Source organism: Sphingomonas xinjiangensis, from assembly GCF_014199255.1.
GTDB lineage: Bacteria > Pseudomonadota > Alphaproteobacteria > Sphingomonadales > Sphingomonadaceae > Sphingomonas > Sphingomonas xinjiangensis.
Genome location: NZ_JACIJF010000002.1, coordinates 1 through 112,250, shown reverse-complemented (window position 1 = coordinate 112,250; position 112,250 = coordinate 1). Strand labels below are relative to the sequence as shown.

At 64.9% G+C, this 112,250-nt stretch carries 105 protein-coding genes, 2 tRNA genes and 2 pseudogenes (1 of these 109 running past the window's edge); 56 read left to right on the top strand and 53 right to left on the bottom strand.

Features of this window, described 5'->3' with window-relative positions:
* Positions 1–365, top strand: partial view of a response regulator FixJ gene (gene fixJ, locus FHT02_RS03855; RefSeq protein ID WP_184084471.1) — the 3' portion only. Its footprint begins 247 nt before the window's first position; the window shows 365 of its 612 coding nt (coding positions 248–612); its start codon lies off the left edge, out of view; the stop codon is at positions 363–365.
* A 98-nt stretch (positions 366–463) separates the two neighbouring features.
* Here fixJ and FHT02_RS03850 read toward each other — a convergent pair.
* Positions 464–540, bottom strand: a tRNA-Arg gene (locus FHT02_RS03850).
* Between the two features lie 118 nt (positions 541–658).
* On the opposite strand from FHT02_RS03850, the gene FHT02_RS03845 reads away from it, so the two are divergent.
* The gene (locus tag FHT02_RS03845) at positions 659–1,345 is read left to right on the top strand and encodes a queuosine precursor transporter (RefSeq protein WP_246352199.1); all 687 of its coding nucleotides are present in this window, start codon (positions 659–661) and stop codon (positions 1,343–1,345) included.
* Between the two features lie 250 nt (positions 1,346–1,595).
* On the opposite strand, the gene purQ is transcribed toward FHT02_RS03845, so the two are convergent.
* The 3 genes from purQ to purC all read right to left on the bottom strand — a co-directional run bounded on the left by purQ (position 1,596) and on the right by purC (position 3,332).
* Positions 1,596–2,261 (bottom strand): phosphoribosylformylglycinamidine synthase subunit PurQ, encoded by a 666-nt coding sequence (gene purQ / locus FHT02_RS03840; RefSeq protein WP_184084465.1) that lies wholly within the window; start codon positions 2,259–2,261, stop codon positions 1,596–1,598.
* The gene (gene purS, locus FHT02_RS03835) at positions 2,258–2,488 is read right to left on the bottom strand and encodes a phosphoribosylformylglycinamidine synthase subunit PurS (protein WP_184084462.1); all 231 of its coding nucleotides are present in this window, start codon (positions 2,486–2,488) and stop codon (positions 2,258–2,260) included. The genes purQ and purS overlap by 4 nt, the downstream gene beginning before the upstream one ends.
* A 64-nt stretch (positions 2,489–2,552) precedes the next feature.
* Entirely contained in the window at positions 2,553–3,332 is a 780-nt protein-coding gene (gene purC / locus FHT02_RS03830; RefSeq protein WP_184084459.1) for a phosphoribosylaminoimidazolesuccinocarboxamide synthase, read from the bottom strand.
* A 199-nt stretch (positions 3,333–3,531) separates the two neighbouring features.
* On the opposite strand from purC, the gene parC reads away from it, so the two are divergent.
* Positions 3,532–5,784 (top strand): DNA topoisomerase IV subunit A, encoded by a 2,253-nt coding sequence (parC, locus tag FHT02_RS03825; protein WP_184084456.1) that lies wholly within the window; start codon positions 3,532–3,534, stop codon positions 5,782–5,784.
* Between the two features lie 75 nt (positions 5,785–5,859).
* Complete coding sequence (locus FHT02_RS03820) at positions 5,860–7,575, top strand: putative bifunctional diguanylate cyclase/phosphodiesterase (protein WP_184084453.1); 1,716 nt, start codon at positions 5,860–5,862, stop codon at positions 7,573–7,575.
* Here FHT02_RS03820 and FHT02_RS03815 read toward each other — a convergent pair.
* Genes FHT02_RS03815 through FHT02_RS03800 form a run of 4 tightly spaced genes read right to left on the bottom strand, consistent with a single transcriptional unit; the run spans position 7,551 to position 10,435 of the window.
* Positions 7,551–8,735 carry a CCA tRNA nucleotidyltransferase gene (locus FHT02_RS03815; protein ID WP_184084450.1) on the bottom strand — a complete coding sequence of 395 codons (1,185 nt, stop codon included), beginning with the start codon at positions 8,733–8,735 and terminating at the stop codon, positions 7,551–7,553. The genes FHT02_RS03820 and FHT02_RS03815 overlap by 25 nt on opposite strands.
* The gene (locus FHT02_RS03810; protein WP_184084447.1) at positions 8,723–9,319 is read right to left on the bottom strand and encodes a CoA pyrophosphatase; all 597 of its coding nucleotides are present in this window, start codon (positions 9,317–9,319) and stop codon (positions 8,723–8,725) included. The genes FHT02_RS03815 and FHT02_RS03810 overlap by 13 nt, the downstream gene beginning before the upstream one ends.
* On the bottom strand, positions 9,316–9,882 hold the full coding sequence (locus FHT02_RS03805; RefSeq protein WP_184084444.1) for a DUF1285 domain-containing protein: 567 nt from the start codon (positions 9,880–9,882) through the stop codon (positions 9,316–9,318). Before FHT02_RS03805 ends, FHT02_RS03810 begins: the two co-directional genes overlap by 4 nt.
* A 31-nt stretch (positions 9,883–9,913) precedes the next feature.
* Positions 9,914–10,435, bottom strand: a complete 522-nt coding sequence (locus FHT02_RS03800; protein WP_184084442.1) for a GNAT family N-acetyltransferase — start codon at positions 10,433–10,435, stop codon at positions 9,914–9,916.
* Positions 10,436–10,588: 153 nt separating this feature from the next.
* On the opposite strand from FHT02_RS03800, the gene FHT02_RS03795 reads away from it, so the two are divergent.
* A complete protein-coding gene (locus FHT02_RS03795) occupies positions 10,589–10,960 on the top strand; it encodes a dihydroneopterin aldolase (protein WP_184084440.1) in 372 nt (123 codons plus the stop codon).
* A gap of 22 nt (positions 10,961–10,982) precedes the next feature.
* Here FHT02_RS03795 and FHT02_RS03790 read toward each other — a convergent pair whose 3' ends face one another.
* Positions 10,983–11,819: a hypothetical protein gene (locus FHT02_RS03790; RefSeq protein ID WP_246352176.1), complete on the bottom strand. Its 837-nt coding sequence runs from the start codon at positions 11,817–11,819 to the stop codon at positions 10,983–10,985.
* Between the two features lie 221 nt (positions 11,820–12,040).
* Between FHT02_RS03790 and FHT02_RS03785 the strand changes: the two genes are divergently transcribed.
* From FHT02_RS03785 to FHT02_RS03765, 5 genes are all read left to right on the top strand, one after another.
* A complete protein-coding gene (locus FHT02_RS03785) occupies positions 12,041–12,727 on the top strand; it encodes an energy transducer TonB (RefSeq protein WP_184084438.1) in 687 nt (228 codons plus the stop codon).
* Positions 12,728–12,793: 66 nt separating this feature from the next.
* Positions 12,794–13,588, top strand: a complete 795-nt coding sequence (locus tag FHT02_RS03780; RefSeq protein ID WP_184084436.1) for a MotA/TolQ/ExbB proton channel family protein — start codon at positions 12,794–12,796, stop codon at positions 13,586–13,588.
* A gap of 84 nt (positions 13,589–13,672) precedes the next feature.
* Positions 13,673–14,152, top strand: coding sequence for an ExbD/TolR family protein (locus FHT02_RS03775; RefSeq protein ID WP_184084434.1), 480 nt, complete (start codon positions 13,673–13,675; stop codon positions 14,150–14,152).
* Between the two features lie 29 nt (positions 14,153–14,181).
* Positions 14,182–14,607: an ExbD/TolR family protein gene (locus FHT02_RS03770; RefSeq protein ID WP_184084432.1), complete on the top strand. Its 426-nt coding sequence runs from the start codon at positions 14,182–14,184 to the stop codon at positions 14,605–14,607.
* Between the two features lie 162 nt (positions 14,608–14,769).
* Positions 14,770–15,120 (top strand): tetratricopeptide repeat protein, encoded by a 351-nt coding sequence (locus FHT02_RS03765; protein ID WP_184084430.1) that lies wholly within the window; start codon positions 14,770–14,772, stop codon positions 15,118–15,120.
* A 51-nt stretch (positions 15,121–15,171) separates the two neighbouring features.
* Here FHT02_RS03765 and dcd read toward each other — a convergent pair whose 3' ends face one another.
* The 4 genes from dcd to FHT02_RS03745 all read right to left on the bottom strand — a co-directional run bounded on the left by dcd (position 15,172) and on the right by FHT02_RS03745 (position 17,414).
* Positions 15,172–15,726, bottom strand: coding sequence for a dCTP deaminase (dcd, locus tag FHT02_RS03760; protein WP_184084428.1), 555 nt, complete (start codon positions 15,724–15,726; stop codon positions 15,172–15,174).
* Between the two features lie 75 nt (positions 15,727–15,801).
* Positions 15,802–16,242 carry a cytidine deaminase gene (locus tag FHT02_RS03755; RefSeq protein ID WP_184084426.1) on the bottom strand — a complete coding sequence of 147 codons (441 nt, stop codon included), beginning with the start codon at positions 16,240–16,242 and terminating at the stop codon, positions 15,802–15,804.
* A complete protein-coding gene (locus tag FHT02_RS03750; protein ID WP_184084424.1) occupies positions 16,239–16,886 on the bottom strand; it encodes a GH25 family lysozyme in 648 nt (215 codons plus the stop codon). The genes FHT02_RS03755 and FHT02_RS03750 overlap by 4 nt, the downstream gene beginning before the upstream one ends.
* 45 nt (positions 16,887–16,931) lie before the next feature.
* Positions 16,932–17,414 (bottom strand): UPF0262 family protein, encoded by a 483-nt coding sequence (locus FHT02_RS03745; protein WP_184084422.1) that lies wholly within the window; start codon positions 17,412–17,414, stop codon positions 16,932–16,934.
* A 79-nt stretch (positions 17,415–17,493) separates the two neighbouring features.
* On the opposite strand from FHT02_RS03745, the gene FHT02_RS03740 reads away from it, so the two are divergent.
* Positions 17,494–18,990, top strand: a complete 1,497-nt coding sequence (locus FHT02_RS03740) for a replicative DNA helicase (protein ID WP_184084420.1) — start codon at positions 17,494–17,496, stop codon at positions 18,988–18,990.
* A 30-nt stretch (positions 18,991–19,020) separates the two neighbouring features.
* Here FHT02_RS03740 and FHT02_RS03735 read toward each other — a convergent pair whose 3' ends face one another.
* From FHT02_RS03735 to FHT02_RS03675, 13 genes are all read right to left on the bottom strand, one after another.
* Positions 19,021–20,265 carry an adenosylmethionine--8-amino-7-oxononanoate transaminase gene (locus tag FHT02_RS03735; protein ID WP_184084418.1) on the bottom strand — a complete coding sequence of 415 codons (1,245 nt, stop codon included), beginning with the start codon at positions 20,263–20,265 and terminating at the stop codon, positions 19,021–19,023.
* Entirely contained in the window at positions 20,262–20,882 is a 621-nt protein-coding gene (gene bioD, locus FHT02_RS03730; RefSeq protein ID WP_184084416.1) for a dethiobiotin synthase, read from the bottom strand. Before bioD ends, FHT02_RS03735 begins: the two co-directional genes overlap by 4 nt.
* Positions 20,879–22,003: an 8-amino-7-oxononanoate synthase gene (locus FHT02_RS03725; protein WP_184084414.1), complete on the bottom strand. Its 1,125-nt coding sequence runs from the start codon at positions 22,001–22,003 to the stop codon at positions 20,879–20,881. Before FHT02_RS03725 ends, bioD begins: the two co-directional genes overlap by 4 nt.
* Positions 22,004–22,045: 42 nt before the next feature.
* Positions 22,046–22,822 (bottom strand): phosphoadenylyl-sulfate reductase, encoded by a 777-nt coding sequence (locus FHT02_RS03720; protein WP_184084412.1) that lies wholly within the window; start codon positions 22,820–22,822, stop codon positions 22,046–22,048.
* Complete coding sequence (locus FHT02_RS03715; protein ID WP_184084410.1) at positions 22,815–23,240, bottom strand: DUF934 domain-containing protein; 426 nt, start codon at positions 23,238–23,240, stop codon at positions 22,815–22,817. Before FHT02_RS03715 ends, FHT02_RS03720 begins: the two co-directional genes overlap by 8 nt.
* Positions 23,233–24,867 carry a nitrite/sulfite reductase gene (locus FHT02_RS03710; protein ID WP_184084408.1) on the bottom strand — a complete coding sequence of 545 codons (1,635 nt, stop codon included), beginning with the start codon at positions 24,865–24,867 and terminating at the stop codon, positions 23,233–23,235. Before FHT02_RS03710 ends, FHT02_RS03715 begins: the two co-directional genes overlap by 8 nt.
* 232 nt (positions 24,868–25,099) lie before the next feature.
* Complete coding sequence (locus tag FHT02_RS03705; RefSeq protein ID WP_184084406.1) at positions 25,100–25,396, bottom strand: DUF2849 domain-containing protein; 297 nt, start codon at positions 25,394–25,396, stop codon at positions 25,100–25,102.
* On the bottom strand, positions 25,393–26,178 hold the full coding sequence (cobA, locus tag FHT02_RS03700) for a uroporphyrinogen-III C-methyltransferase (RefSeq protein ID WP_184084404.1): 786 nt from the start codon (positions 26,176–26,178) through the stop codon (positions 25,393–25,395). Before cobA ends, FHT02_RS03705 begins: the two co-directional genes overlap by 4 nt.
* Positions 26,179–26,547: 369 nt before the next feature.
* Positions 26,548–27,903: a glycoside hydrolase 5 family protein gene (locus tag FHT02_RS03695; RefSeq protein WP_184084402.1), complete on the bottom strand. Its 1,356-nt coding sequence runs from the start codon at positions 27,901–27,903 to the stop codon at positions 26,548–26,550.
* A gap of 85 nt (positions 27,904–27,988) precedes the next feature.
* Entirely contained in the window at positions 27,989–28,279 is a 291-nt protein-coding gene (locus FHT02_RS03690) for a TFIIB-type zinc ribbon-containing protein (RefSeq protein WP_184084400.1), read from the bottom strand.
* Entirely contained in the window at positions 28,279–28,914 is a 636-nt protein-coding gene (locus FHT02_RS03685) for a Bax inhibitor-1/YccA family protein (protein WP_184085402.1), read from the bottom strand. Before FHT02_RS03685 ends, FHT02_RS03690 begins: the two co-directional genes overlap by 1 nt.
* Positions 28,915–29,430: 516 nt before the next feature.
* Complete coding sequence (gene astD / locus FHT02_RS03680) at positions 29,431–30,846, bottom strand: succinylglutamate-semialdehyde dehydrogenase (protein ID WP_184084398.1); 1,416 nt, start codon at positions 30,844–30,846, stop codon at positions 29,431–29,433.
* A 79-nt stretch (positions 30,847–30,925) separates the two neighbouring features.
* On the bottom strand, positions 30,926–32,278 hold the full coding sequence (locus tag FHT02_RS03675; protein ID WP_184084396.1) for a protein adenylyltransferase SelO family protein: 1,353 nt from the start codon (positions 32,276–32,278) through the stop codon (positions 30,926–30,928).
* Between the two features lie 18 nt (positions 32,279–32,296).
* Here FHT02_RS03675 and FHT02_RS03670 point away from each other — a divergent pair, with 18 nt between their 5' ends.
* Positions 32,297–33,163 (top strand): alpha/beta fold hydrolase, encoded by an 867-nt coding sequence (locus FHT02_RS03670; RefSeq protein WP_184084394.1) that lies wholly within the window; start codon positions 32,297–32,299, stop codon positions 33,161–33,163.
* A gap of 72 nt (positions 33,164–33,235) precedes the next feature.
* Here FHT02_RS03670 and FHT02_RS03665 read toward each other — a convergent pair.
* A tRNA-Arg gene (locus FHT02_RS03665) sits at positions 33,236–33,312 on the bottom strand.
* A 170-nt stretch (positions 33,313–33,482) separates the two neighbouring features.
* Between FHT02_RS03665 and FHT02_RS03660 the strand changes: the two genes are divergently transcribed.
* The 5 genes from FHT02_RS03660 to FHT02_RS03640 all read left to right on the top strand — a co-directional run bounded on the left by FHT02_RS03660 (position 33,483) and on the right by FHT02_RS03640 (position 37,755).
* Complete coding sequence (locus tag FHT02_RS03660; RefSeq protein ID WP_184084392.1) at positions 33,483–33,848, top strand: DUF4440 domain-containing protein; 366 nt, start codon at positions 33,483–33,485, stop codon at positions 33,846–33,848.
* Between the two features lie 93 nt (positions 33,849–33,941).
* Complete coding sequence (locus tag FHT02_RS03655; RefSeq protein WP_184084390.1) at positions 33,942–35,072, top strand: glycosyltransferase family 4 protein; 1,131 nt, start codon at positions 33,942–33,944, stop codon at positions 35,070–35,072.
* A 66-nt stretch (positions 35,073–35,138) separates the two neighbouring features.
* Positions 35,139–36,542, top strand: a complete 1,404-nt coding sequence (locus tag FHT02_RS03650) for an NAD(P)H-dependent flavin oxidoreductase (RefSeq protein ID WP_184084388.1) — start codon at positions 35,139–35,141, stop codon at positions 36,540–36,542.
* A gap of 64 nt (positions 36,543–36,606) precedes the next feature.
* On the top strand, positions 36,607–37,191 hold the full coding sequence (locus FHT02_RS03645) for a DUF421 domain-containing protein (RefSeq protein WP_221239295.1): 585 nt from the start codon (positions 36,607–36,609) through the stop codon (positions 37,189–37,191).
* A 69-nt stretch (positions 37,192–37,260) separates the two neighbouring features.
* Complete coding sequence (locus FHT02_RS03640; protein WP_184084385.1) at positions 37,261–37,755, top strand: SH3 domain-containing protein; 495 nt, start codon at positions 37,261–37,263, stop codon at positions 37,753–37,755.
* Positions 37,756–37,965: 210 nt separating this feature from the next.
* Here the strand turns inward: FHT02_RS03640 and FHT02_RS03635 are convergent, their stop codons facing one another.
* Positions 37,966–39,153 (bottom strand): acetyl-CoA C-acyltransferase, encoded by a 1,188-nt coding sequence (locus tag FHT02_RS03635; protein ID WP_184084383.1) that lies wholly within the window; start codon positions 39,151–39,153, stop codon positions 37,966–37,968.
* Positions 39,154–39,241: 88 nt separating this feature from the next.
* Here FHT02_RS03635 and FHT02_RS03630 point away from each other — a divergent pair, with 88 nt between their 5' ends.
* The 6 genes from FHT02_RS03630 (at position 39,242) to FHT02_RS03605 (ending at position 47,699) form a co-directional block, all read left to right on the top strand.
* Positions 39,242–39,499, top strand: a complete 258-nt coding sequence (locus tag FHT02_RS03630; RefSeq protein WP_184084381.1) for a hypothetical protein — start codon at positions 39,242–39,244, stop codon at positions 39,497–39,499.
* The gene (locus tag FHT02_RS03625) at positions 39,492–40,244 is read left to right on the top strand and encodes a prepilin peptidase (protein ID WP_184084379.1); all 753 of its coding nucleotides are present in this window, start codon (positions 39,492–39,494) and stop codon (positions 40,242–40,244) included. The genes FHT02_RS03630 and FHT02_RS03625 overlap by 8 nt, the downstream gene beginning before the upstream one ends.
* Before the next feature lie 181 nt (positions 40,245–40,425).
* Positions 40,426–40,875 carry a MarR family winged helix-turn-helix transcriptional regulator gene (locus tag FHT02_RS03620; RefSeq protein ID WP_184084377.1) on the top strand — a complete coding sequence of 150 codons (450 nt, stop codon included), beginning with the start codon at positions 40,426–40,428 and terminating at the stop codon, positions 40,873–40,875.
* Positions 40,876–40,998: 123 nt separating this feature from the next.
* On the top strand, positions 40,999–43,167 hold the full coding sequence (locus tag FHT02_RS03615) for an autotransporter assembly complex protein TamA (RefSeq protein WP_343056820.1): 2,169 nt from the start codon (positions 40,999–41,001) through the stop codon (positions 43,165–43,167).
* A complete protein-coding gene (locus FHT02_RS03610) occupies positions 43,167–47,417 on the top strand; it encodes a translocation/assembly module TamB domain-containing protein (protein ID WP_184084375.1) in 4,251 nt (1,416 codons plus the stop codon). Before FHT02_RS03615 ends, FHT02_RS03610 begins: the two co-directional genes overlap by 1 nt.
* A 75-nt stretch (positions 47,418–47,492) precedes the next feature.
* Complete coding sequence (locus tag FHT02_RS03605; protein WP_184084373.1) at positions 47,493–47,699, top strand: hypothetical protein; 207 nt, start codon at positions 47,493–47,495, stop codon at positions 47,697–47,699.
* 219 nt (positions 47,700–47,918) lie between these two features.
* Here FHT02_RS03605 and FHT02_RS03600 read toward each other — a convergent pair whose 3' ends face one another.
* Genes FHT02_RS03600 through FHT02_RS03570 form a run of 7 tightly spaced genes read right to left on the bottom strand, consistent with a single transcriptional unit; the run spans position 47,919 to position 52,063 of the window.
* Entirely contained in the window at positions 47,919–48,215 is a 297-nt protein-coding gene (locus FHT02_RS03600) for a hypothetical protein (protein ID WP_184084371.1), read from the bottom strand.
* Between the two features lie 31 nt (positions 48,216–48,246).
* Entirely contained in the window at positions 48,247–48,699 is a 453-nt protein-coding gene (locus FHT02_RS03595) for a MaoC family dehydratase (protein ID WP_184084369.1), read from the bottom strand.
* On the bottom strand, positions 48,699–49,184 hold the full coding sequence (locus FHT02_RS03590) for a GNAT family N-acetyltransferase (RefSeq protein WP_184084367.1): 486 nt from the start codon (positions 49,182–49,184) through the stop codon (positions 48,699–48,701). Before FHT02_RS03590 ends, FHT02_RS03595 begins: the two co-directional genes overlap by 1 nt.
* 45 nt (positions 49,185–49,229) lie before the next feature.
* On the bottom strand, positions 49,230–51,086 hold the full coding sequence (locus FHT02_RS03585; RefSeq protein WP_184084365.1) for an acetyl/propionyl/methylcrotonyl-CoA carboxylase subunit alpha: 1,857 nt from the start codon (positions 51,084–51,086) through the stop codon (positions 49,230–49,232).
* Positions 51,083–51,322, bottom strand: coding sequence for a hypothetical protein (locus tag FHT02_RS03580; RefSeq protein WP_184084363.1), 240 nt, complete (start codon positions 51,320–51,322; stop codon positions 51,083–51,085). Before FHT02_RS03580 ends, FHT02_RS03585 begins: the two co-directional genes overlap by 4 nt.
* A complete protein-coding gene (locus tag FHT02_RS03575; protein ID WP_184084361.1) occupies positions 51,319–51,642 on the bottom strand; it encodes a DUF3088 domain-containing protein in 324 nt (107 codons plus the stop codon). Before FHT02_RS03575 ends, FHT02_RS03580 begins: the two co-directional genes overlap by 4 nt.
* Before the next feature lie 25 nt (positions 51,643–51,667).
* A complete protein-coding gene (locus FHT02_RS03570) occupies positions 51,668–52,063 on the bottom strand; it encodes a hypothetical protein (RefSeq protein WP_184084359.1) in 396 nt (131 codons plus the stop codon).
* On the opposite strand from FHT02_RS03570, the gene FHT02_RS03565 reads away from it, so the two are divergent.
* Positions 52,040–52,570 (top strand): endonuclease domain-containing protein, encoded by a 531-nt coding sequence (locus FHT02_RS03565; RefSeq protein WP_343056819.1) that lies wholly within the window; start codon positions 52,040–52,042, stop codon positions 52,568–52,570. The genes FHT02_RS03570 and FHT02_RS03565 overlap by 24 nt on opposite strands.
* A gap of 17 nt (positions 52,571–52,587) precedes the next feature.
* Here FHT02_RS03565 and FHT02_RS03560 read toward each other — a convergent pair whose 3' ends face one another.
* The gene (locus tag FHT02_RS03560) at positions 52,588–54,189 is read right to left on the bottom strand and encodes a carboxyl transferase domain-containing protein (RefSeq protein WP_184084355.1); all 1,602 of its coding nucleotides are present in this window, start codon (positions 54,187–54,189) and stop codon (positions 52,588–52,590) included.
* 121 nt (positions 54,190–54,310) lie between these two features.
* Between FHT02_RS03560 and FHT02_RS03555 the strand changes: the two genes are divergently transcribed.
* Entirely contained in the window at positions 54,311–56,383 is a 2,073-nt protein-coding gene (locus tag FHT02_RS03555) for a M13 family metallopeptidase (protein ID WP_184084353.1), read from the top strand.
* Between the two features lie 119 nt (positions 56,384–56,502).
* Here FHT02_RS03555 and FHT02_RS21845 read toward each other — a convergent pair.
* From FHT02_RS21845 to FHT02_RS03520, 7 genes and pseudogenes are all read right to left on the bottom strand, one after another.
* Positions 56,503–56,742 (bottom strand): annotated as a pseudogene (locus FHT02_RS21845) (endonuclease domain-containing protein); the annotation flags it as partial.
* Positions 56,743–56,802: 60 nt separating this feature from the next.
* Positions 56,803–57,954, bottom strand: a complete 1,152-nt coding sequence (locus FHT02_RS03545) for an isovaleryl-CoA dehydrogenase (RefSeq protein ID WP_184085398.1) — start codon at positions 57,952–57,954, stop codon at positions 56,803–56,805.
* Between the two features lie 39 nt (positions 57,955–57,993).
* On the bottom strand, positions 57,994–58,347 hold the full coding sequence (locus FHT02_RS03540) for a Rieske (2Fe-2S) protein (RefSeq protein WP_343056818.1): 354 nt from the start codon (positions 58,345–58,347) through the stop codon (positions 57,994–57,996).
* A 199-nt stretch (positions 58,348–58,546) separates the two neighbouring features.
* Positions 58,547–59,827: a homogentisate 1,2-dioxygenase gene (gene hmgA, locus FHT02_RS03535; RefSeq protein ID WP_184084351.1), complete on the bottom strand. Its 1,281-nt coding sequence runs from the start codon at positions 59,825–59,827 to the stop codon at positions 58,547–58,549.
* A gap of 284 nt (positions 59,828–60,111) precedes the next feature.
* Positions 60,112–61,152: a 4-hydroxyphenylpyruvate dioxygenase gene (gene hppD, locus FHT02_RS03530; protein ID WP_184084349.1), complete on the bottom strand. Its 1,041-nt coding sequence runs from the start codon at positions 61,150–61,152 to the stop codon at positions 60,112–60,114.
* 64 nt (positions 61,153–61,216) lie between these two features.
* Positions 61,217–62,563 (bottom strand): FAD/NAD(P)-binding protein, encoded by a 1,347-nt coding sequence (locus FHT02_RS03525; RefSeq protein ID WP_184084347.1) that lies wholly within the window; start codon positions 62,561–62,563, stop codon positions 61,217–61,219.
* A gap of 4 nt (positions 62,564–62,567) precedes the next feature.
* Positions 62,568–62,834 (bottom strand): DUF6356 family protein, encoded by a 267-nt coding sequence (locus FHT02_RS03520; protein ID WP_184084345.1) that lies wholly within the window; start codon positions 62,832–62,834, stop codon positions 62,568–62,570.
* A gap of 114 nt (positions 62,835–62,948) precedes the next feature.
* Between FHT02_RS03520 and FHT02_RS03515 the strand changes: the two genes are divergently transcribed.
* Complete coding sequence (locus tag FHT02_RS03515) at positions 62,949–64,769, top strand: DUF885 domain-containing protein (protein ID WP_184084343.1); 1,821 nt, start codon at positions 62,949–62,951, stop codon at positions 64,767–64,769.
* A 62-nt stretch (positions 64,770–64,831) separates the two neighbouring features.
* Here FHT02_RS03515 and FHT02_RS03510 read toward each other — a convergent pair whose 3' ends face one another.
* Together FHT02_RS03510 and FHT02_RS03505 are read right to left on the bottom strand one after the other, a co-directional pair.
* A complete protein-coding gene (locus tag FHT02_RS03510; RefSeq protein ID WP_184084341.1) occupies positions 64,832–66,649 on the bottom strand; it encodes a DUF885 family protein in 1,818 nt (605 codons plus the stop codon).
* A gap of 135 nt (positions 66,650–66,784) precedes the next feature.
* Entirely contained in the window at positions 66,785–68,623 is a 1,839-nt protein-coding gene (locus tag FHT02_RS03505; protein ID WP_246352175.1) for a DUF885 domain-containing protein, read from the bottom strand.
* Between the two features lie 117 nt (positions 68,624–68,740).
* On the opposite strand from FHT02_RS03505, the gene FHT02_RS03500 reads away from it, so the two are divergent.
* The 6 genes from FHT02_RS03500 to FHT02_RS03475 all read left to right on the top strand — a co-directional run bounded on the left by FHT02_RS03500 (position 68,741) and on the right by FHT02_RS03475 (position 77,019).
* Complete coding sequence (locus FHT02_RS03500; protein ID WP_184084339.1) at positions 68,741–69,346, top strand: TetR/AcrR family transcriptional regulator; 606 nt, start codon at positions 68,741–68,743, stop codon at positions 69,344–69,346.
* Between the two features lie 313 nt (positions 69,347–69,659).
* A complete protein-coding gene (locus tag FHT02_RS03495; RefSeq protein ID WP_184084337.1) occupies positions 69,660–70,049 on the top strand; it encodes a hypothetical protein in 390 nt (129 codons plus the stop codon).
* The gene (locus tag FHT02_RS03490) at positions 70,046–71,314 is read left to right on the top strand and encodes an efflux RND transporter periplasmic adaptor subunit (protein WP_184084335.1); all 1,269 of its coding nucleotides are present in this window, start codon (positions 70,046–70,048) and stop codon (positions 71,312–71,314) included. Before FHT02_RS03495 ends, FHT02_RS03490 begins: the two co-directional genes overlap by 4 nt.
* Positions 71,315–71,391: 77 nt before the next feature.
* A complete protein-coding gene (locus FHT02_RS03485; RefSeq protein ID WP_184084333.1) occupies positions 71,392–74,583 on the top strand; it encodes an efflux RND transporter permease subunit in 3,192 nt (1,063 codons plus the stop codon).
* A gap of 11 nt (positions 74,584–74,594) precedes the next feature.
* On the top strand, positions 74,595–75,986 hold the full coding sequence (locus FHT02_RS03480) for an efflux transporter outer membrane subunit (protein ID WP_184084331.1): 1,392 nt from the start codon (positions 74,595–74,597) through the stop codon (positions 75,984–75,986).
* Between the two features lie 91 nt (positions 75,987–76,077).
* On the top strand, positions 76,078–77,019 hold the full coding sequence (locus FHT02_RS03475; protein WP_246352174.1) for a 3-keto-disaccharide hydrolase: 942 nt from the start codon (positions 76,078–76,080) through the stop codon (positions 77,017–77,019).
* A 6-nt stretch (positions 77,020–77,025) separates the two neighbouring features.
* Here the strand turns inward: FHT02_RS03475 and FHT02_RS03470 are convergent, their stop codons facing one another.
* Positions 77,026–78,030, bottom strand: coding sequence for a LacI family DNA-binding transcriptional regulator (locus FHT02_RS03470; RefSeq protein WP_184084329.1), 1,005 nt, complete (start codon positions 78,028–78,030; stop codon positions 77,026–77,028).
* A gap of 125 nt (positions 78,031–78,155) precedes the next feature.
* On the opposite strand from FHT02_RS03470, the gene FHT02_RS03465 reads away from it, so the two are divergent.
* From FHT02_RS03465 to FHT02_RS03430, 8 genes are all read left to right on the top strand, one after another.
* Entirely contained in the window at positions 78,156–79,406 is a 1,251-nt protein-coding gene (locus FHT02_RS03465) for an MFS transporter (protein WP_184084327.1), read from the top strand.
* Positions 79,403–80,479: a sugar phosphate isomerase/epimerase family protein gene (locus FHT02_RS03460; protein ID WP_184084325.1), complete on the top strand. Its 1,077-nt coding sequence runs from the start codon at positions 79,403–79,405 to the stop codon at positions 80,477–80,479. The genes FHT02_RS03465 and FHT02_RS03460 overlap by 4 nt, the downstream gene beginning before the upstream one ends.
* Positions 80,476–81,624 (top strand): Gfo/Idh/MocA family protein, encoded by a 1,149-nt coding sequence (locus FHT02_RS03455; RefSeq protein ID WP_184084323.1) that lies wholly within the window; start codon positions 80,476–80,478, stop codon positions 81,622–81,624. Before FHT02_RS03460 ends, FHT02_RS03455 begins: the two co-directional genes overlap by 4 nt.
* Positions 81,621–82,001: a c-type cytochrome gene (locus FHT02_RS03450; protein ID WP_184084321.1), complete on the top strand. Its 381-nt coding sequence runs from the start codon at positions 81,621–81,623 to the stop codon at positions 81,999–82,001. Before FHT02_RS03455 ends, FHT02_RS03450 begins: the two co-directional genes overlap by 4 nt.
* A 13-nt stretch (positions 82,002–82,014) precedes the next feature.
* Positions 82,015–82,941 (top strand): hydroxypyruvate isomerase family protein, encoded by a 927-nt coding sequence (locus tag FHT02_RS03445; RefSeq protein ID WP_184084319.1) that lies wholly within the window; start codon positions 82,015–82,017, stop codon positions 82,939–82,941.
* Positions 82,942–83,029: 88 nt separating this feature from the next.
* Positions 83,030–83,599 carry a gluconate 2-dehydrogenase subunit 3 family protein gene (locus FHT02_RS03440; protein WP_184084317.1) on the top strand — a complete coding sequence of 190 codons (570 nt, stop codon included), beginning with the start codon at positions 83,030–83,032 and terminating at the stop codon, positions 83,597–83,599.
* Positions 83,596–84,438, top strand: a complete 843-nt coding sequence (locus FHT02_RS03435; protein ID WP_184084315.1) for a sugar phosphate isomerase/epimerase family protein — start codon at positions 83,596–83,598, stop codon at positions 84,436–84,438. Before FHT02_RS03440 ends, FHT02_RS03435 begins: the two co-directional genes overlap by 4 nt.
* Before the next feature lie 26 nt (positions 84,439–84,464).
* Positions 84,465–86,141, top strand: coding sequence for a GMC family oxidoreductase (locus FHT02_RS03430; RefSeq protein WP_184084313.1), 1,677 nt, complete (start codon positions 84,465–84,467; stop codon positions 86,139–86,141).
* Between the two features lie 63 nt (positions 86,142–86,204).
* Here the strand turns inward: FHT02_RS03430 and FHT02_RS03425 are convergent, their stop codons facing one another.
* Positions 86,205–86,531, bottom strand: coding sequence for a hypothetical protein (locus FHT02_RS03425; protein ID WP_184084311.1), 327 nt, complete (start codon positions 86,529–86,531; stop codon positions 86,205–86,207).
* 147 nt (positions 86,532–86,678) lie between these two features.
* Here FHT02_RS03425 and FHT02_RS03420 point away from each other — a divergent pair, with 147 nt between their 5' ends.
* The 6 genes from FHT02_RS03420 (at position 86,679) to FHT02_RS03395 (ending at position 92,857) form a co-directional block, all read left to right on the top strand.
* Positions 86,679–88,910 carry a TonB-dependent siderophore receptor gene (locus FHT02_RS03420; protein WP_184084309.1) on the top strand — a complete coding sequence of 744 codons (2,232 nt, stop codon included), beginning with the start codon at positions 86,679–86,681 and terminating at the stop codon, positions 88,908–88,910.
* A 47-nt stretch (positions 88,911–88,957) separates the two neighbouring features.
* Positions 88,958–89,221, top strand: coding sequence for a hypothetical protein (locus tag FHT02_RS03415; protein ID WP_246352173.1), 264 nt, complete (start codon positions 88,958–88,960; stop codon positions 89,219–89,221).
* A complete protein-coding gene (locus FHT02_RS03410; protein ID WP_184084306.1) occupies positions 89,218–90,810 on the top strand; it encodes a PepSY-associated TM helix domain-containing protein in 1,593 nt (530 codons plus the stop codon). The genes FHT02_RS03415 and FHT02_RS03410 overlap by 4 nt, the downstream gene beginning before the upstream one ends.
* A complete protein-coding gene (locus FHT02_RS03405; RefSeq protein ID WP_184084304.1) occupies positions 90,807–91,103 on the top strand; it encodes a DUF3325 domain-containing protein in 297 nt (98 codons plus the stop codon). Before FHT02_RS03410 ends, FHT02_RS03405 begins: the two co-directional genes overlap by 4 nt.
* On the top strand, positions 91,103–91,726 hold the full coding sequence (locus tag FHT02_RS03400) for a DUF4198 domain-containing protein (protein WP_246352172.1): 624 nt from the start codon (positions 91,103–91,105) through the stop codon (positions 91,724–91,726). The genes FHT02_RS03405 and FHT02_RS03400 overlap by 1 nt, the downstream gene beginning before the upstream one ends.
* 126 nt (positions 91,727–91,852) lie before the next feature.
* Positions 91,853–92,857 (top strand): alpha/beta hydrolase, encoded by a 1,005-nt coding sequence (locus FHT02_RS03395; protein WP_184084302.1) that lies wholly within the window; start codon positions 91,853–91,855, stop codon positions 92,855–92,857.
* A gap of 99 nt (positions 92,858–92,956) precedes the next feature.
* Here the strand turns inward: FHT02_RS03395 and FHT02_RS03390 are convergent, their stop codons facing one another.
* Positions 92,957–95,893: a TonB-dependent receptor gene (locus tag FHT02_RS03390; RefSeq protein WP_184084300.1), complete on the bottom strand. Its 2,937-nt coding sequence runs from the start codon at positions 95,891–95,893 to the stop codon at positions 92,957–92,959.
* 421 nt (positions 95,894–96,314) lie between these two features.
* On the opposite strand from FHT02_RS03390, the gene FHT02_RS03385 reads away from it, so the two are divergent.
* The 8 genes and pseudogenes from FHT02_RS03385 (at position 96,315) to FHT02_RS03350 (ending at position 105,835) form a co-directional block, all read left to right on the top strand.
* On the top strand, positions 96,315–97,802 hold the full coding sequence (locus FHT02_RS03385; protein ID WP_184084298.1) for a UxaA family hydrolase: 1,488 nt from the start codon (positions 96,315–96,317) through the stop codon (positions 97,800–97,802).
* A 35-nt stretch (positions 97,803–97,837) separates the two neighbouring features.
* Positions 97,838–98,638 (top strand): 2-keto-4-pentenoate hydratase, encoded by an 801-nt coding sequence (locus FHT02_RS03380; RefSeq protein ID WP_184084296.1) that lies wholly within the window; start codon positions 97,838–97,840, stop codon positions 98,636–98,638.
* Positions 98,639–98,661: 23 nt separating this feature from the next.
* Positions 98,662–99,969, top strand: a pseudogene (locus FHT02_RS03375) (MFS transporter); the annotation flags it as partial.
* Positions 99,970–100,213: 244 nt separating this feature from the next.
* On the top strand, positions 100,214–101,626 hold the full coding sequence (gene uxaC, locus FHT02_RS03370; protein WP_184084292.1) for a glucuronate isomerase: 1,413 nt from the start codon (positions 100,214–100,216) through the stop codon (positions 101,624–101,626).
* Between the two features lie 45 nt (positions 101,627–101,671).
* Positions 101,672–102,514 (top strand): 5-dehydro-4-deoxy-D-glucuronate isomerase, encoded by an 843-nt coding sequence (gene kduI, locus FHT02_RS03365; RefSeq protein WP_184084290.1) that lies wholly within the window; start codon positions 101,672–101,674, stop codon positions 102,512–102,514.
* A gap of 2 nt (positions 102,515–102,516) precedes the next feature.
* Positions 102,517–103,275: a 2-dehydro-3-deoxy-D-gluconate 5-dehydrogenase KduD gene (gene kduD / locus FHT02_RS03360; protein WP_184084288.1), complete on the top strand. Its 759-nt coding sequence runs from the start codon at positions 102,517–102,519 to the stop codon at positions 103,273–103,275.
* Positions 103,272–104,288 (top strand): sugar kinase, encoded by a 1,017-nt coding sequence (locus FHT02_RS03355; RefSeq protein WP_184084286.1) that lies wholly within the window; start codon positions 103,272–103,274, stop codon positions 104,286–104,288. Before kduD ends, FHT02_RS03355 begins: the two co-directional genes overlap by 4 nt.
* The gene (locus tag FHT02_RS03350) at positions 104,285–105,835 is read left to right on the top strand and encodes a carboxylesterase family protein (protein WP_184084284.1); all 1,551 of its coding nucleotides are present in this window, start codon (positions 104,285–104,287) and stop codon (positions 105,833–105,835) included. Before FHT02_RS03355 ends, FHT02_RS03350 begins: the two co-directional genes overlap by 4 nt.
* A 1-nt stretch (position 105,836) precedes the next feature.
* Here FHT02_RS03350 and FHT02_RS03345 read toward each other — a convergent pair whose 3' ends face one another.
* Positions 105,837–106,241: a cupin domain-containing protein gene (locus FHT02_RS03345; RefSeq protein WP_184084282.1), complete on the bottom strand. Its 405-nt coding sequence runs from the start codon at positions 106,239–106,241 to the stop codon at positions 105,837–105,839.
* Positions 106,241–107,596, bottom strand: a complete 1,356-nt coding sequence (locus tag FHT02_RS03340) for a pectate lyase family protein (RefSeq protein ID WP_184084280.1) — start codon at positions 107,594–107,596, stop codon at positions 106,241–106,243. The genes FHT02_RS03345 and FHT02_RS03340 overlap by 1 nt, the downstream gene beginning before the upstream one ends.
* Before the next feature lie 130 nt (positions 107,597–107,726).
* Between FHT02_RS03340 and FHT02_RS03335 the strand changes: the two genes are divergently transcribed.
* Positions 107,727–108,758: a LacI family DNA-binding transcriptional regulator gene (locus FHT02_RS03335; protein WP_184084278.1), complete on the top strand. Its 1,032-nt coding sequence runs from the start codon at positions 107,727–107,729 to the stop codon at positions 108,756–108,758.
* Positions 108,759–108,996: 238 nt separating this feature from the next.
* Here the strand turns inward: FHT02_RS03335 and FHT02_RS03330 are convergent, their stop codons facing one another.
* Together FHT02_RS03330 and FHT02_RS03325 are read right to left on the bottom strand one after the other, a co-directional pair.
* Positions 108,997–109,398 carry a DMT family transporter gene (locus tag FHT02_RS03330; protein ID WP_221239293.1) on the bottom strand — a complete coding sequence of 134 codons (402 nt, stop codon included), beginning with the start codon at positions 109,396–109,398 and terminating at the stop codon, positions 108,997–108,999.
* Positions 109,395–110,366: a DMT family transporter gene (locus FHT02_RS03325; protein WP_184084276.1), complete on the bottom strand. Its 972-nt coding sequence runs from the start codon at positions 110,364–110,366 to the stop codon at positions 109,395–109,397. The genes FHT02_RS03330 and FHT02_RS03325 overlap by 4 nt, the downstream gene beginning before the upstream one ends.
* A 92-nt stretch (positions 110,367–110,458) precedes the next feature.
* Here FHT02_RS03325 and FHT02_RS03320 point away from each other — a divergent pair, with 92 nt between their 5' ends.
* A complete protein-coding gene (locus FHT02_RS03320; RefSeq protein ID WP_184084274.1) occupies positions 110,459–110,947 on the top strand; it encodes an Lrp/AsnC family transcriptional regulator in 489 nt (162 codons plus the stop codon).
* A gap of 104 nt (positions 110,948–111,051) precedes the next feature.
* Here the strand turns inward: FHT02_RS03320 and FHT02_RS03315 are convergent, their stop codons facing one another.
* Positions 111,052–111,588, bottom strand: coding sequence for a hypothetical protein (locus FHT02_RS03315; protein WP_343056841.1), 537 nt, complete (start codon positions 111,586–111,588; stop codon positions 111,052–111,054).
* Between the last annotated feature and the right edge of the window lie 662 nt (positions 111,589–112,250).

Below are 112,250 nucleotides of genomic sequence, written 5' to 3'. Positions count from 1 at the left end.
CGGGCCACGCCGATGTGCCGCTGGCGATCCAGGCGATGCACGCTGGCGTCGCCGACTTTATCGAAAAGCCGTTCGACGAGCAAATCATGCTCGCCGCGATCCAAAGGGCGCTCGCGCGGCGCGCGGGCAGTGAAGCGGCACAGGCGGAGCGGCAAACGATCGTTGATCGCATCGCCGGGCTGAGCGGTCGCGAGCGGGAAGTTATGGAAGGGCTCGCGAAGGGTGAGGCCAACAAGGCGATCGCCTACGATCTTGGCATCAGCGCACGCACCGTCGAAGTCTATCGCGCAAACGTGATGATGAAGATGCAGGCGAAGACTCTGTCTGATCTCGTGCGGATGGTGACGCTCGCGCGGATCAACTGATCCTTGGCGTTCACGTCGCCGCCCGCGAGCCGGTGAAGAGATAGTGGCGCCCACCTCTGTGGTGTCAATTAATTGCGTGCGAGGTCAAATTTAGTTTTTGGCGCGCCCGGCTGGATTCGAACCAGCGGCCCCAAGCTTAGAAGGCTCGTGCTCTATCCAACTGAGCTACGGGCGCGTGCCGCGGCGCAATAGCGCGGATTGCGCTTGAGCGGAACCGGTATCATACCGAAGGCATGACGCAGCTGACATCCCAGCCGGTGTCGGTCGCTGCGCGCGACCTCGGCAGCGGCGACATGCGATATTATGATTTCGTGATGGCGGCATTCGTGGCCATCATTCTGCTCTCCAACGTGCTGGGGGCAGGCAAGGTGGCGCAGGTCTGGCTGCCGGGGGTCGGTCAGTGGCCGTTCGGTGCGGGCATCCTGTTCTTTCCCGTGTCCTATGTGATCGGCGACGTCCTGACCGAGGTCTATGGCTATGCCCGTGCTCGCCGGGTAATCTGGGCGGGTACCATCGCCGTGCTGTTCATGGCCTTCATGTCCTGGGTGGTCGTGGCCCTGCCGCCGGCGCCTGGTTGGAATAACCAAGCGGCGTATCAGACGATCTTCGGTCAGGTGCCGCGGATCGTTCTGGCGTCGGTTTGCGCCTTCTGGGCTGGCGAGTTCGTCAATTCCTATGTGCTCGCTCGCATGAAGCTGCTGACACAAGGGCGTATGCTGTGGGCGCGCACGATCGGTTCGACCATCGCCGGAGAGGGGATCGACAGCCTGATCTTTTATCCGCTTGCGTTCCTGGGTGCTGCCGGGTGGACCAGCGAGTTGGTGCTCACCGTGCTGTTCACACAATGGGCGCTGAAGGTCGCCTGGGAAGTGGTGCTCACGCCCGTCACCTACGCCATTGTCGGCTTCCTGAAGCGCCGCGAAGGCATCGACGTATATGATCGCGGCACCAACTTCACTCCGTTCGCGGCGCGCCTTTGACCTTTTGACAGAGCATGAAGCTGAGAGCGCGAGAACCGGATTGCCGAGCTCAAAGCTGCGCGCTTGAGCCAGGTCGCAGGCTGAGGCCTCGGTTCGTCACAAACTGGTGCCTATAGCGGCAGGTTTTTGGAAGGCTTCCGGTCACGCCTGGGGCAGAAGCCCTGGACGTCACTGGGCGCGCGAGCCCGGCTTTGGCAAAGAAGCGGTGATCGCGGACTTGGCTGGCTGGATCGAAGCGGGCGTGCTCGGGTCAGGCGACGGCGCGGAGCAGACCTTCGAACAGGCGGCGACCGTCGGTGCCCCCATGTGCGGCCTCGATGCGCCGCTCCGGATGCGGCATCATCCCGATGACGTTGCCGGCCTTGCTTAGCAGTCCGGCGATGCTGCGCGCTGATCCATTCACGGCCTCTCCATAGCGGAAGGCGACGCGCCCTTCGCCCTCGATCCGTTCGAGCGTCTCGGGATCGGCGAAGTAATTGCCGTCATGATGCGCGACGGGAACGGTGATCGACTCGCCTGTCCTATATCCGGAGGTGAAGATGGACTGGCTGTTTTCGACAGTAAGCGCGACGTCGCGGCAGACAAAGTCGAGCCCGGCATTGCGCATCAGCGCCCCAGGCAGAAGCCCCGTTTCGGTCAGGATCTGAAAACCATTGCAGACACCGATAACAGGAACGCCTTTCTCGGCGGCTTCCACCACAGAGCGGACCACAGGGGACCGCGCGGCGATCGCGCCGCAGCGCAGATAGTCGCCATAAGAGAACCCGCCGGGTACGGCGATCAGGTCCAAGCCTTCGGGCAGGTCGCTGTCACCGTGCCACACCATCTGCGGCTTGGTTCCGGACACATCCTCGATCGCCGTCGCGATATCGCGGTCGCAATTCGAGCCCGGAAAGACGATGACCGCGGCCTTCACAGCCGTTCGACCCGGTAGTTCTCGATCACCGTATTTGCGAGCAGCTTACGGCACATTTCATCCACAGCTTCGTCGGTGGTCGTGTCTGCGACATCCAGTTCAAAAATCTTACCGGCGCGGACATCATCGACGCCGTCAAAGCCGAGACCGGAAAGCGCGTGCTGGATGGCTTTGCCCTGGGGGTCGAGCACGCCGTTCTTGAGCGAAACGATGATGCGGAGCTTCATGGCCGAGCCCTATGGCGCTGCAGGTCCGGTCTCGCAACAGAAATAGCGAGACCGGAACCGCCGATCACTTGCCCCGCAGCTTGCGGTGGCTTTCCAAGTCGAGCACCGCCGAGTCGGGGCCTTCGGGGAACAAGCCCAGCCGCCGGGCGACTTCCTGATAGGCTTCGACCTCGCCGCCGAGATCGCGGCGGAAGCGGTCCTTGTCGAGCTTCTCACCCGATTGAATGTCCCACAGGCGGCAGCCATCAGGACTGATCTCATCGGCCAGGATGATCCGACCATAGTCGTTGTCCCAGATGCGGCCGAACTCCAGCTTGAAGTCGACCAGACGGATGCCGATGCCGGCGAATAGGCCGGACAGGAAGTCGTTCACCCGAATGGCCATGTCGGCCATGTCGTGCAGTTCTTCCTGATTCGCCCAGCCGAAAGCGAGGATGTGCTCGTCCGTGACCATCGGGTCCCCGAGCGCATCGTCCTTGTAATAATATTCTACGATCGTTCGCGGCAGCGGCGTGCCTTCCTCGATGCCCAGCCGCTTCGACAGGGATCCGGCCACGACATTGCGCACGACCACCTCGATCGGCACGATCTCCACTTGGCGAATGAGTTGCTCGCGCATGTTGAGACGGCGGATGAAGTGTGTCGGGATGCCTATCCCGCCAAGCAGTGTGAAGACATGCTCGCTGATACGATTATTGAGTACGCCCTTGCCGTTGATGGTGCCTTTTTTCTGGGCGTTGAAGGCCGTCGCATCGTCCTTGAAGTACTGGATCAGCGTGCCGGGCTCCGGACCCTCATACAGGATCTTGGCCTTGCCCTCGTAGATTTGCCGGCGGCGTGCCATGCGGCTCTTACCCCTGAAAAGCAGCGCCCCGGCGGCGGCACGGAGTTGCCGCGCGCCTGCCGGGGCTTGGAAGTTCGGGGGCTATACTGGAACGGTCCTGTCCGCGCAATCACGCTTGCCACGTCAGGTTTGCCCTGATTTCGCGATGAGGCACCCGCAGTTGGCCTGGACCCATTTGGCCTGCTAGACCGGTGGTGAAATGACTCTCGACACCGACAATCCCGACGCGACCGGCGACGCATCTGGCGCCTCGGACGTTCCATTCGACAGCGCGCTATCTGAGCGCTATTTGGTCTATGCGCTGTCAACGATCACTGCGCGGTCGCTTCCGGACGTTCGCGACGGATTGAAGCCGGTACACCGGCGCCTGCTTTGGGCCATGCGCCTGCTGCGCTTGGATCCCGCCAGCGGCTACAAGAAGTGCGCGCGCGTCGTCGGGGACGTAATCGGCAAATATCATCCGCATGGCGACGCGTCGGTGTATGACGCGATGGTCCGCTTGGCGCAGACTTTCGCGCTTCGCTACCCATTGGTCGACGGGCAAGGCAATTTCGGCAATATCGACGGTGATAACGCAGCTGCCTACCGCTATACCGAAGCGCGTCTGACACAGGTCGCCATCGATCTGATGAACGGCCTGGACGAAAATGCCGTCGATTTCCGCCCGACGTATAATGGTGAGGAAGAAGAGCCGGAGCTGTTCCCCGGTCTGTTCCCAAATCTGCTCGCGAACGGCGCGGCCGGGATCGCGGTGGGCATGGCAACCAGCATTCCGCCGCACAACGCCGCGGAGATTATGAGCGCGGCGGTGGCGCTGATTGACAATCCTGCTGCGAATGTACTGGATTACGTGCAAGGGCCCGATTTCCCGACCGGCGGCATCGTTGCCGACAATGCGGCCGGGATCGCCGAAGCCTATGCGACGGGGCGTGGCAGCTTCCGCGTCCGCGCCAAGATCGAACGCGTCGCCGAGAAGGGCGGCGGCTGGCATCTGGTCGTGTCGGAAATCCCGTATGGTGTACAGAAGGGGAAGCTGATTGAGGGCATCGCAGCCCTTATCAACGACAAGAAGCTGCCCATTCTAGGCGATGTTCGCGACGAGTCTGCCGAGGACATCCGTGTCGTCCTGGAGCCGCGCAGCCGAACCGTCAGCGCAGAGGACCTGATCAACAGCCTATATCGGTTGAGTGATCTTGAAGTGCGCGTGCCGCTGAACCTGAACGTGCTCGACAAGAATCGCACCCCGCGAGTTATGAGCTTGCAGGAAGCGATCGCAGGCTGGCTCGATCACCAATTCGTGGTGCTACGTCGCCGTTCGGAGCACCGGCTGAGCAGGATCGGCGACCGGCTGGAACTGGTCGGCGGCTATATCACGGCCTTCCTCAGCCTCGATCGCGTCATTGAGATCATCCGCACCGAGGATGAACCCAAGCTAATCATGATGGCTGAATTCGACCTGACTGATCGTCAGGCCGAAGCAATTCTAAATATGCGGCTGCGCTCGCTGCGTAGGCTCGAGGAAATGGAGTTGCGGCGAGAGCGAGAGGGACTGGAGAAGGAGCAAGGCGAACTGGAGCTGCTACTTTCCTCCGATGGGCGACAGCGTACGCGAATGAAGCGCGACCTTGCCAAGATGATCGCGCGGTACGGATTGGATACGCCGCTTGGCAAAAGACGAACCGACATCAAGGAAGCGGCGCCCACGCGAGAAATTCCGTTAGAGGCGATGATCGAGCGCGAGCCGATCACCGTAATCCTGTCGCAGCGGGGTTGGATTCGCGCGATGAAAGGGCATGTCGAGCTTGCATCGGCGGATACGGCCAAGTTCAAGGAAGGCGACGGTCCGCTGTTCGCCTTTCATGCCCAGACGACCGACAAGCTCTTGCTCGCGGGAGACAATGGTCGCTTTTACACGCTGTCCGGCGACAAGCTGCCGGGTGGCCGCGGCTTTGGCGAACCGGTGCGGCTCATGATCGATCTGGAGGGCGATCGGACGATCGTGAACTTGCTGCCCGCGAGTTCGGGTACGCGGCTTCTGGTGGCGGCTAGCGACGGGCGCGGCTTCGTGGTGAAGGCGGAGGACGTTATTGCCGAGACCCGCAAGGGCAAGCAGGTGGTAACGCCGCGAACGGGTGCGCATTTGAAGATCGTGCGGCAGATCGGCGTGAACGACGATGCTGTCGCAGTGGTCGGCGACAATCGCAAGCTTGTGGTTTTCCCGCTTTCCGAAGTTGCGGAACTGGCGCGGGGGCAGGGCGTGCAGCTGCAACGCTACCGTGACGGCGGCTTGTCCGACCTCGTCACCTTCAAAATGGCAGAAGGGCTGCGCTGGCGTATGGGTGGCGAGCAGGGCCGCGTGCGCAGCGAGGCGGATGTCACACCGTGGCGCGCAGCGCGGGGGGCGGCGGGCCGCATGCCGCCAACTGGATTTCCGCGCGACAACCGCTTTTGAATCGGGGGATATTTAGGCGGTAACGCACGAAGGGTTCAGGCCGATTTAACCATTTGCGTCTAGCCGCTTACTAAGATGAGTGTGGGCGTATCGCGATTGGCCGACCGGCAGGCCTCGGACCTGGATGGTCCGTGCGAGGACAACTGTGGTCCGCACACCGACGCCTTCGCCGCGCTGTTGGAATTGCTGCCCGTGCCCGCGGTGATCGTGCAATTGCAGCTCGATGGCCTGCACTTCGGCGCGTTCAACACGCCTTTTCAACTTTCCGGCTTTGGCGGCAACGCAGCAACGTCCTCGCTGATACGAGCGCTGGAATCCGACATCAGAAGCTTCCTCGAGTCGGATCAGGTGCAGATGGAATTTGCCTGGCAGTTGGGGGAGCAGGTGGATTGCCGCCGGTTCCTCGTGATGTTGGCCCGGCAAAGCGTCCACGGGGATCTACCCCATTGCCTCGTCACACTGGTGGATCAAACAGGCGAACTCCGCACCGAACATAGTCTTCGGCGCGAAATGGCGATCGATAGTCTCACGGGACTGCCCAACCGCTCGGGCTTTGCCGACGTGCTGGAAGCGCGGGTGCAGCCGGACACCGTCTCTAAATTTGCGGTGCTGGTTATCAATCTCGACCGCTTCAGCCGCGTGAACGCATGCCTTGGTGGCATCGCCGGCGACGAATTGCTGATCTCGGTCGCGCGCCGGCTCAAGGGAGCGCTGCGCGGGCACGACATCCTGGCGCGCATGGGTGGCGATGAGTTCGGCGTTCTGCTCTCGGTCGAGGACGGCTATGCGGATGCGGCGCAGGTGGCCAAGCGCATCCAGACTGCGCTGGTGACACCGTTTCGCCTTTCAGACTTCGAAATCAGAGTCGACTGCGCCATCGGCATGGCGCTCGGTGCTGAACTCAGCGGTGATGTCGAAGACCTGATCCGGCATGCCCAGTTCGCCGTGAAGCGCGCGAAGAAGAGCGGCCGCGTCGAGGTCTATCACATGCGCACCTTCGACATCGCGCGGGAGCAGTTCGGGATCGAGACCGAGTTGCGGCGTGCGATCGAGAATGGCGAAATGACGCTGCACTATCAGCCGATCTGGGATTTCGCGTCGGGCAGAATCACGTCGTTCGAAGCACTGGCGCGGTGGACGAGTGAGAGCGGCGTCAGGCGTTCGCCCGACATCTTTATTCCTGTTGCTGAGGAATCCGGGCTGATCATCCCGCTCGGCCGGTGGGCGATGGACGAGGCGGCGAGGACACTCGCAAGCTGGGACTTGCAGTCGGGTGGGAATTGCGGGGTAAAAGTTGCAGTCAACTTGTCCGCCATTCAGCTGCAGCGGGATAATGTGCCGGACTTGGTCCAGTCGGTGCTGGAGCGCCATGGCATGGCCGGCGATCGGTTTACGCTGGAACTAACCGAGAGCGCCATTGTCAGCGATCCCGATGGCGTCAGCCGCATCATGCTGGCGCTGAAAGCATTGGGAACGACGCTCGCCATGGATGACTTCGGCACGGGCTATTCGAACCTAGCCTATCTTCAGAGATTGCCAATCGATTTGCTGAAGATCGACCGAAGCTTCGTTTCCGGCATGCTGGCAGACCGCGACAAAATCGCGATCGTCCGCGCCATCCTAGGGCTGGCGCAGGCGCTTGGCATGCGTACCATCGCGGAAGGTGTGGAGAGCGTCGAATTGTCACAGACGCTCGCGGCGCTGGGCTGCACGTTCGGCCAGGGCTTCTTTTATGCGCAGCCTCTCGATCAGGATACGGCGTACCGCTACCTGGGCTCACGTAACACCTGAGCTACGGCTTCATCGGCGAGGGTGTTCACTCGGGCCACGTCCGGGAAGCCTTCCGCGATCCAACGATCCTCCACCGCGCGGAGCGCGCGCGCAACGTCTGGGCCCTTTGCCAGCCCGCGTGCGACCAGCGCGCCGCCGCCGATCGGCAAACGGGGCACAGCCCAATCGCGTACAAGCCTCGCATCGACAGTTCTGTCTGACAGAAGCAACAGATCGGTCGCGGTCTGCTGCCCAAAGCGATAGGCGAGCGCTTCTGGAGAAGCTTGAGGCAGGGGGGATCCCGCAGCGATCAGTCGCTTGCGCTGCGCATTGGACAGTTTCAGCCGTGCGCCGACCTGATCGGCGGTCGCGGCGTCGCGCGGGAGCAAGGCAGACAGCCGGCGGATCGGATCGGGTGCTATCGCTGCGGACTGTTCTGCAGCAGACAGCTTGGCAAGTCCGTCGACAGATGCGATCTCCGGCAGAACGGGTAGGAAGATGCCGCGTTCAATCATCAACCCGGTCACCCGGACAGCGTCTTGTGCGACAAGCAGCTTGAGCAGTTCATCGGCGATCCGCTCACGCGACAGGGCCATCAGATCCTTGGCGCGGGCCGTGCAGGCGTCCAGCCCTTGTCGGTCGGGCACATCCCCAAACCGAGCAAGGAACCGAAAGAATCGGAGGATCCGCAGGTGATCCTCGGCGATACGCTGAAGGGGGTCGCCGATGAAGCGGATGCGTCGGGCGTCCAGATCTTCAAGGCCGCTGAAATAGTCGAAGATCTCGCCTGATTTTGGGTCGGCGTAGAGCGCGTTTATGGTAAAATCGCGTCGCGCCGCGTCTGCTGGCCAATCATCGGTGAAAGCCACTTTCGCGCGGCGCCCGTCGGTCGACACATCGTGGCGCAGCGTCGTCACTTCCACTGGGCCGCTGTCGAGAACCGCCGTAACAGTGCCATGTTCGATACCCGTCGGTACCGCGCGAATGCCGACCGCCTTTAGCCGGTCCATCACCGCAGTCGGCGAAAGCGGAGTGGCGAGATCTATATCCGCGACCGGGAAACCAAGTAGCGTGTCGCGTACCGAGCCGCCCACGAAGCGTGCGTCACCAAGCGTATCCACGAGCTCGCTGAGATCCGGGCGCTTGCGCCATTCCGCGGGAGGCAGGATCACGCGCTCCATCGCAGCCGCCGCGACAGGTTCACGAGCATCGCCGCAGTTGCGCCCCAAATCCGCCGGTCCTCCCAGAGTATCTCGTAAAAGCGACGTTCGACACCCTGGATCTGTACTGCACCCTCGCGGTGGTTCGCCGGGTTGAGCAGGAAGGCAAGGGGAACTTCGAACAGATCGGCTACCTCGGCTTCTGCAGGAACCAACGGAAGCTCTGGGGGTATGACGCCCAATACAGGGATGACATGATATCCGGTGACAGTCCGATAGGCGTCTGTCACGCCCAAGACTTCGACCTGATCTGACGGCAGCGCGACCTCCTCCTTCGCTTCCCGAAGGGCTGCGCCGACCGGCCCTTCATCTTCCGGATCAATGCGGCCGCCTGGGAATGCGATTTGTCCGGCGTGCCGGCGCAGCGTCTCGGCGCGTTTCGTCAGCAATATGCCGGGCTCAGCCCGATCGGTGACCGCGACCAATACGGCTGCGGCGTGACCGATGCTCAGCGGATCGAAATCGTGGTGGTCGCCTGCAAGCAGGACCGGGCCGGAGACATGTTTTTCTTCCAACGCCGCCCGCAGCCGCTCAGCGAGCGTCATGCCGCTGTTGCCAAAGGGAAGAACACGCCTTCGCTCCAGACACCGGGTAGTTCCGCTCCGTTGGCAAGGGCTAGTTGCGCCAACTCATAATATACGGAGCGGCTAATCAAGGCCTCGAGTCCTTGGCGCACGTGGAGATAGGGACGGGGGCCATCCTCCCGCGCATCGAAACGGAGCGCATGATCTGCGCCGGCGGTCAGTACGTCGCCGGTGTTGAGGCGGAAGGCCAGGCGCATCGCCTCACCGCTTCCGTCGGCCTTCAGCTCCACGGCCACGAACGGCGCGTCCTCGACATCGATGTCGAGCTTCTCCACCGGCGTGACGAGGACAAAGCCGCCATCGGGTTCTCTGCGGAGGATTGTCGAGAACAGCCGCACCATGGCTGGCCGGGTGATCGGCGATCCTTGATGAAACCAAGTGCCATCAACCGCGATGCGCATTTCGCTGTCGCCGCAATGCGCCGGGTTCCAACTATCCACCGGGGGCAGCCGGTTCTCTTCGGCCAAGCGCGCGATCTCGGCGAGTGACAGACTGGCGAAATCGGGCGGGGGAGGCATGGGCATCGCTACGCGATAGGCCAGCGGGGACGTGCTCTCAAGCTGCCTGGCGCGAGCACGGCGCGATAATCCCAGCACTGTCCGGAACCGCGCTGCCACGCGCGAGAAGGCGTCGCTGCTCATATGGGCCCGGCAGACGCCAGCCTGCGGTGCGCTCAGCCGAGAAGCCAAAGAAGCGGGTATAATATTCTGGATCACCGATCAGCATCAGAGCGCCGGACCCAGGGACGCCACTCGTTGGCGCAGCGTCCAGCATATGCTGCATCAGTGCTCGACCGAGGCCAGCGCGCTGAAGTTCCGGATCAACAGCCACTGGCCCGACCATTATCATCGGCACATCGCCACCATCGTCGCGGCAGAGCACCACCGGCCAGCATTGGATAGTGCCGAGCAGTTGTCCTGCATCGGAAATCGCGGCGAAGCTAAGTTGGGAGATTGTGGTGGTGCCGCGGCGAACCTGATACGCGGTGCGGCGGTGCCGGTTCGGCCCGAAGGCACGATCAAGCAGATCCTCGACGCGGTCTGGGGCAATCGTGGCGAGCGGTACCAAGCCGGTCACACCGTCATCCTTTGAAAAGCATCCCGCAACGCCGGGCGGCGCGCTTTAACGCCGTTGCCCAGTTGCGCAACACTTATCGCTGCGGGGAAGGCCGACCTTTCCCCACGCCCCGCTTCTGCTATTGGCCGCTGAGTTTTCGCGAAAGGCCCCTACTTGCCCGATCTCCTGCAACTTCAGGTCCACGATCTGGAAGTCGAAATTCTCACCGGCGTTTACTCCGAAGAGACGCATCTGCCACAGCCGCTCCGGATTTCGGTGACGGCCGACCTCGACCTGCCAGAACATTTCGAGCCGGACACACCGCTGGGTGCGTCCAAAAGCTATCTGGATCTCAAGCACGCAGCCACCACGAGCCTGCCGAAAAACGTACATTTCACGCTTATCGAAGCAGTTGCAGAGCATATCTGCGACACGATCTTCATCTCCGATGCACGGGTGCGCCGCGTCGAAGTGCGGATCGTCAAGCTGGCGATTGCCGAGGGCGGCGAGTCGATCGGAATCACGCTGGTCCGGCATCGTCGCTGAGCCGGCGCCCGGCTCTTGGTGTCTATCGGCAAGGACCCAGCGATTGGAGCACAAGCTGGTAATCTTCGCGGGCAATCTGGGCATTTGTAGCGTCGGCGCTATCGATGCTTCCCACCGGTAGCTCACGGGGAAGCCCGCAAGCCAGATGATACCAGAGCAGTGTGTCCGGACGCACTGGGCCACCCGTTTCATCGACGATGTCGCCTAGCGAAACCGACCAGCGGGGTTGCTCGCCCGGGCGCCGCAAGACTTGAAGCGACACCGGCACATTGGTGGCGGTTTGCAGGAAAATCTGCGTTTCGCCTTCACCAGGCAATGATCCAGGCACATGGAAAGCGTTTCCGACTCCCTTAACTGCGGGTGGTGCGTTCGCTGCAACTACCTCACGCGTGATACCGCGCACCAAGCTGTCGAGCTCGGGAGACCAGGGCCGCTGCCCATCAGGATCAATGAGCTGGATGTGGTCGGCGCGCGTGGGAAGAGGGCGCGCAAACAGCAGCACGCGTTGTTTCTTCAACTTCGGCGCCTTGCCGCGAGCGTCGAGCGCCACATCCGCGACATATCCCAGCCGCAATGGCACCGACTCAGTACCGCGAATCAGCGCGAGAACCTCAACCACTAAATAGAAGCGCGCCCGGCCGGGTTGCACATCGGCGGCTTCCGCCCCCTTGATTCTTACCGCGTCGCGAACCCGCGCGTCGATGATCAATGGTGCCGCCAATACCTGGCGCGCCGAACTGCTATAGCTAGGCAACGCAGTGCTGCCGGTAACAAGATTTTGTAAGGGATTCCCAAGGCTCACGCTGGGAACGGCTAATGATGCGGCGCAACAAAACGCTATCACAGGAACGCGGATCATGCGCTCCGTTACCGGATTGGTATTGCCGGATACAGAAATAAATCCGTCACGCGCCTGAGATAGTTCAAAATGTCAGACAAAGCGTTTGCGTACCCCCGGGCGTCACGATAGAGACTCGCGCTCTGCCGAACCGGCGCAACACAGCGAACGGCGGGCGGACTTGCGCGTGGGTTCTGTGCCTGCGGTAGGGTCGCAGCAGATAAGAGGAGTGACGTTGCCGAATGGCTTACGCTGACCGTAATACAGGTGGCAGCCGGGTCGTGGCGATCGTTCTGGTCGCGTTGATCGTGGCTGGCATGGGTTATGCCTTCGTCACGGGTCTGGCATACCAATACATCAAGAAGAAGGCGGAAGAGCTTAAGACCTTCGAGGTCGAAGAGCCGCCGCCTCCCCCTGAAGAAGTTCCGCCGCCGCCTCCGCCGCCGGATACGCCGGTGCCGCCGCCCCCGACTCAGGTCGTGGTGCCGCCGGCCCGGGTGCAGGTGCCGGTTCCGGCTCCGCCGATGAGCACGACGACGGTTATTCCGCCGGCGCCGCCCATCTCGCCGCCCGCACCGCCGGCTCCGCCTGCGCCGCCGGCTCCGCCTGCTGCCCCGGCTCCGACGGCGATCAGCAAGGCTGCCGCCGCACGCGGCAATCCTGGCGAATGGGTCACGAACGACGATTACCCGGCGTCCGCTCTGCGCAACGAAGAAGAAGGTTCTGTCGGAATCTCCTTCAACGTGAATGCTAAAGGTCGCGTGGAAAATTGCTCGGTGACGGCCGGTTCGGGGTCGCGTGCGCTGGATGATGCGACCTGCCGGCTGGTGACGTCGCGTGCCCGTTACTCGCCCGCACTTAACGCAGCGGGCGATCCGGTTCCGGGTGGACGCAAGTCGCTGCGCTTCACTTGGAAGATTGCACAGTAAAGTAGGCGAAACCAAGCTGGCGCCCAGCCAGCATTGACGGCAACTCTACAGAGGAAAGAAACGACGATGCTCACCACCATTCTCGCTGCTGCGGCACCCGCCGGCGAAAATCCGTACGGCCTGATGGCTGCGCTCAAGGAAGGCGGTCTGATCTCGCAGACTGTGTTCGCCATCCTGGTGCTGTTCCTGTTCGTGTCGCTCTACATCTTGTTCACCAAGCTGTTCGAGCAGCAGAAGATCATCAACCAGGCCAAGCGCGTGCGTTCGGGCTTCTGGACCTCAAACAGCCTGCGTGAAGGCGCTGCCAAGCTCGAGAAGAACTCGGCGTATCGCCAGATCGTTGACGACGGCCTGGCTGCCCAGGATCAGCACAAGCAACTGACCGACCCGGTGGAAGCCCATGACTGGCTGCACGGCTCGCTCGCGCGCTCGGAAGGCGTGATCAATTCGGCACTGGGCGGTGGTCTGGCGTTCCTCGCGACCGTCGGCGCGACTGCACCGTTCATCGGACTGTTCGGTACCGTGATCGGCATCTATCGCGCGCTGATCAAGATCGGCTCGTCGGGCCAGGCTTCGATCGACGCGGTTGCGGGCCCGGTCGGTGAAGCACTGATCATGACCGCACTTGGTCTGGTCGTCGCCGTTCCGGCGGTGCTCGCCTACAACTTCCTGCAGCGCCGCAACAAGTCGATCGCCGAGAACCTCAGCGCGTTCTCGAACGACGTCCTTGGTTACCTCGCTTCGGACGGCCGCGTGCGTCCGACCGTTGCGAAGACCACTGCAGCCCCGGTTGCAGGCACCAAGGCGCCGGGGACGACCACGACCGCCGGCCAGGCCGGTGGCGTGCAGACCCGCGGTTAAGTGAAAACGGGACCGCGCGGTTTCCTCCGCGCGGTCCGGCTTCCGGGTCGCCCGGTGGCTCATACGAAGATAGGATAACGCCCAATGGCGATGAGCGTAGGCGAAGGCGGCGACGACTCCCCGATGTCGGAAATCAACACCACGCCCCTGGTGGACGTGATGCTGGTTCTCCTGATCATCTTCCTGATCGCCGTCCCTGTCGTGATTCAGACGGTGGATCTGCAGCTGCCGAAGGTGCAGTTCGAGGTTACCGAGACCAAACCCGAGAATGTGGCGCTTTCGGTAACCGGCGCCGGCGGCCAGTGCCAGGTCTACTGGGGCATGTCGCCGGTAGGGCACCAGGAACTGCTCGACAAGGCAGTCGCAAAGCTGAAGGCAGAGGTCGACCGTCAGGGTGGTCCCAACGCTGTCGGCCTGGAATTGCCGGAAGTGCATATCCGTGGTGACGTGAACACCCCGTATCGCTGCATCGGCGGCACCATCTACACCATGCAGATGGCGGGTTTCGCGAAGGTAGGCTTCATTTCGGAGCCGGAGCCCGGTTCCAGTGTTGCCCGCCTGTAATCCTGCGCAGCGGTTGAGGAGTATTTGACATGTCAATGAGCGCGGGCGGCAAAGACGACGAGCCGATGATGGAAATGAACACGACGCCGTTGATCGACGTCATGCTCGTGCTCCTCATCATGTTCATCATCACGATCCCGATCCAGACCCACGCGGTCAAGGTGGATCTGCCGCAGAACAGCAACAACAGCAGCCCGCCCGTCGACGCGGAAAAGAACAAGATTCTTATCGACGCGAACGGTAACGTTTTCTGGAACAGCGTGCAGATCGACGATGTGACGCTGCGCCAGTATCTCGATGCTTCGCTGCAAAAGGATCCTGAGCCGGAACTTCACTTCCAGCCTGATCCCGCTGCACGGTACGACACCGTCGACCGGGTGCTAGCGATCATCAAGCGTGCGAATGTCTCGAAGCTCGGCTTCGTCGGCAACGAGCAATATCGCAACGACTTCTGATCCGCCGCGCTTCGGCACAGCATCAGGAGTATCAAAGGCGGCCCCTTGGGGTCGCCTTTTTTGTTCGCCCAACGCTTGCTACGCTGCAACGAAAGTGTCACACCAGAGTCATGTAAACGTCACGTCAATGTAATCGTGACGTCATGAGTCGAGGAGGGTGTCATGCGTTTTGTTGCTTTGGCCGTGCTTCCCCTGATCGCCGCAGCCCTGCCTGCGCAGGCACAGGAGAATCCCGCGGCCCCGAACCTTATCACGCAGGGCTCGTATGAAGCGGCCGAGGCTCGGCTGATGCGGGAGTTGCGCGTGCATCCGGATCGTCCGGAACTACTGCTTAATCTGGCGGCTGTGTATGCCCGCACCGGTCGCGCCGATGCGGCGCGGTCGCTGTACACGCGGGTCCTTTCACAGGACGACGTACTTATGGATTTGACGTCCGACCGGACGGCGGGCTCGCACATGATTGCGAGCGCGGGTCTCACGCGGCTTCAGCCGGTTCAGTTCACCGCACGCTAAGATAAAGCGCGGGATGTAGCCGCGCTGAAATGCATGCAGGCAGTGCGGCTACTACAGGCGCGGGAGCGTCACGCCGCGCTGCCCCATATATTTGCCGGCTCGGTCGGCATAGCTGGTTTCGCAGGGCTCATTGCCTTTTAGAAAAAGGAACTGGCAAGCGCCTTCATTGGCGTAGATCTTCGCCGGGAGCGGAGTTGTGTTGGAGAATTCCAGCGTCACGTGACCCTCCCACTCCGGCTCCAGCGGCGTGACGTTCACGATGATCCCGCAGCGTGCGTAGGTCGATTTGCCGAGGCAGATCACCAGCACGTCGCGAGGCACTCGGAAATACTCCACCGTCCGCGCCAGCGCGAAGCTGTTGGGGGGGATGATGCAGACATCGGTCTTGCGGTCGACGAAGCTGTTCGACGCGAAGTTCTTCGGGTCCACCGTCGCCGAATCGACATTGGTGAAGATCTTGAACTCGTCGGCCACCCTGGCATCATAGCCATAGGAGGACAGGCCGTAGCTGATGCAGCCTTCGCGCCGCTGCGCCTCAACGAACGGTTCGATCATGCCGCGCTGCAGCGCCTGCTCGCGGATCCAGCGGTCAGATAAGATGCTCATAATTCCACCTGCTGTAGGATGTCGGTTTCGCCCGAAGCGCGGGCGGAGCGAGGCGCTTGATGATCGCGCTTCCGGTCAGCCGATGCCGAGGTCGGCCGGACCGAACGCGTGCGGAAGCAGATCGGACAGCTTATGGCTGGAGATCTCGTCGCCTGCTGCGCCTGCGCAGAAGACCGCCAGATTACGGCCGGAGAGCTGTGCGGCTTCGTTGATGATCTGACGGCAGCGTCCGCACGGGCTGACCGGCGCGGTATCGGCGTGGCCAATCCGGCCTCCGATCACGCCGATCGCCACGACATTGCGCAACTTGCCCTGCGCGTTGACGCTTGCCAGTGCGACGGTCTCGGCGCAGAGCGACAGGCCGTAGCTCGCATTCTCAAAGTTAGTACCGGTCACCACCGACCCGTCGTCAAGCAGCACCGCAGCGCCCACCGCGAAGTTCGAATACGGAGCATGCGCGTTCCGCGCCGCGCCGCGCGCTGCCTTGATGAGCGCCTGTGCGCCTTGATCAATCATCGTGCCATCACGTCCCAATTCACCGGTCCTGCCGCACCCGCGATGCGGCGCAGGCGCGACGCCTGCCACATCGTCCAAGGTCGGGATAGGTAGCGCGGTACGAAAAACACGCCGCGGGCCCATAGCGGCGCCGTTGTGAGCGTACTGAACTGATAGGTGCCCTCAAATCTTTTGGTGATGCCTAGGATCGCCCGCTTGCCGGTGTGTGTTTCCACCGCGGCCACGAAGCTGGCGATCTGGGGCAGCAGGACGCTGCGGCTGGGCCGTGGGCAATCGTCGCTGAGATCGAGCAGCACTACAGGTGAGAGCTGGTCATCGTCACGAGCCACTGTGGAGACGAAGTTGCCCGCCTGCGCCGTACCTGATTCGCAGATCCGATAGACATGCAGCGCACCGCGCTGGAGCCCGGCGTCGGCGGCACTGCGCCAGGTTTCGGCAAAGCGCCCGTCGCGATTACGGATCCCGATCGTAGCGCGGGCATAGACGAACTGAACGCCGCTCTTGCGGGCCAGCCACCAATCGATCGAGCCGTCGGCCTCGCTGACATCCACACCCTGAACGGGGTAGTTCGCCGTCGAGGGACGCCAACGCCCGAATACGCTCCAGCCGGTCGCGCTGACCAGCGCACACGCGAACAGTATCAACGCTACGGCCTGAAAGCGCTGCGTGGAACCGGAAACCAACACTGCTCAGCCTTTAATATGGAGGACGCACAGCAGTGTGAAAAGCCGTCTTGCCGTATCGAAATCGACTTCGATCTTTCCCGTAAGACGCTCCTGTAGCAGCTCGGCCGCTTCGTTGTGTGCGGCACGTCGGGCCATGTCGATCGGCTCGATATGGTGTGGGGAGGCTGTCCGGACAGCCTGGAAGTAGCTGTCACAGATGGCGAAGTAATCACGGATCGGACGGCGGAAGCGCGCTAAGCCGAGAATGATAGTCTCTAGATGGGAGTCGTCGGCGCGGCGAATCTCCAGCACCAACCGATTCTCCTGAACGCGCAAGTGCAGCTTGTAGGGTCCTGCATAGCCGTCGGCGTGCCGCCGCTGTGGCACGAAGCGATTCGCCGCGAGCAGATCGGTGATCGCCACCTGTCGCTCGCGCTCGATGTCGTCGGAACGCCATAAAATGCTGCGCTCGTCGAGCGTCACGTCTATGATACGATGCTCGGCCATGCACGCTCCTATCCGTTCATGCCCGTTATCCACAAGCCGGACAGTTGATACGAAGGCGCGCTTGAGCGACAGGCAAATCATGGCACAACCAATCCCGTTCCCGACGCCCGAGGTGCCTGAAGGCATCAGCCTTCCCGCCAATGTTGAGGCGGAGGCTGCCTTGCTTGGCGCGATGATGATCGACAATCGCGTGGCTGAGGATGTGCTCCAGAAGATCAGACCCGAGCATTTCTTTGAACCGCTGCATGGCCGCATCTACGACGCGATCTCGACGATGGTAGGCGACAATCGGCTGGCGACCCCTGTCACGCTGCGCCCGCTGTTTGCAGCTGACGCGGCGATGAAGGAGTTGGGAGGCCCGGCTTATCTGGCGCAGTTAACGGGCAATCCGGCCAGCCTGATCGGCGCACGATCGTTCGCCGACCAGATTTATGACCTGGCGATGCTGCGTGCGCTCGTGACGGTGGGGCGCGATTTGGTCGATGGCGCCCTGGACACTAGCCAGGACATCAATCCGGCGAAACAGATCGAACAAGCCGAACTCAAGCTGTACGAAGTCGCCGAAAAGGGCGACAGCGAAGCCGGGCTCAAGTCGTTCAACCGCGCTTCGATCATGGCGGTGCGTCAAGCCGAAAAAGCAATGAATTCGGGCGGCGGCATTTCCGGTGTCACTACCGGCCTGAGTGATCTTAACGCGTCGACCGGTGGTTTTAACCGATCGGATCTGCTGATCCTTGCTGGACGCCCAGGCATGGGTAAGACGTCGCTAGCTACCAACATTGCATTCAACGCTGCCAAGCGCTGGGCCGACGACGTCGAGGCCGGCATTCCGGAAGAAAAGTCGATCGGCGCGCCGGTAGCCTTTTTCAGCCTGGAAATGTCCGCCGACCAGCTGGCGATGCGTATCTTGTCCGAACAGGCCGAAGTGGTCTCGGAAAAGCTGCGCACCGGCCAGATCAGCCACGCGGAGTTCCAGAAGTTCGCACGCGCTGCCGGAGACCTCGAAAAGCTGCCGCTGTTCATCGACGACACGCCAGGCTTGACCATCGCCGCGCTGCGCACCCGGGCGCGGCGTATGAAGCGCCAGCACAAGATCGGCATGGTCATCGTCGACTATCTTCAGCTGCTGACCGGCAGTGCGAAGGCGTCCGGCGACGGCCGCGTGCAAGAAATCTCCGAGATTAGCCGTGGTCTGAAGACTCTGGCCAAAGAACTAAACGTGCCGGTGCTCGCGCTGTCTCAGCTAAGCCGCGCCGTGGAAAGCCGCGAGGACAAAAGGCCGCAGCTGTCCGATCTTCGTGAATCAGGCTCGATCGAGCAGGACGCCGACATCGTGCTGTTCGTCTACCGCGACGAATATTATCATGACTTCAAGGCGCCGACAAAGGTTCCCGACGGTACTGAAACCGCCGAGGAACGCATTGCCTATGAGGAGTGGCAGGCAAAGCAGTTGGAGGTCGCAAACAAGGCGACGGTGATCATCGCCAAGCAGCGGCATGGCGCCACGGGCTCGGTGCACATGCGCTTCGATCGTCAGTTCACCAAATTCAGCGACTTGGTGCACGAGGAATATTGAGCGGGCGGTCGGCCGCGGGGGAGGACGCGCTCAGTCCTCCAGAACCTCTGCAATAACGTCGTAGATCAGGTCCAGATCGGCGTCTTCGACGCAATAGGGCGGCATCACGTACACCGTGTTGCCCAACGGCCGCAGCAGGACGCCGCGGCTGCGCGCAACCCTCGAGAGCGCCGGGCCGATGGTCGACAAATAGTTGGACGAAGAATCCCCCACCTCAAGAGCGGTAATCGTGCCCAGGCGACGCGGCCTGCGGACCTTCGGGTGATCGGCAAGCCAGTCCAGCCGCTGTTGCTGCCCGGCACCCAGTGCCGCGATCCGCTCCAGCACCGGCTCCTCTCGCCAGATGGCCAGGTTCGCGTTGGCGGCGGCGCAGGCGATCGGGTTGGCGGTGTAGCTGGATGAATGGAAGAACATCCGCGACCGCTCGGGCGAACGATGCGCTTCGAAAATTGGCGCGGTCGCCATCGTGACAGCCAGCGGCAACGCACCCCCGGTCAGACCTTTTGACAAGCAGAGGATGTCGGGAACGATTTGCGCTTGCTCGCAAGCGAGCAGCGTACCGGTGCGGCCCCAACCGGTCATGACCTCATCGGCGATGAACAGCACGCCGTAGTGGGCGCAGATCGCCCGCATCTCAGCCAACATCCTTGGCGGATAGGTTCTCATTCCGCCCGCGCCGAGGATCAGTGGTTCGACCAGGAACGCCGCCGGATTATCGCGGCACGCCGCCTCCAGCGCATCGAGCGTGACCTGCTCATGATCAGGCTCGGGAAAGGGGATCGAGGCGACATCGAACAGCAGCGGCTGGTAGGGCCGGTTGAACACGCCGCGCGCGCCCACCGACATCCCGCCGACGGTGTCGCCGTGATAGCCATGTTCCATCACAACGATCCCGTGGCGCGGGGTTCCACGATTGTCCCAGAACCCCAGCGCCATCTTGAGCGCCACCTCCACGCTCGTCGAGCCGCTGTCGGAGAAGAAGACATGCGCGAGTGTTTCGGGGAGGAATGCGGTCAACCCGCGTGCGAGATCTTCGGCAGGCGCGTGGGTCCAGCCGGCAAAGATGATCTGGTCGAGCTTCCCTGCCTGAGCCTGGATGGCGGCCATGATGCGCGGATGGCAGTGGCCATGGGTCGTCACCCACCAGGATGAGATCGCGTCGACATAGCGTTCGCCCGTCCGCGCGTGGAGCACGGCACCTTCGGCGCGGGTGATCTCGGTGATCGGCTCGCCCAATCCATGCTGGGTGAAGGGGTGCCAGACAGGGGAGTTCATGGATGGAATTCCTTGAAGTTCTCGGCAAAGGCGCGGGTTAGGTGTTCGGCATTCAACGTGCCGAGAAAGGGCAGGCGCCCTAGATTAGTGACTCCGCCCAAGCTGCAGATCGTCGCTTCACTGTCTTCGTTCGCATCACCGACAAAAGCGATGCCAAGCACCGGCACGCCACGACTGCGAAGCGCTTCGACCGACAACAGGCTGTGATTGATGGTCCCAAGCGCCGTCCGCGCTACCACGATGGTGGGGAGTGCCCATCGTGCGAATAGATCTGCGTAGAGCAGCGTTCGCGTAAGGGGTACCAGCACGCCGCCCGCACCTTCGATGACGAGCGAGCGCTCCGCCCGCGGGGGCTGAAGCCGTGCGGGATCTATCGTGATCCCATCGATCTCTGCGGCGCGGTGCGGCGAACACGGCGTGCGCAGCCGATAGGCTGGTTTCAGGATGCGATCGGGCGATAGACCGGCCAAACTAGCCACGGTGTCGCTGTCTTCGCTGTCGAGGCCGCTCTGCACGGGCTTCCAATAAACGCCATTCAATGCCGCAGTCAGACCCGCTGCGAAGACGGTCTTTCCGATGCCGGTGTCGGTACCGGTCACGACGATTGCGCGAGTCATGCAGTTGCTCCGGGCAAAGCCTCCGCCAGCGCTGCGAGGTCGGCGAGAGATATGTTGAGGGTCAAGGAGATGCGCAGCCGTGCGGTGCCTGGCGGTACCGTGGGGGGACGAATGCCGCGCACGTCGAACCCCCGTGCCTGGAGCCAGGCGGCGGCTCGCATCGTGCGTGCGTCGTCGCCAAGCACCAGCGGAAGAATGTGCGAACCGGTAGCGGCGGCACCGGCTGACGTGAGCCGCTCATGCGCTTCGGCGATGAGCGCGTGCAGGCGTTCGCGGCGATCCGGCTCACCGCGAACGATCCGCACGCTTTCGCGGACCGCGGCCGCCATGATCGGCGAGGGAGCTGTGGAAAAGATGAATGCCCGGCCGCGATTGACGATGAAGTCGGTAAGCACCGCTGGACCCGCGATCAGCGCGCCCTCGCACCCAAGCGCTTTCCCACAGGTGTGTAAGGTGATGATGTTGTCGCGCGCGGGCAGAGTTGCGGCAAGACCCTGGCCGTCCGGTCCGAATACCCCGGTCGCATGCGCCTCGTCGATTAACAGGACAGCGCCGGTTTGGTTTGCCAGTTCGGCGAAGCGCGCAAGCGGCGCTTTATCGCCGTCCATGCTGTACAGGCTTTCCACTGCGATCCAAGGCCGGCCGGTGCCGCCTTCGCGGCGCCAGGCGGCGATCACGTGCGCGAAGGCGTCTACGTCGTTGTGCCTCGCGCCGCGGGCAATTGCGCGGCTTAGCCGCATGCCTTCATGCGCGCTGGCATGAACGAGTTCGTCATGCACGATGAGGTCGCCGCGCTGAGGGAGCGTGGCGAACAGCAGCGCGTTGGCGGCGTAGCCGCTCGAGAGAAACAACGCGGACTCACTACCGAAGAAGCTCGCGGCTTCCGCTTCCAGCGCCTCATGCTCAGGATGATTGCCGCGCAGCAGTCGCGATCCGCCAGATCCGATCGGCACGCCACGTTCCAACGCATTGCGAATTGCCGTCGCGAGTCGAGGCGAGCCGGCGAGGCCGAGATAGTCGTTCGAGGCGAAGTCGCGACCGCTGCGCGGGATCAGGCTCCTGCGACGGCCGGCGGCGCTCAGCGCCGCCAGATCCTGCGCATGATCGGGGAAGAGAGACATGCGCCCCGTAATCACAATCGCGCCAGCGCGCCAAGCGGCGGCTCAGAATACCGGCTGATCGGGATCGTTATCCTCGACGGGGCTATGGATGCCGCACTCGGTCTTGTTCCATCCGCGCCAACGGCCGGCGCGCGGGTCCTCACCGGGCTTCACGATGCTGGTGCATGGCGCGCAACCGATGGATAGATAGCCTTGTTCGACGAGCGGATGCTGCGGGAGGTTGTGGCTGATGAAATAGGCGTCGAGCTCAGCCTTGGTCCAGTCGGCAAGCGGGTTGAACTTCATACGGCCGGCTGTGTCGCTGGTGTCCAGTTCGAACCGCGGCAGCGCGTTGCGGGTGCTGGCCTGAAACGCCTTGCGTCCGGTGATCGTCGCGTCGAAGCCAGCGAGCGCGCTGGCGAGCGGCACCACCTTGCGGATCTCGCAGCAGCCATCGGGATCAAACGACCAGCGCAGCGCGCTGGCGTCGCGCTGGGCGATCACATCGGGATCAGGCTGGAGGTTGCGCAGGTCCCGCAAGCCCAGGCGTGTCGCGAGTTCATCGCGATAGGCAAGCGTCTCAGGGAAGTGGCGATCGGTATCCAGGAACAGCACTGGCACGCTCGGATCAACGCTGGCGACCAGATGCAGCAGCGTAGCCGATTCCGCCCCAAAGGACGACACCAGCGCCACCTCGCCCAGCAGATGCTCACGCAGCACTGCTACGAGAACTTCGTGCGTTGTCGCATCGCGAAAGCGCGTGTCGAGCCGGATTGCATCGCCTGGCGTGAAGCGCGGCGTTGGATCCAGCCTGTCGATCTTGCGGGCAGGTTCAGCCATTGCGGCGCTTCCATACAGGGATGTGGGAGTCGGCCGCGGCTTGATAGTGGACGCTGTAACGCGCGAGGCTCGCTTCCAGCACCGCGGCGTCCACCGGCGCTTCGGGAGCGAAGCTGTCGAAGCCGCAGCGGCGCATCAGCGGGATCTGATCGACCAGCACGTCGCCCTGGGCGCGGAGCTCGCCGGTGTAGCCCGCTTCGCGCAGGATGCGGCCGGAGGAATAGCCGCGGCCGTCGCGGAACTTGGGGAAGCTGACTTCGACCAGCGCCAGCCGATCGAGGTGCGGGAGGAGGACGCGGGCGTCCTCGCCGGCTTCGATGCGGACGGCGGTGGCGTTGGACTGGCCGAGAAAGCTGTCGAGCGTGACGGCGGGTTCGTCATGCGCTTCGTCGTCGCGGAAGCGGATTGCATCAACCATAGATTGCCTCCTTGAACGGCTCCATGCCGATCCGACGATAGGTGTCGACGAACCGCTCGCCCCGATCTCGCTGGGCGAGATAGACGTTAGTGGCCTTCTCGATAGCATCGACGATGCCATCTTCGGAGAAGCCCGGACCGGTGATCTTGCCCAGGCTGACGTCCTCTGCACCGGAGCCGCCGAAGAGGAGCTGGAAGTTTTCCGTGCCCTTACGGTCGACGCCAAGGATGCCGATGTGGCCGGCATGGTGATGGCCGCAAGCGTTGATGCAGCCGCTGATCTTGAGCTTCAACTCACCCAGTTCGCGCTGGCGATCGAGGTCGGCGAAACGCTGGGCGATCTTCTGCGCGACGGGGATCGAACGGGCATTGGCGAGGCTGCAATAATCGAGGCCAGGACACGCGATGATGTCGCTGATGAGGTCGAGATTGGCTTCGGCGAGACCTGCGTGGGCGAGCATCTGGTAGACGCGGAAAAGGTCGTGCTTCGCGACGTGGGGGAGGACAATATTCTGGGCGTGTGTTACACGTAACTCGTTGAAACTGAAGCGTTCTGCCAAGTCTGCCATTATGTCGATCTGGTCGGCGGAAGCGTCGCCGGGAATTCCGCCCGTCGGCTTCAGCGACACGGTGACTACCGCGTAACCGGCTGCTTTGTGGGCGGAAACATTCTGGTCCACCCAGGCTGCGAAGTTCGGATCGCTGCGGTCGATCGCATCCGAAAGGCCGGTTTCGAACGCGGGCGGCGCGAAGTGCGCGGCAATGCGGTCGAACTCTGCCTGGGGCGGATCGATTCCGAGCTGCTTCACAGCCTGAAATTCGGCCTCTACTTCCTCGCGGTATTTGTCCGCGCCGAGCTCGTGGATCAGGATTTTGATCCGCGCCTTGTAGATGTTGTCGCGGCGGCCGTAGCGATTGTAGACGCGCAGGCAGGCTTCCAGATAGCTGATGAAGTCCGCGAAGGGCACGAAGTCCTTGATCAGTGGGGCAATCATCGGCGTGCGGCCCATGCCGCCGCCGACATAGATGCGGCCGCCAAGCTCGCCCGCGTCGTTCTTCACGATCTGGATGCCGATGTCATGGAGGCGCATCGCCGCGCGATCGGTGTCGCTGGCGATCACCGCGATCTTGAACTTGCGGGGCAGGTACGTGAATTCGGGGTGGAAGGTGCTCCACTGGCGCAGCAACTCGGCCCAGGGGCGCGGATCGGTGACTTCGTCGGCCGCGGCGCCGGCGAACTGGTCCGAGCTGATGTTGCGGATACAATTGCCGCTGGTCTGAATGGCATGCATCTCGACCGTGGCGAGTTCTTCCAGGATCTCGGGCGTATCGGCGAGCTTGATCCAGTTGAACTGAATGTTCTGGCGCGTGGTGAAATGGCCATAGCCGCGGTCGTATTTGCGGGCGATGCGGCCCAGCATGCGCATCTGGCGGCTGTCCATCGTGCCATAGGGTACCGCGACGCGCAGCATATAGGCGTGCAGCTGGAGATAGAGGCCGTTCATCAGCCGCAGCGGCTTGAACTGATCCTCGGTCATATGACCTTCGAGGCGGCGGCGGACCTGGTCGCGGAACTCGTCGATGCGAGCGGCGACAATGGAGTGGTCATATTCGTCGTACTTGTACATCAGCTGGCGGCCTGAAGTTCGGGGGCGCGAGATTGGTTCACGCGAAGGCGCGAAGACGCGAAGGTAGAAGAAGATAGAGGTTCGCGCAGAGGCGCGGAGGCGCAGAGAGTGGGTTGCCGCGTCAGCGGCAGGAAGATCAGTGAGGCGACAACGCGCTGTGCGGCTTCCATCGTCTCCCGATTGAAACTGCAAGCACTGCGCTTCGCGTCTTCGGGCCTTCGCGTGACCAAATTCATATCACCCAGCTTCCGGCGTTCGGGTCCGCCGGCTTTAGTGTCAGGTCGGGGCGGACCGTCGGGCCCAGTGCGCGGATCCGGTCCTTGATGTGAGCGGGGCGCGGGCCTTCGGGCGTGGCTTCGGCATCGATGACGTAGGGGGTGTTCACGCGGCGTGCGGCTTCCTCGACCTGGGCGAGGATGTCACCCTGATCGCCCACATCCTTGGCGTCCTCGATGTGGCGCGACCAGCCTTCGCCAGTCCACCAGGTGACGTCGCCGGTGACGAGGTCGTTGCCGGTCAGGATCTTCATGCCAGCACCTCCGCGGCTTGGGCCCATTTGGCCAGCTTGTCCTCAGCATCCGCCAAGCGGACCACTTCGCCGACGACGATCACGGCCGGGCTCTGCACGTCCTCACGCTCGACCATCGGGCCGAGATCGGCGAGCAGCGTGCGGATCGCGCGGTGGCCCTGGAGCGTGGCACGTTCGAGGACGGCGACGGGCATGTCGGGGGCGACGCCGTCGGCCATCAGCTTGTCGGCGATGGCGGTGGCGGTGGCGACGCCCATGTAGATCACCAGCGTGCGGCCCTTGCCGGCGAGGCCGGACCAGTCCTGTTCGGTCAGGCCCTTGCACTGGCCGGCTACGAAGCTGACCGCGCTCGACCAGTCGCGATGGGTGAGGGGGAGCATCGCTTCGGCTGCGGCGCCCAGTGCTGCGCTGACGCCGGGGATCACCTCGACAGGCAGGCCGGCTTCGCGCACAGCTTCGACTTCTTCGCCGCCGCGGCCGAAGATGAAGGGGTCGCCGCCCTTCAAGCGCACGACGATCGCGCCGGTCTTCACATGCGCGACGATCAGCGCGTTGATCGATTCCTGCGGCAGCGTGTGGCGGCTGCGGCGCTTGGCGACGGAGATGCGGTGCGCCTGGGGGGCAAGATCGAGTACGCGCGGGTCGACCAGGCCGTCATGGACGAGGACATCGGCCTGAGCGAGCGCCTCGACGGCGCGGACGGTGAGCAGGCCGGGGTCGCCGGGGCCTGCGCCGACCAGGATCACGCGGCCGCGCGCGGAAGGATCTAGAAGCGTTGCCATGGATGGCAGATGGTCCTGGGGGCAGGTGGCCGCAATCGACGGATGCTTGGGGGGCGCGTAGCGGAGCTTTTGCGGAGTGTGGTTGGAGAAGAAGGGTGGTTCGCGCGAAGGCGCGAAGGCGCGACGATTTTAGGGGAAGATAAAGGTTCGCGCAGAGGCGCGGAGGCGCAGAGGGGTTCAGTCGCCACGGTAGCGGCAGGAATAACGGGGAGCGTGCAGCGTGCTGGGACGTTGATGGTCTCCCGGTCGATGCCGCAGGCACTTCTACTCTGCGCCTCTGCGCCTCCACGCGCCTCTGCGTGAACCTCTTTCTTCTTAGCTTCGCGTCTTCGCGCCTTCCCGTGAGTCACCTTGCTTCCCGGCGAAGGACTAACGAGCGATAGGGGGTGCTGCGACGGATAGCGCCTGGGCGTGGGCTTTGATCAGGGCGTGGGTGCTGGTGTCGGTGTCGTACACGCCGTACCAGCCCTGAGGTTCGTGGGGTGGGTCGCCGACCCAGTTGGTGTCGCCTTCGCGGAAGCGGTGGTCGCCGTGGACGGCGCGGCCTTCGCCGTTCCAGGCCCAGAAGTTGGAGCCGGCGATCGGCCCCCCGGTGCGGACGCTGTTAAGGACTGCGTCGAAGATTTGGCCATAATAGCGGTCCTTGAACGCCGTCGTGCTTTCGGGATCGTAGCCGCCGCCGTCGCGGGGGTAGCCGAACTCCTCGATCACCAGCGGCTTGTTCAGGCCGCGAGCAAGGGCCTCGTGCTGTTGCAGATATTCGGCGACCTTGCTGCGGCCGGCTTCGTGAGTGCCGGGCAGGTCCTTGGCGCTGACCCAGCTCCAGTTGAGCGGCCAGATATGGGCGGTGCAATAATCGATTTCGGGAAAGCCGTGCTCGGTGTTGTAGATGTCGGCGCGCTCGACGCTGCCCTTCAGCCCCTCGCTGCCGGTGGAGACGAGGTGGTTCGAGTCGAGCGTCTTGATGAGGCGCGCGGTGCCCCGCACCCAATCCTGGAAGAAGGGGAGGTTGCGCGCCGCGACCTGAGGGCCGCCGCCCGGGCGGGGTTCGTTGGCGAGCTGCCAGGCCATGATGGTGGGATCGTCGCGGTAAGCGGTGCCGGTGGTGCGGTTGGTGCGGCCGACCAGTTCGCGAACCCAGTCATGGTACAAGGCGACCGCCTTGGGCGTGCGGTAAAATTCCGACGTGGCATCGGCGAATTGCGGCCAGGGATGGGCGGGGTCGTTGGCGTCGATGAACTTGCCGCCGTTGACGTAGCTTAAGTACGTCATCATGCCGCCCGACCATTCCCAGAAATTGGTGAGGTACAGGACCGCCTTCATGCCGCGCTTGCCCATTTCGGCGAGGCAATAGTCGAGCCCGTCGAGCAGGGCGGGATTGTAGGTGGTGCCGCGATTGCGGAAGCTGGGGCTGACGGCGTTCTTGAGCGGCGAGGTTTCGGAGCTAGCGAGCAGGCGCAGGTTGGTGACGCCGATCGACTGGAGCTTGTCGAGCTCGCGGCGCAGACGGTCGCGGTTGCCGTACTGCGCCTTTGCGCCGAGATAGGCGCCGTACCAGATGTTGGCGCCGACGAAGCGATAGGGTTTGTTGCCGAGGATGAGACGCGTGCCGTCGCGGTGGACGAAGGGGCCGGCAGGGGCGGCGGCGGCAAGCGGGCTCGCCGGTAGCGTGACTGTGCCAGTGAGCGCGGCTGCGGCGCCAAGTAGGTCGCGGCGGGTGGTCATGGGGGTCCCCTCTCTTTTTTGGTATGGGAGGGGTGTAGCGGGTTGCTCCAAAACGTAAATCCTCCCCGGTCAGGGGAGGATTTAGTCAGTCGAACAGTTCTTCGAAGAAGGACTTGCGCTTCTTGTGGGGGTGGTGGTGGCCACCGCTTTGGTGGTGCCGGGGATCCTGGTAACGCTGTTCGGGCCATGGCGAGGGCGCCGCGACCGGCGGGGGCGCGGGCTGGTGGCTCGCGCTCCGTTCGATGATCTTGTCGAGTTCTCCCCGGTCGAGCCAGACGCCACGGCAGCTGGGGCAGAAGTCGATTTCGATCCCCTGGCGCTCCATCGGCGACAATGGGCTGCCGTCGACGGGGCAGGTGAAGTTGCCTTGTGCCATTATTCGCGCTCCCCAGTGAGGTTCAGCAGCAGCTGGAACATGTTGATGAGGTTCAGATAAAGTGACAGCGCGCCCATGATCGCGAGCTTCTCTGCAGCCTGGCTATTGGCATAGACCAGATATTCGCTCTTGAGCCGCTGGGTGTCCCAGGCGGTCAGGCCCGCGAAGACGAGCACGCCAATCACCGACAGGCCCATCTGGAGCAGGCTGGAACCGAGGAACAGGTTCACCAGGCTCGCGATGATCACAGCGATCAAGCCGATCATCAGGAAGCTGCCCATGCCGGTCAGGTCGCGCTTGGTGGTGTAGCCCCACAGGCTCAGGCCGGCAAACATCGCCGACGCAGTGAAGAACGCCGTGGCGATGCTGGCGCCAGTGAAGACCAAGAAGATGCTGGCCATCGACACGCCCATCACCGCGGCAAAGGCGAAGAAGGTGGTGCGGGCGGTCGCGGTCGTCATCCGGTCGATCCGGAAGCTGAAGAACATCACGAACGCCAGGGGGGCGAGCATCGCCACCCATTTGAGCGGCGTGCCGAAGATCAGCGCGGCGAGCGGCGGCGTGTTGGCAATGGCGAGCGCGACCAGGCCGGTGATGGCCAGGCCGATCCCCATGTTGCGATAAATGCCGAGCATGTGCCGGCGCAGGCCCTCGTCATAACGTGCCTGCAGCCCGGCGGAGGCGGCGCGATTGAAGTAGTTGAGATTGTCCACCGAAAAACTCTCCCTCGGGCGCAGGGGCGCCCTTCGATCCAGATTGGATCAAGCGGTTCGGTGAGGAGAGTTGGTGGACATGCCACCGAACCTGCACCGAGCCTTGCTCGATGCGGTCCGACATCACGGCGCTTTCGTTGGAAAGCCGCCGCCAGAGGGGCCCGGTCCCGCCTGGTCGATGTGGGATGTGGGGAGGCGGGGGTCAAGAGGGGGCTTGAGGTTGGAAGAAGGTGTTGGTTCACGCGAAGGCGCGAAGGGCTTCAAACGAGGGGTTCACGCGGAGGCGGGAGGGAAAGAGAGGGGGCGCTTCAGCGGCAGGATGATTTCGGGGTTCCGCAACCTGCTAGGTTTGTGGGTTTTCCGGCGGCGTCGCGGGCTGGCTCCTCCGCGCCTTCGCATGAACCTCTACCTTCTTCGTGCCTTCGCGTGCACCAACAATCAGGCGTCGCGCAAGCCGAGACCGATCGAGGCGCGGGCTTGTTCGGATTCGGAGGAGACTACTGGATAGGCGCAATAGTCGGCCGCGTAATAGGCGCTGGGACGGTGGTTGCCGGACCAGCCTACGCCGCCGAACGGGGCGGACGATGACGCGCCGTTGGTGGGGCGATTCCAGTTGACGATGCCAGCGCGGATATTGGCCCAGAACTGGTCGTAAAGACGGGGGTTCTGGCTGACGAGGCTTGCCGACAGGCCGTAGCGGGTGTCGTTTGCTTCGGCGATCGCTTCTTCGAAGCTGGTCTTGCGGAAGACCTGGAGGATCGGACCGAACAGCTCAACATCAGGCTTGTCGCTGGCATTTGTCATGTCGAGGATGCCGGGGGTGAGGAAGGGGCGGTCGGCGATCGGGCGCTCCATGTGGCGGATCGGGCGGCCGCCCAGCGTCAGCAGCGCGACAAAGCTTTCGGTGAGCATGTCGGCGGTGTCGTTGTCGATCACCGGGCCCATGAACGGCGCGGGATCGGCATGGGGTTCGCCGATGATGAGGCGGCCGACGAGCTTCTGGATCTCGGCCAGCAAGGGCTCGGCCAGTGTGTCGTCCACGATCAGCCGGCGCGCAGCGGTGCAGCGCTGACCGGCGGTAGTGAAGGCCGACTGCACCACCAGCACCGCGGCGGAATAGAGATCGGGCGTGTCCCACACGATGATGGGATTGTTGCCGCCCATTTCGAGTGCGAGGATCTTTTCGGGACGGGTCGCGAACTGGCGGTTGAGCGCGATGCCGGTGTTGGCCGAGCCGGTGAACAGCAGACCATCGATGTCGGGATGGCCGGCAAGCGCCTTGCCCTGGTCGGGCCCGCCGATGAGCAGTCGCAGGCAGCCTTCGGGCACGCCGGCGGCGTGGAAGCATTCGACCAGGAACGCGCCGCTCGCGGGCGTCTTTTCCGAAGGCTTGAACACCACGGCGTTGCCGGCGAGCAACGCCGGCACGATGTGACCGTTGGGCAAGTGCGCGGGGAAATTATAGGGGCCGAGCACCGCGAGCACGCCATGCGGCTTGTGCCGAAGCGCCAGGCGGGTGTTCATCGGCGCTTCGATGCGGCGCTGGCCGGTGCGTTCGGAAAAGGCAGTGACCGACACGTCGACCTTGGCGATCACCGTTTCGACTTCGGTGCGAGCTTCCCAGAGCGGCTTGCCGGTTTCGCGGGCGAGCAGATCGGTGAAAGCGTCGGCGCGCTGGCGGACCACATTGGCGAAGCGGCGCAGCGCTTCGATCCGGAAGGCGATCGGGCGTGCGGCCCATTCCGCCCAGCTCGCGCGGGCGATGGCGACTTCGGTGTCGGCGTCGCCGACGGGTCGGCGGCAGAGCACCGCGCCCGTAGCGGGCTCGTTGGAGATGATTTCCTGTCCCGGCATTATCGTTCTGGTTGTTGCCCCCGGAGAGATGGCGATGCTCTTGCCCGAAATCCGGGGGGAATGCCAAGCCCTTGGCGGTTCAGGCGAGCGCTTCGCCGAGGCGGCGAACGGCGGCGACCTTGTCCTGAAGCGGCTGCCAGTCGTCGGCCTGGGCGATGGAAGACCAAATCGCCTCGACCTCGTCGATCAGCATCGCGCAGGGATGATCGCCCGACCAATAGGGATGGTCGCGCGGTTTGCGGGCTTGATAGCCGGTGAGCTGGGAGCGAAGCTCGGCGAACGGTTCGCCATAATGGTCGGGCAGCTGGCCGCCGAACGCGTCGAAGTAGAAGCGGTCGAGCGGGGTGCCGGTGCTGCCGAGTGCGAATTCGAGCGCCTGGACCAGTGGGCGATCCTGCTCGGCGCCGCGAGGGAGGACACCCAGCCGCCAGAGGATCGCAGTGGTGACAGCGTCGTGATAGGCCGGGGCATAGCCTTCGAGCGCTTCGACCAGCGGCGCTTCCTCTGCGATGAGGCGGAGCGAGCTCGCGAGCTGCATCACGTCCCAGTAGATCGCCTCGGGCTGGCGGCCATAGGCATAAAGGCCGGACTGGTCGAAATAGGCCGCGGTGAAGGCGGGCGCCCAGCTGGGGGTGAAGCGCCACGGGCCGTAATCGAAGCTTTCGCCGGTGACGTTGATGTTGTCGCTGTTGAGCACGCCGTGGACGAAGCCGGCAGCCATGAACTGGCCGGCTAGTTTCGCGGTGCGGCGGGCGACATGGGCAAGCAGGCGCTGGGGGGCGTCGTCGCCGGCGTCTTCACCGTAATAGTGGCGCAGGACATAGGCGGTGAGCGTTGCCAGCCCTTCGGTGTCCTGGTTGTACGCCAGGCGCTGGAAGGTGCCGATGCGGATATGGCCGTGGTTGAGGCGGACCAACACCGCCGAGCGGGTGGGGGAGGGTTCGTCATTTCGGTGGAGTTCCTCGCCGGTTTCGATCACCGAGAAGGTGCGCGAGGTGTGTACGCCCAAGGCCTCGAGCATTTCGGTAGCGAGAATCTCGCGGACGGCGCCCTTCAAGGTCAGTCGGCCGTCCCCGAAGCGGCTATACGGGGTCTGGCCCGAGCCTTTGGTGCCCAGGTCCATGAGGCGCCCGGTGTCGTCGCGCATCTGGGCGAACAGGAAGCCTCGGCCGTCGCCGATCTCGGGATTGTACACGCGGAACTGATGGCCGTGATAGCGCAGCGCCAGCGGCTGGGGCTGCGCCCCGGGCAGCGGCTCGAAGCGGCCGAAATGGGCAAGCCACTTATCGTCGCTCAGCCCTTCAAGCCCGACCTGCGCCGCCGCGCGGTCGTTGCGGAAGCGCAGTACGGTTTTGGGGAAGTTGGCCGCTTGCACGGGGTCGTAGAAGGCGCCGCCGAGTTCGAGGATCGCCTGTTGCGGAGTGAAGTCCATAGCGCGATATGGGGGTCGATGGCGGAGCGGCGCAACTACACAGATGCATATTGGTGGTCGCGCGACGGATTGCGGCTGCATTATCGCGACTATGCCGGGCCGGCCGACAAGCCGCCGATCCTGTGCCTGCCCGGGCTGACGCGCAACGCGCGCGACTTCGAGATGCTGGCGGACCGGCTTGCGGGGGCTTGGCGGGTGCTGTGCCTGGATTTTCGCGGGCGGGGCGAGAGCGCGTACGCCAAGGATCCGATGAGCTATGTGCCGCTCACCTATCTTCAGGATGTCGAGGCGCTGGTGCACGAACTGGCGATCGAGCGCTTCGTGAGCGTAGGAACGTCGTTGGGCGGGATCGTCACCATGCTGCTGGCGGCGACCGATCGCGCGCGGTTGGCGGGGGTCGTGCTGAACGATGTCGGCCCCGAACTTAACCCGTCGGGACTGGCGCGCATCCGGACCTATGTCGGCAAGGCGGTGTGGCACCCGACCTGGATGCACGCGGCGCGGCATGTCGCCGAGGCGCATGGCGATGTCTATCCCGGCTATGGCGTCGAAGAATGGCTATGCATGGCCAAGCGGCTGTACCGGGTGAACAGCTCTGGGCGGATCGTCTTGGATTACGACATGAAGATCGCCGAGCCGTTCCGGGTGCCGGGCAACGAGGCCGGGCCGGACCTGTGGCCGACGCTGGACGCGATGCGCGGGCGACCGGTGCTGGTGGTGCGCGGTGAACGATCGGATATCCTGAGCGCACCGGCCGCCGAAAAGATGGCGGCGCGGCTGGACGATGCCGAACTGGTCACGGTGCCGGGCGTCGGCCACGCACCGGCGCTGGACGAGCCCGAAGTGATCGCGGCGATGGAGCGGACGCTGGCGCGCGTACGATAGGCCAATCGAAGCTGCGGCCTATCCTGAAGGGGCCGCGCCATACGCGAGGGGCGGATCCGACGATCAGGAGAATGGCGCGCCCGGAACGATTCGAACGTCCGACCCTCAGATTCGTAGTCTGATGCTCTATCCAGCTGAGCTACGGGCGCTTGGGAGGGCGCTGCTAGACCGGCTTTCCAAGCGGCGCAAGCGAAAAGGTGGAGCCGCTGCCCGATTGTCGCGCCGATGCCGGCTGCCGAGCGCCAGGCTCCGGTCATGGCCGTGGCGGGAACGTTCCGCCCGGCGCCGCGCTTGCGTTACCGTCACGAGGAGACGCCAAATGGAAGATAATCGAATCTGGTCGTTCGAGGAAAGCCTGTGGACGGGCGGCGCGAAGCAGTATCGCGAATTGATTGACGACGAATGCGTCATGGTCCTGCCCGAGCAGCCCTTTGTCTTCACCAGCCAGCAGGCTATCGAAGCGGTGGCACACACACCGCGCTGGTCGAGCGTGTCGTTCAGCGAACAGCGGGTGATGCGCCCACAGGAAGGGCTGATCACCATCGCCTACAAGGTTGAAGCGGAGGGCGAGGGCAAGCAGGGCTATACGGCCTGGTGCACCACGACCATGCGCCGGCTGGAACATGATATCTGGCGCGTCGTGCAGCATCAGCAGACCCCGCCGCTTGCTGCCAGCGGCGCCTGACCGGCCGAGTGCGGTGGACAGCTATGCGCCGCCGCCGCGCCGGCATTCGGCTTGGCGATGACTTGGCCGCGCGATCTGCTAAGGCGCGCTCCCATGTCGATCCACATCCTGCATCTGCATTCGACCTTCAACTATGGCGGCAAGGAAGCGCGGGCCATCCGGCTGATGAACGCGTTCGGTGACAAGGCGCGGCACACGATCGTGTCGGCGATGCCCGACCAGCTGGAAGCGCGAGCTTATATCGCCAAGGGGGTCAAATACGAGATCGCGCAGGACCCGCCGCCCTTGTCGGGCAAGCCGTCGGTCAAGCGGTACGAAGCGATCGCGCGCTATATGCGGCGCTTCGACCTGGTCCTTACCTATAATTGGGGCGCGATCGACGGCGTGATGGCCGCCCGAGTGTTCGGCAAGGGACTGCCGCCGATCGTACACCATGAGGATGGCTTCAACGCCGACGAGGCCGAGCGGCTGAACCCGGTGCGTAATATGTACCGCCGCATCGCGTTGCCCGCTGCCAATGGCTTGGTGGTGCCGAGCCACATGCTCGAGCGCGTGGCGCTGAAACATTGGCGCCAGCCGCCCGAGCGGGTGCACCGCATCGCCAATGGCGTGCCGACGGGGCTGTTCACCGGCAAGCCGGACGCCAAGCTGATCCCGCAGCTGCGGAAGCGGCGTGAAGGCGAGGTGTTCATCGCCTGCGTCGCGGGGCTGCGCCCCGTCAAGGACCTGCCGATGCTGGTGCGGGCGTGCGGCGGGCTCAACGCGCGCTTCAAGCTGGTGATCTTCGGCGAGGGTCCCGAGCGGCAGACCATCCTGGACGCAGCCGAGGCGATGGCGATCGAGGACCAGGTGATCCTGCCGGGCTTCCTGCCGGAGGCCCATCGCTACATGGGATTGTTCGACATCTTCGCGATGTCGTCGAAGAGCGAGCAGGCGCCGATTTCGGTGCTGGAGGCGATGGCGGCCGGGCTGCCGGTCGTGGCGCCGCGCGTCGGCGACATCCCGCAAATGGTCGCCGAGCCGAACCAGCAGTTCCTCTCTGACCGGTCCGAAGTGTCGATCCGCGACCGCATCGAAACGCTGGCTAAGCACCCGCAGGACGCCAAACAGATCGGCGCGGCGAACCGCGAGCGCGCCCGTGCGTTGTTCGACGAGGGCGCGATGATCGGCGCCTATGCGCGGTTGTACGGTGCCGCGATGGGAAGGCCCGAGGTGCTGCGGTAAATAATGTACCTCGCTTGTTGCGGCAAACGGGATTAGGCGGACGATGAAACTTAGCTGGAGGCGGAATTGTTCAAGGGTCTGACGCCCATCAACTATAACGGCCGCGAAGTGTGGCCGCTGGTCGAGGGCGGCAAGGGTGTTGCGGCGACTAACCATGCGAGCGCAGGCGCCTGGGCGGCGGCGGGCGGCATCGGCACGGTGAGCGCGGTGAATGCCGACAGCTATGACGCCGAAGGCAAGATCATCCCCCAAATCTATCGCGCGCTGACGCGCCGCGAACGCCACGAGGAACTGGTCCAATACGCCATTGAAGGCGCCGTGGAGCAAGTGAAGCGCGCGTATGAGATCGCCGGCGGCAAGGGCGCGGTGAACATCAACGTGCTGTGGGAGATGGGCGGCGCGCAGCGGGTGCTGCACGGCGTGCTGGAGCGTACCCGCGGCATGGTGGCAGGCGTCACCTGTGGTGCCGGCATGCCGTACAAGCTGAGCGAGATCGCGGCGTCGTACAACGTCTCTTACCTGCCGATCGTGAGTTCGGGCCGTGCGTTTCGCGCGCTGTGGAAGCGGGCCTATTCCAAGGCGCAGGAGTGGCTGGCTGCGGTAGTCTATGAAGACCCGTGGCTAGCGGGCGGGCATAATGGCCTGTCCAACGCCGAGGACCCCTTGGCACCGCAGGACCCGTATCCGCGCGTGAAGGCGCTGCGGGACACGATGCGCGAGGGCGGTATTCCCGACGACGTGCCGATCGTGATGGCGGGCGGCGTCTGGTATCTGCGCGACTGGAACGACTGGATCGACAACCCCGAACTGGGCAAGATCGCCTTCCAGTTCGGCACCCGCCCGCTGCTGACGCAGGAAAGCCCGATCCCGCAGGAGTGGAAGCAGAAGCTGACGGAAATCGAGGAAGGCGAAGTGCTGTTGCACCGCTTCTCGCCGACGGGCTTTTATTCTAGCGCGGTGCGTAACCCGTTCCTGCGTAACCTGGAGGCGCGCTCCGAACGGCAGATTCCGTATTCGACCGAAGCTGCGGGCGACCACAGCTTTCAGCTCGACGTGGGCGTGAAGGGCAAGAATTTCTGGGTGACGCGCAACGATCTGCTGCGCGCGCGCGAATGGTTCGGGCTAGGCTATACCTCCGCGCTGAAGACGCCCGACAATACACTGGTGTTCGTGACCCCCGAAGAGCAGCAGGTGATCCGCAAGGACCAGGCCGACTGTATGGGGTGTCTGAGCCAATGTTCTTTCTCGAGCTGGGCGGATACCGAGACCAACTCGACCGGTCGGCTGGCCGATCCGCGCAGCTTCTGTATCCAGAAGACGCTGCAGGACATCGCCCATGGTGGCCCAACCGACCAGAACCTGATGTTCGCCGGCCACGCCGCATATAATTTCAAGCGCGATCCTTTCTATTCGAACGGGTTCGTGCCGAGCGTAAAGCAACTGGTCGACCGGATCCTTACCGGCGATTAATGCTGGCCTGGCGGCAGGTGACTGCACCTAATTGGGTTTCGTGAGTTTCACCGGCATCTGAATGATGCCGGTGATCGCCATGAATGTGCACGAAGCGTGGATTGCAGCGTTAGGACTGGGGCAGGAGGCCAGCGACCTCGGCCCCCTGCAAGTCGCCGCGCGGGTGGCAATCGTATATGCTGTCACGCTGATGATCGTGCGGTTCGGCAAGAAACGTTTCATGGGCCGCGGCACGGCGTTCGACGTGATCGTCGGCATCATCGTCGGATCGGTCGCGAGCCGCGCGATCACGGGGAACGCACCGCTTGGCCCCGCCCTGACGGGCGTCGCGACGCTGCTGGCATTGCACTGGCTGTTCTCCGCAATTGCGCTGCGCTGGCATGGTTTTGGAAGCATGGTGAAGGGGCACAGCCGCGTCGTCATTCGCGACGGGGTGGTGGATGAACCCACATTGCGTGCCGCCCATCTGACGCACCGCGATCTCGACGAGGACTTGCGAGCCAAAAGCTATGTGCGGGTGGAGGAGATCGCCGAGGCCCGTATCGAACGTGACGGGAGCCTCAGCGTAGAGCGAAAACCTGTGCCGCCACGCATTGTGGAAGTGGAGGTTGCCGCGGGCGTTCAGCGCGTGCGGATCGAGATCGCCTGACGATGATCGCCCACTCGACCCTCCAACTGCATGGTTGAAGCGTCCTGCACCGAAGCGGTAGGGAACGGCATGGACAGAAAGCGCGTGCGGTTCGGGACTTGGTTGGCGATGGCCGCACTAGTGGTGGGGCTTGCGCTGCCGGCCTGGGCGCAGCGCAAGCCGCCTTATTATGTGTCAATCAAGGCATCCAAGGCGCTTATGCGCACAGGGCCGGGGCGCAACTATCCTGGTAACTGGCTCTACCAGCGGCGTTTGCTGCCGGTGAAGGTGGTCGATGTCTATGGCGAGTGGCGCAAGATCGAAGATCCGGACGGCACGCAGGGATGGATGCTGCGCGTGCTGTTGAACGAAGCGCGCACGGCGATGGTGCGCGGGAGCGTGGTGGAGATGCGATCGACGCCCAGTCCCGAGGGGCATGTGAACTGGCGCGCCGCGCCCGGCGTCATCGGCTCGATCAGCAAGTGCACGAATGGCTGGTGCTGGTTCGAGGTCGAAGGCCATGGCGGCGGCTATGTGGAGCAGTCGCGGATCTGGGGGACCGATCCGGGCGAGACGGTGGGGTGAAGATGGTTTCTCCCCGAGAGCAGCAGGGTCGATGACCTGATCCTAGGGGGGCGAGGGGGCTTTTGAACCTCCCCGGCGGGGAAGGGGCCGAGGCGTAAAGCGGTGTGGGTGGTTCACCGCCGCGTACTGCGGTGGCCCCTCCCCCCATCGCTGCGCAATGGTCCCCCTCCCCGTGCCGGGCAGGTTTGATTGAGGCCTGGATTCGCCGGTTTAAACCAGCAGTTCTACGGCCATCGCGGTAGCTTCGCCGCCGCCGATGCAGAGCGAGGCGAGGCCGCGCTTCTGGCCGATGGTTTCGAGCGCGGAGAGGAGCGTGGCGAGTACGCGGGCGCCGCTGGCGCCGATCGGGTGGCCTAGGGCGCAGGCGCCGCCATGGATGTTGAGCACGTCTTCCGAAAGCCCAAGTTCCTTGACCGCGATCATCGCGACGCAGGCGAACGCTTCGTTGACTTCGAACAGGTCGACATCGCCGACCTTCCAGCCCGCCTTGTCGAGCGCCTTTTGCATGGCGAACACCGGGGCGGTGGTGAAGCGGGCGGGCGCATGGGCGTGGGCAGCGTGGCTGACCACGCGCGCGATGGGCGTGAGGCCGAGCTTGTCCGCGACGCTGCGGCGCGTCATTACCAAGGCGGCGGCACCGTCGGAGATGGACGATGCGTTGGCGGCGGTGATCGTGCCTTCCTTGGAGAAGGCAGGTTTGAGTGTCGGGATCTTGGCGACGTCTCCCTTGGCGGGCTGCTCGTCCAAGGTGATGGTGGTGCTGCCCTTGCGGCCCTTCACTTCCACGGGCACGATCTCGCGGTCGAAGGCGCCGGATTTCTGCGCCCGCTGCGCGCGTTCGAGCGAGCGGATCGCGAAATCGTCCTGGGCCTGACGGGTGAACTGATATTCCTGCGCCACTTCCTCGGCGAAATTACCCATCAGCTTGCCAGGCTCATAGGCGTCTTCGAGCCCGTCGAGATACATATGATCCTTCATCACGTCATGGCCGATGCGCGCGCCGCTGCGGTGGCGGAGCGACAGGTAGGGCGCGTTGGTCATGCTCTCCATGCCGCCGGCGACCAGCAGATCGACCGAGCCGGCGGCCAGCGCGTCGGCGGCCATGATCGCGGCCTGCATCCCCGATCCGCACATCTTGTTGATCGTCGTGGCCTCGATATGGTCGGGAAGGCCGGCGTTCAGCGCCGCCTGCCGCGCGGGCGCCTGGCCAAGCCCGGCGGGCAGCACGCAGCCCATATAGATGCGCTCGATCGCATTGCCCTTCAGTCCGGCGCGCTCCACCGCCGCGCCGACCGCAGTTGCGCCCAAGTCGGTAGCGCTCGCGCCGGTGAGGCAACCCTGGAAGCTGCCCATCGGGGTGCGGGCATAGGAAGCGATGACGATGTCGTCGGCGGACATATTGGATCCTCTCATGTGTTTGGGCCGATCTAGTGACCCGGGCACCCGTTTGCAAAAGCGGTGGCGCCCCGCCAAGGAAGCGTCCGCCATGAACCTTATCGACGTCTGCAAATGGTATGCCTCGATCAGCGGGATCATCGCCTGCTTCATGGTTTCGCTGGACCTGGGGCGGCGGCTGACCGGGTGGGGATTCGTGCTGTTCGTGACGTCGAGCATAGCCTGGATCACCGGCGCGTTCCTGTCCGACGACGAGCCGCTGCTGACGCAGAACCTGGTGCTTATCTGCATCAACTGCTTCGGCGTGTTCCGATATCTGATCCGCAAACGTGCGCCGCAGCATGGGTGAACCCTGGCTCTGGCCGGCGGGACTGGGGCTGTTGGGGCTGGTGTTCGGCAGCTTCATCGCAACGCTGGCGATCCGCTGGCCCGAGGGGCGGGCGATTTCCCGCGGGCGGTCGGCGTGCGACGGGTGTGGCACGGTGCTGCGGCCGCATGAGTTGGTGCCGGTGGCGAGCTACCTGGCGCAGCGTGGGCGGTGCCGCGCGTGCGGCGCGGCGATCGCGCCGAGCCATTTGGCGGTTGAACTGCTAGGGCTGGCGGTGGGCGTGACAGCGGGGCTGGCCGCGCCGGGCGTGGAAGGCGTGGGCGGAGCGGTGTTCGGATGGCTGCTGCTGACGCTGGCGGCGCTGGACCTGGCGGCGTGGTGGCTGCCGAACCTGGCGACCGGTGCGCTGGCGGCGGCTGGGCTGGTGGCGGCGGCAGGCGGGTTGGCGCCCTCGCTCGAGGCGCGGCTTATCGGCGGTGTGGCTGGGTTCGCGCTGCTGTGGCTGGTGGCGCAAGGGTATCGCAAGGCGCGAGGCCGGATCGGACTTGGCGGCGGCGACCCCAAGCTGTTCGGCGGGATCGGCTTGTGGCTGGGCTGGCACGCATTGCCTGGCGTGCTGCTGATCGCTTGCCTAATTGGGCTGGCCGCGGTGGGGGTGTTGCGACTGGCCGGGCGGCGGATGAGTGGCGGAGACGCGCTGCCCTTTGGCGTGCTGCTGGCGGCGGCGGCGTTCCCCGCTTGGGTGCTACAGGCGTTAAACAGATAAAAAAAGGCCGCCCCGGAGGACGGCCTGGAAAGTCTTAGGAGAGGATGCCTGAAAGGCCCGATCTTTCTGCATCGCAGCGGACATTGTCGCAAGTGCTAAGTGGTATCGGTATCATTGCAAGAATTGCAACCCGCCAACGTTGTCAGTTGCGTTGAGCGGCAGGCTTGGCAAAGAAGCAGAAATGTCGACGCTGAAACTAGACGATTTTCTGCCCTATCGCCTGTCGCTCGCATCCAACGCTGTCTCCGACGCGGTAGCGACCGCCTATCGCAAGTTATTCGGGCTGCGTATCCCCGAATGGCGGCTGGTGACGGTGCTTGCGGAGGGCGGGGCGATGAGCCAGCAGGCGCTGTGCGGGCGGACGCGGATGGACAAGGTGACGGTGAGCCGCGCGGCCATTGCTCTCGCCGAACGCGGGCTGATCGCGCGTGCCGCCAACCCGGACGACCAACGGTCGCACCTGCTGACGCTGACGCTCGACGGCATCGCGCTGTACGAGCAGGTCGCGCCGAAAGCGCTGGAGCTTGAACGGCGAATGTTCGACGTGTTCAGCCCCGCCGAGCGCGAGCAGCTGCTTGCGATGTTGAAGCGCGTGGAAGCGGCCGCCGGCGGCCTCGACGACGATCGCTGACGACCCGGCGTGAGGTAAGTTCCACGCAATCCACTGCTTTTTTCCGGTTGGTGGGAGCAAAATGAAAAACAAGTCGTTACGGATGCGAGAGGGCCGGGGTTTACGCGGCTCCTGAGGAGGCGCGTGATCAAAGGGGTGAAGGCGGTTTGGATTGCCGCGCTGGCAGGATCTGCAGTCCTGCCCGGCGTCGCATGCGCGCAGATTGACGCGCCGACACCGGGGCAGGGCGCTCCGGCACCTGCGCCTGTGCCCGCCGATCAGGAAGCCGATCCGGATAGCACCACGCCATCGTCGGACGAGCAGATCGTGCCGGACGCGGAGTTCAACGCCGCGCTGCCCTCGCTGAGCGGCGACATTAACGCGCCGCTGGAATCAATGAACGGGTTCAAGACGGGTTCCACCGCCACGCCCACCGCGCCTGCCCAGGTTACCAATCAGGTCGAGGGTAGCTTCGCCGCGCCCGCAGCCGAGTCGCCCGAATTTGCGCAACCGCTGCCGGCGCTGTCCGAATTTCGCGTCGAGCCGGTGAAGATCGAAGGGCTGGAAGCGGAAAAGGCTGGCACGATCCACTATACCACGGTCGTGCAAGGGCTGGATGCCGTCAATTTGAACGGCCAGTTCCGCGCGTTGTCGGCGCTGGAGCAAGGCGATGGCGAAGCGGCCAACGCGGCGATGATTTCGGCGCGGGCGCGCGAGGACGAGGCGCTTGCGGTGCGTTTGATGCACTCGCTGGGCTATTATGACGGCACCGCGGTATCGACCATCGAGCAGACGCCGCGCAACTCGGGCCGGGTGCGCGCGACGATCGCCGCTACGCCGGGTAAGCTTTATCGGCTGAGCAGCGTCCTGATCGACGCGGGTCCCACGGTGCCTGCCGGCCTGGTCGACCGCGAGCTGAACCTGAACCCCGGGGATCCCATCGACGCCGTCCGCATCCAGGCGGCAGAAGCGAATGTCAGCCTGCGGCTGCCGCAACAGGGCTATCCCTTTACCAAGGTTGGGCAGCGCGACATCCTGCTCGACGAGGAAACCCATTTCGGCGAGTACACGCTGCCAGTGGACGTGGGGCAACGCGCCAGCTTCGGCCGGATCGTGAGCGAGGGACAGCGGCAGGTATTCGGTGTCGATCACATCGAGTTGTTGCGGCGCTACAAGCCGGGCGACATCTATGACACGCGCAAAGTCGACGATCTGCGCCAGGCGCTGGTCGCGACCAGCCTGTTCTCCACGGTGTCGGTCGAGCCCGTGCGCACGGGCCAACCGGGTCCAGAGGGCACTGAAGTCGTTAACCTGCTCGTCCGCCAAACCGCCGGGCGCGCCCGCACGCTGGCCGGCGAGATCGGCTACAGCACCGGCCAGGGGCTCCGCGCCGAAGGCAGCTGGACTCACCGCAACCTGTTCCCTGACGAAGGGGCGCTCATCGCCAGCGGTGTGCTCGGCACGCAGGAACAGGGGGTGTCCGCTACCTTCCGCCGCTCCAACGCCGGGCAGCGCGACCGCACCTTCCAGGCGCAGGCGGCGATCAACCATTCCGATTACGCCGCGTTCGAATCCTACACCGGCACGTTGTCGGTGCGGTGGTCGCGTGATTCCACGCCAATCTGGCAAAAGCGCTGGACCTATTTCTATGGCGCCGAACTGGTCGGATCAAACGAGGACCGGTACAATTTCAATGCCGGCGAGCGTGACCGCGGCACCTGGCTGATCGCGGCTTTGCCGACCTTCCTCGGCTACGACACGTCGGACAATCTGTTGAATCCGACGCGCGGCTTCCGCCTAAAGGCGAATGTCAGCCCCGAAACTTCGGTGCGCGGCGCGGCTCGGCCTTATGCACGGCTCATGCTGGAAGGCACGATTTACCAGCCGGTGAGCTCCAGCATCGTGGTGGCGGGGCGCGCGCGGTTCGGATCGATCCCGGGCATCGGCCGCGACGACCTGCCGCCCTCCCGGCGCTATTATGCCGGCGGCGGCGGATCGGTGCGGGGCTTCGGCTATCAGGAGCTCGGGCCCCGGTCGCCCGACGACCGTCCGGTGGGCGGGCGTTCGCTCAATGAGTTCGCGCTGGAAGCGCGCTACCGCTTCGGCAATTTCGGCATCGTGCCGTTCGTGGACGCAGGGCAAGTCTATGAAGGCGTCACTCCGACGCTGAAGGACATCCGCCTCGGCCTGGGGGTCGGCGCGCGATATTATACCAATTTCGGGCCGCTGCGCATCGACATCGCCACGCCGATGAACCGGAAGCCCAACGAGTCCAAGGTGGCGCTCTACATCTCGATCGGACAAGCATTCTGATGGCGTCGGACGCACCCGAGACCGTAGAGCAGGGCACGCCGATCAGGCACGTCGTGGTCAAGCCGCCGCTGTGGCAGCGCGTGGCGAAATGGTCCGCGATTGTCGTTGGCGGCGTGGTGCTGCTGTTGGGTGCGCTGGTGCTGGGGATCAACACCCAGCCGGGCCGCGACCTTTTGGTCAAGCAGATCAACAAGTTTACGCTGGCTTCTGGCTTGAATTTCCAAGTGGGCCGGATCGAGGGCTCGCTGTACGGCGCTATGGTGCTGCGCGATGTGCAGGTGCGCGATCCCAAGGGCGTGTTCGCATCGGCTAAGGAACTTGCCGTGGATTGGCGGCCGTTCAGCTATCTCCACAGCCAGATCGACGTCCGCAGCCTGACCAGCCCGGAGGTCCGCATTTTGCGGCTGCCCGAGCTGAATCAGACGCCGAGCGACCCCAATGCGCCGCTGTTGCCCGATATAAATCTGGATATCGGGCGCCTCGACATCGCCCGCATCGACGTTGCGCCCGCGGTGGATGGGCAACGGCATATCGCATCGTTGCGCGGCAGCGCGCATCTGGCGGATGGACGCGCACAGCTGAACGCCGATGCCGGCACCATCGCCGCGCCCGGCGTAGCGGGCGGCGACCGCGTGACGCTGAAGCTTGACGCGGTGCCTGCACAGAACAAGCTCGACATCGATATGCGGCTCGACGCGCCGGCCAAGGGCCTAGTGGCCGGGCTGGCTGGGCTGGCTGGGCTGGATCGCCCGGTGACCTTGACCGTTGGCGGCAAGGGAAGCTGGAAGGATTGGCGTGGCCGTGCGGTGGGCACGCTGGGCGGGCGGCAGCTCGCCGACCTGAGCCTGATCGCTCAGAGTGGCCGTTTCCAGCTGCGCGGGCCGGCCTATCCCGGCGTGTATATGGAAGGGCCGGTCGAGCGGCTCACGACGCCGCAGCTCAACATCGAAGCGGACGCCGTGCTTGCCGACCGCAAGGTGAACGGCACCTACAAATTCCGATCGGACGCGCTGTCGGTGGAAGCCAAGGGGCTTATCGACCTGGGCCAGAATCGGTTCGGCAACTTCAACATCGATGCGCTGCTGCTGACGCCGGGGGCGATCGCTCCGAATCTGAACGGGCGCGACGTGCGCGCGGCGCTGGCGCTGAACGGCGCCTTCGCCACCCCGGTCGTGGACTACAAGATCCGCGCGGCGCGGCTTGGCTTTGGCGAGACCGCGGTCGAACAGGTCTATGCCGAAGGGCGGGCGCGAGTGGACGCCGACCGCATCTTGATACCAATCCGCGCTCGCGCGGCGCGGGTGTCGGGACTGAACGCGGCCGCGGGCGGGCTGGTGACCAACCTCAGCATTGCCGGCGTCCTGGCCGTTTCGGGCGACCAGATCTTGTCGGACAATCTGCGGCTACGCTCTGACCGTGTGGACGCGACGGCGGTCATCGCCGCCGACATGAGCGAGGGGCGCTATACGGGCGCGCTGAAGGGGCGGATCAACGATTACGAGATCAACGGCGTCGGCATCGTCAACCTGAAGACCGATGCCGAGCTGTACGCAGCGCCCGGTGGCGGTTGGGGCATTCGCGGCCAGGTGGCGGCCGAGACGCGGCGGATCACCAACGAAGCGGCGCGAAACTTCCTGGGCGGCAACGCCGTCGCGTCGGCACGGGTCGGCTTGAGCCCGACCGGCATCATAACCTTCGACAATGTGCGCCTACGCGCACCGCAGTTCCGCGTCACCAGCGGCTCGGGCCGCTATGATCCGCGCGGACCGTTGCTGGTCAACGCGAACGCGGAATCCACCCAATATGGACCGATGACCGCACGGGTGAGCGGCACGCTCACTGCGCCGGAAGTGCTGCTGCGGATGCCCCGGCCCGGGCTGGGCGTGGGGCTAGCCGACCTGGAAGCACGGGTGCGCGGGCGCGGGAATGCCTACGCCATCACCGCGACGGGCGGCACGAAATACGGGCCGTTTGACGCTAATGTGCTGGTGCGCACGGGCGGCGCGTTGGCCGTCGACATCGAGCGGGCGCACTTCGCCGGCATGGAGATCGCCGGGCGCCTCCAGCAGACCGCGGCCGGACCCTTTGCAGGCCGCGTGACGTTCGATGGATCGGGCATTGTGGGCAGCGCCGATCTGGGGAACCAGGCGGGCGTGCAGCGTGCCGACATTCAGGCGCGGGCGCTTAATGCCGCCATCCCGGGCATGGAGGAGTTCGCCATCGGTCGGGCGCTGGTGAGCGCCAGCGTGGTATTGACCGACACGCCCCAAATCGTTGCCGACGCGCAGATCGCGAACCTGCGCAGCGGCCAGTTCGTGCTCCAGGCCGCACGTGCGAAGATCAACTATCAGGGCGGCAGCGGTACCGCCCAGATGGTGGCGAATGGTTCGTCCGGGGTGCCGTTCCGGATCGCCGCCAACGCGCAGCTCTCGCCCACGCAATGGCTGGTCGCGCTTCAGGGGCAGGGTAGCGGCATCCGTTTCCGCACCGCCGCACCGGCGCGGATCGCCGTGCGGGACGGCGGGTACCGGCTGTTGCCGACACAGCTCGATTTCGATCAGGGCACGCTCAGGCTCGCCGGCAGCTATGGCAAAGGCATGGCGGTGCAGGCGCGGCTCGGCCGGCTCGACCTAGCAGTGGTGAACGGCTTCGTACCCGGCCTGGGCCTGGGCGGCACCGCCACCGGCAGCCTGGACTTCGCGCAGGCGAACGGCACCGGGTTCCCGAGCGCCGATGCCCGGCTGCGGATCGACGAGTTCACGCGCTCAAGCCTTGCGACGGTGTCCACGCCGGTTGATTTCGACTTTGTCGGCAAGCTGTTGCCGGACGGTGGCGACGCGCGGGCGATCATCAAGCGAGGCACGACCACGATCGGTCGGCTGGTCGCGACGCTGCGGCCGCTGGGGCCGGGCGCGGGAAGCTGGACGCAGCGGCTGATGGCCGCGCCGCTTTCGGGTGGCGTGCGCTACAACGGTCCGGCGGCAGTGCCGTTCTCCCTGGCCGGGCTGCCCAACCAGCAGCTGACCGGGGCAGTGGGGCTGGCGGCGGACTTTTCGGGCCGGGTCAATGCGCCGCAGCTGACCGGCGTCGTGCGTGCCGACGACCTGACCTATACCAACGAAAGCTATGGCACCCGCCTGACCAACATCAAGATCGATGGGCGCTTTTCCAACGACGCGCTCATCCTCAACAGCATGACCGCGCGCGCGGGCGACGGCACCGTGCGTGCGCAAGGGCGGGTTGGGCTTTCCGCCGACAGTGGCTATCCGATCGACCTCGCCGCGGACCTCGACAATGCGCAGCTTGCCCGCGGCGAGGCGCTGGGGGCCACTGCGACCGGCCGCATTACCGTGACCAAGAACGCGCAGGTTTCGAAGATCGAAGGCAATCTGACGATCCCGGAAGCGCGCTATGAGATCATTCGCCAGGGTGCTGCCGAGGTGCCCGAGCTGACCGGCATTCGCCGGCGCAGCCAGCTTGCGGCGAACGACAACCGCAGCGGGCAGCAGAACCAGCCGTCGCGGGCGGCGGGCACGTTCGACCTCAACATCCGGGTGCGGGCGGACAATCGCCTGTTCGTATCAGGCATGGGCCTGGAATCCGAATGGAGCGCGCGGATCGCTGTTGGCGGCACGAGCGCGGCGCCGCAGGTGCGCGGCCAACTGGAGATCGTACGCGGCACGTACAGCTTCGCCAGCCGGCGGTTCGAAGTGGAGCGCGGGACGATCAGCTTCCAGGGCAACCAGCTGACCAATCCCAATGTGGACATCGCCGCGAGTACCACGGCAGAGGGCATCACTGCGACGCTGAACGTGTCGGGCACCGCGCAGCAGCCGCAGATTGCCTTCACCTCCTCGCCGAACCTGCCACAGGAGGAAGTGCTCGCGCGGCTGTTCTTCGGGACCAACGTGACGAACCTTTCGGCGACCGAGGCGATTCAGCTGGCGGCGGCGGTCAATTCGCTGCGCGGCTCGGGCGGTGGCGGGCTCAACCCGCTGGGCACGCTGAAATCGGCGACCGGAATCGACCGGCTCCGTATCCTAGGCGCCGACGAGAACAGCGGACGGGGAACGTCGCTGGCGGCGGGCAAATACATCACCGATGACATCTATATCGAGATCATCACCGATGCCCGCGGCTTCACCGCGACGCAGCTGGAGATCGCGCTTAGCCGCGCGCTCAGCCTGTTGTCGCAGACCGGCTCGTTCGGCGGATCGAGCGTGAGCCTGCGCTACTCGCGGGATTATTAGGACGCTCGGGACGGCGGCGCTCTCCGGAACGCCGCGCTTCTTGTCGGCCAGGCCGAGCGGGAGGCCGGCGGCGGCGTGAAGCGTGTCGGCGAGGCTCGGGTCGAAGCCAATCGCGCCGGCAGCGAGGATGTTGGCCGAGACGGCGATGATCGCGGCGTCGGGGGTAAGCGACCGCGTGGCGTGTCGATGCGCAGGACCTTGGCACTGCCGCTGATTTGCGTGACGGGGGTGCCCAGCACCACGCGCGCGCCGGCGGCGTGGCGAGCGATCAGTGCGCCATAGCCTTCCGCCTCGGCGATGGCGACCCAGGGGCCCTGCTCGGCGGAGTGGAGCCAGCCGGCGCCCAGGTCGAGCGGCAGGCCGTGCGTCCATATGGTATGGGCACGACGCCGAGGCGGTCCTTGGCTTCCGGCAGCAGCATGTTCTTGGCCGCATCGATGAGGGTGCGCGGGGTGGCGATGCCCGCCGCGCCGCCGCCGATGATCGCAACCCCGACGTGCGTCACTGGCCCGGAACGGGCTTGGGCTCGGCGGCGCCGGTTGACAGGTGCTTGGCCTCGTCCTGCGCGCGCAGCGACGCGGCGTCGCCGGCGACTGCCGGGCTGGCGGGGTTGCTGGGCGTTGCGGCCTGATCCGGCAGGGTGGCGCCGGGCGCGCCGTCGGCCGCGCTCTGCCCGCCAAGCCCGCCACCGGCGGGCACGTCTCCCATCGGTTCGTCGGCGGTGAGTTGGTGCGCGGCGGTGGCTTCCTCGCGCAGTTCAGGCGTGTCGTTCAGCGGCGCGCGGTTGGAGTCGGTCATGGCGTTCTCTCCTTGTCCGATCCAACGCGCTTCAGGCCGGGCGGCTCCGCAGCAGCGCCGAGCGGAGGCACTCGCAAACCAGTTCGTCACGCTGGTTGCGCATGCGGTGCTGCCAGGTGACGATGCCTTGGCCAGGGCGTGACTTGGAGGGGCGGAGTTCCATCACTTCGCTTTCGGCGCGCAGCGTGTCGCCCAGGAACACTGGCTTGGGCATGCGCAGCTGGTCATAGCCGAGATTGGCGACCAGCGTGCCGGCAGTGGTATCGCCAACCGTGATGCCGATCATCAGGCTGAACGTGTAGGTGCCGTTGACCAGGATTTGGCCGAACTCCGACGCGCGCGCCGCCTCTGCATCCAGATGCAGCGGCTGGGTGTTGTGGGTGAGGGTGGTGAAGAGGAGATTGTCGGTCTCCGTTACCGTGCGGCGCAGATCGTGGCAGACGACATCGCCGACCTGCCATTCGTCGAAGAAACGTCCGGGCATTATTGGGCATCCTTCAGTTTCAGTTTGGAGCCGGTGTGGCTCTTCGCCCAGCCGAGCCGTTCATAGAAGCGGTGGGCGTCGGTGCGTTCGTTGGACGAGGTTAGCTGGACCAGGAAGCAGTCCCGCTCGCGGCAGCGCTCGACCGCCCAGGCGATAAGCTGTTCGCCATAGCGGCGGCCACGCAGGTTGCTGGCGATACGCACCGCCTCGATCTGGCCGCGCCAGGCGCCGCGGAACGACAAGCCGGGGAAGAAGCTGAGCTGGAGCGTGCCGATGACTTGGTCGTTCAGCTCGGCGGCGACGAGCAACTGGTGGGGGTCGGCGTCGATCGCGTCGAACGCGGCGAGGTAGCGCGGATCGGCCGGGTCGGTCTCACGGTCGGCCGGGAGCGTGTCTTCGGCCAGCATGGCGAGGATGGCGGGGAGGTCTTCGCGGCTCGCGGTACGGATGATGAGCGCGGCTGGCCCGGTTCGGTGGTCTGTCATGTTCCCCCTCTTGTTCCCCGGCGGAGGCCGGGGAGCCGCCTCGGTTTATTCGGCGCGTTCGACCTTCACCAGCAGCGTGCCTTCGCTGACTTGGCCGCCGGCTTCGGCGTTCAACTCGGCGATCGTGCCGTCGAAAGGGGCGACGAGGCTGTGCTCCATCTTCATGGCTTCGAGCGTGATGAGGCGCTGGCCCTTGGTGACACTGGCGCCCAGCTCGGCTTCCACGGCGGTGATACGGCCCGGCATCGGCGCGAGAAGCGCGCCGTCTGAAGCTGTCCCTGCGCCGCTGCCGCGGGGTTGATGGAGCCGGAAGCCGCGGCCATCGCCAAGGAAGAAGCTGACCACTTCCTCCTGCGGTTCGCCGTCATTTGGAAACCCGTCCGCTACGGCATGGACGGTGCCGGCATCGTCGATGATGTGCACCTCGCTGCGTGCCGGCGCATTGGCGCGGAAGCCGACGGCCGCATCCCACACGCCCGAGGCTGGACGGGCAGCAAGCGCCGAGGCGACGTCGCGAAGGTGGTCGTGCTGCGGTTCGGGTGGCCTGGTCAGCATTTCCCCGCGGCGTTCGATCAGTCCGGTGTCGATGTCGCCGGTTTGAAAATCCTCATCGCCGCAGATGCGGGCCAGGAAGCCGGCATTGGTGCGCACCGGCCAGACCTCGACCTCCGTCGTGGCGTCCCACAGCGCCTCGATCGCTTCGATCCGGTCGGCCTCGTGCACGATGATCTTGGCGATCATCGGATCGTAGAAGGGCGACACGCTGCCGCCTTGCTCTACCCCGGTTTCGATGCGCGCCTTCTTCGGCAGGCGCAGATGCTCCAAGCGGCCGGTGCTAGGCAGGAAGCCAGTGGCCGGGTTCTCGGCATAGAGCCGCGCCTCCATCGCCCAGCCATCGATCGACAACTCCTCCTGCCGCTTGGGCAGCGGCGCGCCGCTGGCGACGCGCAGCTGCCATTCCACCAAGTCCTGCCGGGTGATCTGTTCGGTCACCGGATGCTCGACCTGGAGGCGGGTGTTCATTTCCATGAACCAGATGCGGTCGGCACGCAGGCCTTCGGATGCGTCGGCGATGAACTCGATCGTGCCGGCGCCGACATAATCGACCGCTTGCGCGGCGCGCACGGCGGCGGCGCAGAGCGCTTCGCGCGTGGCTGGGTCCATGCCGGGGGCGGGGGCTTCCTCGATCACCTTCTGGTGACGGCGCTGGAGCGAGCAGTCGCGTTCGAACAGGTGGACGACATTGCCGTGGCTGTCGCCGAATACCTGCACTTCGATGTGGCGTGGGCTGAGAATGTATTTTTCCAGCAGCACGCGATCGTCGCCGAACGACGAGGCGGCTTCGCGCTGGCAGGATTGCAGCAGCTCGGCGAATTGCGCCGGATCGTCGACGCGGCGCATGCCTTTGCCGCCGCCGCCGGCCACAGCCTTGATGAGCACGGGATAGCCGATCGTATCGGCTTCCGCCTGTAGACGTGCCGGCGACTGGTCTTCACCGAGATAGCCGGGGGTGACGGGCACGCCGGCGGCGATCATCCGCGCCTTGGCGGCGTCCTTCAGGCCCATCGCGCGAATGCTGTCGGGCTTGGGGCCGACCCAGATCAAGCCGGCGTCGAGCACGGCCTGCGCGAAATCGGCGTTTTCCGAGAGGAAGCCATAGCCGGGGTGGATCGCCTCCGCGCCGGTCGCCTGGGCGGCGGCGATGATCTTTTCGCCGACCAGATAGCTTTCGCGCGCGGGCGACGGGCCGATATGCACGGCTTCGTCGGCCTGGCGGACGTGCAGCGCGTTCGCGTCGGCGTCCGAATAGACGGCAACCGTGTGGATGCCCATCGCCCGCGCGGTGCGGATGATTCGGCAGGCGATCTCACCGCGATTGGCGATCAGGAGCGAAGCGATCATTTTGAAACAACCATTTGGTTGGATGTGAAGTTGAGGAAGTTGCGATTTGGAAACGGCGGGTTTCCAAGGATGCGGCGGCTGAAGCCGGGTTTTCCAGCCAAAGTGAAGTTGAGGAAGTTGCGGTCTTCGCGCGGTTTCCCTGCTTCGTGCACAAAGGGTGGCGCGAGGTGCGGCAAGGCGTTGGACGGCTGCATGGCGATGCAGTGAACCACGCGAAATCCTACATTGATAGTCATGGATGCGGCTCCGGGAAGCCATGGCGCTCGTGGAGCGCGCGCAGCAGGCCGGACTGGTCGTTGACGAAGGCGGTGCTGCCGTCGGCCTGCGTCCAGACGAGCGCAGGCAGGTTCTGGTTGGCTTCGCCGATCGCCTCGACCAACGCAGCGCGGGGGCGCGGCCAGGCGAGGCGGATCACTTCGATGCTGCCGGCGCGTTCGGGAAAGGCGGCGAGCAGTCCTTCGACGGTGACGCAGTCCTTGCAATAAAAGCGCCGTTCGCCGCCATAAGCAGGGTCGGTCCAGTCGGTATCTAGCACGAACAGGCGGTCCTTGGTCATCGGCGATCTCCTGGAAGCGGCGCGTTCAGCATGCCACGCCGGCATTGCCGCGCAGGGTCTTACTGGTCTTGCCGTTGGTCAAGGTCAGTGTGGCTCCCCAGCCGGCGCTGTCGCTTTCGGGAAAGCCGTGGGTTGCGCCCGTCCTGCGCAGCCGCAGCGTGCGGCCCCCACAGAATAGGGGGCGCTTGGCGTCGGTGAAGGCATCCAGCTGTGCCTGGTCAAAGCGGCACAGCGCGAAACCCTGCGGCGTGCGGAGCATGAGGTCGCGGCCGATCGTGTAGAGCAGGGTTTTGGTCACTTGGTCGAAGGAGAAGGCGCAGCCGCTTTCCTGGGTGCGGTTCAGGTCGGCTTCGGTGAGGGGAAGGAGGTCGGTGGCCGGGGTTGCCGGCGTGATGAGATGAAGGGCGAGAGTGAGGAGCATGGGTACGTCCTAGATCCTCCCCGAGCTTGTCTCGGGGAGGGGGACCATGCGAAGCATGGTGGAGGGGCTTGCGGAATGTTCAAGGATCGATCGCCAAAGGGAACCAGTCGGACGGTGCACCAGGCGCGTCAACAGCGACGCACCATGAGCTTGCCAGAAGTGCTGCTGTGGCAGGTGCTCCGTCGTGCTCCTAAAGGGCTCAAGTTCAGACGACAGCATCCAACGGGACCCTATAGCCTCGACTTCTACTGCATCGCCGCTCGGCTGGCGATGGAGGTGGACGGTACCGCGCACGAATATGGCAGCAGGCCTGTTCGCGACTCCCGCGGAGACGCGTGGCTGGAAGCCGAAGGAATCGGTACGCTGCGCATACCGGCTAGCGAGCTCCTTCAGGACCTTGATGCTGTAGTACGCGCGGTACTGGATACCGCGCATTCGCGCTTGCCCCTCCACCGCCCCGCAAGGCGGGGCGGACCCCCTTCCCGAGCGAAGCTCGGGGAGGATTGAAGGCTCGCTTGTGTCCCTCACATCCGGAACACGCCGAACTGCGGGCGTTCGGGAATGGGGGCGTTGAGGGTGGCGGCGAGCGCAAGGCCGAGGACGTCGCGGGTTTGGGCGGGGTCGATGATGCCGTCGTCCCATAGCCGCGCGGTGGCGTGCCAAGGATTGCCTTCGTCCTCGTATTTGGCGCGGATCGGAGCTTTGAAGGCTTCGGCTTCCTGATCGCTCCATTTGTCTGCGTCGCGGTGGACGGTGGCGAGCACGCTCGCCGCTTGTTCGCCGCCCATCACGCTGATGCGGCTGTTGGGCCAGGAGAACAGGAAACGCGGATCATAAGCGCGGCCGCACATGCCGTAATTGCCCGCGCCGAAGCTGCCGCCGATCAGCAGGGTCAGCTTGGGCACGGTGGCGGTGGCGACGGCGGTGACCAGCTTGGCGCCGTGCTTCGCGATGCCTTCGGCCTCATACTTGCCGCCGACCATGAAGCCCGAGATGTTCTGGAGGAAGAGCAACGGCACGCGGCGCTGGCAGGCGAGTTCGATAAAGTGGGCGCCCTTTTGCGCGGACTCGCTGAACAGCACGCCGTTGTTCGCCAGGATCGCCACCGGCATGCCCCAGATATGCGCGAAGCCGCAGACCAGCGAGCTGCCATAGAGCGCCTTGAATTCGTGGAACTCCGATCCGTCGACGATGCGGGCGATGACTTCGTGGACGTCGTACGGCGCGCGGACGTCCTGGGGGACGATGCCGTACAGCTCCTCGGGCGCGTATCTGGGCGGGCGCGGATCGAGCAGCTTGAGGTCGGGGGTGCGATCGGCGGGCAAGTGTCTGACGATGTCGCGGACGATGGTGAGCGCATGCTCGTCATTCTCGGCGAGGTGATCGACCACGCCCGACTTGCGCGCATGCAGATCGCCGCCGCCCAGATCCTCGGCCGAGATGACTTCGCCGGTCGCGGCCTGGACCAAGGGTGGGCCGGCGAGGAAAATCGTACCCTGATTGCGGACGATCACGCTTTCGTCGGACATGGCGGGCACGTAGGCGCCGCCCGCGGTGCAGCTGCCCATCACGCAGGCGATCTGGGGGATGCCCTGTGCCGACATGTTCGCCTGGTTGAAGAAGATGCGGCCGAAGTGCTCGCGGTCGGGGAATACCTCCGCCTGGTGGGGGAGGTTGGCGCCGCCAGAATCAACCAGGTAGATGCAGGGCAGGCGGTTCTCCAGTGCGATCGCCTGGGCACGCAGGTGCTTCTTGACGGTGAGCGGGTAATAGGTCCCGCCCTTCACCGTCGCGTCGTTGCAGACGATCATCACGGTGCGGCCCGACACGCGGCCGATACCGGCGATCACGCCGGCGCCGGGGACCTCGTCGTCATACATGCCGTTGGCGGCGAGTTGGCCGATCTCCAGGAAGGGTGCGCCGGGATCGAGCAGGCGCTCGACGCGGTCGCGCGGGAGCAGCTTGCCGCGGGCGGTGTGGCGTTCGCGTGCCTTGTCGCTGCCGCCCAGCGCCGCTTGCGCGACGTCGCCGCGCAGGCGCTCGGCAAGCGCGCGGTTGTGCGCGGCGTTGGCGCGGAACGTCTCGCTCTCGGCCGAGACCTTGGTATCGAGCACCGGGGCGCTCATGCATCCTCCTTTATCGTTTGGCTGTGGTCCTAGACGCGGTGAACCGGGTTGGGAAGGACTGGCGTGGCACGCGCGGCGGGAGTAGCACCCGCGCAGCGTTTTCGTGTTCGGAGATCAAGCGTTGCCCAATCGCGCCCTGCTGCTCGCTGCCCTGCTCGCCACCACGGCCTGCACATCCGGCGGTGATGCGGCCAAGACCCAGTCGGCCTCGACCCAGCCGGGGATCGGCATCGATGTGGCGGGATTGAACAAGAGCGTGAAGCCGGGCGACGATTTCGAGGAATATGCCAATGGCGGCTGGCGCGCGAAGACCGAGATCCCGGCCGACCGTTCGAGCACCGGCGTGTTCCTGGAAGTGTTCAACAAGGCCGAAGCGAACAACGCCGCAATCGTCCAGGCCGCGCTGAAGGCGAACGCGGCGGTGGGCAGCGACCAGCGCCGCATCGCCGATTGGTACAATGCCTATACCGATACCGCGGCGATCGAGCAGCGGGGCTTGGCGCCGCTGGGCGAGGAAATGGATGCGATCGCCTCGCTGGCGGACAAGAAGGCGCTGTCGGCGATGCTGGGCGGCAATATCCGCGCCGATGTCGATCCCCTGAACGCGACGAATTTCGAGACCGAGAACCTGTTCGGCATCTTTGTAACGCAGGCACTGAGTAAGCCCGACACGACCGTGCCGTATCTGCTCCAGGGCGGGCTGGGGCTGCCGGACCGCGATTATTATGTGTCGGACACGCCGGCAATGACGAAGGTCCGCGGCCAGTATCGGGCCTATGTCGGCAAGCTGCTGAGCCTGGCCAACGTGACCGAGCCCGACGCACGCGCGCAGCGGATCGTCGAGCTGGAGACCAAGATCGCCCGGGCGCACGCCGACATCGTGACCAGCCAGGACGCGAGCAAGGCCAACAACCCCTGGAAGCAGGCAGACTTCGCGGCCAAGGCGCCCGGCATCGACTGGGGTGCGTTCTGGAACGCGGCGGGGTTGGCGCAGCAGCAGGACTTCATCGTCTGGCAGCCCGGCGCGGTCGCCGGTATCGCCAAGCTGGTGGCGAGCGAGCCGCTCCAGACCTGGCAGGACTGGCTGACCTTTCACCGCATCAACGAAGTCACCGATGTGCTGCCGGCGGCGTTCGACCAGGCCCATTTCGAATTCTACAGCCACCAGCTGAGCGGCACGCCCAAGCAGCGCGCGCGCGACAAGCGGGCGATCGCCAGCCTGAACAGCTGGCTGGGCGATGCGGTGGGGCAGCTCTACGCCAAGGATTATTTCCCCGCCTCGTCCAAGGCCGATATCCAGACGATGGTGAAGGGTATCCTCGCCGCGTTCGACAAGCGCGTCGCCGCGCTCGACTGGATGGCGCCCGCCACCAAGGCCGAGGCGCGCCGCAAGATCGAGACGATGCAGGTCGGAGTCGGCTATCCGGAAAAGTGGCGCAGCTATGCCGCGCTGGACGTGAAGGCCGACGATCCGGTCGGCAATTTCCGCCGCGCGCAGCTGGCCGAATACCGCCATCAGCTCGGCAAGATCGGCAAGCCGGTAGATCGCGGCGAATGGTGGATGACGCCGCAGACGGTGAATGCCGTCAATCTGCCGCTGCAGAACGCGCTGAACTTCCCAGCGGCGATTCTCCAGGCGCCCTTCTACGATCCGGGCGCCGATGCGGCGTCGAACTATGGTTCGATCGGCGCAGTGATCGGGCATGAGATCAGCCACAGCTTCGACAATCTAGGATCGACTTTCGACGCCAGTGGCCGGCTGCGCAACTGGTGGACCAAGGAGGATTTGGCGCATTTCAACGACGCTGGCGCCGCGCTGGTGGCGCAATATAACGCCTATGAAGCGTTGCCGGGGCTGCATCTCAACGGCAAGCAGGAGTTAGGCGAGAACATCGCCGACGTGGCGGGGCTGACCGCGGCGTACGAAGCGTATCACGCCGCGCTTGGCGGGAAGCCTGCGCCGGTGATCGGCGGGCTAACTGGCGACCAGCGCTTCTTCCTGGCCTTCGCGCAGAGCTGGCGCGACAAGAGCCGCGAACAGCAACTCCGCGCGCGGATCGCCACTGACGTGCACGCGCCCTCGCGCTTCCGCGCGCAGACGGTGCGGAACCTTGACGCGTGGTATGGCGCGTTCGGTGTGCAGGCGGGGCAGAAGCTGTTCCTGGCGCCCGAGAGAAGGGTGAAGGTGTGGTGATCTAAGATCCTCCCCGGCCTGGGGAGGTGGCGCGCGTAAGCGTGACGGAGGGGGAGGTTAGCGACCGCTCTCGATCGCGTCCCGCCAGGTAATCGCCACGATTTCGGCCAGGCGTCGCGCGCCGCGTCCCGCCTGGGCCGGCCACCGCGTGCATGTGCCTCGCCATCGACTTCGATCGCCAGCTTGGCCGGCGCGCAGTAGAAATCGAGCACATAAGGGCCGCCGGCATGCTGCTTGCGTAAGCGCAGTCCCGCTTCGTTGCGCCGCGGTGCAAGCCAGAGCGGAATTTCCGGCGGAGTCATCTGCTGGCGAAGTTCTTTGGCGGTGTGGCTGCTGGTTTCAGATCGTCCAAGGCGCATCGCTGGCCTCCCCCTCCGTCGCCTTCGGCGCCATCTCCCCTGGCGAGGGAGGATTGAAGATCAGCTCCCGATCAGCTCGCGGCCGATCAGCATGCGGCGGATTTCGTTCGTCCCCGCACCGATGTCGAGCAGCTTGGCGTCGCGGGCGAAGCGTTCCACCGGCCAGTCCTTGGTGTAACCGGCGCCGCCCAGCGCCTGAATCGCCTCCAACGACACGCGCACGGCGTTCTCGCTTGCCAGCAGGATTGCGCCGGCGGCATCGAAACGCGTGGTCCTGCCCGCGTCGCAGCTCTTGGCGACGGCATAGACATAGGCGCGTGCGGAATTGAGTGCGACATACATGTCGGCGACCTTGGCCTGCATCAGCTGGAAGGCGCCGATCGGCTTGCCGAATTGTTTGCGCTCACGAAGGTACGGCAGGACTATGTCGAGGCAGGCCTGCATGATGCCAAGCTGGATGCCGGCGAGTACCGTGCGCTCATAATCGAGCCCCGACATCAGCACGCCGGCGCCGCCGTTTACCGGGCCCATGACGTTCGCGTCAGGCACTTCGCAATCGTCGAATACCAGCTCGGCGGTGGGCGAGCCACGCATGCCCATCTTGTCGATCTTCTGGCCGATCGCGAAGCCGGGCATGTTCTTCTCGATCAGAAAGGTGGTGATGCCCTTCGAGCCCTCGCCGGTCTTGGCATAGACCACCAGCGTATCGGCATAGGCCGCGTTGGTGATCCAGAATTTGGTGCCGTTGAGCACATAGCCGCGGTCGGTCTTTTCGGCGCGAAGCTTCATGCTGATCACGTCCGATCCGGCGCCGACTTCGGACATCGCCAGGCTGCCGACATGTTCGCCCGAGATCAGCTTGGGGAGGTACTTGGCTTTCTGCTCGGGGTTCGCCCAGCGGGCGATCTGGTTGACGCACAGGTTGGAGTGCGCGCCATAGCTGAGCCCGATCGAGGCCGAGGCGCGGCTGACTTCCTCGCACGCGATGACATGCTCGAGATAGCCCAGACCCAGTCCGCCCTGATCCTCGGGCACGGTGATGCCGTGCAGGCCGAGCTCGCCCATCGCCGTCCAGAGTTCGTCGCGCGGGAACCAGTCCTCGGCATCGATACGCGCGGCCAGCGGCTCAATGCGGTCCTTGGCGAAGCGCGCCGTCGTCTCGCGGATCATGTCGGCATTGTCGCCGAGCGCGAAGTCGAAATCGGGGGTCATGGTCATCCTCATCCTGTTATATTTTTATGGGCTTTGCCCTCAGGCGGTCACGAGCATGCCGTCGCGTACCGTTATCGGCCAGGGCTGTAGCGAGGCGCCGCCGCAAGGACCACCCACGCAGTACCCATCTTCGATCCGGAAGAAGGCGCCGTGCCACGAGCACATCAGATACTCGCCGCCGGGCGCGACATAGTCGTCGAGTTCCTGGGCAAGCGGCAGGCCCATATGCGGGCATCGGTCGACATAGCCGTGCACCGCCTCGCCCTGACGGACGATGAAGCCGTGGAAGCGCCCGGCGCGCAGTTCGATGACGAAGCTGCGGGCATGGCCGTCTGCGATGAGGGTGAGGGGGCCGAGGCTGACATTCGGCGGTGTGGTGGTGAGGCGATCCACTCCTATTTGCCTCCCCGCTTGAGGGGGAGGCCGCGAGACGTAGCGCACGTATTGCGGTTAGTCGCAGCGGGAGAGGGGGAGCGGCGCGTCGCGCCGCGCGAGCCCGTGGCTCGCGACCCTCTCCAAGCTCCGCTAGCCAGCGGGCTGGCAAGCGTCGCTATCCTCGCCCGTAAAGGGGGAGGAGGGAGACCATTCCTACTCACGCCGGCAATTGCGCCTTCGGGAAGCCTGCCCAGGCCGCATCGTAATCGGGCTGGGCGTGCTCCAGTGCGTACGCGGTCGGCCGGTACGGCCAGCACGACTCCACCATGAACGCCATGGTGCCGTCGATCTTGTGCGGCTTCAGCTCGGCGTTGCTGGCGCCCTGCCAGCTTGCGACGTCCGGTCCGTGACCGGCCATCAAATTGTGCAGCGACAGCCCGCCTGGCGCGAAGCCGTCGGCCTTGCCGTCATAGGCGCCGTGGATCAGCCCCATTGCCTCGGACATGATGTTGCGGTGGAACCAGGGCGGGCGGAAGGTGTCCTCGGCTACCATCCAGCGCGGCGGGAAAATGACGAAGTCAGCATTGGCGCGGCCTGGCACGTCGCTGGGCGATGTCAGCACCGTGAAAATCGACGGATCGGGATGGTCGAAGCTGACCGTGTTGATCGTGTTGAACCGTGCCAGATCATAGCGCCACGGCGCGAGGTTGCCGTGCCAGGCGACCACGTCGAGCGGCGAGTGGTCGAGGCTAGTTATCCACAGACTTCCCAACGACTTTTGCACAACCTCGAACGGATCATCACGATCCTCGAACCAGGCGGCAGGCGTCTCGAAGTCGCGCGGATTGGCCAAGCCATTCGCGCCGATCGGGCCGAGATCGGGCAGGCGGAACAGTGCGCCGTGATTTTCGGCGACATAGCCGCGCGCCTCGCCGTCGGGAAGTAGCGCGCGGAAGCGGACGCCGCGCGGGACCAGCGCGATCTGGCCGGGCGCGACATCGATGCGGCCCATCTCGGTGAGGAGTTGCAGCCTGCCTGCCTGGGGAATGAACAGCAGCTCGCCATCGGCATTCATGAACACGCGCGTGTCCATGTCCTTGTTGGCGGCATAGATGTGGACGGCGACACCTTCGAGGTCGGCAGGGTCGCGATTGGCGAGCATGGTGGTCATGCCGTCAATCAGGTCGACTGGCTCGGCGGCGGCGGGCAGGGGGTTCCAGCGCAAGCGGTTGGGAGCCAGCGGCGCCTTGTCCGTGCCGGGCGCAAACCGATTGGCACCCTGGTAGCGCGTGTAAGGCGGGTGCTCGGCGGTGGGGCGCAGGCGGTATAGCCAGGACCGGCGGTTCTCGTGGCGCGGCGCAGTGAAGGCGGTGCCGGACAGCTGCTCGGTATAGAGGCCGAAGGCGGGCTTCTGGGGCGAATTGCGGCCTTGGGGCAGTGCGCCGGGCACAGCCTCGGTGGAAACGTGATTGCCGAAGCCGGGATGGTAGTCGATCATTCTTTACTCCCAACCTCCTCCCCTGAACGGGGGAGGATAGCGAAGCTTGGAGAGGGTGAGCGGCGCGCATGCGCCGCGCAATTTGCACTGCAAATCGCTCCTTCTCCTCCCACCGCTGCGCGGCGGGCCCCTCCCTCTCCCGCAAGGGGAGAGGGCATTCAAGCAAGATGAGGGAGAAACGCCTGCGCGCATCTCCCTCATCCTCCTGCGGCTCCCCTCGCTCGGATCTTGAGGACGTTATCTTTCGGGGCCGGGTTGATCCCGGCTCTCCTCTCCAAACTTGATCAGGCGTCGACTTTAATCACGCCGCGGCGGATCTGGTCGAGCTCGATGCTCTCGAACAGTGCCTGGAAGTTGCCGTTGCCGAAACCTTCATTGCCCTTGCGCTGAATGATCTCGAAAAAGATCGGGCCGAACATGTTCTCGGTGAAGATCTGGAGCAGCAGGCCTTCGCCGCGCTCGACCGACCCATCGATCAGGATGCGGTTTTTCCGCAGCCGCTCCAGGTCTTCGCCGTGGCCGGGCACGCGCTTGTCGACCAGCTCGAAATAGGTTTCGATCGTGTCCTGAAGCTTCACGCCGCGTTCGCGCAGGCGCTCCACTGTGTCGTAGATATCGTCGGTGGTCAGGGCGAGGTGCTGGATGCCTTCGCCCTTATACTCGCGGATGAATTCCTCGATCTGGCTCTGGTCGTCCTTGCTCTCGTTCAGCGGGATGCGGATCGCTTTGTCCGGCGCGATCATCGCCTGGCTGAACAGCCCGGTGGCCTGGCCCTTGATGTCGAAATACTTCTGCTCTTCGAAGCCGAACAGCGTCTTGTAGAACTCCGACCACACCCGCATCTGCCCGCGGCGGACATTGTGGGTGAGATGGTCGAGCAGGTCGAGCCCGACATTGTTCTCGGCTTCCGCCTGCTGCCAGCCGGGCACTTCCTGCCAATCGGCGTACAGATCGACGCCGTCCTGGATGAAGTAGAGGTACGAGCCGCCGATACCCTGGATGACGGTATCATCTTCGTCGGTTCGCTCGCCGCCATGCTGGAGCGCCCAGTCGAACGCAGCCTTGGGATCGCTGACGCGGAATGCCATCGCACTGGCCGAGGGGCCGTGTGCCGCGCGGAAATCGGCGACGCGACCACTCTCGTCGCGGTTGAGCATCAGGTTGATCCGGCCCTGCTTGTAGCGGGTGATCGCTTTGCGCGGATGCTGGTGAGTGGGAACGAAGCCCATCTGTTCGAACTGCTTCGCCATCGCCTCAGGATCGGGCGAAGTGAATTCCACGAACTCGAATCCGTTGAGGCCGAGCGGGTTGGCTGCGTCGTTCATGAAGGCGTGTTTACCGTGCCAGCCACGATAGTGTCAATTGATACTATCGTGGCTGGCGCACGTCTTACAGCCCTTCGCCGCCGACCCAATGTGCGTTCGAGAGACGTCGGGCGACGCTCCAGGTCTGAGTGCGGATGTCGGGCACCGCGACGATCTCCCAGAACGCGCCGCGCGTCATCGGGCCGAGCGCGTAGAGGTTGGCGTTGGGCTCGCCCGCGGCGTTGATCGTCTGCGCCTGATTGTCGACTTCGATGCCGAGATGCGCAGGGTCTGGGCGGATGCAGCCACGCTCGGCAAGGCGGCGCAGCAGCGGCTCCGCGCTGCGGCTGAGGTCGCCGAGCGGACCGGTGCAATTGATGATCCGCTGAGCGAGCAGGCGCTCGGCGCGATCGGCGCCGCGACGGCGGAAGCGGACCTGCACGCCATCGGCCTGTTCGGCAAAGTCGAGCGTCTTGCCAGCGATTACTTTGAGCTGGCCGCGGTCGAGCAGTGCCTGGAGCCGGGCATGAACCTGGGGCGCGAGGCGGTGGCGGTGGACGTCCCACCAGGGGCGGAGGTGGCGCAGGAAGCGCCCGCGCTCGGCATCGGTGGCATTGCCCCACATCGATTGAGTGAAGGGGCGAAGTTCGTCCACGGCGTTTCGCCAGCCCACCGCCTCGCCGCGGCTGCGGACATTGCGGAGCAGCGACGAGGCGACCGTGGCCGGACGCTCGTTTATCCGCTGCCAGTTGCTGCCAGCGGCGTGCGGGCGGGGGAGCAGCCCGCGGCGTGAAAGCGCGACGATGCGGCCGCGAAAGCCGCGCGAGTCGAGCAGCAGCACGACGTCGACCATCGTGAGCCCGGTGCCGATCACCAGCACGGTATCGTCGTCTGCCAGATCCTCAGGCACGCTGGGATGCCAGGGATCGCCCTTGTAGCGGGTGGGCGACAGCAGCGCCGGATCGAGGCCGGGCGGATCATGCGGGGGCAGGTTGCCGACCGCGAGCACGGCGGCGTCGGCCTCCAGCGTGCGGTTGGCGAGCTTCAGGCGGACGGTCGGGCCGGTTTCGAGATCGCAGACTTCGTCGCGGATCAGGGTGAGGCGGCCGCTCGACGTGCGCAGCGCTTCTTCGAGCAGCTCGCGCAGATACTCGCCATAGGTAGTGCGCGGGATGAACGCGGCGGGGGCGTCGGCCACGCCGCGCGCTTCCAGCCAGCGCACGAAATGTGCGGGATCGTCTGGAAAGGCGCTCATGTTCGCCGCGCGGACGTTCAGCACATGGCCGGGATGCGCGGCGCCATAGGCCAAGCCAGTGCCGGCAACGGGCGCGCGTTCGATCAGCGTGGCGCGAGGCCCTTCGTGGCGGAGCAGGTTGATCGCCTGGAGCGTGCCCGAAAAGCCCGCCCCTATGATCGCGACATGGTTGATCAATCGATCAGATCTCGTATTCGAGCTGCCACTCGGGCTGCTGGAAGGCGGGCTTGTCCTGCGCAAATGCCGGCTGGCGCGCCTTCATCTGGGCGTAGAGCCGCTTCACCGTGTCGCTGGCGGTGCGGGCGAACAGCTGGGGCAGCACGGCGTGGACGATGCACGCGGCACCGCCGACGATCATCGCGACGCCGAAGCGGGTCGCGGTCGCGGCATGCTCGCCATAGCTTTCGCCGACGCTGCGGGGGTGGGCGAGGAAGATGCGGTCGATCATGCGTGTAGCTTAAGCCTTGGCTGCGTGCTTGTGAACCTGTCGCGCGCCCGATTGCAGGCGTTGCGCGGCGGTTCGCAATCGCTACCGTGTGCAACAAGTTGCAGGGAGGTTTGGATGAAGCGGGTCTATCTGGCGTGTCTGATGGCGGCGTGTGCGGCGGCGCCGCTCATGGCGCAGACGCAGCCGACGAAGTCGGCGACCACGGCGCCGAGCACGCAGGATCAGCGGCTCACCACCTTTCTCGATGCGGCATTCGACGAGGCGGTGGCGCTCAGCCCCGAGCAGATGACCAGCCTGGGGCTGAAGACGCACTATGACCGGCTCGACGATTATACCAAGGCCGCGGAGCAGCGCCGGCTCGCGCTGGCCGAGCGGCAGCTGGCCGACATGAAGCGGCAGTTCGATCCTGCGAAGCTGAGCATGATGGGACGGCTGAGCTATCGATTGTTCGAGAAGAATGTCGAGACGGCTCGGCGCCAGGCCAAGTTCAGCGACTATGGCTTCCCCGTGTCGACCAATGGCAGCCCGGCGGGGCAGATTCCGGTGTTCCTGATCAACGAGCATCGCGTCGACAGCGTCGAGGATGCGCGCGCTTATGTCGCCCGGCTGATCGACAGCGAACGGGTGATGCGCGAAGTCTCGGCGCAGATGCGCGAGCAGGCGGCGAAAGGCATCGTTCCGCCCAAGATGGTGTTCGCGCCCGCCCGCGGCGACGCGCAAAAAGTGATCACTGGCGCCCCGTTCGATAATGGGGCCGACAGCACGATCCTGGCTGATTTCCGCAAGAAGGTTGGCGGGCTGACCGCGCCGGAGGCGACCAAGGCGCAGCTGATCGAGCAAGCGCAGGCGGCGGTTACGGGTCCGTTCAAGCGCGGTTTCGACACGCTGTTCGCCACGCTGGATGCGATCGAGCCGCAGGCCAAGGGCAATGACGGGGCATGGAGCCTCCCAGGCGGCGACGCTTATTACCAGTCGCAGCTGGCCTTCTACACGACCACTGACCTCACCGCCGATCAAATCCACCAGACCGGTCTGGCCCAAGTGAAAGCGATCCGCGCCGAGATGGAGCGCGTGAAGGCGCGGATCGGTTTCACAGGCAGCCTGGAGGCGTTCTTCGACGCGATCCGCACCGATCCCCAGTATAAATATCCCAACGACGAAGCCGGCCGCGAACAGTATCTGAACGACGCGCGCGCGGTGATCGCCAAGATGATGGCGACGGGGCCGCGCTTCTTCCATCGCCTGCCGGAGGCGAAGCTGGAAGTGCGTGCGGTGGAGAAATGGCGGCAGGAGACCGCGGCGGTCGCCTTCTACAACCGTCCGGCGCCGGACGGGTCGCGGCCGGGCATCTTCTACGTCAATCTGGCCGACATGAACCAGGTGAACAAGCAGCAGGTCAACGCGATTGCCGTGCACGAAGGCGCGCCGGGGCACCACTTCCAGATCGCCCGCGCGCAGGAGTTGCAGGGCCTGCCCAAGTTCCGCCGCTTCGGCTTCTATGGCAGCTATATCGAGGGCTGGGGGCTCTACACCGAGCGGCTGGCACAGGAGATGGGCGCCTATCCGACGCCCGACACCGAATTCGGCATGCTGTCGCTTCAGATGTGGCGCGCGATCCGCATGGTGGTCGACACCGGCATGCATTCCAAGCGCTGGAGCCGCGAACAGGCGGTCGCGTTCTTCCAGAAGAACTCGCCGCTGTCGCAGCGCGACATCGTCAAGGAAGTCGACCGCTACATCAACAATCCCGGCCAGGCGACGAGCTACATGGTCGGGCAGCTGAAGATCGCCGGGCTTCGTGCCAAGGCGGAGAAGGCGTTGGGACCGCGCTTCGACATCCGCGACTTCCATGAGGTGGTGCTGGCGAACGGCGCGCTGCCGCTCGATGTACTGGAAGAGCAGGTCGACGCGTATATCGCCGCCAAGCGAGGGTGAAGCGATCGCATCGGTGTAACAAAATCCTCCCCTTACGGGGAGGATCTTCTGCCGGTTTCCGCTTAAGCTTTCAGCATCCGCTCGCTCACCACGCGCTCCAGGACGGTGAGCGGCATGGGACCTTCTGCCAGGATCGCGTGGAAGGCGCGCGGATCGAAGCGTGCGCCCTGCTTGCGTTTCACCTGGTCGCGCAGGCGGGTCCAGACGGTGTGGCCGATCTTGTAGCTGCATGCCTGCCCCGGCCAGGCGGTGTAGCGGTCGATTTCACCCTGGCTGCGGCCGCGGGCGATGCCGGTGGTGGCGATCAGATAGTCGGTCGCCTTTTCCCGGCTCCAGCGCTTGTGGTGCATGCCTGAGTCCACCACCAGCCGGGTGGCGCGGAACAGCAGTGACTGGAGATAGCCGACCTGGCCGAGCGGGTTGCCCTCATACATACCCATCTCGTCGGCAAGCTGTTCGGCGTAGAGCGCCCAGCCTTCGCTATAGCCGCTGAAGAAAGTGCGGCGGCGGATCAGCGGGATGCTGGTCGATTCCAGCGCGGTCATCACCTGAAGATGATGGCCCGGGACCGCCTCGTGGTGCGTCAGCGTCGCGAGGCCGAATTTTGGCCGGTCGAAGGTGTCGCGCAGGTTGATGAAATAGATCGCCGGGCGCGAACCGTCGAGCGAGGCATTTTCGTAATAGCCGCCCGGCGCGCCGGCCTGGATCGACGGCGGCACGCGGCGGACTTCCACCGGTGCCTTGGGCAGCGTGGCGAACTGCTCGGGCAGGCGCTTGGCCATCGCCTCAATCTGGGTGTTGAGCGCGGCGAGCAGCGCCTCGCGACCCGGATCGGTGTTGGGGAAGAGCTGGTCGGGGCGTTCATTCAGCGCCACCAGCCGCGCCCCGACGCTGCCCTGCGTCAGCCCCTGCGCCTTTAGGATCGTGTCGATGCGGGCGCTGATCTGCGCGACCTGGTCGAGCCCGAGCTTGTGGATTTCGTTGCCGGTCAGCTTGGCGGTGGTCGCTGCCTCCGCCGCTGCCTGGTAATAGGCCTCGCCATCTGGCAGGCGCCAGACTCCCGCGTCGTGCGTCGCCTTGGCACGCAATTCGGTGACCAGCGCGCGTTGGCGGTCCAGCGCCGGGAAGACGCGGTCGGCGACGATCCGCTCAGCCTTGGCAGTGTAGCTGTCGGGAAGTCCGGCGGCCTTCAGCTTGGTGGCGAGCGAGGCGACCATCACGGTCGCGCCCGGCTGCTGGTCGCGCAACGCGGCGAGTTGCTTCAGCGTGGTGTCGAGCAGGTAATCGGGAGCGAACACGCCACGCGCGGCATCGGCCCGCTGGCGCTGGGTGTCGTCGTCTATCGCCCGTTCGAAAGCAGAGAGCCGGGCGAGATAGGCGTCGGCATCGGCGGCGTCCTTGACGCGGTGCTGCGAGTCGAGGAAGTCCGGGACGTTGCGGTACGCGCCGGTCAGTTGGCTGAGCACATAGGGAGCGTAGCGGCCCATGCTGGCGCCATAGGTGAAGCGCTCCCCGCCCGCGATCGCGGCCTGAAGCTGATAAGCGATGACTTCATAGTCGAGCCGCGCCGAAGGTGAGAGCGAGGAGGGCTTGATCGCGCGCAACTCGGCGAGCTCGCGCTTGGCGCGGGCAAGATCGGCGGCTGCTCCCTTGGCGGAATCGTCGCCCAGCCGGGACTTCAGCGCCGCGCGTTCCCCGGTGTCGAGGCCGAGGCGGGTCGCGCCTTCGGGATCGTTCTGGAGCCGATCATAGAAGAACCGGTCGAGCAGGCTGCGCAGGCGGGTGTCGGCTGCGGATTGGTCGGCGGCATGCGCTTCCGCGGGGAGGGTCGCGGCGAGCGTAGCGGCGCTGGCGCTACCGATAAAGGAACGACGATCCACTGAATACTCCCCGCTGGTTCAATGCTTTGCACTCTGTTCGGCTGCTCGCGGCGCGGCAAGCACAAACCGATATGTCCCGCTCGGCGATGGATCATCAGGGGCTCGGCGCCGCACACGGCACAGAGCCCCCGAAGGTCATGATCGCTGCGCCGCGATCCAGCGGTCGATCTTCTGCTCGAGAATTGACATGGGCAGTGAGCCGGTCATCAGCACCTGCGCGTGGAACGCCTTCAGGTCGAACTTGCTGCCCAGCGCCTTCTCCGCTTTGGCGCGTAGTTCCAGGATCTTGAGCTGGCCGATCTTGTAGGCGAGGGCCTGGCCCGGCATGGCGATGTAGCGTTCGACTTCGCTGGTCGCATCGGTGCGGCCCATCGAGCTGTTGTCGAGCATGTACTTGATCGCCTGATCGCGGGTCCAGCCCTTGGCATGGATGCCCGAATCCACCACCAGCCGCATTGCGCGCAGCATTTCGTCGTTCAGGCCGCCGAAGCGCTGATACGGATCGGTTTCCATGCCCAGCTCGTCCCACAGCGTCTCGGCATAGAGGGCCCAGCCTTCGACATAGGCGGTGTTGCCGCCAAAACGCATGAAGTTAGGGAGCGCCTCGTTTTCCTGCGCCAGGCTAATCTGGAAATGGTGCCCCGGCGCGCCTTCGTGCAGGTAGAGCGTCTCTTGGCCCCAGGTCGAGCGCGAGGGTAGGTCGTAGCTGTTATAGTAGAACACGCCCGGCCGCGATTCGTCCGGCGCACCTTGCATGTACGATCCGCCGGCGTCGGTCTTCTCGCGATAGTCCGGCACCGCGCGGATCTCGAGCGCAGTCTTGGGCAGGGTGGAGAAGATCGTGCCGACGCGCGCATCCACGCGCTTGCCGATGGCGTAATATTCGTCACGCAGCGCTTCCTTGCTGGCCGGGCGGAACTTGGCGTCGGTGCGCAGATATTCAAAGAACGCCGGCAGGTCGCCCTTGAACCCCGTCTGGGTCATCACCGCCTCCATTTCGCGGTGGATACGCGCGACTTCGCGCAAGCCGAGCTGGTGCACGTCGTCGGCGGAAAGTGGCAGCGTCGTGTTTTGCTGGATCAAGAAGGCATATAGCTTCGGGCCTCCCTTCATGCTGACCAGGCCCACGCCCTCCCGCGCGGCGGGCAGATATTCCGTGGAAAGGAAGTCGCGCAGGCGCTGATAGGCCGGTCGGATTTCGTCCCGGATCACCGCTGTGGTTTGGTCGCGAAGCCGCGCCTGATCCGCAGCGGAGATGTCTGCTGGGAAGGTCTTGAGCGGCGCGTAGAAAGTTGATCCTTCAACGCCCTGCGCCAATTGAAGATCGAGCTGGTCGATGACGTTGCGAACCACGAGCTTGGGCTGGACCACGCCTGAAGCCATGCCCTGCCGGAAGCGGACGATCGACTGGTCGATCAGCCAGGCATAACGGTGATGGCGGCTGATGCTGTCCTGGTAATCCTTGACCGTCTTGTAGGGTGCCGCGCCCTGGCCCGAGGCGAGGTCAGGATAAAAAGTGTGCAAGCCGGTGAAGTGATCGATCGGTCGCACCGCGTTCAGGGACAGGATCTCCGGGCTGAGCGAGCGCAGGGTGAGCGCGGTCTGCCACTTGAAGACGTCGTAAGCGAGTTGGTCGGTCGCCGAGAGCGCGGCGCGATCGATGCGGCCTAGCGCGGCCAGATCCTTCTTGCCCGCCATGCGCTCCGCATCGAAATACGCGTCGGTAATGAAGTCGCCGAGTTGATCGGCGTAGCGCATGTCGCCGCGGAACAGCGCATTGAGGGGGTTGCGGCGAAGATTATCCTCATCGCTTTGCTTGAAGAGCGCGTGAAGAGCGGCGGACGCGGCGGCTTGGTGCGCGGGCCGCCCCGCTTGCTGCGTGGCGGCGGCGGGAGGTGTCCTCCCGGTGGCAGGAGACGTGCAGACCAGCAGCAGCGCTGCCGCGGATACCGTGTTCAGAAGAGGAATGCGCAAGATCGTGCCCCACTATGACTGTGTTGCATCGATGCGGCACTGCGCAGCGCGTGACAAGCGGAGTTTGGTGCGGTTGTTACTGGACTTCGGCCAGTTTCGCCTTATGTACCGATCATTATGAAAATCGGTTGCGCAGTTAAAGGTCGCCCGCGCGAGTTCGATCCAGACACCGCGCTTGCCGCGGCGTTGCGAGTCTTCTGGACCAAAGGCTATGAAGGCGCGTCGCTGAGTGAACTGACCGAGGCGATGCACATCACCAGGCCGAGTCTGTACGCGTCCTTCGGCAACAAGGAGGCGCTCTTCAAGAAAGCGCTCGACCTGTATGAGCGCGAAAAGCTCGATTATATCGGCGAGGCGTTGAAAGAGCCTACGGCCCGCAAGGTCGCCGAGCATTTGTTGCGCAGCGCGCTGCAGATGCAGATGAGCAGTTGCGACCCCAAGGGGTGCCTGGGCGTCATCAATGCCGTGGCATGCGGCGACGAAGCCGAGTCGATCCGCGCCGAGGTTATCTTGCGCGGGCGGATCGCGAAGGACCTGATCGTCCGGCGTTTCGAACGCGCCAAGGCCGAGGGCGACCTGCCAGCCCATGCCGATCCCGTCGGGCTCACCAGCTATGTCACAGCGATCATGCAGGGGCTTGCCGTACAAGCGGGGGCAGGCGCCTCGTGCGGGGATCTGAAGGCCCTGATCGACACCAGCCTCGCGATGTGGCCGGCGCGATAATCGCTGCTTCCAACCCGGGTCTCGACAAAAAATACCGTACGGTATAAAAAGCGATTGACCCGCAGCGGCAGAGTTTCTATACCAAGCAGTACAGAAGGCGGATGGGGTGAAGCGGTGCTGAGGGAGAGCGCATCGCAACCCGAACTTCAACAGAACGGCAGGTAGTACGAGGTTGTGTGGTGCGCAGGGTTGCCTGCGCAAGCGCCGCTTCGTGCCCTTCGAACACAAGGATCGGAGAAGTCGGCGGGAGAGGTCCCGCACGGCACGGGGGCGCACGCCTTCATCCGACACGAACCCAGGAGGAGGCGTTATCATGGCGTATCTCAACTTCAGCGAAGTGCAGGGCGGTGCTGCGGCGACCGTTGTCAAACGAACTGCGAAAAGCGGGTTTTCCGCGCTCGAATGGTCGGTGGTGGCGATCGCCCAAAAGGATCGGCTGTCGAGCCTGAACAAGCCGGGCCGGATGGCCGTGGCGCTGGGCGTCATCTTCGGCGGCTTCAAGGGCGATCCGAGTTTGGCCGACCCGCAGCTCGAGGCGCTGCGCCGCCTCGCGGTGCTTGCCTGGCACCATGGCTATGCCGTCCCGCGCCACGAGATCGGCGCGTTCCACGCGGCGGGCTACACCGCCGATCAATATGAAACCCTGCTGGCCAGCATCAGCCGCGGCCGCTCGGCCCTGAACCAGGGAAAGCGATTTCGATGAACATGATATCTCCGATCGAGAATGAAGAAGCCCGCGCGGATCGGTCCGCTCAGGCGGGCGGGTTGAAGGGCTGGCGGCGCGCCGGGCTGATCGCCCTGCCGGTCGCGCTGGTCGCAGCCGGTCTCGGTATTGCATACAAGGATGCGCCAGCCGCGGCTGCGGCGCCGCCGCTTCCAGTGGTCACGGTGGCCACGCCGCTGGTGCGCGAAGTCAACGAATGGGACGAATATGTCGGCCGCTTCGAGCCCAGCCGGGCAGTGGAAGTGCGCCCGCGCGTCTCCGGCGCGGTGACCGGCGTGCACTTCACCGATGGCGCCGTGGTCCAAAAAGGCCAATTGCTGTTCACCATTGATGCGCGGCCTTTCACTGCCGCCTTGGCCGAAGCGCGTGCCGGCCTGGCCAGCGCCCAAAGCGATCTCGCCCTGGCCCGTACCGATCTGGCCCGCGCCCAGCGGTTGGCCGCGGTCGACGCGGTGTCGCGCAGCGATGTCGAGCGGTTGCAGGCGCGGGTGCGTGCCGGCAATGCCGCGGTGGCAGCGGCGCAGGCCCGGGTCCGCAGCCGTGCGCTGGAGGTCGAGTTCACCCAGGTCCGTGCGCCGATCGCTGGCCGCATCTCCGATCGCCGCGTCGACGCCGGCAATCTGGTCGCGGCGGGCGAAGGGCAGGGCGGTTCGCTGCTGACCACCATCAACGCGCTGGACCCGATTTATTTCACCTTTGACGGTTCCGAAGCGCTGTTCCTCAAGACCAAGCGCGCACGGGAGGCCGGGGCGCAGGCCTCGCCCGCCGAGATCCGCTTGCAGGACGAAACCGACTATCGCTGGAAGGGGCGGCTGGATTTCACCGACAATCGCCTCGACGCGCGGTCGGGCACGATCCGCGGACGCGCGGTGCTGAGCAATCCGGGCATGTTCCTGACGCCCGGCATGTTCGGCAATATGCGCCTGTCCTCGGGCGGTACCGAACGCGCGCTGATGGTGCCGGATGCCGCGATCCAGACCGACCAGGCCCGCAAGCTGGTGCTGACCGTCGCCGCCGACAACAGCGTCACGCCCAAGCCGGTGGAGCTGGGTCCGGTGATCGACGGGCTGCGCATCGTCCGCAGCGGGCTGACTCCGCAGGACCGCGTGGTGATCGCTGGCACGCAAATGGCGATGCCCGGCGCAAAGGTGCAGCCCAAGCCGGGCAAGATCGCACCGGCGCAAGCCGCGCAGACCCAAGCCGTTACCGCACCGGTCACGGGCGAGGCGACCTTCGCCCGCTGACCCGTCAGCCGCCGGGCGGTCCCCAAGTGTCCGGCGGCTGACACCCTTATTCAGATCCCTTCACGAGGAGTGGCCCCATGCGCCTCTCACGGTTCTTCATCACGCGCCCGATCTTCGCGGCGGTTATCTCGGTGATCATCACGATCATCGGTGCGATCGCCTATCTGGCGCTGCCGATCTCCCAATATCCCGATATCGTGCCGCCCACGGTGACGGTCACCGCCAGCTATCCCGGCGCATCGGCAGAGACTGTCGCCGAGACCGTCGCCGCGCCGATCGAACAGGAGATCAACGGCGTCGACGACATGCTCTACCAGTCGTCGCAATCGACCGGCGATGGCGCGGTCACGATCACCGTCACCTTTAAGTCGGGCACCGACCTGGATGCCGCGCAGGTGCTGGTGCAGAACCGCGTCGCGGTTGCCGTGCCGCGCCTCCCTGAGGAGGTGCAGCGCCTGGGCGTGGTGACGCGCAAGACCACGCCGGACTTCCTGATGGTCGTCAACCTGATCTCGCCCGACAACTCGATCGATCGCAGCTACATCTCCAACTATGCGCTGACGCAGGTGAAGGACCGCCTGGCCCGCATCGAGGGTGTGGGTGACGTGCGCATGTTCGGTGCGCGCGATTATGCCATGCGCGTGTGGATCGACCCTGGTCGAGCGGCAGCGCTGAACCTCACCGCGGGCGATATTGTCCAGGCGCTGCGGGCGCAGAATATTCAGGTCGCTGCCGGTACGCTCGGCCAGCCAGGTTCCGCGCCCACCGGCAATGCCTTCCAGCTCAACGTGCAGACGCAAGGGCGACTGAAGGACGCAGGCGAATTCGGTCAGGTCGTGATCCGCACCGATGGGGATGGCCGCCAGGTGCGGGTGAGCGACGTCGCGCGCGTCGAACTGGGTGCCGCGGACTATTCATCGAACACCTATCTGTCGAACCAGCCGACGGTGATCCTCGGCGTCTTCCAGCGCCCGGGCTCGAACGCGCTCGCCTCTGCGCAGGCGATCGAGCAAGAACTTCAGACGATGTCGAAGGACTTCCCGAAGGGCCTTGAATATCGCGTGATCTACAACCCGACCGAGTTCATCGCCCAGTCGATCGACGCCGTCTATCACACGCTGGGTGAGGCGATCCTGCTGGTCGTGCTGGTGGTGATCGTGTTCCTCCAGAAGTGGCGGGCGGCGATCATCCCGGTGGTGGCGATCCCGGTGTCGCTGATCGGCACGATGGCGGCGCTGCTGCCGCTCGGCTACTCGCTCAATAACCTCTCGCTGTTCGGCCTGGTGCTGGCGATCGGTATCGTCGTCGACGACGCGATCGTGGTGGTGGAGAATGTCGAGCGCAACCTGGCGCGCGGTATGACGCCGCTCCAGGCGGCGCAGACCTCGATGGACGAAGTGTCGGGCGCGCTGGTTGCGATCGTGCTGGTGCTGTTGGCGGTGTTCCTGCCGACTCTGTTCCTTAACGGCCTATCAGGCGCATTCTACAAGCAGTTTGCGGTCACCATCTCGGCGGCCACGGCGATTTCGCTGCTCGTGTCGCTGACGCTGTCGCCGGCGCTCGCCGCGCTGCTGCTGCGCCATCACGAGGCCGCGCCCAAGGGACGGATCGGCCGCTTCACCCAAGGCGCGGCCGACCGGTTCAACCGCGGCTTCGAGCGGATGAGCGAAGGCTATGCCCGGCTGACGCAAAAGCTGGTCACGCGCCCCAAGCGGATGATGGTAACCTATGTCGGTCTGATCGCCGCCACCATCGCCACCTTCTGGGTGACGCCGGTCGGTTTCATCCCGGCCCAGGACCAAGGCTATTTCCTCACCGTGATCCAGCTGCCGCCGGGTTCGTCGCTCGAGCGCACCGACGACGTGATGCGCAAGGTCGTCGCGCGCATCCTGCCGATCCCGGGTGTCAAAGGTTCGGTGATGCTTGCCGGCTTCGACGGCCCATCACAGACCCTCGCGCCGAACAGTGCGGCCGCCTATGTCCCGCTGCAATCCTTCGAAGAGCGCAAGAAGCTGGGCGTTACGTATGCCGGCATCATGGACGAGGCGCGCAAGCGCACCGCCGACATTAACGAGGCGATGTTGCTCGTCGTGCCGCCGCCGCTGATTCAGGGCATCGGCTCTGCCGGCGGGTACCGGATGATGGTCGAGGATCGTGCCGAGCATGGCTATGAGGCACTGGGCAAGACCGCGTTCGGGCTGATCGGCAAGGCTAATCAGGCCGAAGGCCTGCAGCAGATCTATACCTTCTTCAACACGGCCACGCCGCGCGTGTTCGCCGATATCGACCGGCGCAAGGCGGACCTGCTGGGCGTGCCGCCCGAGCGGGTGTTCGAGGCGCTGAACGTCTATCTCGGCTCGGCCTTCGTCAACGACTTCAACATGTTGGGGCGCACGTATCGCGTCACCGCGCAGGCCGATGCCCCGTTCCGGGCGACCGAAGCGGACATCGCCAACCTGAAGACGCGGTCGAACTCGGGGGCGATGGTGCCGATCGGATCGGTGTCGACGTTCGAGAACAAGACCGGGCCGTACCGCGTCACGCGCTACAATCTGTTTCCAGCCGTCGAGGTCGATGGCGATACCGCGCCGGGTTACAGCTCGGGACGCTCGCTGATGACCATGGAGAAGCTCGCGAGCGAGTTGCCGCCCGGCTACTCCGCCGAGTGGACCGGCATTGCCTTCCAGCAGAAGATGGCGGGAAGCACGGCTGGGTTGGTGTTCGCGCTGGCGGTGCTGTTCGTCTTCCTGGTGCTGGCTGCGCAGTATGAAAGCCTGACCATGCCGCTGGCGATCATCCTGATCGTGCCGATGTGCCTGTTGGCGGCGATGGGCGGGGTAATCCTGCGGGGCATGGATAACAATGTCCTTACCCAGATCGGCTTGGTCGTGCTGATCGCGCTGGCGGCCAAGAACGCGATCCTGGTGGTCGAGTTCGCCAAGCAGGCCGAGGATGAGGACGGGCTGTCGCCGGTGGAAGCCGCGGTGCGTGCCGCGCGCGACCGTCTGCGCCCAATCCTGATGACATCGTTCGCCTTCATCCTGGGCGCGGTGCCGCTGCTGATCGCCACCGGCGCCGGCGCGGAGCTTCGCCAGACGCTGGGCACCGCGGTGTTCTTCGGGATGATGGGCGTGACTGCATTCGGCCTGCTCTTCACGCCAACCTTCTATGTCGTCTGCCGTGGCCTTGGCGAGCGGATCGCCCGCAATCGCCGCGCCCGTGCCGCCCGCAAGGGTAGCGGCGACGTTCACCTCCAGCCCGCTGAATAAGGAGGGCACCTATGCGTATCCTGTTTGCAACCGCCTCGGCACTGGCGCTCGCCGCCTGTGCCGCAGGTCCCGACTATGTCGCTCCCGAGCCGCCGCAGACTGCGGCAGGTAGTTTCGTTGCCGCGCATTCTGCGGTGAGCGCCGATCCATTGAAGGGTGATTGGTGGCGGCTTTACAATGATCCGGTGCTCGATGGCCTGGTCGCCGATGCGCTTGCAGCCAACACCGATGTGCGGGCCGCCGTGGCGCGGATCGAGCGGGCGCGGGCGCTGCTGCGCGGATCGCGGGCCAATCAGCTTCCGCAAGTGGGGCTTTCGTCCGGTGCCAATTACGGCCGCCTGCCGGAGATACAACGCTTCCCCGGTTCCGACCGCGAAAACTGGCAGATCGATGCCGGGCTCGACGTGAACTATGAAGCCGATCTGTTCGGGCGGCTATCACGCGGGGTCGAGGCGTCGCGCGGTGATCTGGGTGCGGCGGAGGCCGATGCCGACGCAGTGCGGGTGATCATCGTCGCCGACACGACCCAGGCCTATGCCGACGCCGCCTCCGCTTTGGAGCGGTTGCAGGTCGCCCAGCGCATCGTCGCCTTGCTCGATCAGTCGATCAACCTGACCGAGCGGCGGCGCAGCCTCGGCGGCGCGACCCGCCTCGACACGGCCCGGATCGGCGCCCTACGCAACGAGCGTCAAGCGCAGGTGCCTGCGCTTCAGGCGCAGCGCGACGCCGCCTTGTTCCGACTGGCCATGTTGACCGGGCGCGCGCCAGCCGCGTTGCCGCCAGTGGCCGCCGGGCGCACCACGACGCTGCGGCTCAGCCAGCCCATCCCGGTCGGGGACGGCGCGGCGCTGCTCGCCCGGCGGCCCGACATCCGCGTTGCGGAGCGTCAATTGGCGGCAGCGACCGCGCGCATCGGCGTGGCGACCGCCGATCTCTACCCGCGTATTACGCTGGGCGCTTCGGGCGGATCGACCGGCACCGATTGGGGCGACGTGTTCGGGGCAGGCCCGTTGCGCTGGCTGGTCGGCGGGCTGATCAACTGGGCGGTCAACCCCGGGCCGGCGCGGGCGCGCGTGGCGGCGGCGGAGGCGACCAGCCGCGAAGCGCTAGCCAATTTTGACGGCGCGGTGCTGCGCGCACTCCAAGAGACCGAGACCGCGCTGTCGGCCTATGGCCATGCGCTGGATCGGCGCACGGCGTTGCAGGCGGCGCGCAATGAGGCCGAGGCGGCGGTGAACATCGCCCGCGCACGCCAGCGGGAGGGCGACATCGACTCGCTTGCGCTGCTGGACGCGGAACGGACCTTTGCCGATGCGGAGGCGACGCTCGCGGCGGCCGATGCGTTCATCGCCGACACGCAAATCGACTTGTTCCGGGCGTTAGGTGGAGGATGGCAGGCCTGAGCGTGCGCTGCATATTGACCTGCCGCCCTGCATGATGGGAAGCTCCTGGCGCTGCAACGCGGTTCATCGCGTGCGCAGAGGGGAGACGGTTATGGGGGTGGCGCGAGCTTTGATGGCGCTGGTGTTGCTGCCGGCTGCGGCGGTGGCGCAGAGTTCTTCGGAACGGGCGCGGGAACTCGCAGGCGATCCGCAAACCGCGGTGCAGCGGCTGGCGCTGGCCGACGTGCCGCGTCCCACCGGCAAGCCGGTGGCGCTGTTCGACGGGCGCAGCCTGCGCGATTGGCAGCCCTGGCTCGGCTATGCCGATCCCGGCGTCACCTACAAGGCCGACCCGGCGAATGTCCCTGTCGGTACTGGCCGCGACACGCGCGGGGACTTCGCCGTCCGCACCGTCGATGGCGAGCCGGCGATCTGGATCAAGGGCGAGACCTGGGGCAGCCTGGTGCACCGCGCCGATTTGCGCGACTATCACCTTCGACTTCAGTACAAGTGGGGCGACAAGACCTGGGCGCCGCGCGAGAAGGAGCCGCGCAACAATGGCCTGCTTTACCACACCCACGGCGTGCCCGGGGAAGTGTTCGGGACCTGGCGGCCCTCGGTCGAGTTCGAGATCATGAAGGGATCCACCGGCATGATCGTGATGGTTGGCACGAAGGTTCGCGCGCAGACCGATGTGGCATACGATCCACGCCTGATCGCGCCGCATCTCCGCTATCGTACCGGCGGGCGCACGATCGACATGGTGAACGGCACGCCGACCTGGAACGTCGAAGCCGCGACCGATGCGGAGCGTGCGATCGGCGAATGGAACACGCTCGACCTGTATGTGCTGGGCGACCGTGCCGTGCATGTGGTCAACGGCGTGCCGGTGGCCGAGGTTCGCGACATGGCGGTGATCGGCGCCGATGGCGTGCGCCGCCCGCTCACCCATGGCAACATCCAGCTTCAGTCCGAAGGGGCCGAGACCTGGTTCCGTCGGATCACCGTCGAGCCGATCCGCAGCCTGCCGCGGGTGATCGCCGCGCGCGACTGAGGCGCCTCAGCCGCAGTACACGCGCGCCGTGCTGTCGCGGACGATCAGTTCGTGTTGCAGCGTGACCTGGTGGATGGGGCAGCCGGTGCCGTTGAGGATGCCGATCAGCAGTTCCACCGCGCGGCGGCCGATCAGTCCTTTGGGCTGCGCGATGGTCGTCAGCGCCGGGTGGAAGAAGCGGGCAAGGGGAAGGTCGTCGAAGCCTATCACCGAGACATGCTCCGGGCAGGAAAAGCCCGCCTGCGCCACCGCGCTCATGGCGCCCATCGCCATCTCGTCGTTGAAGCAGAAGATCGCGCTGACGCCGCAACCCAGCAGCGCGCGCGCTTGTTCGAATGCCGAGGTGGCGGTGTAGTCGCCCTCGCGCACGATCAGCCGGACGTGCGCCCCGTGCCGCTCGGCGGCGGCCAGCGCGCCGGCCAGACGGTCGCGGCTGATCGGGCTGATCGCCGGACCGGTGATGACGCCGATGTCGCGGTGGCCGAGCGTGACCAGATGATCCACTGCATCGCTGCTTGCGGCGGCGTTGTCGATATGGACGCTCGGCACGCCGATGTTCGGGCTGTATTCGCATCCGTTGACGATCGGCGCGGAAGCACCTTGCCGTGCCACCAGCGGCACAAGGCTGGCGGGCAGGCGGTGCCCCAGGAAGATCAGCCCGTCCACTTCGCGGCGCGACAGCATCTCGGCATATTGATCCTCGACCTCCGGATCATGCCGCGTGTCGCCCAGCACCACGGCATAGCCCGCGTCGCGCGCCGCTTCTTCCGCGCCGCGAATGACGCTGGCGAAGAAGGGGTTGGAGATGTCGGGTACCGTCAGCAGGATCTTGGCGGCGCGCAGCGTGCGCAGGCTTCGCGCCGCGACGTTAGGCGCATAGCCGAGCGCCTGCACCACTTCGAGCACGCGCTCGCGGGTTTGCAGGGCCACCCGGTCGGGCTGGCTCAGCACCCGCGATACGGTCGCGGTGGAGACACCGGCCTCTGCGGCGACTTGGATGATCGTCGTCATACCGCTTCATGTGCCCGTCGGCGAACCGTGTCGAGAGGGCGTGATGTAATCCTTTACATCCACGATCGCGCTGCATAGGCTTGGGATCTGGAGAGCAGGCAAACTGCTTCGGGGAGGACAAGCGCATGGTCGCTGCTGAAGGCACGCTTACGGGTGCGGTGCGCCCGGCATCGGGGATGATGACGGGGCGCCTGAGCGCGCTGATGTTCATGCAATTCTTCGTCTGGGGTGCGTGGAACGTCACGCTCGGCCTGGTGATGCAGACCGTCGGCATCGGCAATCTGATCGCGAACGCCTTTTCGGTCGGGCCGATCGCGTCGATTGTCGGGTCGTTCCTGCTCGGCATGGCGGCGGCCCGCTATTTCAGCCCCAAGATGCTGATGGTCGTCCTCCATCTCGTGGGAGGCGTGCTGTTGTTTGTCCTTCCAACGCTGGTGACGCCCGAGCATGGCAACAGCTTCGTCTGGCTGCTGCTGGGCTACATGATCCTCTACATGCCGACCGTCGGCCTCGCCAACACAATCGCGCTCAAGAGCTTTGGCGAGCGAGTCGACCGTTTCCCCTTCGTGCGCGCGTTCGGCACGCTCGGCTGGATCGCCGCCGGTCTGATCATCGGCTGGGCAGGACTGTCGGCGAGCCCGCAGATCTTCGTGGTGGCAGGAGTCGTGTCCATCGCGCTCGGGCTGTACAGCGTCACGCTGCCCAAGGTCGAACCCGACGCGCCGCAAAGCGGCAACGTCCTGCGCGACGTGCTGTGCGTCGAAGCATTCGGGCTGATGCGTAACCGCTCGTTCCTGATCTTCATCGTCTGCGCCACGCTGATCTCGATTCCGCTGGCGATGTATTACGCCTATGCCTCGGCCTATCTCGGCACCGCGGGGATCGAGAATGTCGGCGGCACCATGTCGATCGGGCAGATGTCCGAGCTGGCGTTCATGTTCTCGATGCCGGTGCTGTATCGCCGCTTCGGCGTGAAGCCGCTGCTGCTGGTCGGCATGATCGCCTGGGCGCTGCGCTATGCGCTGTTCGCGATTGGCGATGGTGGCGACTCGCTCTGGGCGATCTATCTCGGCGTCGCGCTGCATGGCGTGTGCTACGACTTCTTCTTCGTCGCCGGAGCGATCTACACCGGCACGATCGCCTCGCCCAAGGGCGTGAACGCGCAGGCGCAGGGCATGCTGACGCTGTTCACCTATGGCGTGGGCATGCTGCTCGGATCGCAGATCGGCGGGCTGCTCTATGCGCAGCTCCCGGCCAACCCGTCGGTCGCCGATTGGCAGCATATGTGGTGGTATCCGGCGGTCGCCGCCGCGGTGATCGCCGTGCTGTTCCAGCTGACTTTCAAAGACAACAGCAAGGCTGAGGTGCGCGCATGACCGCGATGAAGGGCCCCGGCATTTTCCTGGCCCAATTCCTGGGCAGCGAGGCGCCGTTCGATACGCTGGATCATCTGGCGGAATGGGCCGGGGGGCTGGGCTATGTCGGCGTGCAGATTCCCTGCGATCCTCGGCTGATCGACCTGGAGCAGGCCGCGGCGAGCAAGGATTATTGCGACGATCTGCGCGGCCGGCTCGCCAAGTTCGGGATCGAGCCGACCGAACTGTCGACGCACCTGCAAGGGCAGCTGGTGGCAGTGCATCCTGCCTATGACACGCTGTTTGACGGCTTCGCGCCGGCGCATCTGCACGGCAAGCCGGCCGAGCGGCAGGCCTGGGCGGTTGAGCAGGTCAAGCTCGCCGCGCGGGCCAGCGCCAATTTGGGGCTTTCGGCGCACGCCACTTTTTCGGGCGCGCTCGCCTGGCCCTATGTCTATCCCTGGCCGCAGCGTCCCGCCGGGCTGGTCGAGGAAGCCTTTGCCGAGCTCGCGCGCCGCTGGACGCCGATCCTCGACGTGTTCGAGGAAGTCGGGGTGGACTGCGCCTTTGAGGTTCATCCCGGCGAGGATCTGCACGACGGTGCGACTTGGGAGCGCTTCCTTGCCGAGGTGAACGGTCACCCCCGCGCGCGCATTCTGTTCGATCCATCGCATTATGTGCTGCAACAGCTCGATTATCTGGATTTCATCGACCGCTATCACGATCGGATCGCGTGCTTCCATGTCAAGGATGCCGAGTTCAATCCGAACGGACGCACCGGCGTCTATGGCGGCTACGAAAGCTGGGTGAACCGCGCCGGCCGCTTCCGCTCGACGGGCGATGGCCAGGTCGACTTTGTTGGCGTCTTCAGCAAGCTTGCCCAATATGGTTATGCCGGCTGGGCCGTGCTCGAATGGGAATGCGCGCTGAAGCGGGCTGAAGACGGTGCACGCGAAGGCGCACCCTTTATCAGCAGCCATATCATCGACGTGACCGATCGCGCGTTTGACGATTTCGCCGCCAGCGGTGCGGATCGCGCATCGATCCGCAAATTGCTCGGCCTGTCCGCGCGGCAAGGATCGGATCAGGCATGACTGCGTCCGCGCTGAAGCTGGGCATGGTGGGCGGCGGCGAGGGCGCCTTTATCGGCGCCATCCATCGCATGGCAGCGGCACTCGACGGCGACTGGCGGCTGGTCGCGGGCGCGTTCAGCACCGACGCTGGCCGCAACGGGCGCACGGGCACACAGCTTGGCCTCGATCCGCAGCGGGTTTACGCCTCGTTCGAGGAGATGCTGGAAGGCGAGCGCGCGCTGCCGGCTGATGCGCGGATCGACGCGATCAGCATCGTCACTCCCAACCATCTCCACGCGCCGATGGCGATTGCCGCCCTGGAGGCGGGTTTTCACGTGTTCTGCGAAAAGCCGATGGCGATGAGCGTCGCCGAAGCGCAGGCGATCGCTCAGGCGGTGGACCGCAGCGGATGCCGCTTTGGCTTGGCGTTCACCTATAGTGGCTATCCGATGGTCGAAGAAGCGCGGGCTCGCGTGGCACGCGGCGACTTCGGCAAGATTCGGCTGGTGCAGGCGGAGTATCTTCAAGGCTGGCTCAGCCAGCCGATCGATACCCAAGGCAACAAGCAGGCCGAATGGCGCACCGATCCGGCGCGCGCCGGGCTGGGCGGCTGTCTGGGCGATATCGGTACGCACGCCTTTCAGCTGGCCGAGCATGTCTCCGGCTTGCGGGTGGAGTCGGTGTCCGCCGATCTTTCCATCCACGTGCCGAACCGTCGCCTGGACGACGATGTCAGCGCGCTGCTCCGCTTCGAAGGCGGCGCGCGCGGCACGCTCAAGGCGTCGCAAGTCGCAGCCGGGGAAGAGAATGGGCTGAAGCTGCGCATTCATGGCGAACGCGGCGGACTCGAATGGGCGCAGATGGAGCCCAATACGCTGACGCTGCGCTGGCTCGATCGTCCTGCCGAAGTCGTACGGGCAGGGGGGCCTGGACTCCAGGCGTCGACGCTTCCGCTGCTGCGAACCCCGGCAGGGCATCCCGAAGGATATGTCGAGGCGTTCGCCAATCTGTACCGCGCATTCGGCGCCGCGATCCGCGGCACCGCCGGCATCTGGTTCCCCGGTGTCCCTGATGGTCTGCGCACCATGAAGTTCGTTGAAGCGGTTGTCGCGAACGCGGCATCGGCGCAGAAATGGACCAGTATCGAGTCTGGAGAGAATGAATGAAGCTTTTCATGTGTTTGGCAGCTGGAGCCGGTGCTGCCGGCGCGCTGGTGGTTGCCACCGTGCCCACCGAGGCGCAGACCGCGGCGCCGCCCGCCTTTGCCGCGTGCAAGGCGTGCCACACGGTCCAGAAGGGCGGCAGGAACGGCGTCGGCCCCAATCTGAACGGCGTCGTCGGCCGGCCTGCGGCATCGGTGCCGGGCTTCAACTATTCGGCGGCGCTCAAGAAATCTAAACTGCGCTGGGACGACGCGACGCTCGACCAGTTCCTCGCCGCGCCGACCAAGAAGGTGCCGGGCACCCGCATGCCGATCGGCATGGCCGATCCGGCCAAGCGTAAGGCAATCATCGCCTACCTCAAAGCGGAAGGCGCGAAATGATCACGGTGCGGGCATGACGATAACGCGGCGCACGCTGCTGGCCGCCGGGGCCGCTTCACCGCTGTTGGCCGGAATGGCGGGGGCGCAGGGCGTCAGGTCCAACGCTGCCCGCTTCTCGCTTGGTTATGCGCCGCACGAGGGCAGCTTCGCCAGCCGCGGCGGGCTGATCGAGCAGATCGCCTTCGCGGCCGACCAGGGCTTCACCGCCTGGGAGGACAATGAAGCCCGCGCTCGTCCGGTCGCGCAGCAGACTCAGATGGCTAAGGCGCTTCAGCAGCGCGGCATGACCATGGGTGTGTTCGTCGCCAGCATGCCCAAATGGAGCCAGTCGCGTCCCTTGCTGGGCGCAACGGACGGTGCGGAGCGCGACGCGTTCCTGGCCGATGTCCGTAGCGCAGTTGACGTGGCCAAGCGGCTGAATGCCACGCGCATGACGGTGGTCACCGGCTTCCTGGATCCCAAGGTGCCGGTGGACATCCAGACCGCGCGGATCATCGATGTGATGCGCGCTGCCGGCGACATCGTCGCACCGCACGGCATCGCCATGGTGATGGAGCCGCTCAACACCCGCACCAACCATCCCGGCGTGTATATGCAGAGCATAGCACAAGGGTTCGCAGTGGCGCGCGGCGCGAACAGCGCCGGGGTCAAGATCCTGGCCGACCTGTATCATGAGCAGATCCAGTCCGGTAACCTCATTCCGGTGCTGGAAACCTGCTGGAGCGAGATCGGCTATATCCAGTTCGGCGACAATCCCGGCCGCAACGAGCCGGGAACCGGTGAGATCAATTATGCCAACATCGTCCGCTGGTTGCGCGCGCGCGGCTACGCCGGCGTGATCGGCATGGAACATGGCAATTCGGTCGCGGGGCGTGCCGGCGAAGAGCGTTTGATCGCCGCCTATCGCGCGATCGATGCGCAGAATGGGGCTGGCGCGTGAGGGCGCCGCCCTCCGCAACGTTGTTGGAACTCGTGGTGGGTCCGCTGAAGGCAGCGGAGATCGCCAAGAACCTGGTAGGAGAGAGCAAGTGATCGATCGTAGAACCGCGCTTGCCGGCGTGGTCGGAATGTTCGGTGCGGGATTGTTCGCGCCGATCGCCCGCGCTGCCGGGGCAGCCCAGGCGTCGCGCATCCCGGTAATCAGCGAAGGACCACCCAGCGTTGCGGTGTTCACCCCCGCGCAGCGCGCGCTGGTGTCGGCGCTGAGCGAGCGGGTGATCCCGACGACGGATACACCCGGCGCCATCGCCGCGGGTGTGCCTGCGTTTATTGAGAAGCTGCTGGCCGATTGGGGCACGCCGGGGGACCGCAAGCCGATCCTGGCCGGGCTCGACGCGGTTTCGGCGCGCAGTCAGCGCGATTACAAGGTGCCGGCCGAACGTGCGACGCCCGCGCAACAGGACGCGCTGCTCACCCTCGCGATGAACGACCAGCTGCCCTCGGGCAAGGAGTTCTTCGAAGCGTTCCGCCAGCTCGTCGTCACCGGCTATTACACGTCGGAGGTCGGGATCACGCAAGAGCGCGAATACCTGCCCGTGCCGGGGGAATATAACGGCGAGTTTCCCTATTCTCAGGTCAACAAGGTGTACAGCGCATGATCAGCCGTCGTTCCTTGCTTGGCGGTGCCACTGGCATCGCAGCCGTGGCCGTCACGAGTCCTCTGATCCCGGCCGCTTCCGCCGCGCAGATCAAGGCGATCGGAATCCAGCTCTATACCGTGCGCGACCTCTTCCAGAAGGATCCGGCGGGCACGCTCGAGAAGATCGCCCGCATCGGCTACCGCGAAGTTGAATTCGGCGGCGGCGGCTATGATACCATGGACCACGCCATGCTGCGCAAGACCATGGACCGGCTCGGCCTCCGCGCCCCGTCGATCCATGTCGGCTATGATGCGCTGTTCGGCCAGTTCGACCGCTCGGTCGCGATGGCCAAGGCGCTGGGCGCCGACACGGTCGTGCTTCCCTACATGACTGACCAGCACCGCACCGAGCAGGGCTGGCAGGCCGCGCTGCCCAACTTCAATCGCTTCGCTACGGACCTGAACAAGGCTGGTCTGGGCTTCGCGTACCACAATCACGACTTCGAGTTCACGACGAAGCCGGGCGGCGTCAGTCTGTACGATCGGTTCTTGAAGGAAACCGATCCTGCGCTGGTGAAGATCGAACTCGATCTCTACTGGGCGGCGCGTGCCGGTGAAAGCGCCGCCGCGTTGATCCAGCGATTGTCGCGCCGCATATACGCCTATCACGTCAAGGACATGCGCGCAGACCGCAGCATGACCGCAGTGGGGCAGGGCACCACCGATTTCGCTGCGCTGTTCAAGCTGGCCGGCAGCGCCGGCGTGCAGCATTTCTATGTCGAGAATGACGAGGCGCCCGCGCCTTACCTCCCCGACATCACCACCAGCTTCAACACGCTGCGCGCACTGCGGTTCTGAACGCGCTTCGGAGAGGATAAAAGAACATGGCTTCGACCAACAGGTTCGACGCAATCGTCATCGGTTCGGGTGTCAGCGGTGGTTTCGCCGCCAAGGAATTGACTGAAAAGGGGCTGCGGGTGCTGATGCTCGATCGCGGCATCATGGTGGAGCACGGCGAGGGCTATCCTTACGATGGCAAGCCCGCCTTCGAAGTACCCGCCCGCAACATCATGCCCAAGGCACTGGTCGACAGCGATTATTTCATCGCCAAGCACGGCTATGTCGCGCCGAGCAACCAGAAATTCTACAATGACGACCGGCTGAACCCTTATGCCTTTGACGAAGGCGAGAAGTTCTACTGGATCCGTCCCGGCGCAGTGGGCGGCAAGTCGCTGATCTGGGGCCGGTGGAGCTTTCGCTGGGCACCCGAGGACTTCGAAGCGAACAAGCGCGACGGCATTGATGGCGCGTGGCCAATCGGCTACAACGATGTCGAACCGTGGTACCGCTATGTCGAGAACTATATCGGCGTCTCGGGATCGCGCGAGAACCTGCCGTATCTGCCCGACAGCGAGTTCCAGCCGCCGATCCCGATGAACGTCGCGGAAAAGTGGCTGAAGCAGCGGCTGGAATCCAAGTTCCCCGGCCGCAAGCTGATCAACACCCGCCTGTCCAACCTGACCGAGGACAAGCCGGAACAGAACCGCACCAAGTGCCAGATGCGCAACCAGTGCGGCAATGGCTGCTCGTTCGGCGCCTATTTCTCCACCCAGGCAGTGACGCTTCCCGCCGCACGCGCCACCGGGCGGCTGACGCTGCAATCGGACGCGGTCGTCACCAACCTCAACTATGACGCGGCCAAAAAGCGTGTCACGGGCGTCCGCTACGTCGATGCCAAGACGGGGCAGGCGCAGACGGTTTCGGCCGATCTCGTCTTCCTGTGCGCCTCGGCCATGGCCTCGACGCAGATCCTGATGAACTCGCGCCAGCCCGGCAGCGAGCGCAGCCATTTCGACGGCAGCGGCACGCTCGGCCGCTATGTCATGGACCACATCTTCCGCGTCGGTGTGGAGGGTGAGATCCCGGGCATGACCGACTATATCGAATATGGCCGGCGCCCCGGCGGGGTGTACGTCCCGCGCTTCCGCAACATCGGCGGTGAGGAGGGCGTCGGCTTCAAGCGCGGCTATGGCTATCAGGGCAGCGCGCGCCGCGACCCTGCCGCGCCGGTCGGGTTCGGCGCGTCGATGAAGCAGGGCATGCGCGGTTATACGCCCTGGAAGTTCAGCATGGGCGCGTTCGGTGAATGCCTGCCGTACAAGGACAACCGCGTCTCGCTGCATTCCAGCAAGGTGGACCGCTTCGGCGTGCCGCTCATGCGTTTCGACGTCCGCTTCCGCGAGAACGAGCTGCGCATGATGGCCGATGCCAAAGAAGAGGGCGAAAAGATGCTCAAGGCCGCCGGCCTCAACAACGTCACCAGCTATGAAGGTGAGCATGTTCCCGGCGACGCCATCCACGAAATGGGCGGCGCGCGTATGGGCGCCGATCCGCGCAACTCGGTTCTCAACGGCTGGAGCCAGGCGCACGACGCCGCCAATCTCTATGTCACCGACGGTGCGCAGATGGCGTCGGTCTCCTGCGTAAACCCGTCGCTTACCTTCATGGCGCTTACTGCCCGCGCCGCCGATCACGCCGTCAAGCAGATGCGGCAAGCCTGACCGAGGATCGGGCGCGGCGCCGCTATCGGTACCGCGCCCGACCAAGGGGTCTGGCACCCCCGCTTACTTGCCGATCGGCACCTGTCCCGGCTTGGGTCCGACATCGACCCACTCGAACCCGACATGCTGCAACCTGTAGATCAGCCCGGCGATGCACCGGTAGGACACGCTAGCATCCGTACGTACATGCGCCCGCGGCTCGATCTTCGCTGCCGGCGCTGCCATCGCGAGCAACTCGTCCATCGTCACCGTGCGCCCCTGAACCTTGGTGATGCACGCCGTGCCCACGCCGCGAAGCGATATGGTAAAGGGCTTCCGTGTTCGCTCACCCGCGCACCCGGCAAGTGCACAGGCGAGCACAAGCATCAGAACGTTTCCAGCCGGATTCATGCTCCGCAGCATAGCTTACGTGAAACCAATCGCAACAACGGTGCTAATGCTAGTGACTCGCAAAACCCCTCCGGCTATCAGCGGCGCGAATCACAAGGAGATCGGGTTTTGCGGAATTTGGGGGCGTTGCTGGCAGGGGTTGCGGCAATGATCGGGACGCCCGCTTTTGCGGATCCGACCGATCCGGTCTCCACCGACGACGCGGCGCAGCAGGCGCGGTCGGAAGACGAGGTCGTCGTTCTCGGCAAAAGCTACGGCCAGGATGTCGGCAAGACCGTCACGCCGCGCAAGGATGTTCCCAACACCATCTCGGTGATCGACCGCGAACAGATCGAGGCGCAGAATCTTTTCACCCTCGAGGACGCGCTCACCGCGACGCCCGGCGTCACCGTGACCGGCGTCGGCAGCGAGGATCCGACGTTCCTGTCGCGCGGTTTTGCGATCAACAACTACCTCATCGACGGCGTGCCGACGCTGTCCTTCGGCTTTCCCTCCGTCGTACCGGACCTGTTCGCCTTTGACCGGCTCGAAGTGCTGCGCGGCCCTGCGGGCCTGTTCAGCGGATCGGGCAACCCGGCGGGCAGCATCAACATGGTCCGCAAGCGCCCGCTCGAAGAAGCCCGCGCCCAGGCGTCGGTCGGCTATGGTAGCTACCAGAATTTGCGCGCCGAGCTCGACATTTCGGTGCCGCTCAGCGCCAATGCGGGCCTGCGCAGCGGCATCATGGTGCAGGACCAGGATCAGTTCTACGACGTGGCGCACCGCAACCGGGTGAATGCGTTCGTGGTCGGGTCGCTCGACATCGGTGAGCGTACCACCATCACCGTCGGAGGCACCTATGACCGCTTCAAGCCCGCGATCCAGTCGGGCCTGCCTGGCATCATCGGTGGCCTGGACGGCAGCGAGGGCAGCCTGCTCGACGTTCCGCGCTCTACCTATCTGGGTGCCGACTGGAACCGATTCCGTTCCGACGTGTGGACCGGCTTTGCCGAGATCACGCACCAGATAAGCGACCGCTGGACGCTGCGTGCCACCGGCCTTTACACCGATATCAAGCGGATCGACGTGTACAGCTATATCGGCAGCCAGCCGGTCACCCCGACCAACGGCCTGACCAACCACATCGCCTATCGGGGCGACAGCTTCGGCACGACGCATTCGTTCGATTTCAACGGCGTCGGCAGCTTCCGCGCGTTCGGGCGCGAGCAGACGCTGATTCTGGGCGCGGATTATCAGGCGGCGGACAACGACTCCTACTTCACGCGCCTGTCCAACTATGCGCGGATCGACGTGTACAATCCGGTCTCGCCGCTCGAGCCTCCGCTCAATCCCTATGGCCCGTCGCCTTATTACCCGGTGCAGGGCAGCAACGCGACTTGCCCCAATGTCAGCGTGCCCGTAACGCCCGCGCCCGCCAACTGCGTGCTGCAATCCTGGGGCGGTTCGACGACCCAGGTCGAGCAATATGGCATTTACGGTCAGATGCGCCTCAGCCCGCTGGAAGGCCTGACTCTGATCGGCGGTGGCCGCCTGACTTGGTGGGACACCAACCTCCAGACGCTGCTGCCCACGCTCACCCCGCAGACCGGCTATGGGATTGAGGGGCAGTTCACTCCCTATGCCGGCGTCGTGTGGGACGTGACGGGCAACCTCAACCTGTACGCCAGCTATGCCGACAGCTTTACGCCGCAGGCGGCACCTTCAGGGAAGACCCGTCCGGACGGTCAGGATGTCCAGCCGTTGATCGGCGCCCAATATGAAGTCGGCAGCAAGCTTGCGCTGTTCGCCGACCGCCTCCTGCTCTCGGCCGCGGTCTACCAGATCGAGCAGTCCAACCGGATCTTCACCAACGAAAGCTTGCCAGACATATACCTTCAGCTCGGCAAAGTTCGCGCGCGCGGTGCCGAGTTCGAGGCAAGCGGCGAGATCCTCCCGGCCTGGCGGATCAATGCGGGCTACAGCTACACCAAGAGCAAATATATCGAAGACACCAATCCGGTCTTCGAAGGGTTGTCGCTGATGCCGGTGATCCCCGAGCATCAGGCAAAGCTTTTCACCAACTATGCGCCCGTCGATGGCGCGCTTGCCGGGTTCAGCCTGGGCGGCGGCTTCACATGGTTCAGCAAGACCTCGGGTGGCAACCCGTCCTACCGCAATGCGCTCGGAACGCTGATCCGCTCCACGCTCGTTCGCCAAGGCGCCTATGCCGTCGCCGACCTGCGCGCCGGGTACAGGATCAACGACCGCATCTCGCTGGGGGTCAATGTGAACAACCTGTTCGACCGCACCTATTATTCGCGCATCTCGGCCACCGGGCGCGGCAACTATTATGGCAGCCCGCGCACCGTGTTCGGCACTCTGCGCGTGACCTACCCCTGATGAATCGCGGGGGGGCTAGCGCGCCTGCATGGCGGCGGAGCGGCGACATGCTGCTCCGCATCCTTGCAGCGGTGCCGATAGGCTATGCCGTGGGCAGTCTGTGGGCGATGGCGCTCGCGCGGTTGTTGCCCGGCGCACGGTTGGAGGCGACGATCACCGCGCAGCTTGCCGCCTTCGTGATCTGCGCGGCCGCGGCGATGTGGGCCTTTGCCGCGCGTAGCGGGTGGCGCGCGCTTTGGACTCTGGTTGTCTTAGGCGCAGTGGCGGGCATGATCGCGTGGTGGTCGATCCAGCTGACGGGGCGGATATGAACAAGGGGTTCCGGCAATCGCAGGCGTTCCTGCATACTTGGTCGGGTCTGCTGCTCGGCTGGGTGCTCTTCCTGGTGTTCGTAACCGGTACCATCGCCTTCTGGCGCGACGGCATGAACCGCTGGATGCGACCCGAGCTCGCGCCGATCGAACAGCCGATGCAGGTGCTCGACGGAGCCCAGCGCTTTCTCTCGAGCAAGGCGCCCGACGCGAAAAGCTGGTTCATCACCATGCCCAGCGCGTCCACTGCGGGTGCGCAGCTGTTCTGGGTGCCGCAGCCCAAGGCAGGGGAGAAGGGGCGGGGCCGGCGCGGACGGCGCGATAATCAGGCGCTGATCGGGGCAGATGGCGAACCTACCACGGTGCGCGCGACCCGAGGCGGCGAGTTCTTCTACCGCTTCCATTTCGATCTTCACTACATGCCGGTCATCTGGGCGCGCTGGATCGTCGGCGTCGCCGCGATGATGATGCTGGTTGCGATCCTCTCGGGCATCGTCACGCACAAGAAGATCTTCAAGGATTTCTTCACGTTGCGGCGGCGCAAGGGCCAGCGTTCCTGGCTCGATGGGCACAATGCGGTCGCGGTGCTCGGGCTGCCCTTTCACCTGATGATCACCTATACCGGACTGGTCACGCTGATGGCGCTGCTGATGCCATGGGCGGTGGTCGCCAACTATGCCGATGGGGACGCGCTTCCCCGCCAGCTCTTTCCGTACCCGCAGGCGGTAGAGCGCACCGGCATCCCCGCACCGCTTGTGCCGCTCACCGCCATTGTCCGTGACGCCGAAACGCGGCTCGGCGGCCCGGTCGGGTTCATCGAAGTGCGCGAAGCCGGCGACGCGGCGTCGCAGGTTGTGGTGAGCCGCAGCCCCGCCTCGATGCTGTCGTCCAGGACGCCCAGCCTCGCTTATGCCGGCACCACCGGCAAGCTCGTCTGGACCTCGCCGGTGCCCGGCGGCGCCACGACCACCGCCGGGGCTATGATCGGGCTCCATGCCGGGCGCTTCGCCGATACGGTCGTCCGCTGGATCTACTTCCTGTGCGGGGTGGCTGGCACGCTGATGGTGGCGACTGGTCTCGTGCTGTGGACGGTGAAGCGGCGGGAAAAGCTGCCCGATCCGAACCGGCCGCATTTCGGCTTCATCCTTGTCGAGCGGCTGAATGTCGCCGTGCTCGCGGGCTTTCCGCTGGGCGTGGCGGCGATGTTCTGGGCGAACCGGCTTCTGCCCGTGGCGATGCGCGGCCGCGCCGAGTGGGAGATCCATGTCCTGTTCCTCGCCTGGGCGGCTGCGGCGGTGCTGAGCTTCGTGCGGCGTCCGGCGCATGCTTGGGTGATGATCCTCGGCTCGACCGGGGTGCTCCTGGCGATTCTGCCCTTCTACAACATGGCCGGCACGCCGCGCGGCATCGTCACCGCGCTCGTCACCGGCGACTTGCTGATGGCGGGTGTCGATCTGACGATGCTGGTGTTCGGGATCGCCTTCCTCTGGGCCGCCGCCCGGGTGGCGCGCTATCGCCCCAAGGTCCGCGAGCGCAGCAAGCGCGCCTATGCCGAATTACCCAACCCGGTTTTGGAGCCAGCCGAATGAGCGCGCTTGCCCTTCTTCTCATCACAGCCGCGTTTGCCCTGTTCGGACTGGCCACCGATCCGCATCATCGGGTGCGCTTCGGCCGCATTCCGCGCGCGGCGCGTAAGCGGCAGCTTCGGCTCGGCGCCTGGGCAGCGCTCGCGTTCGCCTTCCCGCTGAGCGTTGGAGCGCGCGGCTGGATCATGGGATCGATCTTGTGGAGCGGCTACGTTATGCTTGGCGCTGGACTGGTGTTCTTGGCGCTGAACTTCCTGCCCGTGAGCGGCACCACTTATTTTGCAAAGCGAGACTGATGATGCGCAAGATGATGTTGATCACGCTGCTCTGCATGCTCTCGGGCACCGCGCAGGCGCATGAAGTCTGGGTCGAACGCGATGGCGCGGGCGCCGCTCGCATCTATCTGGGCGAGCCGGCGGACCCGCTGCCCGCGGGCGGCGACCCTGAGTTCGAGAAGCTGAAAGCGCCGACCGTGCTCGGTCAGGAGAAGCCGACATTCACGCGCCGGGCGGGCTTCCTCGAAGCCGCCGTACCCTCGGGCGATGTGCGCGTATGGGATGACAACGTGTTTGCCCCCTGGGGCGCCGAAGGCAGCAAGGAGGGCGTGGTCTATTATGCCCGCGCTGGTCGGACGGAGGCGCGTACGCTGCTGCCGCTCGAGATCGCCCCGGTGGTGCCCAACAGCAACCGGTTTGCATTGCTGCGCGATGGCAAGCCGGTGGCGAATACCAAGGTGACGATCATCAGCCCTGACAAATGGTCGCGCTCGGTACTCACGGGTGCGCAGGGCGATTTCGAAGTGCCGGTGCGGGAGCAGGGCCGCTATCTCCTGACCGCTGCGGTGAAGGATGAAGGGCAGGCGGGCCAGCCCGTGGGGACGATGCACCGCATCACCACGACTACCTTCACGTCGAACTGACCACCGGCTCGTATTTCGTCCGCTGGATTTCCGGCGGACGGGTCCGCTAATCCTTGAACCCCTGCGCCAGGTGCGACAAGCTGCCACCGGTATCAGCCCCCACAGGAGGCGGGCAGGGGGAGCAGGATGCACGACGCCATTGACCGCAGAACCGCTTTGCTCGCGGGCTTGGCCGCTGCGAGTATGGCACCTCGCGCGCTGGCCCAGACTGCGCCGCCCGCGGCGGGGCAGGGCGCGCTTTGGCTAGCCTTTCCCGATCCGGTCGAAACCATCGACCTTTGGACACACCCCCCCCGGTCGTATCCGAAACAGGCCGAAGTCACGATCGAGCGCAGCAAAGACGCGGCCTATAACGATCGCTTCGTTACCGGCATCACCCGGCCGCGCATGGCCGTGTTTCGCCCGGCCAAGCCCAATGGCGCCGCGGTTCTGATCACACCGGGCGGCGGCTATAGCTGGGTGGTGATCGACAAGGAGGGCTATGAAATGGCGCGCCTGCTCGCCGCCCAGGGCATCACTGCCTTCGTCCTCTTCTATCGCCTTCCGCATCAAGGCTGGGCGAATGGCGCGAATGTGCCGCTTGCCGACGCGCAAAGGGCCATGCGCCTCATCCGCCATCATGCCGCGCGCTATCACATCGATCCCGCCCGCGTTGCTGCGGTGGGCTTCTCGGCGGGCGGCCATGTCTGCGCCAGCCTGCTCACCCGCTTCGACGCGCAGGTCTATGCGCCAGTCGACGCGGCCGATCGCGGCTCCGCGCGTCCCGATGCCGCCGCACCGATCTATCCGGTCATCGCCATGGCTGCGCCCGCAGCGCATGCGGGCTCGCGCAAGAACCTGCTCGGCGAGCATCCCACGCCCGAGGCGGAGCGCGCCTATTCGCCGCACCTGCACGTGCCGCCCAACGCGCCGCCTTGCTTCCTCCTCCATGCCGAGGATGATGCCTCGGTCTCCGTCGCCAACACGCTGATGCTGCGCGAAGCGCTATGCGCGCAGAACATCGCCACCCAGACTCACTTGTTTCCCGATGGTGGCCACGGCTTTGGCCTTCGCCTCGCCCGCGGCAAGAGCGTCGAGCACTGGCCCGACCTGTTCCTTCACTGGCTCCGCCACACCGGGATCACCGGGTGAGTCCCTCTCTTCCGCTCAAGCTTCGCGCGTTCGCGTGACAACAAAAGGGGCGCCTTCGAACGGAAGGCGCCCCATCAACGTCCAGCCTCAACCCCGAAACTACATCTTGAACCGGGCGCCGATCAGGAACATCCGGCCGAAATGGTTATACTCGTAGTTTCGGTTCGACCCCACATCGACATACCGGTCGCGATACGCGTCGGTCAGGTTGGTGCCTTCCAGCGACAGCTCGACCCACTCGGTCAGCTTGTAGCGTAGCGACGCGTCGACATTGGTGATCGCGTTATAGCCTTCGAACACATTGCCCGTGCCCGATCCGGCGTCGACATACGGTCCGCGGTAGCTGACCGACGCACGCGCGCTGAACTTGCTGTCCTCGTAATAAAGGGTGGCGTTGAACGCCCGCTTGGACAGGCCGTACAGCGTCGACTCGAACGGCACGCTGACATTCGATCCGCCCGGCGTGGTGGCCGGGGTCTGCTGCGTATAGAGCGCAGTGGAGTCGACAAAGGTCGCGTTCACAATCCCGCCGAAATTGGCCAGGAAGCCGGGCAGGAAGCGGAACGGCGCCTGCGCCGACAGCTCGATCCCCTTCAGGTTCGCGCCCGTGCCGTTCACCGTCGTCTGGATCGTCCAGATCGGCAGCGCCTGCTGCGCCGGGTTCAGCGCGCCTGGCGACGAGCTTGCCAGCACCGACGCCGGGAGGCCGGTCGACAGGAAGGTGTCGATACGCGTCGCCGAAACCGGGAAGCTCTCAATGTCCTTCTGGAACACCGCCACCGACAGGATAGACTGCGGCGCGAAATACCATTCCAGCGATGCGTCATAAGCGGTCGCGCGGAACGGCTCCAGGAACGGATTGCCGAAGCTGATCCGATAGTTGAACCCGTCCGCCGATCCACCCGGCGTCAGGCTGCCGAGCGAGGGCCGCGTCATCACCTTGGCCACCGCGCCGCGCAGGATCAGGTTCTTGGTCAGGTTCGCCGCCACGTTCACTGCCGGCAGCCAGTCCTCATAGCTGCGCTCCACCGTGACGTTGGTGCCGCTGTTGATGCCGGTGGAGGACTGCTCGGTGCGCACATAGCGCATGCCGCCATTCATTCGCACGTCGATCCCCAGCACGCTGCCGTCGGCGTCGAATTGCAGGTAGCCGCCCTTCACTTGTTCGGTGACCGACCGGTTGTTGCCGACGTCCAACGCCAGCGGCCGGTCGTAGAGCCCGGTATAGTCGGCCGCCGCGGCGATGTTGGGGATCAGCCAGCTGTTGGTGTTGCCCTCGGGCTGCCCGGCCTTGCCCAGCTCGAACAGCTCCGAAAGCCCCGACGTTGCCTGGAAGCCATAGATCGCCGCGGGACCAAAGGCCGATGTCGGCGAGCACGTGATCGTGCCCAGCACCAGGTCGCGCCCGCCATTGCCGCATACCGCGGTGTCGCGCTGGAACGCTTCGACGTCATAGTCGAACCGGCGATACACGCCCCCCAGCTTCACGGTGAAGCCATCGGTCGCGTCCCATTCGGTGCGCAGCTGCGCAGTCTTGAACTTGTTGACCACGGTTGAGGGCCGGTCGCGGATTTCCGCCAACTGGAAATTCGCCGGATCGGTGACGCTGGTGCCAAAGGTCAGCCGGGGCGAACGCGAGTTGGTATAATCGAAGCTATAGCCCTGCGCGTCGCGATCGTCGAAGACGAAGGTCGTCTCGACCGGAATGTCCGCGTTCGACTGCGACACGCCGCCCATCAGCGTGAAGCGGAAATCCTCGCCCAGATCCTGGTCCCAGCTGCCGCCGACCTGGTAGAATTCGGTCTTGGACTCGCGCAGATAATGCTCGGTCCGCACCCATGCGTCGTTGAGCGTCGCCGACACCATGTTGCCATTGTCGTCATAGGTCGGATTGACCACGTCGATTGAGCGTTCGTTGGAGCGCAGCAGCACTTCGCCCCATTTCTCCTCGCGCGTCTCGCTGAAGCGCGAATACAGCGCGTCGATCGACACTTTGGTCGCATCGCTCGGCGCCCATTGGACGCTGCCGGTCAGGCCCAGCCGCTCGCGGTCGTGGCGCACTTCGCCATAACGCGGGATGCGCGGGTGGAAGGAAAGCGCTGCCTCGTTGCACGCGGCGCTTGGCACATAGCTGCCGCCGGTATTCGGGCGCGTGAAGCACGGCGTGCCGTTGACGCTGTCGAACCGCGCCTGTGCCCAGCGCACCGTGTTGTTGCCCAGCTCCAGATTGTCGGTCTTCTGGTACGCGGCCGACACCGCCACGCCCAGCGTCCCGTCGGGCGACTTCCACGACAGCAGCCCGGCAAAGCGCGGGCCCCAGTTCTTCGACAGGTCGTTATACGTCGCCTGCGCCGCGCCCACCGCTGTGAAGCCGTATTTGCCGCCCAGCGGGTTGCCGGTGTTCAGGTCGACGACCGCGCCCAGCGATCCTTCGTCCAGCGACGCTTCGGCGGTCTTGTGTACCACCAGCGACGTGAACAGCTCGGCCGCGAACACGTTGAAGTCGAACGCACGGTCGCGATTGGCGCTGGCGCCATCGGTAGAGGTCGCCACCGTCTCGAGCCCGTTCAGCCGCACCCGGGTGAACTGCGCGCCCAGGCCACGCACGGTGATCGCGCGGCCTTCGCCCGCGTCGCGTTGGATCGAGATGCCGGGGATGCGCTGCAGCGACTCGGCCAGGTTCTGGTCGGGGAATTTGGCGATGTCTTCGGCGACGATCGCGTCCACCGACGATACCGAATTGCGCTTCACGTTAAGCGCGGCCTGGAGCGACTGGCGGAAGCCGGTGACCACCACTTCGTCCTGCTGCGCGGCGGTGGATGCCTGCTGCGCGTCGTTGGCCGAAGGGTCCTGCGTCAGCGTGTCGCCTGACTGGGCGCCCTGCGCGGTCTGCGGCACATCCTGCCCGGTCTGCGGCGCCTTCGCCTCTGCCCAGGCATGGGCTGGGGCAAGCAGCCCCAAGGCCAGAGCGGCCAGTGAAGTTCCTGCCAGCCGGCGAGCGGGCGACTCGAAACACGGGGTGTCGAAAACGCGCATCCATCCTCCTCGCGCCGCACGCGGCGCTCTTTATCGTTGCCGCGGCCGCAGGGCGGTCGCGTGTACGGCATGGTCGAGGAGGCGCAGCTCAGCCTGCGCAACAATCCACCTCCCCGTGAACGGCCAGTCTTCGCTGGTCTCGTTCTCCGACCTTGATCGGACACCGGTGTCACAAACGCTATCGCCGCTCAGGAACCTTGTCAATCGACGTCGAGCAGCGTTGACGTGCGATTTTGACACCGGTAGCACTGTTGCCGCTACCAGCTCGGAAAACGAGCGGAGCGGGAGAGGCTGACGTGCAGAGTCGATGCTCGCAGACCGTCGTCCCGCATCCGCATCCGCTTCGAGCCGGGGCCCGGCCGCGCAGGTGGCCGGCATATCAGCGGACCCGCTCCGCGCCGGAGAGTGCAAAATCGTTCGCATGACCAAGGCCGCCCACCGAATCGACCTTCGCGACCACGTCGGCACCGCGCTGCGCGCGCTCGCGGCGGGCGAACGCGTGAAGGTGGACGGGGCGGAGGTCGTGCTGCGCGACGCCATCCCCCACGGCCACAAATTCGCAGTCAATTCGGTGGCGCCCGGCGACCCGGTTCTGAAATTCGGCTTCCCGATCGGCGTCGCGATACAGCCAATCGCCCCGGGAGACCACGTCCACACCCACAATGTCGCCACCGCGTTGAAGGGGCAGGGCGAGTACACCTACACCAAAACGCCCTCTTCCCGGAGCGGAGAGGTACAAGAAGCCCCCACCTTCACCGGCTATCTTCGCGATGACGGCCGCGCCGCCACCCGCAATGAAATCTGGGTGCTCCCCAGCGTCGGCTGCGTCGGCCGCACGGCGCATAAGATCGCCGCCGCCGCCCACGCCCGCCATGGGGGCAGGGTCGACGGCGTCTACGCCTTCACTCACCCTTTTGGCTGCTCGCAGCTGGGCGACGATCTCCACGCCACGCGCGACATGATCGCCGCGCTCGCCAGCCACCCCAATGCGGGGGGCGTGCTGCTCGTCGGGCTAGGCTGCGAAAACAACCAGCTCGACGGTCTGCTCGCCGCGATCCCGTCCGAGCGCCACGCGCGCATCCGCCACGTCGCCGCGCAATTTGCCGACGACGAGATCGCCGCCGGCCTCGCCGCGATTGACGAACTCGTTGCCATCGCCGCCCAGGCGAAGCGCGAGCCGCTGCCGCTGTCCAAGCTCGTCGTCGGGGTGAAATGCGGCGGCTCGGACGGGTTCAGCGGCCTCACCGCCAACCCACTGGTCGGCCGCATCGCCGACGCCGTGACCCAAGCTGGCGGCAGCGCCGTGCTCACCGAGATCCCCGAGATCTTCGGCGCCGAACAGATGCTGATGGACCGCGCCGCCGACGAGCGCGTCTTCACCGGCATTGTCGATCTGGTGAATGGCTTCAAAGCCTATTTCACGAGCCACGGCGAGCCGGTGTCGGAGAACCCGTCCCCAGGCAACATCGCCGGCGGGATCACCACGCTGGAGGAAAAGTCGCTCGGCGCCGTGCAGAAGGGCGGCCACGCCACCGTCACCGACGTGCTGCGCTATGGAGAGCGCCTGCGCCGCACTGGATTGACGCTGCTCGAGGCGCCAGGGAACGACGCAGTCTCCTCCACTGCGCTCTCGGCCGCCGGCGCTACCGTGATCCTGTTCACCACCGGCCGCGGCACGCCCTTGGGCTTCCCGGTGCCGACAGTGAAGATCGCCTCCAATCATGATCTTGCCGCCCGCAAGCCTGGCTGGATCGATTTTGACGCGGGCGCTGTGCTCGATCAGGGCCTCGACGCCACCACGCAAGCGCTGCTCACGCGCATCGCCCAGATCGCGTCGGGCGCGCCCACCGCCGCCGAACGCAATGAGGAGCGCGAGATCGCGCTGTGGAAGCGGGGCGTGACCTTGTGACCGCGCACCTGATTCAACAAGAGGAACCAGATCCCATGACCGCTGAACCTGCCGCGGACGAGATTGCCAGGGCGTTCGTGGAAGCCCGCCAGGCCGGCGGCCCGCTGCCTGATTACCCGGGAGCGCTGCCGCAAACGCTGGACCAGGCGTACGGCATTCAGGAACGCGCGATCGCCCTGTTCGGCGGCCACGTCGCGGGGTGGAAGGTCGGCAAGATCCCGTCGCCGCTCGACGAGGCGCACGGCGCCAACCGCCTAGCCGGGCCGATCTTTGCGGACAGCGTTGTCGAGGTGGGGGAGGGCGACACCCCCGACATGCCGATCTTCGCCACCGGCTTCGGAGCGGCGGAGGCCGAATTTCTGCTGCGCTTGGGCGATCTTCCCGCCAGCTTCGACCGCGCTTGGACCAACCAGGACGTTGCCGCGCATGTCGGCGCGGTTCATGTCGGCATCGAAGTCGCCAGTTCGCCCTTTCCCGGAATCAACGATCACGGCCCGGCGGTCACCGTATCCGATTTCGGTAACAACAATGGATTGGTGATCGGTGCCGCCGTCTCGCGCGAAATCGATTTCCATGACTGGCCGGTAGCGTTAACAATCGATGGCGAAGTGGCCGGCACCGGCACCGCGGGCGGCATGCTCGATGGTCCGTTCGGGGCCGTCCGCTTCCTGTTCGAACTGGCCGCGCGGCGCCGCTTGCCGCTCGCCAAGGGGCAATGGATTTCGACGGGTGCCGTCACCGGCGTTCATCAGGTTTCGGTCGGTGCCGCCGTGGAGGCGCGGTTCGGCACCGGGTTTCAGGTACGCTGCAGGATAACCGGCAAAAGCCGGATCTGAAGCGGGTTAGGGTTGGAGAGGATATGGCCGTAGGTCGGGATGCAATCGTCGCGGACGCGACGCAGCGGATAGGGCGCTATCGCTGGGTGATCGTGGCGCTGCTCTTCGCCGCCACGGCGATCAACTATATCGACCGCCAGATGATCGGGCTGTTGAAGCCCACCATGATGGACGATCCCGCGCTGGGGCTCGATGAGCGCAGCTATGCCGACATCGTCGTCTGGTTTCAGGTCGCCTATGCCATCGGCTATCTCGGCTTCGGCAAGGTGGTCGACGCGATCGGCGCCCGGCTGGGCTATGCCGCGGCGGTGGTGGTCTGGACGATCGCGCACATGGCGCATGGCGGCGCCTACAGCGTCACGCAGTTCGCGCTCGCCCGCTTCTCGCTCGGCATTGGCGAATCGGGCAACTTTCCCGCCGGCGTGAAGTCGGTCACCACCTGGTTCCCGCAAAAGGAACGCGCCTTTGCGGTCGGTATCTTCAATGCCGGCGCAAATGTCGGTGCCATCGCGGCGCCGCTGCTCTGCTTCGCGCTGGTCCCCGTCATCGGCTGGCGGATGACCTTCATCGTTACCGGCGTGTTCGGCGCGGCCTGGCTGATCGCCTGGCTGATCTTCTACCGCGACAATCCCGCCACGCACCATAAGGTCGGGCCTGCCGAACTCGCGCATATCACGCAGGATCCCGCCGATCCGGAAGTGAAGACCCCCGGCCTCTGGCTGCGCCTGCTCGCCACGCGTGAGACCTGGGCCTTTGCGCTCGGCAAGTTCTTCATCGATCCGATCTGGTGGTTCTACTTGTTCTGGCTGCCGGGCTATCTCGGCACGCAATATGGCCTCGACTTGAAGACTTGGTCGACACCCACCGCGGCGCTTGCGCTTGGCGGCATCTACCTGATCTCCGACGTCGGCAGCGTCGCAGGCGGCTGGCTCTCAGGCCGGCTGATGAACGCGGGCATGAGCGTCAACAAGGCGCGCAAGCTTACCATGCTGGTCTGCGCGTTCTTCGTGCTCCCGGTGGTGTTCGCCACGTCGGTATCCAGTCTGTGGGCAAGCGTGCTGATCATCGGCATCGCCGCCGCCGCGCACCAGGGCTTCTCGGCCAATCTCTACACGCTGCCGTCGGACACCTTCCCGCGTTTTGCCGTGGGCGCGGTGATCGGCATTGGCGGCACGCTGGGTGCGATCGGCGGGGCGCTGTTCTCCAAATATTCGGGCGACGTGCTCGATCGGGTGGGCAGCTATGCGCCGATGTTCATCGCGGCGGGCGGCGCCTATTTCCTGGCCGTGCTTTCGGTGCACCTGCTCTCGCCACGGCTCAAGCGCGTCGAGCATTTCCGCCGCTCTACCCCCTGGGCAGTGATCGTCGCGGTGCTCGCCGGGCTGGTTGGTGCGTTGATCTTCCTGGTGTCGGGCAAGAAGGTTGCGGGCTGCATCCCTGTCTGGATGGGCCCGACCACACCCTGTTTCCAGCCGGGAAGCTATTACACCATGCTCGCCGTCTGCGCGGCGATTGCCATCCTCGCGGTCATCGTGAACACGGTGAGCCGCGAAAAGCAGGAGGCGTAAGGCGTTTATGTCCAAGCCGTTGATGCTGGATCCCGACCGTCTTTTCCCTGCCGAGGAGCGCACGCGCAGCATCGCCCGCGCGCTCTATGGCGAAGTGGCTGATCTGCCGATCATCAGCCCGCACGGGCACACCGATGCGCGATGGTTCGCCACCGATGCCAATTGGTCGAACGCGACCGAGCTGCTGCTCGCGCCCGACCACTATATCTACCGCATGCTCTATTCGCAGGGGATCGCGCTCGACGATCTGCGCGTGCCGAGCAAGGCTGGGGTACCCGCCACAGATCCGCGCGCGGCGTGGCGCATCTTTGCCGATAATTACTTCCTGTTCCGCGGCACGCCGTCCCGCCTGTGGCTCGACCATGTCTTTGCCGATGTGTTCGGCTTCGACGTCGCGCTCGATGGTTCGACCGCCGATCTCTACTACGATCGCATCAACGAAGCGCTGGCGACCGACGCCTATCGTCCGCGTGCGTTGTTCGACCGATTCCGCCTCGAATTCCTCGCCACGACGGAGGGGCCGCAGGACGACCTCTCGCACCACCACGCCATCCAGGACAGCGGCTGGCAGGGAAGGGTGGTCACCACCTACCGCCCCGATGCGGTGATCGATGTCGAGCACGAACAGTTTATCGGCGCGATGCAGGTCTTCGCCGACCTGACCGGCGAAGACGTCTATAGCTGGAACGGCTATCTCGCCGCGCATCGCAAGCGCCGCGCCGATTTCCGCGCCGCCGGGGCCACCGCCACGGATCATGGCCACCCAACCGCACGTACCGCCAATCTAACGCCCGGCGAGGCCGAGGCGCTGTTCCGCCGGGTCACCGGAGGCGACTGGACGCCCGCCGATGCCGAGCTGTTCCGTGCCCAGATGCTCACCGAAATGGCGGCGATGAGCGTGGAGGATGGCATGGTGATGCAGATTCACCCCGGCTCCTTCCGCAATCATAACCAGGGCCTGTTCGGCAGCCATGGCCGCGACAAGGGCGCCGACATTCCGATGCGCACCGATTATGTCGCGGCGCTGAAGCCTTTGCTCGACCGCTTCGGCACCTCGCGCGATCTGTCGATCATCCTCTTCACGCTTGACGAGACCACCTATGCCCGCGAGCTCGCGCCGCTCGCCGGCCATTATCCCTGCCTCAAGCTGGGGCCGGCGTGGTGGTTTCATGATTCTCCTGAGGGGATGCGCCGCTTTCGCGAGAATACGACCGAAACCGCCGGTTTCTACAACACGGTCGGCTTCAACGACGATACCCGCGCCTTCCTGTCCATCCCTGCGCGCCACGACGTCGCGCGCCGGGTCGACGCCGCTTTCCTCGCCCGTCTAGTGGCGGAAGGGCGTCTGCTAGACTGGGAAGCTGTTGAATTAATTGATGAACTTACGTCTGGCTTGGTGCGCCGAGCCTACCGCCTCTGACTCCGTTTTCCGCGTAGACAAGATAGTAGCCCAAGGGAGCCCCCAATGTTCGACCGCACCTACTACGCCACCCATCCCGACATGATGGAATGCGTCTCCAACGAGGAATTGCGCGACCGGTATCTGATTTCCGGCCTCTTCCGCGAAGGCGAATGCGTCCTCAACTACACCCATGCCGACCGCTTCGTGATCGGCGGCGTTCAGGTCGCTTCGGGCAGCGTCAAGCTTCCCGATCAGACCGAACCGCCCTCGGCGGCCGGTCACCCCTTCCTCGAGCGCCGCGAACTCGCGATCGTGAACGTCGGCAAAGTCGATGGCACCGTCTCTGTCGATGGCGAGAGCTTCACGCTCGGCAACAAGGACTGCCTCTACGTCACGATGGGGGCGAAGGACGTTCGGTTTTCCGGCGACGGCGCCAAATTCTACCTCGCCTCCTGCCCCGCGCATAAGGCGTTCCAGACCCGCAAACTCTCAATCGCCGACGCCAACGCGCTGGAGCGCGGCAGCCTGGAGGAATCGAACGAGCGCACCATCTTCCAGCTCGTCATCCCCGGCGTGTGCGACAGCGCCCAGCTCGTGATGGGCCTGACCGTGCTCAAGCCCGGTTCGGTGTGGAACACCATGCCCCCGCACATCCATGAGCGCCGCAGCGAAATCTATTTCTACTTCGAGCTCGACGATCTCGACAAGGATCGCGTCATGCACTTCATGGGCGAGGGTGAGGCCACTCGCCACATCGTTATACAGAACGACGAAGCGGTGATCTCGCCGCCGTGGTCGATCCACATGGGTTCGGGCACCAAGTCTTATGCGTTCATTTGGGCGATGGCCGGCGAGAACCAGGATTACACCGATATGAACGTCCTCGATATCTGCCAGTTGGCGTAATCATGGCAGCCACTCCCTTCGACCTCGCCGGCCGCGTCGCGGTGGTCACCGGCGCCAACACCGGCATCGGCCAGGGCATCGCCCTGGCGCTTGCCGCTGCCGGTGCCGATATTGCTGCCGTCGGCCGGACCCCCGCCGAAGAGACGATTGAGAAGGTTCGGGCTCTCGGCCGGCGCGCCGCGATCGTGTCTGCCGATCTCTCCACCATCGGACCTGTGAACAGGGTCGTGGAGGAGGCTGTGGATAAGCTCGGCGGCCTCGACATTCTCGTCAACAATGCCGGCATCATTCGCCGCAATGACAGCCTCGACTTCACCGAGGAAGATTGGGACGCGGTCGTCGACACCAACCTCAAGTCGGTGTTCTTCCTCTGTCAGGCCGCGGGGCGGCACATGGTGGCGGAGGGCAGGGGCAAGATCATCAACATCGCCTCGATGCTGACCTTTCAGGGCGGCATCCGCGTGCCGAGTTACACCGCGTCCAAGTCGGGCATCGGCGGCCTGACCAAGCTGCTCGCGAACGAATGGGCGGCCAAGGGCGTCAACGTGAACGCCATCGCGCCCGGCTATATCGCCACCAACAACACCGCCGCGCTCCAGGCCGATGAGACCCGCAACCGCCAGATCATGGAGCGCATTCCGGCGGGCCGCTGGGGCAGCCCCGCCGACATGGGCGGCGCCGCAGTGTTCCTCGCATCCTCCGCGTCCGACTACATCCAGGGCCATATCCTCGCCGTCGACGGCGGATGGCTGGCGCGATGACCGACACCCGCCCCATCGCGTTCTTTGGCGAGGTGATGCTGCGAATCTCGCCCCCCGGCCGCGAGCTGCTGCTTCAGACCAACCATTTTCAGGTCCATGTCGGCGGCGCCGAAGCGAACGTCGCAACCGGCCTTGCTTCGCTCGGGCACGCCACCCGCATGATCACGGCGGTTGCCGACAATCCCATGGGCGCGGCGATCACCCGTGAGCTGCGCGGGCGCGGCGTCGACACCTCGGCGATCGTCGCGGAGGCCGGCCGCCTGGGCCTCTATTTCCTGCAACCCGGCGCAGGGCTACGTGCTTCGGAAGTCATTTACGACCGCGCCCACTCGGTATTCGCCGACCGTGCGCCAACGGCGTGGGATTGGCACGCGGCGCTTGCCGGCTGCCAGCGGCTCCACCTGTCGGGTATCACCCCCGCGATCGGTCCCAACACCGCGGCAGCCGCCATTGCCGCCGCCGAAGCGGCAGGCGCGCGCGGCATCCCGGTCTCGTTCGACGGCAACTACCGCGCCCGTCTCTGGGAAGCATGGGACAGCGATCCCAAGTCGGTGCTCACACAACTGATCGGCCATGCCGACATCCTGTTCGGCAATCACCGGGACGTCTCGCTGCTGCTCGGCAAGACCTTCTCAGGCGACGGCCCCGACCGCCGCCGCGAAGCGGCAGAGGCAGCCTTTGCCGCCTTTCCCAAGCTCCAGCTCATCGCCTCCACCGCGCGCCATGTCGACGACGCCGACAGCCACCGCGTCGCCGCCCGCGTCGATACTCGCCGAGGCGGGTTCCAGACGCCCGATGTGCGGATCTCCGGCATCGTCGACCGCCTGGGTGCCGGCGATGCCTTTGCTGCCGGCGTGCTTCACGGCCTGCTTGAAAGCGGCGACCCAGAAGCGGCCGCGCACTCTGGCCTCGCGCTCACCGCGCTCAAGCACTCGCTCCCGGGTGACGCCAGCCTCTTCACGCGCGCCGATCTCGCCGCTTTCGAAGGCGGCGGCATGGACGTCCGCCGGTGACCGATCGGCGCACCGTGCTTGCGGGTGGCCTGGCACTGGCGGCGCTGCCCACCCGCGCCTGGTCCGCCGCCACCCCACGGGTCCGCACGCCAGCCGGTGATTTTGAAGGCGACCGGGTCGGCGGCGTGCAGCGCTTCCTCGGCATCCAGTATGGCCGCGCCCCGCGCTTTCAGGCGCCCGTGCCGATCGCCACACCCGGCGTTCTGCGTCCCGCGCATGCTTTTGGCCCCGTCTGCCCTCAGCGCGGGCCCTATGGACCTCAGGCCGAGGAGTGCCTGTTCCTCAACGTCTGGACCCCCGACGCCAACTTAACCGCGCGCCGCGCGGTGATGGTGTACATCCATGGCGGCGCCTATTCGAACGGCAGCGTCACCGACCCCCTCAACGATGGCGCGGTGCTGGCTGCGACCGAGGACGTGGTGGTGGTAACGGTAAACCACCGTCTCAATGCCCTAGGTTATCTTTACCTCGCCCGCCTCGATCCTCGTTTCGCCGACAGCGGCAATGCCGGCCAGTTGGATCTGTTGTTGGCGTTGCGCTGGATACGGGACAATGTTGCAATCTTTGGTGGTGACCCCGACCGGGTCATGCTGTTTGGCCAATCTGGCGGCGGCGCGAAGATCGCGACCCTGATGGGGACTCCCGCCGCCGAACGGCTGTTTCACGCCGCGGCCACGATGAGCGGTCAGCAAGTAACCGCGTCCGGCCCAATGAACGCCACCCGCCGAACGCAGGCCTATCTTGCCAAGCTCGGCATTCGGGAAACCGATCTGTCGCCCCTGCTAAAGGCGTCGACCGAGCAGTTGGTGGAGGGGTTGCAAGCGACTGACCCAATCATTGGTGGGACGCTGTACTTCGGTCCAGTGCTCGACATGAAGTGGCTGCACCGTCACCCCTTCTGGCCGGATGCCAATCCGCAGTCGCATCGGTTGCCCATGATCCTTGGCAACACGCGCGACGAGACCAAGGCGTTTATTGCTCCGGATTCGGAGAAGGTGAAGGGACTGACCTGGGCCAATCTGCCGCAACGCATGGCGCCCGAACTCAAAATCGATCTGCTGCCCGAGTGGATCGTCGCCGAGTATCGGGCACACTTCCCAAAGGACAGTCCCGCCGACATCTTCTACCGCGCGACCACTGCCGGCCGCAGCTGGCCGGGACAGGTGATCGAGGCGGATGCGCGGAGCCAGGCTGGAGCGAAAGCGACCTGGGTATATCAGGTCGATTTTCAGTCGCCGGTCGCGCCCGAACGGGGCGCGCCGCATACCGCCGATATCCCGTTGGTGTTCGGGACGCTGGGTGCGCAGGGCTCGATCAGCGGCACCGGCCCCGCTTCACAAAAGGTAAGCCGCACAATGATGGCGGCGTTCGCCAATCTCGCCCGCACGGGCAATCCCAATGGGGGGACCGTTCCGCAATGGGCAAATTACGCGCTGCCTGATCGCGCTACGATGGTGTTCGATACCGACAGCCGTGCCGTGAACGACCCGCGCCAATGGGAGCGCGAGCTGTTCGCGCGCGCCCCCTATGTTCAGCCGGGCAGCTAAATCAGCTCTTCGGCGCCACGGGATAGGTGATGATCAGCACGAGCGGCTGCTTGCCCAGCTGCCGAATGCCTACCTTTGCCTTGTTGTATAGATAGGCGGCCATGCCGGCCCGTAATGGCTTGCTGATGCCGTCCGATGTCACTTCGCCTTGTCCCGAGAGGACGTAATAGACCTCATCATGCGCGATCGGATGCACGCCAATCGCCGCGCCCGGATGCAGCACCCGCTTGCGGAACTCCATGGTGCGCGGCTGCGGCGCCGCGTCACTGATGCGATAGGCGGTGCTCATGCCGATCGCGCCGTGCGGCGGCGCTTCCTCGCGCACCGTGTCGCGCTCGTCGATGACAACCATTGGCGGCGCTTCCTGCATGGCGAGACCCGCGCTGAACAAGAGACGCGCGATCATCAGTTTGCCCTCTTGCGCATGGCTTGGTCGCGTGTGGTGAGTGCTTCCTGGGCAGCGCTTTTCTGGCCCGGGTAAAGACCGGACCTGGGTTCCATCGTATCGAGGTTCCAATCCCCCTCGACGAACCTGGACAGTGTCGGTTTGGGCGCGGGATAGGCGCTTACTTCGGTTTCGTCATCGATGATGTCCCCGCGTCCTTCGGCTACGAAGAACAACACGCGGATATCGTCGTCATCTCGATCCCAAGGACGTGCGCCTGCGGATCCCAGCACACTCGTTTCGACCTCGCCTGAAGGCAGGATCTTCATGCCAGCTGGCTGCGCCAGCGGCGTGGCGGATTCGATGATCTTGGCGCGGGTCTCGCCATAGCGGCCGAACATCGGCAGTTTGCTGCCGAAGCGGTCGACTGCCCGATTGTCGCGTCCATAGTAGGAAAGGTCGCCGTCACCCCCGATCATCAGGAACGGCAAGCCCGGGTCCGTATCGCTGCCGGCGCGCATGACGTTGCCAATCGCGGTGATCTCACCAGTGACATAGGGGTGATCGCCCCATTCAAGCGCCATCAGGTTGTAATGCACGGCGCGATGGCCGGGATTGTAGATCAGGTTGTTGACCATCAGCACCTTTGCACCCCCTTTGACGAGCGGATGCCGTTCGACGCTGTGTGCCCACAGGTTACGGTAGAAGACGATCCCTGCACTATTGTCATGGACCAGCGAACCCTTCGAATGCTCACCCTTTGGATGGCTGGCATTGGCAAGCCCCTCGGCGGCGAGGTTGTTCGAAAAGGTGATGTTGTGGCTAGTGTTCCTGCGCCATTCTTCCACGGTGTTCCCGCCGAAGCGTGGACCAGACGCGGACATGTTTTCGTCGATCGCCCATGTGAAGCTGTTATGGTCGATGACGACGTTGCTGGCCGCTACGGTCGAGAAGGCGTCGGCCTCCCAGCCGCTGCGCTTAGGCTGCCCATCCGCACCGGTCTTGATACGCAGATGGCGGATGATCACGTCATGCGTCTTCAGGTCGATCCCACCACGGATGATGGTGATACCAGGGGAGGGCGCGGTCTGACCAGCGATGGTCAAGAAGGGCTCGCTGATGTTCAACACCGCGCGGCGCAGATCGATGACGCCACCCACTTCGAACACGACGATACGCGGCCCCTTGGTCTCGATCGCTGCCTTGAGCGAGCCAGGACCATCAGAGTCCAGGTTTGTGACCCGGATGATCTGTCCGCCACGGCCTCCTGGCGTCTGTGCCGCAGGTCCTACGGCGCCGGGGAAAGCGGTCTGCGCTCCGGCAGGAACTGTCGCACCGCAGACGAGCAGTGTAGCGAGGAGAAAGGAAGGATTCATGGGCAGAGCCTCTCCAGCAGCGAATCCGGCTGATACCGGTTACCTACCTGGTACGGGCGCACCTTTTCGCACGCAAGCGCTGTCCCCGAGACAAATTGCCACAGCTTTCCGGACGGTCTAGCGTTACGACATGCAGAGCCAGGGCAAGCCCACCATCAACGACGTTGCCCGGCTAGCCGGTGTTTCGAAGAAGACCGTCAGCCGGGTGATCAACCGCTCGCCCTTGTTGAACGGAAGCACCCGCGCCAAGGTTGAAGCGGTGATCGCCGAGATCGGCTATGTGCCGAACGTGCAGGCGCGCGCGCTGGCGCTGCGGCATAATTTCCTGATCGGCCTCGTTCACGACAATCCCAACGCGCAGATGGTGATGAACGTGCAGGCCGGCATGCTCGAAGCGATGCGTGACACCGAATTCGAGTTGATCGTTCGCCCGATCGACCGGGGTTCGTCAACCATGCTGCAGGATATCCGCGCATTTCTCGAACGGCAACGGCTTTACGGCGTCATGTTCCTGCCGCCGGTGTCTGAGAATGAGATGGTTGCCGATCTCTGCCGCGAACTCGGCATCCGCTATGTACGGATGGGATCGGCGACTCTCGACAGCGCCAAGCATATGGTGGCCTCGAACGATGCCGATGTGGTTCGGGACGCAGTGAAGCATCTACTGTCGCTGGGACATCGCAGGATTGGCCTGATCGCGGGGCCGCACGGGTTCCGCTCGGCACGCGAGCGCCGAAAAGGCTTTGAGGAGGCGCTTGCGGAAGCGGGGATCAAGCTGCCGCGCAGCCTGATCGCCGACGGGAACTACACCTTCGAAACCGGGCTCGCCGCCGCCGACCGGCTCCTGGATCTATCCCCTCGTCCAACTGCGATCTTCGCGTCCAACGACGAGATGGCGGCGGCAACACTTCACGCCGCCATGCGGCGGGGCATGACCGTGCCGGAAAACCTGTCCATTATCGGCTTCGACGACACTGCGATCGCAAGCCATATCTGGCCGCCGATGACCACCGTACACTGGCCGATCATTTCGATGGCACGATCGGCTGCATTGAAATTGCTCACCGACTTCTTCGGCGACGACCAGGCGGTGGAGGAGCCGTCGCTATTTCCATCCACGCTCATTCATCGCGCCTCCGTTGCACCCCCGCGCGAGGACTGAGCGGGCGGAGAAGCTACTTGCGGCGATGATCCCGGGCATCTGAGGCGCAAGGCCACTCCTCAAAGTGGCAAGTGCTGCTGCCGCGCCTTTGAGACTCGGCATGCCACCCTAGATAGGACCTCGGGCTTTCGCCCGATCCTATGTCACTGCGGTGAAACGAACGACGTGCTGATTGCACGCGGCGTCGTTGTCTCAATCACGCTGAGGATATCGGGTGATCATGAGAATGGTCGCTTCGTCACGAAAACGAAGAGGAAGATTTCGTTGTTTGGTGACCCGTACGGGAATCGGACCCGTGCTTCCCCAACACCACCGCGAGCGGACCGCAGATTTCGATGGCGACCGCGACGCCAATAGGGATCCGCTCTATTGCCCAATATATCAGCAGGCTCATGCCACCGAGCATCGAACCGTAAACGGTGAGCCAGCCAAGCTGCGTGGGCGTCGGACTAGCCCGCCAAGGTCGAGCAAAAATCAGCAGCAACACGGCCGATATGCCGGTGCGCAGCATGGCCACCGCTTCCGGCCCAACTGCGGGAAAGATCGCCTTCGCCGCGCCGAAGTTGATCGACACTTGCGACGCGACGATGGCGGGGCCCGCGAGCATGCTCGCGCGTGTGGGAGTATCGAGCACCGTCACGCCGGTGCCACTGCGGCAGCATCCGGCTGCTTCCGATGAGCGGCGATGCAGCTCATCACGCTCGCAACGACAAGCCCGAAGGCCGCCACCTCCATTGGCGATGGCAGGCGGCGTTCCCAAAGAAAGCCATAAAGCAGCGCGAACAGCGTCTCAAACAGGATCATCTGCCCCACCATCGTCAGCGGCAGGAGGCGGCTCATCCGGTTCCAAAACGCGTTGCCAAAGATCGAAGCGGCGACCGCGACGCCCACCGAAACGATCGCCAGATGCGCCCAGGACGCGGCGGCGTGACGGATGGGCTCAAACGCGAGCGTCAGCGGAATCAGCAACACGGCCTGCGCGCCCGTGATAACGCCGGTCAGCAGATTCCAGTCATGCGCCGTTACGTGATCGAGGCGGGAGAGGCAGCGCGCATTGCCCACCGCATAAGCAGTCCAGGATGCCAACGCTCCGATCGCGCAAGCGAGCCCAAGTAGCTGCCCGTCGGCTTGGCCGGAAACAGGTGCGGCGAGCCTTTGCCATCCGATGCATACCGCGCCGGCGGTGCATAGGACCAAGGAGGGTGCTAAATTGGTGAGCGAGACCGCGCCCTTATCACGGCTGCCGATGACGGTGACAGCGACAGGTAAAAATCCGATGATCAGCGAGGTCATAGCGATGCCGCCGGTCTGAACCGCTGTCGAAAGCAAGACATAGTAGAGCGTGTTCCCCGCTAGCGAGAGCCAGATCAACGCGATCCAGTCTTTTCGCATGATCGTGGGCACCAGCGTTCGCCAACGCGGCGCGATCAGCACTGCTGCGATGAGACCATAGGCAAGATAGCGGCCGATCGCGAGCTGAAGCGGTGTGAAGTCGCGCACGAGCTCCGGCGCCAGGAAAACCAATCCCCACAGCGCGCCGGCCCCCGTTCCGCATACAACACCAAGCGCGCTCTTGCTCTTATTGGCTCTGGCCCAGACAGCATTCATGGTTGATCCCCGCTTCTAGCGAAGGATCATATCATCGAAGTTGAGCGCAATGTGCGCTTGATGCCCGGCCAAAATGCAACAATTACTCGCCTATGGCTCGCACATCCTCCTCTCGTCGCCCATCTCTCGACAGCTTCGATCGAGCCATCCTGCGCATCGTTCAGCAGGACGCGAAAACACCGCAGAGGACGATTGCCGAGCGCGTCAACCTTTCTACGGCGGCCGTGCAGCGGCGGATCGCGGCGATGGAAGATGCCGGCATCATCACGCAAAACGCTGCGATCTTGGACACGGCCGCGATCGGGATGGCCATTACCTCGATTGTCGAAGTTCATCTGACGGACGAGCGATCGGCTACCGTCGATGCCGCCAAGGCGTTGTTCCGTGACGCACCCGAGGTGCAGCAATGCTACTATGTCACTGGCGGGATAAGCTTCGTACTGGTGATCGTCTCGCGCGACATGGTGACATATGAGGCAGCCACTCGCAGATTGTTCGCGCAGAACGAGGCGGTGGCGAGTTTCCGCAGCCTGATTGCCCTCGATAGGGTGAAGGCCGGCGCGGAGATTGTCGTACCGTAGTTCGCTCCCAGAACTTAACTCCTATCCGCGAGGACGGCAGCCCTGATTATAGTGCCCCCAAGGTCGAACCAGCGGTGAGTCATGAGGGCCTAAGCTCACCGCCTTTATCCTGCCTGAGCATGCGGCGCGATCCGTTTAATCATCAGATCGTCGCCCGTGAGATCGGAAAGGGTCGAGACGTCGCCAAGCGTCCCCGTTTCTCCGTACGCGATCTTGCACCAAATACGGCGTATGGTTCTGCCGATCGGGTCTTTGGCAGGCCCGATGCGAATTGGAGACCAGTGATCACCCCCCGGACTCTGCCGCTCCATGATTGCGGTTGCTTCTACCGGTTTTTTACGCCGATCTTTCATCGCCGCCGGCTCAATCGGCACGAGATCCTCGAGCCGGTCGCGAGTCAGGAAACCGGCGGGATGCTGCGATAGACGCCGCGGCGTGTCGATCATCTGCTTGGCGCGCTCGAGGGTCAGTGCCAGCCTCGGATGGGGCCAAGTCGAGATTGAGCTCGCTCGCATGCTTCTCCTCGACGCCCTCCCGGCTCCACCCCAGACCGAGGCTGCGAGGCCCGCCGTCATGTCCTCGCTCAGGGCGAGCGCATTGCCGGCGCCGCGCACCGCGCCCCGCGCGGCATAGCGCGTAATCGAGCTCGGCGATGAGCTTCAGTTCATGTGTCAGCTGCGCTCGGACCTTGAGCGTGATATCGTCCGGGTAGCGCCCAGCCGTCTGCTATGCGGTGGCAGCGAGTCCGAGGCAACTGCGGGCCGCAACAACGGTCGGCTCGTGCAAGCCGCAACCACTGCCAGCGCATGACGCGGGCTCTCAAGCTTCGGACGCATATCCACCCTGTTGAGCCGGCTCGTTACTTTTGTCTGACCGGTAGGCATGTCGGCTAAAGGGATAAACCGATCTGAGACCGCGTTCGTCAGCGTTCACAAAAGTCCGCCAAACCCATTGGGGATGCGTTGGGGAAGCTCTCATATGCCGCCAACCATTCACAGCTAGTGCTGAAAAAATTGGTGACCCCTACGGGAGGCGTTGCTCCAGCCAAAAAGCACGTATTTCTGCGCGTTTCGTGGGTCGCTTACCCATCGGTTTGTACACACGGTGTGTACCCGTGTGCGACCTGATCTGAGATCAATTTTGGCATTCCGTCAAGGGAAAGGTGGGTGATGGGGTGGACGCCCCCCGACGGCATCGATGTGCCATATTGGAGGTGTTGAACACCACTTGAGGAGGCGTCCATGTCGGAAGTTACCACGATTGGTTTGGATATCGCCAAGAATGTATTTCATGCCCATGGTGC

What these genes read in the sequence shown, in the direction of transcription:
- FHT02_RS03845 (WP_246352199.1), top strand. Translation starts at nt 659, where the DNA reads ATGCGATATTATGATTTCGTGATGGCGGCATTCGTGGCCATCATTCTG.
- purS (WP_184084462.1), bottom strand. Translation starts at nt 2,488, where the DNA reads ATGAAGCTCCGCATCATCGTTTCGCTCAAGAACGGCGTGCTCGACCCC.
- purC (WP_184084459.1), bottom strand. Translation starts at nt 3,332, where the DNA reads ATGGCACGCCGCCGGCAAATCTACGAGGGCAAGGCCAAGATCCTGTAT.
- parC (WP_184084456.1), top strand. Translation starts at nt 3,532, where the DNA reads ATGACTCTCGACACCGACAATCCCGACGCGACCGGCGACGCATCTGGC.
- FHT02_RS03820 (WP_184084453.1), top strand. Translation starts at nt 5,860, where the DNA reads ATGAGTGTGGGCGTATCGCGATTGGCCGACCGGCAGGCCTCGGACCTG.
- FHT02_RS03815 (WP_184084450.1), bottom strand. Translation starts at nt 8,735, where the DNA reads ATGGAGCGCGTGATCCTGCCTCCCGCGGAATGGCGCAAGCGCCCGGAT.
- FHT02_RS03810 (WP_184084447.1), bottom strand. Translation starts at nt 9,319, where the DNA reads ATGACGCTCGCTGAGCGGCTGCGGGCGGCGTTGGAAGAAAAACATGTC.
- FHT02_RS03805 (WP_184084444.1), bottom strand. Translation starts at nt 9,882, where the DNA reads ATGCCCATGCCTCCCCCGCCCGATTTCGCCAGTCTGTCACTCGCCGAG.
- FHT02_RS03790 (WP_246352176.1), bottom strand. Translation starts at nt 11,819, where the DNA reads ATGATCCGCGTTCCTGTGATAGCGTTTTGTTGCGCCGCATCATTAGCC.
- FHT02_RS03785 (WP_184084438.1), top strand. Translation starts at nt 12,041, where the DNA reads ATGGCTTACGCTGACCGTAATACAGGTGGCAGCCGGGTCGTGGCGATC.
- FHT02_RS03780 (WP_184084436.1), top strand. Translation starts at nt 12,794, where the DNA reads ATGCTCACCACCATTCTCGCTGCTGCGGCACCCGCCGGCGAAAATCCG.
- FHT02_RS03775 (WP_184084434.1), top strand. Translation starts at nt 13,673, where the DNA reads ATGGCGATGAGCGTAGGCGAAGGCGGCGACGACTCCCCGATGTCGGAA.
- FHT02_RS03770 (WP_184084432.1), top strand. Translation starts at nt 14,182, where the DNA reads ATGTCAATGAGCGCGGGCGGCAAAGACGACGAGCCGATGATGGAAATG.
- FHT02_RS03765 (WP_184084430.1), top strand. Translation starts at nt 14,770, where the DNA reads ATGCGTTTTGTTGCTTTGGCCGTGCTTCCCCTGATCGCCGCAGCCCTG.
- dcd (WP_184084428.1), bottom strand. Translation starts at nt 15,726, where the DNA reads ATGAGCATCTTATCTGACCGCTGGATCCGCGAGCAGGCGCTGCAGCGC.
- FHT02_RS03755 (WP_184084426.1), bottom strand. Translation starts at nt 16,242, where the DNA reads ATGATTGATCAAGGCGCACAGGCGCTCATCAAGGCAGCGCGCGGCGCG.
- FHT02_RS03745 (WP_184084422.1), bottom strand. Translation starts at nt 17,414, where the DNA reads ATGGCCGAGCATCGTATCATAGACGTGACGCTCGACGAGCGCAGCATT.
- FHT02_RS03740 (WP_184084420.1), top strand. Translation starts at nt 17,494, where the DNA reads ATGGCACAACCAATCCCGTTCCCGACGCCCGAGGTGCCTGAAGGCATC.
- FHT02_RS03735 (WP_184084418.1), bottom strand. Translation starts at nt 20,265, where the DNA reads ATGAACTCCCCTGTCTGGCACCCCTTCACCCAGCATGGATTGGGCGAG.
- bioD (WP_184084416.1), bottom strand. Translation starts at nt 20,882, where the DNA reads ATGACTCGCGCAATCGTCGTGACCGGTACCGACACCGGCATCGGAAAG.
- FHT02_RS03725 (WP_184084414.1), bottom strand. Translation starts at nt 22,003, where the DNA reads ATGTCTCTCTTCCCCGATCATGCGCAGGATCTGGCGGCGCTGAGCGCC.
- FHT02_RS03720 (WP_184084412.1), bottom strand. Translation starts at nt 22,822, where the DNA reads ATGGCTGAACCTGCCCGCAAGATCGACAGGCTGGATCCAACGCCGCGC.
- FHT02_RS03715 (WP_184084410.1), bottom strand. Translation starts at nt 23,240, where the DNA reads ATGGTTGATGCAATCCGCTTCCGCGACGACGAAGCGCATGACGAACCC.
- FHT02_RS03710 (WP_184084408.1), bottom strand. Translation starts at nt 24,867, where the DNA reads ATGTACAAGTACGACGAATATGACCACTCCATTGTCGCCGCTCGCATC.
- FHT02_RS03705 (WP_184084406.1), bottom strand. Translation starts at nt 25,396, where the DNA reads ATGAAGATCCTGACCGGCAACGACCTCGTCACCGGCGACGTCACCTGG.
- cobA (WP_184084404.1), bottom strand. Translation starts at nt 26,178, where the DNA reads ATGGCAACGCTTCTAGATCCTTCCGCGCGCGGCCGCGTGATCCTGGTC.
- FHT02_RS03695 (WP_184084402.1), bottom strand. Translation starts at nt 27,903, where the DNA reads ATGACCACCCGCCGCGACCTACTTGGCGCCGCAGCCGCGCTCACTGGC.
- FHT02_RS03690 (WP_184084400.1), bottom strand. Translation starts at nt 28,279, where the DNA reads ATGGCACAAGGCAACTTCACCTGCCCCGTCGACGGCAGCCCATTGTCG.
- FHT02_RS03685 (WP_184085402.1), bottom strand. Translation starts at nt 28,914, where the DNA reads ATGCTCGGCATTTATCGCAACATGGGGATCGGCCTGGCCATCACCGGC.
- astD (WP_184084398.1), bottom strand. Translation starts at nt 30,846, where the DNA reads ATGCCGGGACAGGAAATCATCTCCAACGAGCCCGCTACGGGCGCGGTG.
- FHT02_RS03675 (WP_184084396.1), bottom strand. Translation starts at nt 32,278, where the DNA reads ATGGACTTCACTCCGCAACAGGCGATCCTCGAACTCGGCGGCGCCTTC.
- FHT02_RS03670 (WP_184084394.1), top strand. Translation starts at nt 32,297, where the DNA reads ATGGCGGAGCGGCGCAACTACACAGATGCATATTGGTGGTCGCGCGAC.
- FHT02_RS03660 (WP_184084392.1), top strand. Translation starts at nt 33,483, where the DNA reads ATGGAAGATAATCGAATCTGGTCGTTCGAGGAAAGCCTGTGGACGGGC.
- FHT02_RS03655 (WP_184084390.1), top strand. Translation starts at nt 33,942, where the DNA reads ATGTCGATCCACATCCTGCATCTGCATTCGACCTTCAACTATGGCGGC.
- FHT02_RS03645 (WP_221239295.1), top strand. Translation starts at nt 36,607, where the DNA reads ATGCCGGTGATCGCCATGAATGTGCACGAAGCGTGGATTGCAGCGTTA.
- FHT02_RS03640 (WP_184084385.1), top strand. Translation starts at nt 37,261, where the DNA reads ATGGACAGAAAGCGCGTGCGGTTCGGGACTTGGTTGGCGATGGCCGCA.
- FHT02_RS03635 (WP_184084383.1), bottom strand. Translation starts at nt 39,153, where the DNA reads ATGTCCGCCGACGACATCGTCATCGCTTCCTATGCCCGCACCCCGATG.
- FHT02_RS03630 (WP_184084381.1), top strand. Translation starts at nt 39,242, where the DNA reads ATGAACCTTATCGACGTCTGCAAATGGTATGCCTCGATCAGCGGGATC.
- FHT02_RS03625 (WP_184084379.1), top strand. Translation starts at nt 39,492, where the DNA reads ATGGGTGAACCCTGGCTCTGGCCGGCGGGACTGGGGCTGTTGGGGCTG.
- FHT02_RS03620 (WP_184084377.1), top strand. Translation starts at nt 40,426, where the DNA reads ATGTCGACGCTGAAACTAGACGATTTTCTGCCCTATCGCCTGTCGCTC.
- FHT02_RS03610 (WP_184084375.1), top strand. Translation starts at nt 43,167, where the DNA reads ATGGCGTCGGACGCACCCGAGACCGTAGAGCAGGGCACGCCGATCAGG.
- FHT02_RS03600 (WP_184084371.1), bottom strand. Translation starts at nt 48,215, where the DNA reads ATGACCGACTCCAACCGCGCGCCGCTGAACGACACGCCTGAACTGCGC.
- FHT02_RS03595 (WP_184084369.1), bottom strand. Translation starts at nt 48,699, where the DNA reads ATGCCCGGACGTTTCTTCGACGAATGGCAGGTCGGCGATGTCGTCTGC.
- FHT02_RS03590 (WP_184084367.1), bottom strand. Translation starts at nt 49,184, where the DNA reads ATGACAGACCACCGAACCGGGCCAGCCGCGCTCATCATCCGTACCGCG.
- FHT02_RS03585 (WP_184084365.1), bottom strand. Translation starts at nt 51,086, where the DNA reads ATGATCGCTTCGCTCCTGATCGCCAATCGCGGTGAGATCGCCTGCCGA.
- FHT02_RS03580 (WP_184084363.1), bottom strand. Translation starts at nt 51,322, where the DNA reads ATGACTATCAATGTAGGATTTCGCGTGGTTCACTGCATCGCCATGCAG.
- FHT02_RS03575 (WP_184084361.1), bottom strand. Translation starts at nt 51,642, where the DNA reads ATGACCAAGGACCGCCTGTTCGTGCTAGATACCGACTGGACCGACCCT.
- FHT02_RS03565 (WP_343056819.1), top strand. Translation starts at nt 52,040, where the DNA reads ATGAAGGGCGAGAGTGAGGAGCATGGGTACGTCCTAGATCCTCCCCGA.
- FHT02_RS03570 (WP_184084359.1), bottom strand. Translation starts at nt 52,063, where the DNA reads ATGCTCCTCACTCTCGCCCTTCATCTCATCACGCCGGCAACCCCGGCC.
- FHT02_RS03560 (WP_184084355.1), bottom strand. Translation starts at nt 54,189, where the DNA reads ATGAGCGCCCCGGTGCTCGATACCAAGGTCTCGGCCGAGAGCGAGACG.
- FHT02_RS03545 (WP_184085398.1), bottom strand. Translation starts at nt 57,954, where the DNA reads ATGACCCCCGATTTCGACTTCGCGCTCGGCGACAATGCCGACATGATC.
- hmgA (WP_184084351.1), bottom strand. Translation starts at nt 59,827, where the DNA reads ATGATCGACTACCATCCCGGCTTCGGCAATCACGTTTCCACCGAGGCT.
- hppD (WP_184084349.1), bottom strand. Translation starts at nt 61,152, where the DNA reads ATGAACGACGCAGCCAACCCGCTCGGCCTCAACGGATTCGAGTTCGTG.
- FHT02_RS03520 (WP_184084345.1), bottom strand. Translation starts at nt 62,834, where the DNA reads ATGATCGACCGCATCTTCCTCGCCCACCCCCGCAGCGTCGGCGAAAGC.
- FHT02_RS03515 (WP_184084343.1), top strand. Translation starts at nt 62,949, where the DNA reads ATGAAGCGGGTCTATCTGGCGTGTCTGATGGCGGCGTGTGCGGCGGCG.
- FHT02_RS03500 (WP_184084339.1), top strand. Translation starts at nt 68,741, where the DNA reads ATGAAAATCGGTTGCGCAGTTAAAGGTCGCCCGCGCGAGTTCGATCCA.
- FHT02_RS03495 (WP_184084337.1), top strand. Translation starts at nt 69,660, where the DNA reads ATGGCGTATCTCAACTTCAGCGAAGTGCAGGGCGGTGCTGCGGCGACC.
- FHT02_RS03490 (WP_184084335.1), top strand. Translation starts at nt 70,046, where the DNA reads ATGAACATGATATCTCCGATCGAGAATGAAGAAGCCCGCGCGGATCGG.
- FHT02_RS03485 (WP_184084333.1), top strand. Translation starts at nt 71,392, where the DNA reads ATGCGCCTCTCACGGTTCTTCATCACGCGCCCGATCTTCGCGGCGGTT.
- FHT02_RS03480 (WP_184084331.1), top strand. Translation starts at nt 74,595, where the DNA reads ATGCGTATCCTGTTTGCAACCGCCTCGGCACTGGCGCTCGCCGCCTGT.
- FHT02_RS03475 (WP_246352174.1), top strand. Translation starts at nt 76,078, where the DNA reads ATGGGGGTGGCGCGAGCTTTGATGGCGCTGGTGTTGCTGCCGGCTGCG.
- FHT02_RS03470 (WP_184084329.1), bottom strand. Translation starts at nt 78,030, where the DNA reads ATGACGACGATCATCCAAGTCGCCGCAGAGGCCGGTGTCTCCACCGCG.
- FHT02_RS03465 (WP_184084327.1), top strand. Translation starts at nt 78,156, where the DNA reads ATGGTCGCTGCTGAAGGCACGCTTACGGGTGCGGTGCGCCCGGCATCG.
- FHT02_RS03460 (WP_184084325.1), top strand. Translation starts at nt 79,403, where the DNA reads ATGACCGCGATGAAGGGCCCCGGCATTTTCCTGGCCCAATTCCTGGGC.
- FHT02_RS03455 (WP_184084323.1), top strand. Translation starts at nt 80,476, where the DNA reads ATGACTGCGTCCGCGCTGAAGCTGGGCATGGTGGGCGGCGGCGAGGGC.
- FHT02_RS03450 (WP_184084321.1), top strand. Translation starts at nt 81,621, where the DNA reads ATGAAGCTTTTCATGTGTTTGGCAGCTGGAGCCGGTGCTGCCGGCGCG.
- FHT02_RS03445 (WP_184084319.1), top strand. Translation starts at nt 82,015, where the DNA reads ATGACGATAACGCGGCGCACGCTGCTGGCCGCCGGGGCCGCTTCACCG.
- FHT02_RS03435 (WP_184084315.1), top strand. Translation starts at nt 83,596, where the DNA reads ATGATCAGCCGTCGTTCCTTGCTTGGCGGTGCCACTGGCATCGCAGCC.
- FHT02_RS03430 (WP_184084313.1), top strand. Translation starts at nt 84,465, where the DNA reads ATGGCTTCGACCAACAGGTTCGACGCAATCGTCATCGGTTCGGGTGTC.
- FHT02_RS03425 (WP_184084311.1), bottom strand. Translation starts at nt 86,531, where the DNA reads ATGAATCCGGCTGGAAACGTTCTGATGCTTGTGCTCGCCTGTGCACTT.
- FHT02_RS03420 (WP_184084309.1), top strand. Translation starts at nt 86,679, where the DNA reads ATGATCGGGACGCCCGCTTTTGCGGATCCGACCGATCCGGTCTCCACC.
- FHT02_RS03415 (WP_246352173.1), top strand. Translation starts at nt 88,958, where the DNA reads ATGCTGCTCCGCATCCTTGCAGCGGTGCCGATAGGCTATGCCGTGGGC.
- FHT02_RS03410 (WP_184084306.1), top strand. Translation starts at nt 89,218, where the DNA reads ATGAACAAGGGGTTCCGGCAATCGCAGGCGTTCCTGCATACTTGGTCG.
- FHT02_RS03405 (WP_184084304.1), top strand. Translation starts at nt 90,807, where the DNA reads ATGAGCGCGCTTGCCCTTCTTCTCATCACAGCCGCGTTTGCCCTGTTC.
- FHT02_RS03400 (WP_246352172.1), top strand. Translation starts at nt 91,103, where the DNA reads ATGATGCGCAAGATGATGTTGATCACGCTGCTCTGCATGCTCTCGGGC.
- FHT02_RS03395 (WP_184084302.1), top strand. Translation starts at nt 91,853, where the DNA reads ATGCACGACGCCATTGACCGCAGAACCGCTTTGCTCGCGGGCTTGGCC.
- FHT02_RS03390 (WP_184084300.1), bottom strand. Translation starts at nt 95,893, where the DNA reads ATGCGCGTTTTCGACACCCCGTGTTTCGAGTCGCCCGCTCGCCGGCTG.
- FHT02_RS03385 (WP_184084298.1), top strand. Translation starts at nt 96,315, where the DNA reads ATGACCAAGGCCGCCCACCGAATCGACCTTCGCGACCACGTCGGCACC.
- FHT02_RS03380 (WP_184084296.1), top strand. Translation starts at nt 97,838, where the DNA reads ATGACCGCTGAACCTGCCGCGGACGAGATTGCCAGGGCGTTCGTGGAA.
- uxaC (WP_184084292.1), top strand. Translation starts at nt 100,214, where the DNA reads ATGTCCAAGCCGTTGATGCTGGATCCCGACCGTCTTTTCCCTGCCGAG.
- kduI (WP_184084290.1), top strand. Translation starts at nt 101,672, where the DNA reads ATGTTCGACCGCACCTACTACGCCACCCATCCCGACATGATGGAATGC.
- kduD (WP_184084288.1), top strand. Translation starts at nt 102,517, where the DNA reads ATGGCAGCCACTCCCTTCGACCTCGCCGGCCGCGTCGCGGTGGTCACC.
- FHT02_RS03355 (WP_184084286.1), top strand. Translation starts at nt 103,272, where the DNA reads ATGACCGACACCCGCCCCATCGCGTTCTTTGGCGAGGTGATGCTGCGA.
- FHT02_RS03345 (WP_184084282.1), bottom strand. Translation starts at nt 106,241, where the DNA reads ATGATCGCGCGTCTCTTGTTCAGCGCGGGTCTCGCCATGCAGGAAGCG.
- FHT02_RS03340 (WP_184084280.1), bottom strand. Translation starts at nt 107,596, where the DNA reads ATGAATCCTTCCTTTCTCCTCGCTACACTGCTCGTCTGCGGTGCGACA.
- FHT02_RS03335 (WP_184084278.1), top strand. Translation starts at nt 107,727, where the DNA reads ATGCAGAGCCAGGGCAAGCCCACCATCAACGACGTTGCCCGGCTAGCC.
- FHT02_RS03325 (WP_184084276.1), bottom strand. Translation starts at nt 110,366, where the DNA reads ATGAATGCTGTCTGGGCCAGAGCCAATAAGAGCAAGAGCGCGCTTGGT.
- FHT02_RS03320 (WP_184084274.1), top strand. Translation starts at nt 110,459, where the DNA reads ATGGCTCGCACATCCTCCTCTCGTCGCCCATCTCTCGACAGCTTCGAT.